Below are 115343 nucleotides of genomic sequence, written 5' to 3'. Positions count from 1 at the left end.
AGGGCTGTGAAAGGTTGTAGCAGGGGATGGCGACTGGACCTCGATGTTCCGACCAGTGGCGGGCGCGGGCCGGAGGCAGCGGGCAGGAAAAAGCGATGTTAAAAAATGTTAGATTGAAAAATATCTTCACATAATCCGCTCATTGGTGGATGATCGTTCACAGCCAACGCTCAACCTGATAACAACAGCAACAGGATGGCCATGATGATCGCTTCGCTCCTGCCTCTCTCGGCACCGGTTCACGGTGCCATGCACCTTCCGGGCTTGCCGTCTGGCGCTGCGCCTGTTGCCGCTCTCTGTGTTGCATTTGCCGGACCTGCAATCCGGATTTCCCTGTCCTGCCCGGTTCTTGCCCGGCGCCTGTCCGGCGCGGCACAGTCCTGGTCTATTTCTGGAGTCCCCCATGAATAACAACAATGTCGGTGTCATCGGTCTTGGCGCCATGGGCCTGGGCATCGCCCGTTCGCTGTTGCGCAGTGGTTTCAAGGTGCACGCCTGCGATGTGCGTGCCGCGGTCACCGAGCAGTTCGCCGCTGAAGGCGGCTTGGCCTGCGCCTCGGCCGCGCAGTTGGCAGAGCAGTGCGAGGTAATCATCACCGTGGTGGTCAACGCCGAGCAGACTGAAAGCGTGCTGTTTGGCGAGGGCGGGGCGGTCGCGGCCCTGCGCCCCGGCAGCCTGGTGATCGGTTGCGCCACTGTGGCCCCGACCTACGCCGTGGACCTGGGCCAGCGCCTTGAGGCCCAGGGCTTGCTCTATCTGGATGCACCGATCTCCGGGGGCGCGGCTAAGGCCGCCGCCGGCGAGATGACCATGATGACCTCCGGCCCGGCCAGCGCTTACGCCAAGGCCGAGGCGATCCTTGCGGGCATGGCCGGCAAGGTCTACCGCCTGGGGGATGCCCACGGCCTGGGCTCCAAGGTCAAGATCATCAACCAGTTGCTGGCCGGGGTGCACATTGCCGCCTCCGCCGAAGCCATGGCCCTGGGCCTGCGCGAAGGGGTGGACGCCGATGCCCTGTACGAGGTGATCACCCACAGCGCCGGCAATTCCTGGATGTTCGAGAACCGCGTGCCGCATATCCTCAAGGCCGACTACACGCCCTTGTCCGCGGTGGACATCTTCGTCAAGGACCTGGGCCTGGTGCTGGATACCGCCCGCGCCAGCAAATTCCCGCTGCCGCTGTCGGCCACCGCGCACCAGATGTTCATGCAGGCTTCCAGCGCCGGTTTCGGTCGCGAGGATGACTCGGCGGTGATCAAGATCTTCCCGGGCATCGAGCTGCCCGTGGCCAAGCCTGATGCCGTTTGAGGAGCCTGTGATGACGACTTCCACTCCACGCCCGTTGCTGGGTTGCATCGCCGATGACTTCACCGGCGCCACCGACCTGGCCAACATGCTGGTGCGCGGCGGCATGCGCACGGTGCAGAGCATTGGCATTCCCAGTGCCGAGGTGGCCGCCGGCCTGGACGCCGACGCGGTGGTGATCGCGCTGAAGTCCCGCACCACCCCGGTGGGCGAGGCGGTGGCCGAATCCCTGGCGGCGCTGCTATGGCTGCGCGAGCAAGGCTGCGAACAGATTTTCTTCAAGTACTGCTCGACCTTCGACTCCACCGCGGCGGGCAACATCGGTCAGGTCAGCGAGGCCTTGCTCAAGGCCCTGGGTGGCGACTTCACCCTGGCCTGCCCGGCGTTTCCGGAGAACGGCCGGACGATTTTCCGTGGCCATCTGTTTGTCCAGGACCAGTTGCTCAACGAATCGGGCATGCAGCATCACCCGCTGACGCCGATGACCGACGCCAACCTGGTGCGGGTGCTGCAGGCGCAGACCGCACTGCCGGTGGGCCTGCTGCGTTACGACAGCGTGGCCCAGGGCGTGGACGCGGTGCGGGCGAAGATCGCCGAACTGCGGCAAAAGGGCGTCGCCATGGCGATTGCCGATGCGCTGTCTGATGCCGACCTCTATACCCTCGGCGCCGCCTGCGCCGACCTGCCGCTGTTGACCGGCGGTTCCGGGTTGGCCCTGGGCCTGCCGGAGAATTTCCGCCGCGCCGGCAAGTTGCGTGATCTCGACGCCGCGAATCTGCCGGCGGTGGCCGGTGGCGAAGTGGTGCTGGCCGGCAGCGCCTCGGCAGCCACCAATGCCCAGGTGGACGCCTGGCTTGAGGCCGAGCGTCCAGCCCTGCGCATCGATCCCCTGGCCCTGGCAGCGGGCGAACCGGTGGTGGCCCAGGCCCTGGCCTTTGTCCAGGCGCAGCAGGACACGGTGCTGATCTACGCCACCAGCACTCCCGAGCAGGTCAAGGCGGTGCAGCGGCAATTGGGCGTCGAGCGTGCCGGGGCCCTGGTGGAGAACGCCCTGGGCGAGATCGCCCGTGGCCTGCGGGATAACGGCGTGCGGCGCTTTGTGGTGGCCGGCGGCGAAACCTCCGGAGCGGTGGTCAAGGCCCTAGGCGTGCGCCTGCTGCAGATCGGTGCGCAGATCGATCCCGGGGTGCCGGCCACGGTCAGCAGCGGCGGCGAGCCCCTGGCCCTGGCCCTGAAGTCCGGCAACTTCGGCGGTCGCGACTTTTTCAGCAAGGCCCTGCGCCAACTGGCCGGAGGTCAGCCATGAGCCGCGAAAACGCCCTGCGCGAAGAAATCTGCGACGTCGGCCACAGCCTCTATCAACGCGGCTACACCGTGGGCAGCGCCGGCAATATCAGCGCGCGGCTCGACGATGGCTGGCTGATCACCCCTACCGATGTCTGCCTCGGGCGCCTCGATCCGGCAGCCATCGCCAAGGTCAACCTGGCGGGGGAGTGGGTCAGCGGCGACAAGCCGTCCAAGACCCTGGCCCTGCATCGCCAGGTGTATGACCGCAATCCGGGTGTGGGCGGGGTGGTGCACACCCATTCCACTCACCTGGTGGCACTGACCCTGGCCGGGGTCTGGCGCGACGACGACATCCTGCCGCCGCTGACCCCGTACCAGGTGATGAAGGTCGGGCACATTCCGTTGATCGGCTACCAGCGTCCGGGTTCGCCCAAGGTCGCCGAGCAGGTGGCGCAACTGGCCAACCGGGTGCGCGGGGTGATGCTCGAACGCCTGGGCCCGGTGGTCTGGGAAAGCAGCGTGTCCAAGGCCAGCTATGCCCTGGAAGAACTGGAGGAAACCGCGCGCCTGTGGCTGATGAGCCAGCCGCGACCTGAGCCCCTGGATCAACACGCCCTGGACGAACTGCGGGACGCTTTCGGCACCGCCTGGTAATCACTGACAACGCTTCACGGCAAGCGCCCCCGGGAGCGCCATCGGGCTCTCGTGGGGAGCGGCTTGCCGGTAAAAAACAATAACAACAGGACTTCCCGAGATGAATGACTGCATTGGCTTTACGGGTTCCAGCGTCACCTGCAACACCTGCCAACCACTGGGTGGAGGGCTTGCCCAATGAGCCCGCTGATTCTGATGATCACTGCCGGGGCCGGCATCGCCCTGTTGCTGTTTCTGGTGCTCAAGTACAAGTTCCAGCCCTTTGTCGCGCTGATGCTGGTGAGCATCCTGGTGGCCCTGGTGGCCGGGGTGAAACCGGCGGAGCTGGTGGCCACCATCGAAGGCGGCATGGGCAAGACCCTTGGCCACATCGCCATCATCATTGCCCTGGGCGCCATGATCGGCCGCATCATCGAACTGTCCGGCGGTGCCGAGGCCCTGGCCAAGACCCTGATCGAGCGCTTCGGCAACCGCCGCACGCCCCTGGCCCTGACCATCGCCGGCTTCATCATCGGCGTGCCGGTGTTTTTCGAGGTCGGGGTGATCATCCTCATGCCCCTGGCCTACGGCGTGGCCCGCAGTGCGCGCAAGCCGCTGCTGGTGTTCGCCTTGCCGATGTGCGCCGCGTTGCTCACCGTGCATGCCTTCCTGCCGCCCCATCCGGGCGCGGTGGCGGCGGCCAGCCAACTGGGCGCGGACCTGGGTCGGGTGCTGATGTTCGGCCTGCCGCTGACCGCGCTGCTGTGCTACGTCGGCTACCGCGTGGCCGGGCGCATGACTCGACGCAACTACCCGATGACCGACGATATCCGTGCTGAAGTCTACGGTCCCCACGTCACCAACGAAGACCTGGCGGCCTGGAACAGTGGTGCCGAGCAATCGGCCAGCCCGCAAGCACTGGCGGCCGTGGCCCATATGGGCCTGGAGGAATCCACCGGCACTCTGGCGGCGAAACTGCCACCGGCGCCGCCACCGGGTTTCGGCCTGATCGTCAGCCTGATCCTGCTGCCTATCGTGTTGATCCTGCTGGGCACCCTGGCCACGTCCTTGCTGCCTCTGGAATCCACCCTGCGCGGCGTGTTGACCGTACTGGGGGCACCGCTGGTGGCGCTGCTGCTGGACACCTTGCTTTGTGCCTGGCTGCTGGGTTCGCGCCGCGGCTGGAGCCGCAGCCAGGTCTCCGACGTGATCGGTTCGGCCTTGCCCGGGGTGGCCATGGTGATCCTAATCGCCGGTGCCGGCGGGGTGTTCGGCAAGGTCCTGGTGGACACCGGGATCGGTGCCGTGGTCTCCGACATGCTGCGCACCACCGGCCTGCCGGTCCTGGCCCTGGGCTTTTTGCTGACCATGCTGCTGCGTGCCGTGCAAGGCTCCACCACCGTGGCCCTGGTGACCACGGCGGGCATCATCGCGCCGCTGATCGCCACCCTCGACCTGAGCCCCAACCACATGGCCCTGCTGTGCCTGGCCATGGGCGGTGGCGGGCTGGCCATGTCCCATATCAATGACGCCGGGTACTGGATCTTCACCAAGCTGGCCGGGCTCAACGTCGCCGATGGCCTGCGTACCTGGACCGTGATTACCACTTTGCTCGGCACCTTGGGGTTCTGTATTACCCTGCTGATCTGGCCGTTTGTCTGACCCTTTGTCCCAGGAGTTCCCATGCCTCGTTTTGCTGCCAACCTCAGCATGCTCTACCCGGAACATGCCTTTCTTGAACGTTTCGCCGCCGCAGCGGCAGACGGTTTCACGGCCGTGGAGTACCTGTTTCCCTACGACTACAGCCCCCAGGTGCTCAAGCAGCACCTGGACGATCATGGCCTGCAGCAGGCGCTGTTCAACGCGCCGCCCGGTGACTGGGCGGCGGGGGAGCGGGGCATCGTCTCCCTGCCCGGACGCGAGCAAGAGTTCCGCCAGGGCTTCGACAAGGCCCTGGAGTACGCCGCGGTGCTGGGCAATTCACGGATTCACGTGATGGCCGGCCTGCTGCCGTCGGAACAGGACCGGGCCCGCCATCACGCGGTGTACCTGGAGAACCTGGCCCATGCCACGGCCCAGGCGGCCAAGGTCGGAGTCACCGTGCTGCTGGAGCCGATCAACACCCGTGACATGCCGGGGTTCTTCCTCAATCGCCAGGACCAGGCCCAGGCCATCTGCAAGGAAGTCGGCGCGGCCAACCTCAAGGTGCAGTTCGACTGCTATCACTGTCAGATCGTCGAAGGCGACCTGGCGGTGAAGCTGCGTCGGGATCTGGCGGGCATCGGCCATATCCAGATCGCCGGGGTGCCGGATCGTCACGAGCCGGACCTTGGCGAGCTGAACTATCCCTACCTGTTCCAGCTGATGGACGAGCTTGGCTATGACGGCTGGGTCGGTTGCGAATACCGCCCCCGCGGCGACACCTCCGCTGGCCTGCAATGGCTGCGCGACTGGCAGGCGCGCCAAGGCTCGGCGGTGTAGCCGCTACTGCAGGTTGCGCAGGAAAAGGTATCTGGGGAACGTCGCGCAAGGCCCTGCGGGCATCGCTTTATGTAGCCGCTGCCGAAGGCTGCGAACGAGCCGTAGGCTCGCAGCGATTCCCCGACCGCCGAGGCCCCTGCGGTGCCTTGCGCAGCCTGCGGCAGCGGCTACAGAGGGTATGAAGGCCACGAACGGCTTGCGATGATTCGTAGCGATAAACACAGGAGTTTTTCCATGCAGCGTCTTGCCTGCCGGGCCGCGCTCGGCCTGATTTTGTCCCTGGGCGGTATGTCCCTGGCCGCGGCCGCGAGCTTGCCGCCGGCCACCGAGGGCGATTGGGTCGCCCCGCAGTTCACTTTCCACAACGGAGAACAGCTCGCCAACCTGAAACTGCACTACATCACCCTGGGCAACCCCAAGCACCCGGCGATCCTCTACCTGCACGGCACCTACCGGCCGGCCAGCGACCTGCTGAGCAAGGATTTTGGTGGCGAGCTGTTCGGCCCGGGGCAGCCTCTGGACGCGAGCAAGTACTACATCATTGCCACCGATGGGATTGGCGTTGGCCAGTCGAGCAAGCCTTCCGATGGCCTGCGCGTGCGGTTTCCCCAGTACAACTACGACGACATGGTCCAGGCCCAGTACCGGTTGGTCACCGAGGGGCTGGGGGTCAAGCACCTGCGCCTGATCATCGGCAATTCCATGGGCGGCATGCAGACCTGGCTCTGGGGCCAGCAATGGCCACAGATGATGGACGCCCTGGTGCCCATGGCCTCCCAGCCCGGGGAAATGTCCTCGCGCAACTGGATGATGCGCCGGCTGCTGGTGGAGTCGATCAAGCAGGACCCGGCCTGGGACAACGGCAATTACCGGGTCCAACCGCCGTCTCTGCGTCTGGCCAATGCGTTGTTCGCCACTGGCACCAGCGGCGGCACCCTGGCCTATCAGGCCCTGGCGCCGACCCGGGCCCAGGCCGACCAGTTGGTGGATGAACGCCTCAAGGCGCCACAGACCGCCGACGCCAACGACTTCATCTACCAGTGGCAGTCTTCGGCGGACTACAACGCCGCGCCGGGGTTGAGCAAGATCCAGGCGCCGGTGCTGGTGATCAACGCCGCGGACGATGAGCGCAACCCACCGGAAACCGGCACCCTGCAAGCGGCGCTCAAGCAAGTGAAAGATGCTCGCCTGCTGTTGATTCCCGCCAGCGCCGAAACTCGCGGGCACGGCACCACCGGCATGGCCCGGTTCTATGCTCGTGAGCTGGGGCAGTTCATGGCCGACACCGAGAGAGCCCACTAGGCTCTGTCCGAACAGTGTTGAGACGAAGGTCAGGCAAGGCGAAAACGGTCGAGGAACGGCCAGGGTCGCGTTCGACTTTACGGGGTGTAAATGAGCCTTCCGATCGGACTCGCGCACGAGACTGTTTTCCACGCAGCATCACCGAGTATCAAGGCTTTTCGTACAAAGCCTAGGGAGGGCTGTTCACTCTTTATGGCGAGGCAGCGTGCTCATGCCAGGTGGCGCAGCCGCCCCAAACCCGGACGGCGCGACCTTTCGGGGATTGAGGGGCATCAGGCATTGCGTCAGCTGCGCAGATGAGCGGGAGCACGTTCCCTGGCCACGGATTGCAGGTGTTGGGGGCTATCGCTGGCTCAGGATGGTGCCGGCAGCAGCAATTCCACCCCGTGCTTGCGAATGCCGTCCGCCGCTGCGGGGGCCAGGGCCGCGTCGCTGATGATGATGTCGAACTGCTCCAGGTCGGCGATCTTGTACATGCCGAAGGTGCCGTACTTGGAGCTGCTGGCCACCAGCACCACCTGGGTCGCCGATTGCATTGCCACCTGCTTGACCTCGACCTTCAACGCCGAGGGCGTGGTGAGGCCCCGGCGCAGGTCCCAGGAACTGGTGGAGATAAAGGCCACGTCCGTGACCACCTGGCGCAGAGTCGCCACTGCCAGCCCGCCAACGCAGGAATGGTTGGAATGGTCCAGCTGCCCACCGGTGTGGATCACTGTCACTTGGGGCGCGTCGAGCAACGCCTGGACCACGCCGAAATCGTTGGTGATCACGGTCATGCCCGACAGCGCCTTGATGTAGGGCACGATCTCCAGGGTGCTGGTGCCAGCATCCAGGTACACCGTCATGTCCGCATGCAACAGGCCCGCCGCGAGCTTGGCCATGGCCTGCTTCTGCGGCAGTTCCACCACGGCCTTGGATTGATGGCTGGGCTCGCTGTGCAACTGACTGGCGATGCGCACGCCACCGGTCACCGAATGGGCGCGGCCTTCCTGTTCCAGCAGGGCGATATCCCGGCGCACCGTCATGTGCGAGCAGTCGAACATCTCCATCAACTGATGCACGCTGAGTACCTGATGCTTGCGCAACTGGCGCAGGATCTGCTCGCGGCGCTGTTCCGGAATCATCGGGGCGTTGCTGTCAGTGGCGAGGTCCTTGGGACTGGGCATTGGGGCTCCGGATTGGCGGGTCGGCAAAGACAGAAATGGGCTCGTCATAGTAGCGAAACTCGCCGCCGCGGACGAGATTTACTGCCGTTCACGAGTCAGCAAATTCTATCTTGAGGCCGTCGTCAGCAGTTGCTTGAGCAGGCAGTGCGGTCGATATGCCAGCGCTGTTTGAGCCGTTGCAGGCTGCCATCGCGTTTCATCGCCTCCAGGGCCCGCTGCCAGCGGGCGACCCGGGCGGCGTCGACCTTGGGGGAAAAGGCAATGTAGGCGTCCTGGCGCATCAGCGGCATCTGGTAGCTCAACTGATCGAAGGGCATGCCTTCTTCGGCGGCGAAGGTGCTGACGCTCATGGTGTCGGCCACCAGGTATTGCACCCGTCCCAGTTGCAGCAGGCGAATCATGACCTGCGGGCTGTCCACCCCCCACAGATTGTCCAGCCCCTGTTGCTTGAGGTAGCGGTAGACCAGCCACTTGCGCGGTACGGCAATCTGTCCGCGGGTCTGGTGCAGGTCGGTGACTGCGCTGTGGTCGCCAGTGCGGGCGTACAGCGCGGTTTCGGTCTGCATCAGCGGCCCCACCCACTGATAGCGCGACTCGCGCTCGGCCGTGCGCAAAATGGTAAACACCGCGGTGTCTTCGGCCTCGCTGGCATCGCGCAAGGCGCGCAACATTGGCCGTTGCTGGACCTGCACCGGATCACCGGTGCGTTGCGCCAGGGCTTGCACCACCTCCACAGCGAAGCCCGTCATGTGCTCGCCCTGCTGGAAGTGCAGCGGCGGGTGGTTGTCGGTCAGCATGCGCAACTCGCCAGCGTGAGCGGTGAGACTCAACAGCGACAGCATGGTCCCCAGTACCCAGTTCATCGTGTTCCTTGAATAGACAGAAGAGCAAAGCTTAGTACGAGCCCCCACGAGGCGTCGCCAGAAAAAATACGGCGTCATGGGTCGGCACGCTGATAGAGCCGGGTGTTGGTCTCGTCACACTGACGACACTGCAGCAGCCGGCTTTCCGTCATCAAGGCCAGGGTTGAATACAGCCGGTCTTCGGTCAGTCTGGGTTGCCAGGCCTTGTCGGTACCGGACAGCAGGGAAACCAGGCCTTGGTCCTCGAGGCTGATGCGCAGCCTTGGCTTGGCCTCGGTCATGCGCATGGCGGCGATGCCGAAGTGCTGGCTCAGCAGGTTGTTCTCGATCAGGTTGAGGACCAGTTCCGCCAGGCTGATCTGTTGTTTGCGCTGCAGTGAGCGAGCCCAGTACTGCAATGACAGCCGCGCCTGGCCCCCCTGGTCCAGATAGGCGCTGTGCCGGGGGCAGGCGCTGAGGTCCTGGGTGATGGCCGCCACCAGAAACAGCAACTGCAAGGCCTCGCCGGCGGCTTGCTCGTCGTGGTTGTCGATGTATTCCTGCAGATGGTCGATGCGCTCGAACAGATCCAGCTCGGCCACTTGCAGCCCCGCCTCCAGCAAGTTCGCGGCCTGCGGGGACAAGGCCCGGTAGTGTTCCAGGACCGCTTGCACCGAGCTCTCGGCCCGCAGTGGGATGCAGTCCAGGGACAGCAGTCGGTCGCGCAGCGCCTCACTGCTGTGCAGGCCCTGGGCGATATGCAGTTCCATCCAGCCGAACAGGCTTTCAAAGGCCAGGCGCTGGGCCTGACGCAATTGCAGGACTCGCCACAGTGCCTGGGTCGGGGCCAGTCCGGCCACCTGCTCGGCCGGGAAGTCGGACAGGGGCAGCAGCGCCATGGCCCGGCGCAGCACCGGCAGGCTGGTTTCGCTGCCCAGAACCTGCAACGTGGCGCGGATCAGGTTGACGGAACATTCGCGGTGGCTGGCCCTGGGGTTTTTCGCCGTTCCCGCAGGTGGGTAGAACTCGTCGCGAAAAATCTGCGCTTCCTGGCGGGTTGGCCAATTGCGCCCCCACTTCATATGCACGGCGCCGGCCTGCTCGACACTGCCCTGCAGGTCTTCGACGCAGATCAGCCACGGATAGAGCGCCAGCGTACGCAAACCTTTATCCAGGGCCCGGGCCAGTGCTTCACCAGCTTCGGTGACGCCGTAGGTGCCGTCGGGTTGCGGCCAGGCCAGGCCCAGGCCGGTGTCAGGCTTGAACGAGGGGCCGTACTGCACCGCATCGAACCAGCTGGGGCCGCGATGCCAGGTCTTGAAGTCCAGGGGGAAAGGGCCTTTGCCGGGCGGGCTGTACTGGCCATTACCGGCCATGTAGGCACCGTCACCGGCCAACTGATGGCTCCAGCCGAACAGCACCTCGATCTTTTCCCTGAAGCGTTGGAAGCGCTGACCCGCGGGCAGTTCGCCCGAGTAGGTCTGGTTGTGCTGATTGAAGATCCACACCGCCCAGCACATCACCGAATACGGGCGAATCCATTGGGTACCGTTGTTGATCCCGGGCATGAACTGGTCCATCAGTTCCAGGTTGGCCTGTCGCAGTCCGAGGTAATCCACGCCGCCGCTCTCACGCACGGAGGGGGAGACGAAAAAGGCGCGTTGTGGCAATGGGTTCATGGTTCGAGTGACACCATCAGGGCCTGGCAATACTGGCATTGGTTGATGCGGCGTTGTTTCAGGCGAGCAAGGGCTTCGCGCTCCACCGGGGCGTAGCACTGGCGGGTGTTGGGACAACTGCGGATGGTGCGGTGGTTGACCCGGTAGTAACCCGGCCGGGAGCTGTTGGGGGAGTGGATGTGTTGCAGCGCGGTGATCTCTTGCGCAGTGAAACGATCCGCCGGCAGCCGTTGCTGACGGGCCTGTTGACGATCTTCGATGTAGCTGCTGAGCAACGCCCGCAAGGTGCTGGTGTGTTGCACCGCGTCCAGGGCTTCCAGGGCCTCGGCCACCCCGTGGTCCACCAGCCGTTGCGCAGGTTCCTGGTTGAACCAGCGTTGTGCCAGGTGCCGGGCCTGGACGAAGTCCACGGGCCCCTGGCCGTAGCGTTCCAGGTACTCATGCAGGGTGGTGGCGTCCAGCGTCCCCAGGGTTGTGCTAGAGGCCAGCCTGCCCGGCAGCGCCAGGGTGGCGGCCAGGCCGTAGACCGCTTCGTCCACCAGTGGGCGATCTTCGGCGGCCAGTTGGGCATGGTCGACGCAGTTGAGCCAGCGCTGGGCAAAATCCCGGGCATTGGCCGGCAGGTGCAGGCGACGCAGATAGAAGTCCAGGGCGACATGGCACCAGACATACAGCAGCTGGGCTTTCTTGCGGCTGCTCAGGCCCTTGAGGTTGACCAGACTCTGCAGGGTCTGGTTGAACTCGTTGATCAGGTTGGGAGAGGGCAGCGATTCGAGGTTGGGGTCCGACGCCGGATCGAAGTCGCCGTCTTCTCGACCATCGTCCAGCTCGATGATAGGTGCCGCATCACCGTGCCCCACGGGTCCTTGCCCGAGGTTGGCGTGGTGCAGCAAGCCTGCGATGGCCTGGAGCAACGCCCAACTGCCGTCGCGGCCGGTAGCGGCTTTGGCCACGCTCGGCAGCCAGTGGCGAGGGCGCTGGGGCGGCTGTAGCGCAGGCGGCTCGGTGCCGCTTGGCGGGTTGACGGGCGTCGTGGCGGGCTCAGTGCGCAGCGGTGCATCGGGCTCTTCGGGCAGTTGTTGCGCGTGCAGCACCAGGCAGTTGAGCAGGATCTGCAGGTCGCCCTGGGCTTGGTTGCCCCCCAGCAGTCGGCCCAGAGCCCCGCACAGGCTGCGAATCGGCAGGGGCATGCTCAGGTAGGCGTCAATGCAGACCCAGCCTCGGGCACTTTGTGTCGCGCGCTCCAAGCGAAGTTGCAGCCCCTCGTCCAGTCTGGAGTCCAGGGGCCGCTGTAGCGGCCAGACGAAGCCGCCTTGCGCGGTCAGTTGCAGTGGCGCCGTTTCGAGGACTTCTTCGGCGCACTCCAGGATCGCCAGCCATTCTCCGGCCAGCGCTTGCTGACCGATCAGCCGGCCTTCCAGTTGCTGTTCTTCGTTGAGGCGTGCATAGACGCACAGGGTCGCCTCCTGGTCCTGGCGCTCGAAGGCGTCCGCTTCATAGCGCGGTGCTTCGACGGGCTCCCAGCACTCATCCGTGGCGCTGTCGAGCTTGCGCAGCACCGCCACTTCCACGTTGTCGGTGCTGTCCATGGAGGTCCGGGTGGCATTCACGCTGCCGGTCAGGGTCCAGCTGCCGGCGCCGCGCAACTCCAGCCACTTGGCGTGCAGCCGTCGCTGGTTGTGTTCGACCTTGGGCGTCACCCAGTCGATCTCGACTGGCCAGTCCCTGGTCTGCTCCAGGGGAAAGGAGCAGACGCCGTCGCCTGGAACCCCCACGGTGAGCCGAGGGATGCTCAAGGTCTTGAGCAGATGGCCCAGGGACTGTCCATCACGGCTGTGGAAGGGCGAAAGCAGCAGCAGGCTGTGCCAGCGCCGGCCTGCGGCGCGCTCGATCAATTGCTCGGTGATGGCGGTGTCCAGGGAATGCAGCAGTTCCACCGGCTGCGGTGGCGCCTGATCATGAAACTGCTGGCTGAGGGCCCGGGCCCGTTGAATGAAGGGCAAGAGGGCGCTGTCGTCGGCGATCTGCAGGTGCGGCCGGGTGCAGAGATTTTCCAGGAAGTCGGCGAAGTCGGCGAAAGCCCCCGGCTGCTCCCCGGCGCTGAGGACTTCCAGTACCTCGACATTGCCGCCGTGGCCGCCAAAGGTCAGGTTGCCGCTACCGACCATCAGCAGGTCCTGATCTTCGCCGCGCAGGTAGGTGATCTTCGGGTGGAAAATGCCGTCTTTGACCCGGACCGGAATCAAGGCGTAGTCCTTGCCTACATGCCGCGCCCGCAATTCCATCATCGAGGCGCGGTAACCCTGGATATCCACCAGCAGGGTGACTTTTTCACAGCCGGCTTCGCGCAGTCGAGGCAGCACGTAGCTTTCGAAGTAGGTCAGGCTCAGGGCATAGGTGGTGAACAGGGCCTCTTTCCACGGGCCGTTTTCGATGAAGTGCAGTGGCGACGGTCCGTTCGGGCCTGGGGGGGTCGGGGGGGACGCCATCGTGTTCTCCAGTCCATGGGGCGAGGCTCAAGTCGGTGGCTGATTATCGGGCAACGCAGCGCTGTTGCAAGTGTCGGTGATGTCACAGTGCTTGCATGGGGGGTCATGAGGCCGGGAAGGAGGGGGCAGAGGGATTTTTTTCATGAATGCTTCGTGAGTAAGAAGTCGACGCAGGTATTCTTGCAAAGCCCTTTTTGAATGGAATCGAACCATGTCCGCCTCCCTTGTACGTCCACTGCGGGCCAGTGGCTTGCTGCTCGCTGTCCTGGCCTGTGCCACCGCGACCCAGGCCAGCAGCTTCGACTGCGCCAAGGCCGCCAGTGCCAGTGAGAAGGCCATCTGCGCCGACCCCTATACCGCCGGGCTGGACAGCCAGCTGGGCAAGGCCTGGACGGCGACCCTGGCCGAGGCCAAGGACCCCAAGGCGCTGCGCCTGGGGCAGCGTGAATGGCTCAAGCAGCGCGACCAGTGCCAGGCCGACCTGGGCTGTCTGCGCAGCCAATACCTGAGCCGGCTGATGGTGCTGCGCTATGTGAATATTGCGTTCAACTGGCAGGGCACCTGGCAGCGGGTCTCGGTCAGCCCGTTCTACGGTGGTGAGCTGGTGATCCGGCGCAGCGGCGAAGATCATTTGAGCTTCGACCTGTCGGCCATGGGCGGCGCCAATTCCGGTGCGCTGGCGGGCAAGCTGCAGCTCAAGGACGGTGAAGCGCGCTACAGCGTCGAGGGCTGCCAGCTGCGCTTGACCCCGCGCAATGGCCTGTTGCAGGTGACCCAGGAGGGCGATTCCTATGCCTGCGGCGCCGGTTCGGGGGTGTATTACGACGGGCTCTATGTGGCCTCCCGGCAAATCCTGGAGCACCAGTACGATTTGCTGTCCACCGCGCTGGTGCGTACCGAGGAAGAAGATCTGCGCGCCCGCAAGCTGCTGCAAAAGGATTACCAGACCCTGCTCGACAGCGGCTCGGTGTTCTCCCAGGACAGCTCGGCCGAACTTCCGGGCGCCGAGGTCACCGATATGTGGCTGCAGGGGCTGGCCAATACCAATGCGGCGATTTTCGTGCGCGGTGCCAAGGGCGAGTTGTGGGTCGCGTTGCTGGCAGTGGTGGGCCCTACCGATGAAGTGCGGGTGCGCTACTACACCACCGAGCCTGAGTGGAAGCAGCGCCTGCCGGACGTGGTACAGCGCTGGTACGAGGCGCGCAGCCAGGGCCAGCAACTGCCGCTGGACATGATGCCCTGAAGCACAGGCGGGCCGGATCTCATCATCTGTTGATGAACGTGGCGGCAGAAATTTCGCCGGGTGGATGCTGAAGCCGGCCGGTGCAGCTGCTAGAGTCTCGGCCCGGGCCGCCTGGATATCGCCCCGAGGGTGCCGGCACAGGGGCGCCAAGCCTTGGCCTGCCGGACAAATTCCATCAGTTGGTGACGCGAAGCCATTGTGAGCGTCTACGACCTTAGCAAGTGACACTGCCGCCGCCGTTACCGGCGCCTGGCACATTGAAATTGGGAGATTGTAAATGGTCATCAAACCCCGCGTTCGCGGCTTTATCTGTGTGACGACCCATCCAGTGGGTTGCGAAGCCAACGTCAAGCAGCAGATCGATTACGTCACCCAGCAGGGCGCCATCGACGCAGGGCCTAAGAACGTGCTGGTCCTCGGCGCATCCACCGGTTACGGCCTGGCCGCGCGGATCACCGCGGCCTTCGGTTGCGGCGCCAACACCCTGGGGGTGTTCTTCGAGCGCGGCAGCGTTGACGGCAAACTGGGCACTGCCGGCTGGTACAACACCGCGGCGTTCCACAAGTTCGCCGAAGAAAAGGGCCTGTACGCCAAGAGCATTAACGGCGACGCCTTCTCCGACGCGGTCAAGGCCGAAACCATCGAAACCATCAAGCGCGACCTGGGCAAGATCGACCTGGTGGTCTACAGCCTGGCGGCGCCGCGCCGCACCCACCCCAAGACCGGTGAAGTGCTGAGCTCGACCCTCAAGCCCCTGGGCAAGTCCGTGACCCTGCGCGGTGTCGACACCGACAAGGAAATCGTCAAGGAAACCACCCTGCAGCCGGCGACCCAGGAAGAGATCGACGGCACCGTGGCAGTGATGGGCGGCGAAGACTGGCAGATGTGGATCGACGCGTTGCACGAAGCTGGTGTGCTGGCCGAAGGCGCGAAAACCACCGCCTTCACCTACCTGGGCGAGAAGCTGACCCACGACATCTACTGGAACGGCTCCATTGGCGAAGCCAAGAAGGACCTGGACCAGAAAGTCATCGGCATGCGCCAGCAACTGGCCGAGCTGGGCGGCGACGCTCGGGTGTCGGTGCTCAAGGCTGTGGTTACCCAGGCCAGCTCGGCGATCCCGATCATGCCGCTGTACCTGTCGCTGCTGTTCAAGGTGATGAAAGAGCAGGGCAGCCACGAAGGTTGCATCGAACAGGTCTACGGCCTGTACAAGGACAGCCTGTACAACAGCGAGCCGGTGATCGACCAGGAAGGCCGCCTGCGTGCCGACTACAAGGAGCTGCAACCGGCGGTCCAGGACCGGGTCAAGCAACTGTGGGACCAGGTGACCAGCGAGAACCTCTACGAGATGACCGATTTCGTCGGTTACAAGCAAGAGTTCCTGCGCCTGTTCGGTTTCGAGATCGAAGGGGTCGACTACGAAGCCGACGTCGATCCGGACGTGAAGATCAGCAACCTGATCCAGCTGTAATCCGCGTCTAGCGTCAGCCAGCGCCCCTCCTTCGTGAGGGGCGTTGTCGTTTGCATCCCCATATTTCATGTAGGAGCCGCCTTGCCGGCGAAGAGGCCCGCTCGTCTTGTGCTGGTCTTGGAGACGCCTTCGCTGGCAAGCCAGCTCCTGCAGGTAGGTTCTGCTGTCGTGTAGGAGCCAGCTCCTACGGGGGCGAGGCAATTGCGCAAGATTGTTCAAGCCAGGGGGCACCGGCAGATGGCACAGTCAGCGTCCGTTATCTGTGTGCAGGGTGTCATGTCCAGCGTTCTCTTACCTCGTGCCGCCTTTATCCGCGGCGCCATCGCCATCATGCCGCTGTCCCTGGCCACCGCGCCTTGGGGGCTGCTGGCCGGTTCCATGGCCATCGAAGCCAATCTCACGCCGCTGCAGGGCCAGGGGCTGTCGAGCATCGTCTTTGCCGGCGCCGCGCAACTGGTGGCCATCGGCATGCTCAAGGGCGGGGCAGGGATCTTCTCGATCCTGCTGACCACCTTGCTGCTCACCTCCCAGCACTTGCTCTATGGCATGAGCCTGCGCTCGGTGATCTCGCCCTTGCCCGGGCGCTGGCGGGTGGGCCTGGGCTTTCTGCTCACCGATGAGCTGTTCGCCTTGACCAGCGCCCACGACAAGCAGCAGTTCGACCGCTGGTACGCCCTGGGCGTGGGCCTGACCTTTTATGTGGCCTGGAACCTGTTCACCCTGCTGGGCATCGTGCTGGGCAAGAGCATTCCGGGCCTGGAGCACCTGGGCCTGGACTTTTCCATCGCCGCCACCTTCATCGCCCTGATCACGCCGCTGGTGCGCAATGTGCCCACCGTGGTCTGTGTCGCAGTGTCGCTGTTCTGCTCGGTGCTGTTCAGTTACTGGCAGTGGGGCTCGGCGCTGGTGTTGTCGGGCCTGGCTGGGATGGCCGCGGGTTTTGTCTGCAACAAACTGTATCGGGGGCAAGCATGATGGTCTGGGCAGTCATCTTCGGCATGGGCCTGTTGGTCTTTCTCAATCGCTACGTGTTTCTCGAACCGCGCCTGCCGCTGCGCCTGAGCAGCAATGCCCGGCAGTTCCTTGGCTTTGCGGTGCCGGGCATGCTCACCGCCATCTGCGGGCCGATCGTGTTCATGCCCGATCACCAGTTGAACCTGCACTGGGACAATCCCTACCTGCTGAGCTCGCTGGTGGCCATTGCGCTGGTGATCTACACCCGCAACACCCTGGTCAGCATGTTGCTGAGCATGGGGTTCTTTTTCTTTCTGCGCTGGTGGCTCTGAGGGCCATTTGCGCTAGCCTGTGCCGCTTTCGGCGCAGGCCGACCTTTAAACCGCAACGGATGCATCGGATGAGCGACTTCCCCCACGATATCGACCTGGACGCGTTCTGGGACAGGGCCACCCACTGCAAGATCAACCAGGCACCGGCCAGCGCCGCCATGATCGCCGAGCTGCAAGCCGAGCTGGGCTATCGCCTGCCGTCGTCCTATGTGGCGTTCATGAGTCGCTACAACGGCGGGCGCCCGCACCTGTGCTGTTGCCCCACCGAACAAGGCACCTCCTGGGCTGAGGACCACTGCGCGATCGACAGCTTCCTGAGCATTGGCCGCGACGCCGCCTATTCGTTGGGCGGCAGCCTGGGCAGTCGTTTCAAAATCGAGAAATGGGGTTACCCGGACCTCGGGGTGTACATCTGCAATTGCCCGTCTGCCGGGCACGACATGGTGGCTCTGGACTACCGCGAATGCGGCCCCGAGGGCGAGCCGCGGGTGGTGCACGTGGATCAGGAACGCGACTACGCAGTGACCGTGCTGGCGCCGGATTTCGAAAGCTTTATCCGCGCTCTGGTGTCCCCCGAGGTCTACGACACCTCGGAGCAGGATTACCTGGACGATCTGGACAAGGTCACCAGCGCGCCGTTCTCAGCGCTGCTGGAGGAGTTGCTCGAACAGTTCCACGAAGTGCCCGACCTGGGGCCGCTGATCCGCCAGATCGCCTTGCGCATCGTCCATGAAAAACGCTACTTCGCGCTGCATGCCGATCCGCTGTCGCAACTGCTGTATGACCTGCAGTTCTGGCTGTACCGCAACTGCTATCCGGTCAACGACGAAGAGTCGTACCTGCAGATCTACTGCGACATGATCGCCTTCGCCAAGGGCTTCGGCACCGGTGGCTACGCCCCGGACTTCATCCGCGACTGGTTTCGGGCACGGCTGGCCGGCGGCCAAATGCGCCAGGCGGCGGACGGTTTGGTCTTGACGCCAGCCTATCGCGCGCAGTTGCTGGAACAACTCTCGGGGTTTCGCCCCCTCAGCCCAGACTCTCAGGAGCAGCCATGAGCGAGGCATCGATTCGCATCACCGCCGAACAGACCCTTTCTGATAATTGGTACGTGCTGAAGAAGTACAGCTTCGAGCTGCGTCGCCGCGACGGCAGCTGGCAGGCCCAGGACCGTGAGGTCTATGACCGGGGCAATGGCGCGACCATCCTGCTGTACAACCTCAAGCGGCGCACGGTGCTGCTGACCCGGCAGTTCCGCATGCCGGCTTTCGTCAACGACCACCACGGCTACCTGATCGAGACCGCTGCCGGCCTGTTGGACAACGCCAGCCCGGAGGTGCGCATCCGTCAGGAAGCGCAGGAGGAAACCGGTTGCCGGGTAGGCGAGGTGCAGAAGGTTTTCGAGGCCTTCATGAGCCCGGGTTCGGTGACCGAGCGGGTGCATTTCTTCATCGGTCATTACCAGGCCGAGGACCGCATCGATGAAGGCGGCGGACTGGAGCACGAAGGCGAGGACATCGAGGTCCTGGAGCTGGACATCGACCAGGCCCTGGGCATGATCGACAGCGGCGAAATCGTCGACGGCAAGACCATCATGCTCCTGCAATACCTGCAGTTGCATGTGCTCAAGCCGCGCAGCCTGATGGTGCTGGTGGCCGGCCCGTACCGTTCTGGCAGCGGCGACGATCCGGCCGTGCTGGCACGCAATGTCGCGGCCATGGAGCAGTGCGCCGCCCAGGTGCTGGCGGCCGGGCATTTTCCGGTGCTGGGGGAGTGGGTGGCGTTGCCCATGACCCGGTTGGCGGGGTCCCTGGCGGTGGGCGATGAGATCTACAACGCGCAGTTCCACGCCTATGCCGAACGCCTGCTGGAGCGCTGTGATGCCGTGCTGCGCATCGGCGCGGCCTCGGCGGGCTGCGACGCCATGGTGCGGGTCGCCGAGCGCCTGGGCCTGAGTGTCTATCACCGGGTGGAGCAATTGCCGGCTGTGACGCCGGGCGCGCTCCGGGCTGATTCCGACCGCTGATCCCGACGACTGATTCAGTGCAGCGCGGGTGGTCGGATCGATCGCCTGCGCTGGCCGTCAGCGCCAGCACCGCACCTGCACCCCACCTTTCAAGAACCCCCTCACCACAGCCGCAGCCTTCGTGCACCCGGCATTTCCAGGCCCCGCGGGAAAATACTGTCTATCGTCAATAGGCAAGCGCGAGCTTCGTCAAGGACTGTGTGGGGCAGGGCCTCACCGGTCGGTTTGTCGCCATGGCGCCTGGAGCATTATGGAAAACCTCGGTCAGGACCCATCTCAAGGACGCAGCACCTCCAATCAGGCGCTGACTCGTGCCACCTTGCTGGGGTGCTCGGGGCTGCTGCTGGCGCTGTTCCTCTTCACCGGTTTGCTGCTGGTGTACATCGCCCTCGACCAGAACCTTTCCGCCGAACAGCACAATCGCCTGGATATCGAAAAGGCCCTGCAATCGCTGGACAGCAATGCCCGCACCACGCTCAAGGACTATGCCCTGTGGGGTGACGCCTACCAGCACCTGCACCTGCAGGTCGACCTCGACTGGGCCTACACCCGGCAGAACTTCGGTCCGACCCTGTACCACGACCTGGGTTTTGACGGCGTGTTCGTGATCAGTCCGGCAGGCCGCACCGTGTATTCCCTGGTGGCTGGGCGATTGGAGTCGATGGATGCCCGGGACTGGCTGGGGGAACAGCTGGCGCCCCTGGTGCAGGAGGTACGTTCGCAAGCCGGCGGCAAGGCCATCAGCCGTTACCATGCCATCGCCGGGACCCCGGCGCTGGTGGTGGCCGACCTGTTGAACCCAGGCAACGACCCGCAAGTGCGTGCCGACAGCGGGCCTCAGTCGGTGCTGATTTTCGTTGCGCGCCTGGAACCGTCGCGATTGTTGGCGCTGGGGCAGGGACTGGGCATCGATCAGTTGCAGGTGGCCGGCCCCGTGCAGGCCGCCGCACTGCCGTCCCTGACCCTGCCCGACGGCGCCGGAGTCCTGCAATGGCAACCGACACGCCCCGGGCATCAGTTGCTGGTACTGGTGATGCCGTTGCTGCTGTTGGCGGGCCTGCTGGCGGGCATCATGGCCGGCTTTCTGTTGCGCCGGGCCGGCGCGGCGGCCCGGGTCATGGACGATCAGGTCCAGGCCCTGCGGGTCAGTCGTAGCGCCTTGCTGGCCAGTGAAGAACGCTTTCGCGACGTCGCCGAAGCAGCGTCCGACTGGATCTGGGAAGTGGACCGGCACTTGTGTTTCACCTACTTGTCCGAGCGTTTCGAGGTGGTCACCGGGCTCTCCCGGGAGTCTGCGCTGGGGCGGCCGATGAACGAGTTGCTGAGCTCCGAGCAGGGGTCGCTGCTCAACTGGCTGGCGGCCCCGGAGCGGCGTTCCCAGGCGATCCTGCAATGCGCTTACCTGGATGGCCACCGGCAGCCGCGGATCTGCCGCCTTTCGGTGCGAGCCATGGCCGCCGGTGGTTATCGGGGCACTGCCAGCGACATCACCGAGGAGGTCGCCGCAAGGCGGCGGATCGAGTACCTGTCCCAGCACGATGCCCTCACCGGACTGGCCAACCGTACGCGCATGCAGGAGTTTCTCGAAGGCAAGCTGTTGGCCCTGCCGACCCTGCAGGAGCCCTTGTTGATGCTCAGCGTCGACCTCGATCGCTTCAAGCCGGTGAACGATCTGCTGGGGCATGCGGCGGGCGACCAGGTGCTGCATGAGGTGTCCCAGCGTCTGGCCCAATGCCTGCGGGGCGAGGATCTGGTGGCCCGGGTCGGGGGCGACGAGTTTGTCCTGGTGGTCCCGGGGCAGGTTGCCCAACCCGAGATCGAAGGCCTGTGCCGGCGCCTGATCGAGCGGATCGAAGAGCCGTTCTACATTGCCGAGCATGAAGTCTTCATCAGTGCCAGCATCGGCATTGCCCGGGCGCCGGTGGATGCCAGCCTGGCGGAGGAGCTGCTGCGTTTTGCCGACATCGCCCTGTATGAGGCCAAGGCGGCGGGGCGCAGTACCTGGCGGTTCTATGCCAGCGACATGAATGTGCGGATCATCGAACGCCGCGGCCTGGAGCGCGACCTGCGCCACGCTATCGAGCAGGATCAGTTGCTGCTGCAGTTCCAGCCACGCTATCGGCTGGCGGACGGACAGCTGGTGGGCGCCGAGGCGGTGGTGCACTGGCGGCATCCCCAGCGTGGGCTGCTGGGGCCCGAGGTGTTCTTACCGATTGCCGAGGACACCGGGCTGATCCTGCCCTTGAGCAACTGGGTGCTGCACGCCGCCTGCCGCGCGGCCCGGGCCTGGCCCGAACGCCTGCTGCTGGCGGTCAACCTGTCGGCCGCCGAGTTCCAGCGCGGGCAACTGGTGGCCAGGATCAGGACCGTCCTGGGTCAGAGCGGGCTGGCGCCCTCGCGGCTGGTGCTGGAAATGACCGACAAGGCGCTGCTGGACGACGGTCGCCAGGTGCTGGAGATCATGCAGGGGCTCAAGGCCCTTGGGGTGCAACTGCTGATGGACGATTTCGGCAGTGGCTACTCGGCGCTGCAGTACCTGCGGACCTTTCCCCTGGACGGCCTGAAGATCGACAGCAGCCTGGTGGCGGGACTGGGCGGCAATCAGGCTGGGCATTCGATTGTCCAGGCCATCGTCGATCTGGGGCATGCCTTGAGTCTGAAGGTGATTGCCGAAGGTGTGGAAAGCCCGGAGCAGTACCAGGCGCTGCAGGACATTCAGTGCGATCAGGCCCAGGGGCCGCACCTGAGTCCGCCTCTGGACAGCGACGCCTGGGTGAGGCTGTGCACCGAGCTGTCCCAGGCCAGCCGCTTTACCACTTAAGGCGGACCTTGCAGCGCTCGCTGGCCGTTGTGCCGCGCTCGCAATCAGCGCCAGGGACGGGGAGGGCGTGCTCGGCTCAGGCCGGGTCTGGACGATGGGGACCCTGACGGATCGGCAGTTCCACCCGAAAGGTGCTGCCCACCCCCAACTGGCTGCGGACGCTGATTTGCCCGCCGTGTTTCTTGACGATCCCGTAGGACAGCGACAGGCCCAGCCCGGTGCCCTGGCCCACCGGCTTGGTGGTGAAAAAGGGGTCGAAGATCTTCTGCAGGTGCTGCTCGTCGATGCCGCAGCCACTGTCGCTGACTTCCAGCCAGACCCGGTCGCCTGCCACGCCGTTGCTCAGGGTGATGGTGCCGCGCTCGGGGCCTATGGCCTGGGCGGCATTGATCACCAGGTTCATCACCACCTGATTGAGCTGGGAGGGCAGGCACTCGATCTCTGGCAGCGGCTGGTAGTGCTTGATCAGGTCGGCCTTGTACTTGAGTTCGCTGGCGACGATGTTCAGGGTCGAGTCGATGCCCTGCTGCAGGTCCGCCATTTGCCAATGCTGGTCGCTGTCGACCCGGGAGAAATTCTTCAGGTCCTTGACGATCTGCTCGACCCGGCCGATGCCGTCCTTGGACTCCTTGATCAGCAGCGGGATGTCCTCCTGGAGAAAGTCCAGGTCGATGCTTTCGCGCAGGCTTTGCAGGCGCTTGCGCAACTCCGGCGCGGCGATGGCCTCTTCACTCTGGCGATAGGCCGTGAGCAGCTGGCTGATCTGTTCCAGGTAGCCCGCCAGGCTGCCGAGATTGGAGGCGACGAAGCCGATGGGGTTGTTGATCTCGTGGGCGACCCCGGCCGCCAGTTGCCCGAGGGAGGCCAGTTTCTCCGATTGCACCAGCTGGTTTTCCAGTTGCTTGCGCTCGTCGATTTCCTGTTGCAGGGCCGCGCCGGCCTGTCTCAGGTCCTCGGTGCGCTGCTCCACCAGGTCTTCGAGATGGTGCATCTGCAGCAGGGCACGGGCGGTCATCTCCCATTTGCTGGTGAGGGTGCTGGCCATCTGCTGGACTTCGATGTTGTCGAAGGGCTTCTTCAGGATCAGCAGGCGGTTGTGGCCGTGCAGGCGCTCCAGCAGGTCCTCCCAGGAGTAGTCGGAATAGGCGGTGCACACCACCACCTGCAGGCGCGGGTCCTCTTGCCAGAGGCGCTCGATGGTCTGGGCTCCGTCCCAGCCCTGGGGCATGCGCATGTCGACGAAGGCCAGGGCATAGGGGCGCCGCTGTTCCAGGGCCTGGCAGACCTTGTTCAAGCCTTCCTGGCCGCCGTAGGCCGAGTCCAGTTCAAAGGGCTGTTGCCGGGGCTTGGCCTGGGCGCCGAACAACTGCGCTTCCAGGTCGTCCAGGCTGTTGGCGTCCGCCGCAGGCGGGGTGAGGATCTTGCGAAAGTCGTCGTGGATCGACGGGGTGTCGTCGATCAGCAGAATTCGCCGGTTGCTCAGATCGTCCATCATTGGCCCTCAGCGCTGATCAGCGGTATGTCCAGGGTAAAAGTCGCTCCCAGCCCCGGCCCGTCACTGTGCACGCTGAGCTGTCCGTCCATTTCCATGGCGGCCAGGGCGCAACTGTGCAGGCCGAAGCCATGTCCTTCCTTGCGGGTGGTGAAACCGTGGGCAAAGATTCGCGTCAGGTTCTCGGCGGCAATGCCTTCGCCGCGGTCGCGGACTTGAATGCGCAAGGTCCGGTTGTCGATCACATGGGCACTCAGGGTCAGGGTCCGGGAGTGTTCGTCGAGATCGGACATGGCGTACTTGGCGTTGCTGATCAGGTTGATCAGGATCAGCAGCAGGCGGTGCTTGTCACCCAGGACCGGTGGCACCTGGGTGTAGTCCTTGACCACCGTAACCTGATGCCGGGCCAGGGCGCCGGAGTTCATGCGCAAGGCGTCATCGATCAGTTCGCCGACCTGCAACGGCTCGATCAGCCGCGAGGCCCCGGCGTAGGACTGCTGGGTGGCGACGATTTCCTTGATGTGGTCGACGCTGCGCCCAAGCTGGGCCAGTTCGCTGCTCATGCCCTGTTGCTCGCTGGCAATGGCTTGTACCAGTTGGTTGAGGTAGCCGGGGAGCAGCTTGCCTTTTTCGTCCTCACTGAAAAAATGCCCCAGATCGTGTTGATGCTGATTGATCAGTTCCATCGCCTTGCCCAGGCCCTGAGCCTTGCTCGAGCGCAGGGTGCGGCTGAGCATCTCGCTGGAGATGTTCACGCTGTTGAGCACGTTGCCGACGTTGTGCAGGACATTGGTGGCGATTTCCGCCATGCCGGCCTGGCGCGCGGCGTCCAGCAACTCGCTCTGGGCCTCTTTGAGTTCCCGGGTGCGTTCCTCGACCCGCTGCTCCAGGTGTTCATTGGCGCTCTGCAGGGCGGTGTTGACCCGACGGATGACGGCAAAGCTGCTGATCAGGCGGATCGCCAGATAGAGGATCAACAGCACCAGCAGCACCGAGAATGCCAGCAGATACTGGTGGGACTTCTGGTCCTGCAGGTCGGCCTGGAGCTGGTCGTGGTTGAGCAGGCGGGTGATGTCGTCCAGGCGTTCGGCCACCGGGACCGAGGTGAGCCGCTCCAGCAGTTCATTGACCACCGGCTGCTCGCGCAGGATCACGGCGACGTGCTTGCTGAGGATGTCCACCGGTTCGTGCATGGCGGGGGGCAGGCGTTCCTTGTTGACCGTCAGTTTGTTCAGCCCTACCAGGATGTCCGCGGCTTTGTCGCTGCTGGAGATCTGGGCGAACTCCAGGCTGCTGAGCAGCAGGTCGTAGGTGTCGATGGCAAAATTCTGCAGCGCCAGTCGCTGCTGATCATCGAGGTCGGCCAGCCGGCGCTGGATGTCGTCCTCGGCGTAGGGCAGGAATGCCAGGGAGTTGCGCAGCACCGCGTTGTGGGATTTGAACCGTTCCACCAGGCCGGCTTTTTCCTGGAAGGCATTGAGGAACGCCTGGTGACTGGCCTGCCAGGCCGCCGGGTCGCTGTGACCCTGTTGCGAGAGCTGATCGAAGTGCTGCCACAGCTGGTTGATCTGCTGCACCGGCTGCACCAGCGGATCGTAGTCGTGGGTAATGGCGATGCGCGCCTTGAGCACTTCGGTTTCCCATTGGGCGTTCAATTGCTTGATCTGGCCGATCAGGTCCCGGGACAGGGCGAAGTTCGGGGATTGGCCGATCATGCTCTTGAAGTAGAGCAACGCCAGCGCCAGGATCAGGCCCAAAGCCACCAGGGTCAGGAGCGTGGAGGGCCAGCGGCGGCGCCACCTCATAGCGGCTTGCCCTGCCATTGCCCGGTGAGGGTCTGGAGAAACTTGACGATCAGGCGGGTGTCCTGGGGGTTGGGGGTACGGCCCAACTGGTACTTGAACATCACCTCCACGGCCTGTTCCAGGGTTTTTGCCGAGCCGTCGTGGAAGTAGGGGGCAGTGACCGCCACATTGCGCAGGCTGGGGACCTTGAACACGTTGCGGTCCTGCTCGTCACCGGTGATCAGGAAACGCCCCAGGTCAGCGTCGGTGGGGTTGCCCCGGTCGGCAAAGTAGTCATTCATCACGCCGAACTTCTGGAACATGTTGCCGCCGATATTGACCCCTTGATGGCAGGCGATGCAGCCGTAGTCCTTGAACCGCTGGTAGCCGTACTTCTCCTCCTGGCTGAGGATCTCGGTGTTGCCTTGCAGGTACTGGTCGAAGCGCGAGCCGGCACTGAGCAGTGTCCGTTCATAACTGGCCAGGGCGTCCTGCACGTTGGCCGCGGTGATGGCGTCCGGGTACAGCGCGCCGAAGGCCTGGCGGTAGCTGGCGTCGTCATTCAGGGTGCGCAGCAGGTTGGGCCAGTTGTTGCCCATTTCGATGGGGCTTTGCACCACGTCGTCGATCTGCGCTTGGAGGGTGTCGACGCGACCGTCCCAGAGCTGGCGAAAGTTCAGCGCAGCATTGAACACAGTGGGGGTGTTGACTCGGGAGGGCTGACCCTTGATGCCCTGGGACTTGGCCTGTGCATCGGCCCCACCCTGGTCCAGCCGATGACAGCTGGCGCAAGAGAGGCTGTTGTCCAGGGACAGGCGCGGCTCGTTGAACAGCCGCCGGCCCAGCTCCACTCGCTGGGGATCGAGGGTGGGTACTGCGGGCAGGGGCTTGAGCGGTTCGTCCAGCGGTGCCGGGAAGGCCGGCGGGGCGACAGCGGCCATCGCCCAGAGCAGCAGGCCGATGAGGCTGTGCGAGCGGCGTTGGCGTTGTCTGGGCTGCTGTTCAGCGGTCATGGTCGGCTACCTGCTTCTGAGACGCCTGGGCCCGCAGCAGGCGGGCAAAACTGTCGGCCGGCAGGGCCTTGCTGAAGTAATAGCCCTGGCCTTCCTCGCAGCCCTGTTGCTTGAGGAACGCCAGTTGTTCCTGGGTTTCCACCCCTTCGGCGATGATGCTCAGGTTCAGGCTGCGCCCCAGTTGGATAATCGCGCTGACCAGGGCGGCGTCCTTGGGCTCGTGACTCAGGCCATGGATGAAGGACTGGTCGATCTTCAGCACGTCCACCGGGAACTTGCGCAGGTAGCTGAGGCTGGAATAGCCGGTGCCGAAATCGTCTACCGCCAGGCGCACCCCCAGGGCCTTGATGGCTTGCAGGGTGGCGAGGGTGGCTTCGACGTTCTGCATCAGTACCCCTTCGGTGATTTCCAGTTCCAGCAGGGTCGGGTCCAGGGCACTGTCCAGCAGTGCGCGCTGCAACTGCTGGAGCAGTTGCGGTTGCCTGAAGTCGCTGGCCGAGAGGTTGACCGACAGGCGGATCGGCGCCAGTCCCGCCTGCTGCCAGGCACGGGACTGGCGGGTAGCTTCGCCCACTACCCACTGACTGATCCGGTTGATCAGGCCACTGTCCTCGGCCACTGGAATGAACTGGGCGGGGCTGATCCAGCCCTGTTGCGGGCTGAACCAGCGAATCAGCGCTTCGGCGCCCACCACCTGGCCCGAGGCCAGGTGGATCTTGGGCTGGTAGTGCAAACTCAACTCCTGGCGCTCCAGGGCCTGGCGGATGCCCGATTCCAGGTGTTGGCGTTCCCGGGCGCGGTGGGTCATGTCCTCGGTAAAGAAACCGTAGCCCCCCGGTGCCTGCTCCTTGCTGTTGCGCATGGCCATTTCGGCCTTCTTGATCAGGCTCAGGGCATCCTGGCCATCCTCGGGGTAGAGGCTGATCCCCAGGCTGGCGGTGACCCGCAGGTCGTGCCCGGCCACATCGTGGGGCTGGCTCACCGTCGCCAGGAGCTTTTCGGCGACGCTACGGACCTGGGGCGGCGGCTCCTGATCATGGAGCAGCACCACGAATTCGTCGGAGCCGTAGCGGAACACCGAGTCCGACTCGCGCATGCCGTGCTGCAGGTTGTGGGCGATTTTCTTGAGCAACTCGTCGCCGGCCGGGTAGCCCAGGGCATTGTTGATCCGCTTGAAACGGTCCAGTCCGAGGAACATCACCGCCAGCTGTTGCCCATAACGCCGGGCCCGGGCCATGGCCTGGCCCAGGCGATCGCCGAGCAAGGCGCTGGAGGGCAACCCGGTGAGGGTGTCGTAGTGCAGCAGGTGGGAGACCTTGAGCAGTTCCGCGACCCGTTCCTCGATGGTGCGCTGCAGATCGTCGAGCTTGTGCCGCGCATCCTGGGTCATCTGCCACTTCCAGGTCAGGGCACTGGCCATCTGGCGGATTTCCAGGCTGTCGAAGGGCTTTTTCAAGATCAGCAATTGGTCGCCAAAGGCCAGGCGCTCGGCCATGGTTTCCCAGGAATAGTCCGAATAGGCGGTACACAGCGCGATCTGCAGATCCGGGTCGACCTTCCACAATTGCTCGATGGTTTCCAGGCCGTCCCAGCCCGGCGGCATGCGCATGTCGATGAAGGCCATGGCATAGGGTGTGTCTCGGGCCAGGGCCGACTCGACCATGGCCAGGGCCTCGCGACCCTGGAACGCCGAATCCAGGCTGAACACCTGGAGCGGGCGGGGGGGGACGCTGCCGAACAACTGGTCTTCGACCTGGCTCAGGGCCAGGTTTTGCGAGGGCATGAGGATCTTGTGGAAGTCTTCATGAATGGAGAGGCTGTCATCCACAATCAGCACCCGTCGGTTGACGTTCGCGGATGGTGAGTCCGAGGGGTCTTGCGAACTTGTCTGTGCGTCGCAGCCAGTGTCCATTGACTTTCCCCAGTGTTCTGAGCGCGCGTCCAACGCTGTGAGCATAGTCACTGGAACATGCGCCGTGCGAGGTTTTTTCGACTTACATCCCCGGGTGAAAATCAAAAAAATAGCTAGGATTGTCTGGGCTGTAGCGCCGCTGGGCGCTGGCCGGGCGGAGCTGTCCGGGGAACGAGATGCAGGACAGGGGGACCCACCATGGAAGAGTTGCAGCCCACCGAACCAGGACAGCGTCCAAGCCTGTTGCTGGTGGATGACGAAGAATCGATCCTCAACAGCCTGCGGCGCCTGCTACGCAGCCAGCCCTATGAAGTGCTGCTGGCCGACAGCGGTGCTAGGGCCCTGGAAATCCTGGCCCAGCGTCCCGTTGACCTGGTGATGAGCGATGCGCGCATGCCCGACATGGACGGCGCCACCCTGCTGGCCCGGGTGCGCGAGGGCTACCCGGCCACCCGCAGGATTCTGCTCACCGGCTACGCCGACCTGAGCACCATCGTCAAGGCCGTCAACGAAGGGCAGATCCACCAGTACCTGAGCAAACCCTGGAACGACGAAGAGCTGCTGCTGATCCTGCGCCAGACCCTGGAATACCAGCACGCCGAGCGCGAGCTCAAGCGCCTGCAGCAACTGGTGCTGGAGCAGAACCGCCAGCTCAAGGTGAGCAACGCCGAACTGGAAAAGCGCGTGGCTTCCCGGACCGCCGAGCTGCAACAGACCGCCGACATGCTGGACCTGGCCTATGAAGAGCTCAAGCACAGCTATGTGACCGGCACTGAGGTGTTCTCGCTGCTGGCCAACCTGCGCCTGCCGGCGGACAAGCAGACCAACCGCAAGATCATCGAACTGGTGCGCGCCTGTTGTGCAAGCTATGGCCTGGACGAAACCGCCAGCCGTGACCTGACCATGGCCGCCGCCTTGTACAACATCGGCAAGCTGAGCTGGAGCGATGCCATGCTGGCCGCTCCGGCGGAGCTGTTGCGGCACGCCGATCAGGAGCGCTATCGGGCCTATCCCTCCCAGAGCGAGTCGCTGCTGATGACGCTGGAGCCGATGCAGGATGCGGCGCGGCTGATCCTCCATCATCAGGAACGCTGGGATGGCAGCGGCTTTCCCCAACATCTGCGGGGCGAGGCGATTCCCTGGGGCGCCCGGCTGCTGAAGCTGGTGGTGGACTTCATCGAGTTGCAGTGCGGGTTGATTCTGGAGCGGCGGATGAACAGCGACGAGGCTTTGCTGTTCATTCGCAAATACGCCGGCCGTCTGTATGACCCGAACATGGTGGAAGGCTTTGTTCGGGTCTGTGCTGCCTACCTCAATGACGTGACCGTCGATGATCCGACGGTCCGGGTGCTGGGCACCCGTGATCTGCAGGCGGGGATGGTCCTGCGGCGCAACCTCAATGCCGACAACGGCATGCTGCTGCTCAATGCCGGCAAGGTGATCAGCGAGCCGCTGGTCCAGAAGCTGATTGCCTTTGAGGCCATGGAAGGGGGGCACTACAGCATTTTTGTCAGCGTGCCTGAAGCCCCAGGGCCGTCTCTGGACATCGGGCACTGATCGCCGCTCTTGATCTGTGCCCGGTTGTTCCGTCATCTTTCGCACCGCGCGCCGCCCCAGGCCCTGGCGCAGCGTCCCGCTGGCGCCTCGGCCGACGCTCGCTCGGCGGTCGTCGCGCCTGGCCGGCTTTGCCGGGGCACGGCGCGGCGAATGTCATGTTCCTGCAACCCCGGCATGCCAAGAAAGTGAAGCTGTGTGCCTGCCGCAGTACCCCGATGGCGGGGCCAGGACAATCCGATTTCCCTAGGCTTTGTACGAAAAGCCTTGATACTCGGTGATGCTGCGTTGAAAACGGTCTCGGAATGCTCATTTACAACCCGTAAACTCCGCTTCCTCGACCGTTTTCGCCTTGCCTGACCTTCGTCTCAAATCTTTTCGTACAGAGCCTAAGAGAGGTAACGATGAGAAAGTTTTTTGCCCTGATGGCAGCCTTGGTGCTGACCCTGGGGATGGTGGGCATCAGCGACGCGCGTCAGCCCAAACAGCAGCGCGAGTCGGTGGCGGGAGCTTTTGACTACTACCTGCTGGCTTTGTCCTGGTCACCGACCTTTTGCCTGATGCATCCGGAGAACGAACAGTGCTCGGGCAAGGGCTATGGGTTTGTCCTCCACGGCCTGTGGCCGCAATACGCCAAGGGCGGCTGGCCCCAGTCCTGCCCACCCTTGACCCCGCTGACGCAGGAGGAGCGGGCCAAGGGCCTGACCCTGTTTCCCACCGCCAAACTGATGAACCACGAATGGACCAAGCACGGCACCTGCAGTGGCCTGGGGGGCATGGGTTACCTGGATGCGACGGACAAGGCCCTGGCGACGGTGCAGATACCGCAAGCGCTGCAGCCCTCGACCGCGGTGCGTTACTTTGAAGCCACGCAGATTGCCCAGCAGTTTCGCCAGAGCAACCCGGGGATCGCCGAAAACGGCATCGCCATTCTCTGCAGCGGCCCCGAGCTTTCCGAAGTCCGGGTCTGCCTGACCAAGGACCTGGACTTTGGCGCGTGCGGCAAAGGCGTGAAAAACCAGTGCCGCGCCGGCCAGATCCGTATCCCGCCGATCCGCTGAAGGCGTCCGCGCGCCGCCCCGATCGGCGCCGACGGGGCATCGAGACTGTCGTGCCCCCACTTCTGTAGGAGCCGGCTTGCCGGCGAAGAGGTCCTCGAACCTTGCACCGGGCTTGAGGACGCTTTCGCTGGCACGCCAGCTCCTACGGGCCACAGGCACGTCAATTCCGATGCTCCGTAGGACAAGCCCTTCAGGGCAAGTCGGCCAACAGGTTTTGCAGGTGTACGGCGGTGGCGGCGCTGCAATCCTGCATCGGTGCCCGCAGGTGTGGCTCGATCAGTCCCTGATGGGCCAGCAGGGCCTTCACCGGCGCCGGGTTGGGCTCGGCGAACAGCGCCTGAATCAGCGGCACCAGTTGCCGGAAGGTGGTCCGCGCCGCATCCAGATGCTGGTCCCGCACCTGGCGCTGCACCTGCACGAACAACTCCGGACGAATATGCGCCGCGGCCGCAATGGCGCCGCTGGCCCCCAGGCACAGGGCGCTGAACAGTTGCAGGTCTTCACCGCACAACACCTCTACCGCGCCACTGGCCAGCAGCGCCAGGGTCTTGTCCAGGTTGCCGCCACAGTCCTTGACCGCTGCAATCCGCGGATGACGCACGATGTTGAGCAGGGTGTCCTTATCCAGGTTGACCCCGGTGCGATAGGGAATGTCGTAGACGATCAGCGGCACGCTGGAAGCATCGGCGACGCTGTGGAAGAAGCTTTCCAGGGCCGCCTGGGAGGGGCGGATGTAATAGGGCGCAGGCACCAGCAGGGCCGCCACCGGGCGCTTGAGGATTTCCGTTTGCAGGCTCAGCAGCGATTTCAGGTTGTTGCCTGCCAGGCCCATGATGACTCGCCCGGCAGGGGCCTGTTCGAGCACGGCGTCGAGTACCGCCAGTTGTTCGTCCTTGTCCAGGGCCGCGGCTTCGCCGGTGGTGCCGCAGACCACCAGCCCGGCCACGCCGCTTTCCAGCAGATGGGCGCTCAGGCGCCGCAGGGCGGCAAAGTCGATGGCGCCATTGTGAAAGGGCGTGACGATGGGGACCCAGATTCCTTGAAACGATGACATGCGTGTTCTCCTGATGGTTGACCGTCGGGTCGTCGTCAGAAGAGTAGAAGGGCGTTAAGCAGGGGGCGGGTGTCCGTAGCGCTTGATGTCCTGTCAGCTCATCTGACGGGACACAGCGCCCCGGTCACATGAGCGACTGTTTCTTCGATTTAGAGTTGCAAGCCACCCAGGCTCCGGCCTTGGCCAGCAGGCCAATGGCGCGAGAATCGAGGGTAAGGGCTTGGGACATGGCTGGGGCAGACTCTGAAATCAGGCGCACAGTTTTAAAAGCCGGCGCGGGGTTTGTCAATCCTCGAACAGGGCTCGGTTGATTGGCTGCTGCCACGCCGGGTCAAGGCGGGTTCTGCGCGGGTCACAGGGTCTTGACGGCGCGGCCGATGAACTGCACGGGGCCGGTAGGCCTGCCAACCGCCGAGCCTTGGCGATCTTCCAGGGTCAGTTCGAACAATTGGTTGGTCTGCAGGGGCGGCAGGTGATCAAGCGGCACACGCAACGGCTGGCCGGGCTTGACCAGCCCAAGAGACACCGGGCCCTTCCAGTCGTCGGCCTTGGTCCAGAACTCCAGGGCCTTGTCCGCCGGAACCTCGATGCTGCCCAGTGGAATCAACTGCAGCTCCCGGGTGTCATTGGCTTGCACCACCCAGCCGGGTGATTTGTCCTGAGGGGCTACCAGCACCACCAGGTAACTGGGAGGGGCATCGGGGCGCAGCATCAGCAGGCTGGCCAACAGGACACTGGCGGCCAGGCCGGCAGCGGCCAATCCGCGCCACAGCGCCAGAGGGTTGAAGCGCCTGGCGCTACTTGCGGCCGAGACCGGGTCAGGTTCAGCCAGTTGCTCCAGGCTGCGTTCTATACGCCGCCAAAGCCAGGGCGACGGCGTGACGGGAGCGGCCAAAGCGGTGAGGGGATGCAGGCGCTGTTCCCAGCTTTGCACGGCGCTACGCAGGGCGGGGTCATGGGGCAGGCGCTGTTCGAGCAGGCGACGTTGTTCGGCGTCCAGGGTGCCCAGGACATATTCACTGGCCAGGGCCTGGAGCGTGGGATCGCTGTCGTCCCGTTGACCGATATTCATCCCAGGCACTCCCGTAAAGCACTGAGACTGCGCTTGATCCAGGCTTTGACCGTCCCCAGCGGGGTGGTCGTTCTGGCGGCAATCTCCATGTGTGAATAGCCGTCCAGATAGGCCAGCAGGAGACACTCGCGGCGCTGTGAGGGCAGTTGCCCCAGGCAATGCTGAAGACGTCCGGCATCCGCCAGCACGGTGACCGCCTCTGTGTTCATGGCCAGCCCGTCAAGGGTGTCCAGGTGGTCTGCATAAGGTTCTTCAATAGGCACCTCACGGCCATGGCGGCGCAGGAAATTCAGCGCCAGATGCCGGGTGATGCTGAACATCCAGCCGCGGGCACTGCCCCGTTCGGGGTCGAAACTGCTTGCGCCTTGCCAGATTCGGATAAAGGCGTCGTGCAGGATGTCTTCGGCCAGGGCCGTGTCGCGTACCAGGCGTTTGGCGACGCCGAGCAAGCGCGGCCCTTCCTCGTGATAAAGGGCTTCCAGAGCCTGGCGCTCACCTCGGGCACAAGCGGCGATGCAGCCTGCGTGGTCAAACAGGGGTTCGGGTAGAGACAAGGGCATTTACCTGCGACAGATGACAGCCACCGCCACCCAAGCGGTGCAGTGGCTGTCAGCAGCGTAGACCAGTTGCCAATGCCTGGCCTTGCATCTTGGGTGGCGAATCAGCGGGCCGCCCAGAAGATGTAGTCCGCCTGGTACTTCACTGTTTCACGGGTGCCCTTGTTAGCGGCGGTGCACGCGCTGCTGGGGGCCACGCCACCCTTGAGGGCCACTCGCTGAATGTAACTGACGCCGCTCATCAGCCCCTTGCCTTCGGCCGGATTGGCCTTGACCAGTTGATAGGGCAGGTTGCCGGCGCTGGACGGCGCCACGGCGACCTGGGTCCCGGTGATCTTCGAACCGTCCTTGGCCTGCCAGGTGGCTGGTGGGCCGAAGTAGTCACCCAGCACCTTGCCGCTGCGATCGCTGAGCACCGCCTTGGGGCCGACGAAGACCCATTCGGTCTCGCCCGGTGCATTGGCCTTGTCCCGGCACTCGTAGGTGATTTCACCGGTGCCCACGGTTTCCAGGGCAACTTTGTGGCCCTCCGGCACCTTGATGCTGTCGGGCAATGCGCTCTGCGCCTGGGCCACAGGCAGGGCGCCCAGGCAGGCGATGGTCAAGGTTGCGCTGAGGCAGAGAAGACGTTGTTTGGCGTGCATGGTGGCTCTCCATTGGGGATCGGTTCGGCAGTTTTCAGGACTGCTATGGGTACTACCCCTGAGCGACGTATCTGGATGCAGCGCCGAGAAAAAATATTCAGCGCAGCGGCATATCACCCGCTGCGGGTCATCCGGTGATCCTGGGCGTTGAGCCGGTAGAGCAGGCTCGGTGGCTGCCCGGGAAAGTCCTCCAGCTCGCCGTCCAGCGTCATCCCCAGGCGTTCCAGGGCCCGCCTGGACGGCAGGTTGTCGGGCCGCACCAGGCCGGTGACCCGGGGCGCCAGCAGTTCGCCGAAGGCCAGTTGCAGGGCCGCCTGGGCCATCTCGTTGGCGAAACCCTGGCCCCAGGCTTCGGGGGTGAAGCGAAAGTACAGGTTCAGCCCGGCCTCCTGCCCGAAGTGCGCCCGCATGAGTCCGCCAAAGCCGATGATCTGTTGCGGTGCGTCCAGCCGGGCGATTGCCCAGTAGCCAAAGCCGTACTGCTGCCAATGGGCAATCCAGCTGTGCAGCCGGTCGCTGGTGGCTTCGGCGCTGTCGGGGCCGCAGGGGTTGAAGCGGTGGGTCTGCGGGTCGCCGTGGATGGCGCAGGCCTGCGGTAGGTCGTCCAGGGTCGGTGGACGTAACAGCAGGCGTGTGGTGCGGGTGATGGACGACAACATGGACGAGGCTCTTTGCTTCAGATGAGATGGAGCGTCAGGTGGCAGGTGGTGGTCAGGCCTGTGCGGGTGGCCCCGGAGAAGGTAGGTGATCACCCCGGACTTTTCCATTGTCGTCAGGGCGCGCTGGTTGAAGCCGCGAGCAGGGCCCAGCCTGGGCAACGAACCGCTTGCTGCCGCTGCGGCGTCAGCCTGGCCAACGGTACAGGCTGGCGGGATAGCCCTGGGCGATGATCGGTGTCGGGGTTTGCCCCGGCAGCATGGCCTGCCAGAAATCCCGGGCGGGCAGGTTGGCGCTGAAGTGCATCACCTGCCAGGGCCCCTTGTAGTGCTCGAACAGTTGTTGCGTCACCTGCCGGCCGACGCCCAGGCGGCGCAGCCGTCGAGCGATGAACAGGTAGCCGAGGTTGTATCGCGCATCGCTGTCGCAGCGTTGCTGGTCGACGACGGCAAAGCCGGTCAGTTCCCCCGCCACCAGGATCAGCCAGGGATGGGTGGCCGGGTGGCGCCAGTAGTCGTCCAGGGCCTGGATGGCGTACAGCCCCTGGGCGGCGAATTTGAGTGGCAGCCACTGACTGAGCTCATAGAGATAGAACTGCATGAGGTTTTCCAGGCAGGGCCAGTCGTCGCGAGCGGCCGGGCGCAGTTCAAGATGGTCCATCAAGGGCGACTCCAGCCCCGATCGGTCCGAGGCGCAACGGGTGGTGGTGAAAAATGGGCGGTGGTTAAAGGGAATCTGCCACTGATCAATGCGCGCGTGAAGGTTTCGACGAGTTTGTTTTTCATAGGCGGAAGATGGAGTTTGCAGCGGCACTGGGTATTTTGGAAATAATGCTTCTCAATAATTAGAAAGTTAGCTTCCTATGTTTGGGGCGAATATTGATGTACATCACAAAAGTCTCTAATTCGGCGCGTTCAAGTGGGGTGGCGTGATGATTTTTTCGCACTCTGATCAATGCTCGAACCTAGACTTAAGTCGACTGGATCGATAGTGGCCATTTGCGATAATTGACTTGGGTCTGGGAAGTTCTGCGGGTAAGCAGAGGAAGTCTTCAGGTCATCGCAGGATGCGGAAGTTGTTTGATAGTGAATGGCAATTGAGTACTTTCCTGCGAGGCATTTCAGAATGAGAAACAATCTTCCTGTGACCCAGCGCGAGCTGGTGTTTCCCGCCGAACAGCGGCTGATTTCCGCCACCGATGTTCACGGCAAGATCACTTACTGCAATGACGAGTTTGTCGCGGTCAGTGGTTTCAGTCGGGAAGAGCTGATCGGCAGCCCGCACAATATCGTGCGCCATCCGGACATGCCCGAAGCGGTGTTCGCGCACATGTGGTCCTACCTCAAGGACGGCAAGAGCTGGATGGGCATCGTCAAGAACCGCAGCAACAACGGCGATCACTACTGGGTCAACGCCTATGTCACGCCCATTTTCAGCAAGGGCGTGATCGCCGGCTACGAGTCGGTGCGGGTCAAGCCCGAACGTGAACAGGTGGAGCGCGCCAGCGCCCTGTATCAACGCATGCGCAGCGACAACCTGGCCTTGCCCTGGAGCTACCGGGTGGCCAGCGTTTGCGGCTTTGCCTGGCCGCCGCTGCTGGCCCTGGCGGCCACGGCCGGGGCCTACTGGCTGGGTGGCCCCTGGGCTGCGCTGGGGGCGGCGGTTCCCGGTTATTTCGCGGTCCAGGGGTATGCCTTCTATCGCGCGCGGCAGATGTTGCAACGCATCAGTTCGGTGTCCCTGGGCAGCTTCGACAGCGAGCTGATCGCGCGCACCTACACCGACGAACACGGCCCGGTCGCACAGTTGCAGATGATCCTGATCAGCGAATCGGCGAAAATCCGCACCGCCCTCAGCCGGCTTGGCGACTACGCCAATCAGGCGGCGTCCCTGGCCTCTACCAGCCAGAGCCTGTCCAAGCAGGCGGAAACGGCCCTGGGCAAACAGCGCGATGAAGCGGACATGGCCGCCACAGCCATGAACCAGATGGCCTCGTCGATTTCCGAAGTCTCGGTGCATATCCACGACACCGCCTCGGCCGCCGATCAGGTCAACAACCTGACCCAGGTAGGTTCCCAGGAAGCCCAGAAAACCCGGGTGGTGATCGAGAAGCTGGCGGACACCGTGGATGCGGTCAGCCATTCTGTGGAAGGCCTGGCCGAGGAAACCCAGTCCATCCAGCAGGCGGCGAACATGATCCGGTCCATTGCGGAACAGACCAATCTGCTGGCCCTCAATGCGGCGATCGAGGCAGCCCGTGCCGGCGAGCAGGGCCGTGGTTTTGCGGTGGTGGCCGACGAGGTGCGGGCCCTGGCTTCCAAGACCCGGGAGTCCACGCAGAGCATCCAGCGCATCATCATCACCTTGCAGGAAGTAGCCAGCCAGGCAGTGGAGGTGGCCCGCCAGGGCAGCATCGAGGCGCGTTCCGGGGTGGCCCAGGTGATCAGTACCCAGGAAGCCCTGAATGGCATCAATTCGGCGGTGGAGCGCATTCACCAGATGAGCCAGCAAATGGCCGCCGCGTCTGAGCAGCAAGCCCATGTGGCCGAGGAAATATCCGAGCAGATCACCAATATTGCCCGGGTCTCGGACCAGAACGCCGACATCGCCGTGCACTCCTCCTCAGTAGGCGGTGATCTGGAAACTACCGCTCATGAACTTAATGCCTTGGTGACCCGTTTCAACAATTGATCGCCAACGGCAATCAGAAACTTTTGTTAATCGCCAATTGATCAAGTTGATCAGGGCAGGGGGTTCGTATGTCCAGAGTGATGGAAACGGTAAACAGCCGTACTCAGTTGGCAGGGCAGAGTCGTCTGGAACTATTATTATTTCGTTTTAATTAGTTGCAGTTGTATGGCATCAACCTGTTAAAAGTTAGGCTCTGTCCGAACAGTTTTGAGACGAAGGTCAGGGGCAGAGCGTCAATGCCCGACATTGATTACTTGATTGAAGTGAGAGCCATGCCAATGTCTGAGCTCAGTTATCAGCAAGCCTTGATGCTGTACCTCTCTGAACGTCCGGAGCTCGTTGCCCGGCTGGGGCTCGGGCGACCCTCGGGCCACTGCTGGCAGCCCGAGGACTTGAGCGATTGGCAGCTCCAGCAGGCCGGTCTCCTGTTTGACGAAGAAGCCCAGCTGCGTGGCATCGGCACCTGGGAGTTGGCCCTGTCGTTCGTTGCTCGAACGCCCCAGGAACTGAGCCAGATGACCCTCCACGCGCATCGGGAAATCGCCGAGATGGTGGACATGGAGTGGGAGCAGTACTGCGCGCTGAATCATTTGCAGCACTAGCAGAGCCTGAGGGCAATTTTCTTCAATACCGGCTGGGTGCCTTGGCCTAACTTGTCCCGCAGTTGTTCCGACCAAGACAAGAGAGGCAAGCAATGAGCGTAGTGTTTTCCATGGCGGCCTTTGCCCTGGCCGCGTCTATCACCCCGGGGCCGGTGAACATCGTGGCCCTGGGCAGTGGCGCACGGTTCGGCTTCAGGGCCAGTTTGCGCCACGTGGCCGGGGCCACCCTGGGGTTTGTCCTGTTGCTGGTGCTGATTGGCCTGGGGTTGCACGAACTGCTGCGCCAGTGGCCGCTGCTGACCCAGGGCATTCGCCTGTTCGGCGTGGCCTTCCTGTTGTACATGGCCTGGAAGCTGGCCCGGGACGATGGTCGCCTGGATGCCGACGCTGCAGCCCGGGCGCCGTCGGCCTGGTACGGCGCGCTGATGCAGTGGCTCAATCCCAAGGCCTGGCTGGCCTGCGTGGCCGGGATGGGCGCTTTTGCCGCCGACGGGGACGTGGGCCTGGTGTGGTTGTTCGCCGGGTTGTATTTGCTGATCTGCTACCTGTCGATTGCCTGCTGGGCCTATGCCGGCAGTTGCTTGCGGCATTACCTGAGCAACCCGGCGCAGATGCGTCTGTTCAACCGCTGCATGGCCGCGTTGCTGGCTGTCAGCGCTGCCTATCTGTGGGTCTAGCGTTGGCCGCGGTATTGACCGGGAGTGGCCGCCAGATGCTGTTTGAAGGCCCGCTGGAAATGCGCCTGATCGGCAAAGCCGGCCTCCAGTGCCACCTCGGCGATGGGCGCGCCGCTGCGCAGGCGAGCCTGGGCAAACTGCACCCGCTGGTTGACCAGGAAGGCGTGGGGCGGCATGCCGAATTGCTGCTTGAAGGCGCGGATCAGGTAGGACGGGGAAAGCTCGGCGACCCGGCAGATATCGTCCAGTCCCAGCGTTTCGGTGCAGTGCTGACGGATGTACTGCGCCGCTTGCAGCAGCTTTTCATTACTGACCCGTGGCGGCCGCTCGGCGGGGTTCAGGCGTTGCTGCAAGTCGCTGAAGAAGATCACCGCGCAGCTGTGCTTGTGCAGGGGCTCGGCGTCGGGGTCCACCAGGGTCCGGTACAACTGCTCAAATTCGGCGAAGAGCTGGGGGTCCTGGCTGTGGGTCGTGCTGAAGGGACGAAAGTCCAGCTCCGGGCTGAAGCCCAGTTCGTGCTGCAGGGCGGTGAGCCAGGGTGTATCGACGTACAGCATGCGATAGGACCAGGGCTGGTCGTCGATGGGGTTGCAGGCATGCACCACCCCGGGGTTCATCAGCACCACGGTGCCGGCGCTGACCCGCCAGCGGGATTGCCCGCTGAGGTAGGTGCTCTGGCCGGCGGTGATGCTGCCGATGGAGAACTGTTCATGGGCGTGGCGGCTGTAGCAGACCTTGCGGCCATCGGCGATGGCGCGGGCCTCGATGAACGGCAAGGCCGGATCGCGCCAGAACTGCGGCGCCTGGTCGGGGGGCAGGGCAGGTTTCATCCTGAAGGTTCCATCAGCGGGAGCTGACGCGAGTGTATTAGCTCTTGCCGTCAAAGGCCCGTTGCAGTTGGTCGATATCGATTTTTTTCATCCCCAGCAGGGCCTGCATCACCCGTTGCGAGCGGCTTGGGTCGGTGGCGCACATCATCTGCGCCTTGTAGTCGAACCACAGGCAGGGGGTGATGGTTTGAATGCGCTGCATGGTGTCGGTCCTCTGCGGGTTGATCACGCTGGAACGTAGTCAACCCGGCACAGGGGCGGTGCACCGCAGATCGGCTGCCGGGCGCGGCCTCAGAAGTCCCAGCGGGTGGTCAGTTGCAGGCTGCGGGGTTCACCGTAGAAACCGGTGCCGAAGTTGCCCAGGCCCGTGTAGTACTGCTTGTCGAACAGGTTCTTCACATTCAGGGTCGAGCTCAGGTGCGAGTTGAACTGGTAGCGGGCCATGGCATCCACCAGGTAGTAGCTGTCCTGGGTGATGCGTGAATCGTGTCCGCCATTGACCGGATCGTTGGGATCGGGCTGGAACACCTTGCCGAAGAAATCGCTCTGCCAGTTGACCCCGCCCCCTAGCGTCAGGCGTTCCCAGGCCCCGGACAGGCGATACGTGGTGAACAGCCGGGCCACCTGTTGTGGCGCGGTGGTTTGCAGGACCGAGCCGTAGACATAGTCGTTGTTGGCGTCGCGGGTGTGGTTGTAGCTGTAGCCGGCGGACAGGTTCCAGCCTTCGCGCAGCTCGCCGGCCACCTCGACCTCGAAGCCTTTGGTGGTGGAACCCTCGATCGGCTTGTAGATGCCCTCGGTGCTCCAGCCGCTGACCAGTTGCGCGACGTTGTCCTGCTCGATGCGGAACACCGCGAAGCTGGCATTGACCCGGCCGTCCAGGTACTCGGCCTTGATCCCCGCCTCGTAGCTGTCGCCTTCCACCGGGTCGAGCAGTTTGCCGCTGACGTCCTTGCTCATCTGCGGCTGGTAGATGTTGGTGTAGCTGGTGTAGACCGAGTAGGTGTCATTCAGGTCATAGATCAGCCCGGCATAGGGGGTGACCACACCGGTCTGCTGATAGCGCAGGCGTACGTCGGCCCTGGTTGGATCGATGTAGTGGGTGTTGTCGATGCCCTTGAAGTCGCTGACCCGGGTGCCGAGGATCACCGCCAGCTCGTCGGTGGGCTTGAGCCGGGTGGCCAGGTAGGCGCCGGTCTGGCGCTGGAGGATGTCGTTGTCGCCGATCTTCGGGATGTCCGGCTTGGCGAACTCGCCGCGCCACTGGTAAATGCTGCCGCCCACCGGCGGGTACACCGAGCCGTGGACCGGGATGTCCTGTTTGGCGTTCATCAGCATGAAACCGGCGATCAGCTCGTGCTCGCGGCCGAACAGGCTGAAGGGCCCATGCAGGTTGATGTCCAGGTTGTCCTGAATCTGCTCGCCCTTGAACTTGCCCATGTACATGAACATGCCGTCACCGGTGGTCGGGTTCGGATTGCCGCCGCTGGCGGAGCCCAACAGGGTGTCGTGCTGGCGGCGCAGGCGGTCGTAGCTGACCTTCAGGGTCCAGTCATGGGCCAGTTGCTGTTCCAGGGAAGTGAACAGGGTCTGGTTGTTGAAGTCGCGGCGGCTCCAGTCGGTGGCCGGGTTGAACGAGCGCGAGAAGCGGGTGCGCGAGCCGTCGCTGAAGTGCATCGGGAAGCCGGTCCAGGTGGCGCCCCGGGAGCGGGTGTTCTGCTGGTCCAGGCCCACCGTCAGCAAGGTGTCCGGGGTCAGGTCGGCTTCGAGAATGCCGTAGGCGATGTCCTTGGTGTTCTGGTAGTGATCCAGGTACGAGCTGCGGTCCTGATAGACCCCGACAAAGCGCCCGCGCAGGTTGCCGCTTTCGGTCAGCGGGCCTGAGATATCGCCTTCACTGCGGTAGTTGTCCCAGGAGCCGACGGTGCCGGTGACCGAAGCCTTGAACTCACGGGTCGGGCGTTTGCGGATCAGGTTGACGGTGGCCGACGGGTCGCCGGAGCCGGTCATCAGGCCGGTGGCGCCCTTGATGATCTCCACCCGGTCGAAGGTCGCCATGTCGGTGCTGGTGGTGCCGTAGTCGTAGACCCCGTCGTAGGTGGTGTTGACGCCGTCGTACTGGAAGTTGGTGATGGGCATGCCGCGGCTGGAGAACTCCCAGCGCTCGCTGTCGTAGTTCTGCACGCTGACCCCGGGGGCCCGGCGCAGGGTGTCGGCAATGCTGCTGGTGCCCTGGTCGTCCATCTGCTGGCGGGTGATCACGGTCACCGATTGCGGGGTTTCCCGCAGCGACAGGTTGAGGCCGGTGGCCGAGGCGCTGGCGCCGGTGGTGTAGAGGTGGCTGTCCTCGGTGACGGCGCCCAGGCCCTGGGCCGAGACCTGGGTGGTGCCCAGTTGCAGCGGGCCGCTGTGGGCCGGGAGAGCTTGCAGCACATAGCCGCCGCTGACGGCCTGGGCTTGCAGGCCGCTGCCTTGCAGCAACTGTTGCAGGGCTTGCTCGACGCTGTAGCGGCCCCGCAGACCGGGACTCTGCTTGCCGGCGGCGAGGTCATTGTGGCCGGCGACAAAGACTGTGCTCTGTTCGGCGAAGCGATTGAGCACGTTGACCAGCGGGCCGGGGCCGATGTTGTAGGTCTGGCGCTGGCTGTCCGCTTGTTGGCTGGTGGGGTTTTCGGCGGCCTGGGCCCAGGGCGCGGGCAGGCACAGAAGGGCGCTGCACAGGGTCAGGGGACGCAGGGGCAGGCGCAGGCGGGGACGGCTGGGGGTTGGCATGAGGTTCCCTTGTGGATCGGTAATGTGAGAGCTGTTACCGGGTTAACCGAACCAGAAAGACAAAAGGGAACCGCAACCTGAAAAAAAATTCACCGCGTGTTCAGGCCCTGGGTTCAAGGGTCACCCACCAGGAGGCCAGACGCTTGACGCGCACCGGCAGGGCAGCCTCCAGCAGCGCCAGGGCCTGGTCGGAGTCGTGCAGGGGAAAGGCCCCCATCACCGGCAGGCGGCCAATGGCCGGGTCACAGCCCAGGTGTCCCGGACGATAGCGTCCCAACTCATCGAGCAAGTGCTCCAGCGGCAGGTTGTCGGCCAGCAACAGGCCGCGGCTCCAGGCCTCGCGGGCCGCACTGGCGCCCAGCAGCGGGCCCAGTGCGCGGGCGTCGAAGGCCAGTTGCTGGCCGGCGTTGACCACCTGCACCTGGCCCCCTTCGGCGTTGCGTACTTGCACGGCCCCGGCGTAGACATTGAGCAGGGTGCGTTGCCCGTCCCGGCGCACGCTGAAGCGAGTGCCCAGGGCCTGCAGCCGTCCATGTTCGGTGTCCACCAGGAAGGGGCGCTGCGGGTCCTTGGCGGTGTCGATGAGGATTTCTCCCTGGTGCAGCAGCAACAGCCGCTCCAGGGCGCTGTAGCGCACATCCAGCGCACTCAGGGCATTGAGCCAGAGGTGAGTGCCATCGCTGAGGCGGGCATCGCGCACTTCCCCGGTGCCGGTGGCGAAGTCCGCCCGCCAACGGCCCAGTGCCTGGGGCAGCGCTGTACCGCGCCAGGTGCCCCAGCCCAGGCCGATCAACAACAGGCCGCCGAGCACCTGGCGCCGTGCCAGCGCCGGGCGCCGGTCACCGCGCAAGGCCTGGCCGGCGGCTTGCTGGGCCGCGGCGTCCTGCAACGGCAGCAGGCGCTGGCTGACCCGCTGCACATAACCCCAGGCCTGGCGGTGTTCCGGGGTCTGCTCGAACCAGGCCTGCCAGTGACGACGCTGCTCGTCGCTGACGGCTTCGTCCTGGAGTTGCACGTACCAATGGGCGGCCTGTTGCAGGCTGGCGTGGCTCAACCTGTTGCCGGTGTGTTCGCTCATGGCGTTCTACTCCACCAGCAGGCCATCGAGTTCGGCCTCCAGCAGTGCGCAATGCACCAGGGCCTGGGCCAGGTATTTCTTCACCATGCGCTCGCAGACACCCAGCTCGATGGCAATCTCTCTGTAGGGACGCCCGTGCAGTTGCGCCAGGATAAAGGCCTCGCGTACCCGCTGGGGCAGGCGGCCGAGCATGGCGTCCACTTCGTGCAGGGTCTCGACGATGATCGCCCGTTGCTCCGGGGACGGTTGCACCGCCTGGGGCCGCGCCGCCAGGGCCTGGAGCCACGCCTGTTCCAGTTGCCGGCGGCGCCAGTGATCGATGCACAGGCCTCGGGCAATGGTGGCCAGATAGGAACGTTGCTGGACCTCGCCATCGAGCTGGGGTGGACGCTTGAGCACACGGACGAAGATCTCGTGGGCCAGGTCAGCGGCATCCCAGGCATGGTTCAGGCGCCGCCGCAGCAACTCGTAGAGCCAGCGGTGATGGGCGTCGTAGAGGTGGTGGACCACAGCGGGGCTGGCGGGTGGCGTCGAGGGCAAGGGCGTGGTCCGGTGACAGGCTGGGCTGTAAATGGGAATTGATCGCGATTAAAGCAAAAGCCCGAATGCCCTGCAAATGATATCGATTCGCCGTTGTGCGGCTGCCGATCAGGCCCGAACCTTGGAAAAAGACATCAAGTCTGGCGCCCGGGAGGCGATAAAACACTCAGGCCCCCTGTATTCAATGCTTGCTGGCAGGGGTTTCTTCAGTGGTATCGTCGCTTGCATCCGATTGTCACGGCTGGGCTGTGCAACCCGCTTGCCAGGCTGTGACGGGGCCGTCTGCGGGGGGCGGGCATGCAGTGGCAGAGGGGAGAGGTTGATGCGGCAACCGAGGTTCAAGCTGTTTTTCACCCACCGCCTGGCGCTCCTGGCGGGCGCCGAGTCCTTGCGTTCGATACGTGAGGGGCTGCTCTGGCTGTTGCCCTGTCTGCTGGTTTCGGCGGTATTCCTGATACTGGCCCAATGCGCCCAGGCCCTGGGGGCTCCCAGTACCCTGGTGGACTTGCTGGCCGGGCTGCACAAGCGCATCAGTTCGATCATCCCCTTACTGGTGGCGGCGTCCATCGGCTACATGCTGGCGATCCAGTACCGCTTGCCCCAACTGCCGGTGGCCTTTCTCTGTCTGTCCCATGTGGTGATCGCCATCTACCTGCTGCGGGACTATCCGCTGGCGTCGGCGACGTTCGTGCTGTTCATTGCCATTGCCTCGCCTCTGGTCAATGTCCCGGTCATGGCCTGGCTGCATCGCCGACGCTGGACACGGCTGGTGGACGAGGGGCTGGTGGGGCACAACCTCAAGGGCACCATCAATATGGTGCTGCCTGGGGTGCTGACGTCCCTGGCGCTGGTGGCGGTGCTGCAGTCGCTGTTGCAGGTCCACGACTTTGCCTACGTGCAAGGCCCGATCGACATCGACAGCCTGGACTATCCCTACTTCAACGCGATCCTTTTGACCACGACCAACTCCCTGCTGTGGTTCTTCGGCATTCACGGCACCTACGCCATGCAGCCGTTGATGGAGGTGATGGATCAGGCGGTGGCCCTCAATGCCGCCGATCACGCTGCCGGGCAGCCCCTGCGCTATGCCCTCAACAGTGGCTTGCTGGGCTGTTTCGCCTTTATTGGCGGCTCCGGCGGCTCCCTGGCCCTGGTGCTGGCGATCCTCGGTTTTTCCAAGAGCCGTTCCATGCGCCTGCTGGCGCTGGCGAGCCTGGCGCTGTCGCTGTTCAACGTCAACGAACTGCTGCTGTTCGGCCTGCCGATCATTCTCAACCCGCGCTTGCTGGTGCCGTTCATGCTGGTGCCCATGGTCAATGCCTGCCTGGCACTGCTGGTGGTGCAGCAGGGCTGGGTGAGCCCGGCGCTGGTCAGTGTGCCCTTTACCTCACCGGTGCTGCTCAATGCCTACCTGAGTACCCAGGGCGATTGGGGCGCGGTGCTCCTGCAACTGGTGCTGCTGGGCGTCGGTACGTTGATCTACACGCCTTATGTGCGCAGCATCCAGCGCCAGGGCGAAGGCAGCGAGCAGGTGTACCTGAAGGCCTTCGACGCCACCTTCCATGGCCTTGAGGAGCGCGGCCGGCTGTTGGAGCTGGACCCGATGGTGGCGGCCTACAAACAGGCAGCCCAGCAGTCCTTGCAGCTGGCGCGGATCCAGCAGTTGAGCGGCTACGACTTCCACCTGGAGTATCAGCCCCAGGTGGCCAAGGGCAGTGGTCTGTGTACGGGGTGCGAGGCGCTGATCCGTGCCCGGGATGCCCAGGGGCAGGTCAAGTCGCCCTGGGAGCTGCTGCAATGGCTGGGGCAGGCCGGGCTGATGCCCGAGGTGGATTTCTGGGTGGCGTCCCAGGCGGTGCGCCAGCACCTGGCCTGGAGCAAGATCGGGTTCGAGTTGCCCATCACCATCAATATCTCCAGCGCCACCCTGGCCTCGGCGGAGCATGGCCGGCGCCTGCTGGAGATTCTGGCCCGGGCCCATGGCCAGGTGTCGGTGGAGATCACCGAGGACGCCCTGGTGGGGGATGCGCTGCTGACCCAGCAATGGATCGGCAAATTGCATGCCCTGGGCGCGCGGGTCTATATCGACGACTTCGGCACCGGCTTCTCGGCCTTGAGCTACCTGCATCAGTTTCCGGTGGACGGGATCAAGATCGACCGCAGCTTCGTCCTGGCCCAGCGCGAGCCCAAGGGTGCCCAGGTGCTCAACGGTCTGCTGCGTTTTTGCGAAACCCTCAAGCTCCAGGTGGTGGTCGAAGGGGTGGAGACCGGTGAGCAGCTGGATTTCTTGCAGTCCAGTTCGGAGTTGATCATCCAGGGCTGGTACTTCAGCAAGTCCTTGCCCGGGGAGCAGATTCCCGGTTTTGTCAGCCAGCGGGCGCGCAGTGCCCTGGCGGCCAGCGAAGACTGAGCGGCGGCGTCAAGGGGGCGACCTGAAGGCCGGGCGATCCGGGCGTGGCAACGCTTGACCCTGCCACTGGGGAGCGATCCGCAGGCACTGTTCCTCGACGCCCAGCAACAAGTGCAGCGGGCAAAGCGCAGCTTGGGGTTTGCGGTCATATTGACTTTATTGTCGTCTTAATGACCTTTTTTGCTCGTTGTCAAAAAGACTGTTCAAGGCGCAGGGCCGCGGTTTGCGGCAGATCTGGCGCTGGCATGAATCGTGATGGGGATGGGGCATATCGCCACTGATTGGCCGAGGAGCCCCACGATGATCCGCTACTGCAATTGGCCACTGTCTGTCCTGATTTCGGGGAGGGCGGCCTGTGTCTTTGCCTGAACGTTGGCGGCAATGGGCCGCACAGCCATTGTGGAGCCTGGGCTTCCGACCGTTTTTCCTGGCGGGAGCCGCCTTTGCCTGCCTGGCCCTGCTGGGCTGGGGGCTGTGGCTGCACGGCGCCCTGAGTGGCCTGCAACCGGTGGCCGGGATGCTGGCATGGCACCGTCACGAAATGCTCTTTGGCTTCGCGGTGGCGATCATTGCCGGATTCCTGCTCACGGCGGTGGCCAACTGGACCGGCCGCCCGGGCCTGAGCCGCACCCCGCTGCTGTTGCTGTGGCTGGTTTGGCTGGCGGGGCGCCTGGCCTGGTGGCTGCCGCTGCCGGTCCCGCTGTTCCTCGGCGTGCAGTTGGCCTTCATCCCGCTGCTGGTGGCCGTCATCGGGCGCGAGCTGTGGTGCGCCGGCAAGCGTGAGAATTACCCCATGGTCGTGGTGCTGGGGCTGCTGGCGCTGTTTCAGGGCCTGACCCTGTGGGGCCTGCTGGAGCACCAGGACAGCTGGCAGCGGCGTGGCGAACTGGGCGCCTTGTGGCTGGTGGCGACCTTGATGACGGTGATCGGCGGGCGGGTGATCGGTTTTTTCATCCAGCGCGGCCTGCAACTGCCGCCCGCGGCGCCGGCATCGCCCTGGCCGACCCGGGTGCTGCTGGTGGGCAGCCTGCTGGTGGCACTGTCCATGGCCCTGGGCGGCGGCGAGGCCCCGCACGTCTGGCTGGCGCCGGTGTTTGCCGTGCTGGCGGGCCTGCATGGCTGGCGCCTGTGGCGCTGGCATCAGCCGCGGCTGTGGCGCGTGCCGCTGCTCTGGTCGCTGTACCTGGCCTACCTGTGGCTGGCCCTGGCGACCCTGGGCATGGCGCTCTGGCACCTGGGCTGGGCCGTGCCGCAGAGCCTGGTGACCCATGCCCTGGCGGTGGGCGGCCTGGGCGGGCTGGTGCTGGGAATGATCGCCCGGGTCAGTCTTGGCCACAGCGGGCGGCCGCTGCAGGTGACCGGGGCCATGGCTGGTGCTTTCGCCTTGCTGTTCCTGGCGGCGGTGTGTCGGGTGCTGCTGGTGCCGTTCAGCAGTTTGGGGTTAGGGGGCTCGGCGGTGCTGGGGGCGCTGGCGTTTGCCCTGTTCGTTGGCGGATATGCGCGGATTCTGCTGACGCCACGGCGTTGACACGCATCAAGTAGCGACATCGAGCCACATCGTTACCAGTAAGGCGGTGGTCAAACTGGACTACGCTTGCGGTCTTAGCCGCGAATGGAGTCAGCGATGTTGTACCCAAGCAAACCCAACAATGAGGCCCTGCGAATTCAGACCCTGCGCGAGCTGAATGTCCTCGATACTTCGCCGCAAGAGCGCTTCGACCGCCTGACCCGGCTGGCCAAGCGCCTGTTCAATGTGCCGATCGCCCTGGTCAGCCTGGTGGATAGCGACCGGCAATGGTTCAAGTCCTGTGTGGGGCTGAGCGCCACCGAGACTTCGCGGGATATTTCCTTCTGCGGCCACGCCATTCTCGGTGACCAGATCCTCACCGTCTGCGACGCCGAGCTGGACGAGCGTTTCCATGACAACCCGCTGGTCGTCGGCGAGCCGGGAATTCGTTTCTATGCCGGTTGCCCATTGACCGTGCCCAATGGCAGCAAGCTGGGCACCCTGTGCCTGATCGACGTCAAGCCCCGGGACCTGGACGACGAGGAGCGCGCCTTGCTGCGGGACCTGGCGCGCATGGCCGAGCAGGAGCTGGCAGCGGTACAGATGGCCAGCATGGATGAGATGACCCTGCTGTCCAATCGCCGCGGCTTCGAAGCCCTGGCCCGGCACGCCCTCGGGGTCTGCAAGCGCTTGAAGAAGCCAGCGACCCTGCTGTTTTTCGACCTCAACGAGTTCAAGCACATCAACGACAGCTTCGGCCATGCCGAAGGCGACGGGGCATTGAAGACCTTTGCCGATGTGCTGCGCATTGCCTTTCGCGAGAGCGATGTGATTGGCCGCCTGGGCGGCGATGAGTTCGTGGCGCTGCTGAGCGCTGCCGATCACGTCGAGACTTCGGCGATCATGGCGCGCCTCGGTGAGCTCCTCAATGAACGCAACGCCACCCTGAAACGTGGCTACGACATCCGCTTCAGCGTCGGCCAGATCGAATACGACGCCGGACGCCATCCTGACATCGAGGCGTTGCTGGCGGACGCCGACAAGGCCATGTACCTGCACAAGCAGGCTGGCAAGCGGGCTCGCTGAGGGTTGCTGCCGCCAAGCCCTGCCCGGTGACGCGGGGCAGGGAGGGGCGTCAGTGGCAGGGCGCTATTGGCCGCGCTCCATCAGCGGTGGGCTATAGCTTTCCTCGATGTCGACCCCGGCCGCCCTGGCTCGGCTTTCAACTTCTGAGCGACGTTGCAGCCGTTCTTTCAAATGCGCAGGGAACAGGGTTCTCCATTGGGCTCTTTGTGCCTCTGCAAAGTCGCGGGTCCAGAACGTGTCCAGGGATATCAGGTTCAGGCTTATCAAGTAGACAGCGCTTTGCAGGGGGGCGCTTTTCGAGTCGTAGCGCAGGGCTCGGACATGCGCAATGTAGTTGCCGTGATAGAGATACCAGTCATAGAACCTGTTGTTGCCCAGCCACTGCTCAAGGCTCATCTCATGGTTGGCATCGAACAGCGGGTGGCTGAGTGGCTGGGTACCCAGGAGGCTTTCCTTCCAGTCCAGCTTGTGCAACTCGCCAGCGGCTATTCGGGGGTCGGAAGGGAAGTAGTATTTTTGCCATCCAGCGTTCTTCAACGTCCTGAGAAGGTTATAGACAAGCGCCTTGTTGGCCTCGTGAGTGCTGTTGTCCGGCAGCCCGCGAAGGTCGATGTTCAATGCCTGGATGGTGTTTGAGGTATTGCCATCAACGGCAATCAGCAGCCCGGCCACCTGATCCAGTTCAAGCGTGCCCTCGGGCTGGGCCAGGCTCAGGTCAAGGAGTGCTCCCTGACGATCCGCCTCATACCAACATAGGTTGACCGCATCATGTTCGGCCTTTGCAATGAGCGGGAGGGGGCAGGGTGGCGAGGGCGCAAGCCCCCTCGCCGCAGCCAGCAATCACTCGTCGAGGTTGCCCATGGCGGTGGTGTTGAAACCGCCGTCCACGTACATGATCTCGCCGCTGATGCCTGAGGCCAAGTCCGAGCAGAGGAAGGCGCCAGCGTTGCCGACTTCCTCGATGGTGACGTTGCGCCGCAGCGGGGTCTGGGCTTCGTTGGCCGCCAGCATCTTGCGGAAGTTCTTGATCCCCGAGGCAGCCAGGGTGCGGATCGGGCCGGCGGAGACGGCGTTGACCCGAGTGCCTTCCGGGCCCAGGGAACCGGCCAGGTAGCGCACGCCGGCTTCCAGCGAGGCTTTGGCCATGCCCATCACGTTGTAGTTGGGCATGGTGCGCTCGGCACCCAGGTAAGACAGGGTCAGCAGGCTGCCGTTGCGGCCCTTCATCATGTCCCGGCCAGCCTTGGCCAGGGCCACGAAGCTGTAGGCGCTGATGTCGTGGGCAATGCGAAAGCCTTCGCGGGTGGTGGCGTCGGTGAAGTCGCCTTCGAGCTGATCGCCCGGGGCGAAGCCCACGGAATGGACGATGCAGTCCAGGCCGTCCCATTGTTTACCCAACTCGGTGAAGACCTGGGCGATCTGTTCGTCGCTGGCCACATCGCAAGGGAAGCACAGCTCGGCGCTGGAGCCCCAGCCGGCGGCGAACTCCTCGACCCGACCCTTGAGTTTTTCGTTCTGATAAGTGAAGGCCAGCTCGGCGCCTTCACGGTGCATGGCGGCGGCAATGCCGGAGGCGATCGACAGCTTGCTGGCGACACCGACGATCAGGACACGCTTCCCAGCGAGAAAACCCATAAGTGGCTACTCCTGTTGCAGGTTATTGGGCGTGTGCCGGAGCCAGGAAGGCGGCTTCCAGCAGTTGCTGTGTGTAAGGGTGTTGCGGGGCGTCGAAGATATGCCGTGCGTCACCCTGTTCCACCACCTGGCCGTGCTTGATCACCATCAATTGGTGGCTCAGGGCCTTGACCACCGCCAGGTCGTGGCTGATGAACAGGTAGGTCAGGTTGTACTTGCGTTGCAGGTTGCGCAGCAGTTCCACCACCTGGCGCTGCACGGTGCGGTCCAGGGCCGAGGTCGGCTCGTCCAGCAGGATCAGCCGCGGCTTGAGCACCAGGGCCCGGGCGATGGCGATGCGCTGACGCTGGCCACCGGAAAACTCATGGGGGTAGCGGTGCCGGGTGTCCGGGTCCAGGCCGACTTCCTTGAGCGCTTCGATGATCGCTTGTTCCTGCTCCTGTTCGCTGCCGATCTTGTGAATGCGCAAGCCTTCGCCAACGATCTGGCTCGCGCTCATGCGCGGGCTGAGGCTGCCAAAGGGGTCCTGGAACACCACCTGCATTTCCCGCCGCAGCGGCCGTACCTGTTGCTGGGACAGGGTGTCCAGTTGCTGCCCCTCGAAACGAATCCCGCCCTGGCTGGCGATCAGGCGCAGGATCGCCAGGCCCAGGGTCGACTTGCCCGAGCCGCTTTCGCCGACGATGCCCAGGGTCTGGCCCTGGGGCAGGCTGAAGTGGATGCCGTCCACCGCCTTGACGTGATCCACGGTGCTGCGTAGCAGGCCTTTCTTGATCGGGAACCAGACCTTGAGATTGTCCACTTCCAGCAACGGCGGGCCGATCGGGTTGTTCGCCGGGGTGCCGCTGGGCTCCGCGGCCAGCAATTCCCGGGTGTAGGGATGCTGCGGCGCGCGGAACAGCTCCTCACAGGACGCCTGCTCGACGATGCAGCCCTTTTGCATGACGCAGACCCGGTGGGCAATGCGCCGTACCAGGTTCAGGTCGTGGCTGATCAGCAGCAAGGCCATGCCCAGGCGCGCCTGCAGTTCCTTGAGCAGCTCGAGGATCTTCAACTGCACGGTGACGTCCAGGGCCGTGGTCGGTTCGTCGGCAATCAGCAGCTCCGGTTCGTTGGCCAGGGCCATGGCGATCATCACCCGTTGCCGCTGGCCGCCGGACAGTTCGTGGGGCAGGGCCTTGAGGCGCTTGTGCGGCTCGGGAATGCCCACCAGTTCCAGCAGTTCCAGGGTGCGCTTGCTGGCGATCTTGCCGGTCAGGCCCTTGTGGATGCCCAGCACTTCGTTGATCTGCTTCTCGATGCTGTGCAGCGGGTTCAGCGAGGTCATGGGTTCCTGGAAGATCATGGCGATGCGGTTGCCGCGAATGTGGCGCAGGGTCTTCTCGTTCAGGGTCAGCAGGTCGTGCCCGGCGTACTGGATGCTGCCGGATGGGTGCTGGGCCAGGGGGTAGGGCAAAAGGCGCAGGATCGAGTGCGCGGTCACCGATTTGCCGGAGCCGCTTTCCCCCACCAGGGCCAGGGTTTCGCCACGCTTGATGTCGAAGCTGATGCCTTCCACCACGCGCTGGCACTGGGCGCCTGCGACGAATTCCACCGCCAGGTCGCGGACTTCGATCAGAGTGTCCTGGGTCATGTCATTTCCTCGGGTCGAAGGCATCGCGGGCGGATTCGCCGATAAACACCAGCAGGCTGAGCATGAGCGCCAGCACGGCAAAGGCACTGATGCCCAGCCAGGGCGCCTGCAGGTTGGACTTGCCCTGGGCCACCAGCTCGCCCAGGGACGGCGCCCCCGGCGGCAGGCCGAAGCCGAGGAAGTCCAGGGCGGTGAGGGTGCCGATGGCGCCCGTGAGGATGAAGGGCATGAAGGTCATGGTGGAGACCATGGCGTTGGGCAGGATGTGGCGGAACATGATGGCGCCGTTCTGCATGCCCAGGGCCCGGGCCGCGCGCACGTATTCCAGGTTGCGCCCGCGCAGGAACTCGGCGCGCACCACGTCCACCAGGCTCATCCAGGAAAACAGCAGCATGATCCCCAGCAGCCACCAGAAGTTGGGCTGCACGAAGCTGGCCAGGATGATCAGCAGGTAGAGCACCGGCAGCCCGGACCAGATTTCCAGGAAGCGTTGCCCGGCCAGGTCCACCCAGCCGCCGTAGAAGCCCTGCAGGGCGCCGGCGATGACCCCGATGATCGAGCTGAGGATGGTCAGGGTCAGGGCGAACAGCACCGAGATGCGAAAGCCGTAGATCACCCGGGCCAGCACATCGCGGCCCTGGTCGTCGGTGCCCAGCAGGTTGTCCGTCGAGGGTGGCGCCGGGGCCGGCACCCGCAGGTCGTAGTTGATGCTCTGGTAGCTGTAGGGGATCGGCGCCCACAGCACCCAGGCGTCCTTCTGTGCCAGCAGTTCGCGGATGTAGGGGCTCTTGTAGTTGGCTTCCAGGGGGAATTCGCCGCCGAAGGTGGTTTCCGGGTAGCGCTTGAGGGCCGGGAAGTACCAGCCGCCTTCGTAGTGCACCACCAGCGGTTTGTCGTTGGCGATCAGCTCGGCGCCCAGGCTGAGGATGAACAGCACCAAAAACAGCCACAGCGACCACCAGCCGCGTTTGTTGGCCTTGAAGCGCTCGAAGCGCCGGCGATTGAGGGGGGACAGGTTCATCTCAATGCTCCCGGCTGTCGAAGTCGATGCGTGGGTCCACCAGGGTGTAGGTCAGGTCGCCGATCAGCTTCACCACCAGCCCCAGCAGGGTGAAGATGAACAGGGTGCCGAACACCACCGGGTAGTCGCGGTTGATCGCCGCCTCGAAGCTCATCAGGCCCAGGCCGTCGAGGGAGAAAATCACCTCCACCAACAGGGACCCGGTGAAGAAGATGCCGATGAAGGCCGAGGGGAAGCCGGCGATCACCAACAGCATGGCGTTGCGGAACACGTGGCCGTAGAGCACCCGGCGCTGGGTCAGGCCCTTGGCTTTGGCGGTGACCACGTACTGTTTGTTGATCTCGTCGAGGAAGCTGTTCTTGGTCAGCAGGGTCATGGTGGCGAAGTGGCCAATCACCAGGGCGGTGACCGGCAGCGCCAGGTGCCAGAAGTAATCGAGGATCTTGCGGCCCCAGCTCAGCTGGTCGAAGTCGTTGGAGGTCAGGCCGCGTAACGGGAACCAGTTGAAATAGCTGCCGCCGGCGAACACCACGATCAGCAGGATGGCGAACAGGAAGGCCGGGATCGCGTAGCCGACGATGATCGCCGAGCTGGTCCAGACATCGAAGTGGCTACCGTGGCGGGTGGCCTTGGCGATCCCCAGGGGGATCGACACCAGGTACATGATCAGGGTGCTCCACAACCCGAGGGAGATGGACACCGGCATCTTTTCCTTGATCAGGTCCACCACCTTGGCGTCACGGAAGAAGCTGTTGCCGAAATCCAGGGTGGCGTAGTTCTTGATCATGATCCACAGGCGTTCCGGCGCCGACTTGTCGAAGCCGTACATGTGCTCGATTTCCTTGATCAGCGCCGGGTCCAGGCCCTGGGCGCCGCGGTAGCTGGAGCCGGCCACCGAGACTTCGGCGCCGCCGCCGGCGATGCGGCTGGTGGCGCCGTCGAAGCCTTCGAGCTTGGCGATCATCTGCTCCACCGGCCCGCCGGGGGCGGCCTGGATGATCACGAAGTTGATCAGCAGGATGCCCAGCAGGGTGGGGATGATCAGCAGCAGTCGGCGAACGATATAGGCCAGCATGTCATTGCTCCCTGTCGGCTGTGGCCGCCTGGTCCGGGGCCGGTTCTACGGCGGGCTTGGCATCGGGTTTGATCCACCAGGTGTTGATGCCGATGTCGTACTTGGGCGCGACTTGCGGGTGGCCGATGTGATCCCAGTAGGCCACGCGCCAGGTCTTGATGTGCCAGTTGGGGATCACGTAGTAGCCCCATTGCAGGACCCGGTCCAGGGCCCGGGCGTGGGCCACCAGGCTGGCGCGCGAATCGGCGTTGATCAGGCTTTCCACCAGGGTGTCGATGGCCGGGTCCTTGAGGCCGATGTAGTTGCGGCTGCCGGGCTTGTCGGCGCTGGAGGACATCCAGAACTCGCGCTGCTCGTTACCCGGGGAGTTGGACTGGGGAAAGCTGCCGACGATCATGTCGAAGTCCCGCGAGCGCACCCGGGTGATGTACTGGGACACGTCGACCCGGCGGATCACCAGGTCGATGCCCAGGTCGGCCAGGTTGCGCTTGAACGGCAGCAGCACCCGCTCGAACTCGGTCTGGGCCAGGAGGAACTCGATCACCACCGGTTTGCCTTGGGCGTCCACCATCTTGTCGTCGACGATGCGCCAGCCGGCTTCCTGCAGCAGTTGGTAGGCCTGGCGCTGCTGGGCACGGATCATGCCGCTGCCGTCGCACTGTGACGGCGCAAAGGCTTCGTTGAACACCTGCTCGGGAATCTTGCCGCGCAAGGGTTCGAGGATGGCCAACTCGTCAGGGCCCGGCAGGCCGGTGGCGGCCATCTCCGAGTTCTCGAAGTAACTGCGGGTGCGGGTGTAGGCGCCGTTGAACAGCTGCTTGTTGCTCCATTCAAAATCCAGCAGCAGGCTCAGGGCGTGGCGTACCCGCACGTCCTGGAACAGCGGCCGGCGGGTGTTGAAGACAAAACCCTGCATGCCGGTGGGGTTGCCGTTGGCGATCTGTTCCTTGATCAAGCGGCCCTGGGCCACGGCCGGGGTGTTGTAGGCGTTGGCCCAGTTCTTCGCGCTCATCTCCAGCCAGTAGTCGAACTGCCCGGCCTTGAGGGCTTCCAGGGCCACGGTGTTGTCGCGGTAGTAATCGCTGGTGATCACGTCGAAGTTGTAGAAGCCGCGGTTGACCGGCAGGTCGCGGCCCCAGTAGTCCTTGACCCGCTCGTAGCGGATCGAGCGTCCGGCCTTGACCGCGGTCACCCGGTAGGGGCCGCTGCCCAGGGGCACTTCCAGGTTGCTCTTGGCAAAGTCGCGGCTTTCCCACCAGTGCTTGGGCAGGACCGTCAGTTGGCCGAGGATCAGCGGCAGTTCGCGGTTGTTGCTGTGCTTGAACTTGAACAGCACCCGCAGCGGGTCTTCGGCGATCACCTGGTCGACGTCGGCGTAGTAGCCGCGGTACAGCGGCGAGCCGGCGCTCATCAGGGTCTGGAAGCTGAACACCACGTCCTCGGCACGAATCGGCTGGCCGTCATTGAAACGCGCTTCCGGGCGCAGGTAGAAACGCACCCAGCTGTTGTCCGGGGCTTTCTCGATCTTGCCCGCCACCAGCCCGTACTCGGTGAAGGGCTCGTCCAGGCTCTGGGCCATCAGGGTGTCGTAGATCAGGCCGATGTTCTGCTCGGGCACGCCTTTGCTGATGAATGGATTGAGGCTGTCGAAGCTGCCGAAACCGGCCATGCGGAAGGTGCCACCCTTGGGCGCATCAGGGTTGACGAAGTCGAAGTGCTGGAAGTTCGCCGGGTATTTCGGCGCTTCGTTGTACAGGGTCAGGGCATGTTGCGGCGCAGCCTGGGCACAGCAGGCGATGACGCCGAACAACAGGCCGCTGGTGCGCAGGAGCAGGGCACGCAGAGGCATCATTGGGGACTCTCCAGGGACTTCAGCCACCAGGCGTTCAAGCCCAGGTTGTAGGGCGGCGTGGTGACCAAGGCGAACCGGTTACGGTAGGCCAGTCGGTGATAGTTGAGGTACCAGTTGGGAATCATGTAGTGCTGCCACAGCAGCACCCGGTCCAGGGCGCGGCCGGCGGCCAGTTGCTCGTCGCGGCTCTGGGCGGCCAGCAGTTGCTCCAGCAGGTGATCGACTATGGGGTTGTTGATGCCTGCATAGTTTTTGCTGCCCTTGACCGAGACCTGGCTGGAGTGGAAGTACTGCCATTGCTCCAGGCCCGGGCTCAGGGTCTGGTTGAGGGTCATGAGGATCATGTCGTAGTCGAACTGGTCCAGGCGCTGCTTGTATTGCGCCCGGTCCACGGTACGCAGGCGCGCGTCGATGCCGATGCTGGCCAGGTTCTCCACATAAGGCTGGAGAATGCGCTCCAGGTTGGGATTGACCAGCATCAGCTCGAAGCGCAGCGGCTGCCCGGCGCTGTTCTGCAGGCGCTGGCCATTGAGCTTCCAGCCGGCTTCGGCCAAAAGCCCCAGGGCGCGGCGCAGGGTATCCCGGGGGATGCCGCGGCCCTCGGTACGGGGCAGGCTGAAGGCCTGGGTGAAGAGATTGGGGGGCAGTTGCTCGCGGTAGGGGGAGAGCAGCAGCCATTCGTGCCCCACCGGCAGGCCCGTGGCGGAGAATTCGCTGTTGGGGTAGTAGCTCAGGGCGCGCTGGTAGGCGCCGCTGAACAGGGTGCGGTTGGTCCATTGGAAGTCGAACATCAGGCCCAGGGCCTCGCGCACCCGCACATCGGCGAAAGTCCCGCGGCGGGTGTTCATGAACAGGCCCTGGGTCTGGGTGGGGATCTGGTGCGCCACCTGGGCCTTGATCACCTCGCCGCGATTGAGCGCCGGGAAGTTGTAGCCGTTGGCCCAGTTCTTGGCCTGGTGCTCGATGTAGATGTCGAACTCGCCGGCCTTGAAGGCTTCGAAGGCGACGTCGCTGTCGCGGTAGAACTCCACCTCGACCCGGTCGAAGTTGTTGAAGCCGCGTTTGACCGGCAAGTCCTTGCCCCAATAGTCCTTGACCCGTTCGAACACCAGTTGGCGTCCGGGCTGGACCTGGGTGATGCGATAGGGGCCGCTGCCAAGAGGCGGGGTGAAGGTGGTGGCCTTGAAGTCGCGGTCTTTCCAGTAGTGCTGGGGCAGGACTGGCAACTCCCCCAGACGCAGGATCAACAGCGGGTTGCCGGCGCGCTTGAAGACGAAGCGGATGCGCTGCGGGCCGAGGATATCCACCCGCTGCACCTCCTGCAGGTTGGTGCGGTACTGCGGGTGACCTTCCTTGAGCAGCAGGCGGTAGGAAAACGCCACGTCATAGGCGGTGATCGGCTTGCCGTCGTGAAAGCGTGCCTCGGGGCGCAGGTTGAACACCACCCAGCTGCGGTCCTCGCTGTATTCCACGGAGCGGGCGATCAGGCCGTAGCTGGAAGTGGGTTCATCGCCGGAGGGCGCATAGAGGCCGGTGCCCACCATCAACGGCTCGTTGAGCTCGTTGACGCCGTATTGCAGGAGGTTCGGTGTGGAGACCGGGCTGATACCCTTGAAGGTATAGGGATTGAGGGTGTCGAAGGTGCCAAAGGCCATGACCCGCAAGGTGCCGCCTTTGGGCGCCACGGGATTGACCCAGTCGAAGTGGGTGAACTTGGCCGGGTACTTGAGCGTGCCAAACTGCGCATAACCATGACTTTCAGTGATCGTTGCGCTTGCGGGAAAGCTCAAGGCCAGACTGATGAAGAACAGAAGGAGGGGACGCATCGAGTCAGAGATCCGATCCAGGCGGCTTGGGCTTTGTGCTCCGTACAGTAACAGCTTGTATCAGCAGGAAAAAGCTCGCTGGCCCGAGCTTCGTGCAATTGAAATTTCCTGTAGGAGCCGGCTTGCCGGTGAAGGCTGTTCGCCGGCAAGCCGGCTCCTACAGGGCGGATTTCAGTGCGGCAGGTAGACCGTGAGCATCTGGCCCGGCTTGAGGGCCTGGGCTGCGCGCGGGTTCCAGCGCTTGAGGTGCTGCATTTCCACATTGAAACGCTTGGCCACCATGTACAGCGAGTCGCCTTGCTTGACCTTGTAGCGGGTCGATTTCTGCTTGCCGCTGCTGGCGACGGTGGTTTTCTTGCCGGCGGCCTTGCGGGTGTCCTGCATCACCAGGGTCTGGCCGACCTTGAGGTTCTTGCCGCTGAGCTTGTTCCAGCGTTGCAGATCCTGCACATCCACCTTGTTGGCCTTGGCGATCAGGGTCAGGTTGTCGCCGTTCTTGACCCGATAGATACGCTTGGGCCGCAGTGAGTCGCGGCCTTCATCGCGGTCGAAGACCGGCTTGAGGGAGCGCTTGCTGATCAGCTCTTCGGGTTTCATGGTGGACAGGCTGGTGGTCAGCAGCTGTGCCTTGGACGTTGGCACCAGCAGGTGTTGCGGGCCATCGACGGTGGTGCGCTGCTTGAACGCCGGATTGAGCTGGAACAGCTCGTCCTCGTCGATGTTGGCCACCGCTGCGACCTTGGACAGGTCCATGCGCTGGTTGATTTCCACCATCTGGAAATAAGGTTCGTTGGCGATCGGGTTGAGATTGACGCCGTAGGCTTGCGGGGCTAGCACCACCTGGGACAGGGCCAGCAGCTTGGGTACATAGGCCCGGGTTTCCGTCGGCAGCGGCAGGTTCCAGTAGTCGGTGGGCAGGCCGAGCTTCTCGTTACGCTCAATGGCCCGGCTGACCGTGCCTTCGCCGGCGTTATAGGCGGCCAGTGCCAGCAGCCAGTCGCCGTTGAACATGTCGTGCAGGCGGGTCAGGTAGTCCAGGGCCGCGGTGGTCGACGCGGTGATGTCGCGTCGGCCATCGTAGAAGCGGGTCTGGCGCAGGTTGAAGTAGCGACCGGTGGCCGGGACGAACTGCCAGAGTCCCACCGCATCGGCCCGGGAATAGGCCAGCGGGTTGTAGGCGCTTTCGATGACTGGCAGCAGCGCCAGTTCCAGCGGCATGTTGCGCTCTTCGAGACGTTCGACGATGTAGTGGATATAGAGGCTGCCGCGCTCGCCGGCGTTTTCCAGGAAGGAAGGGTTACTGGCGAACCACAGGCGCTGTTGTTCAATACGCGGGTTGACGCCCTGGCCTTCTTGCAGTTGGAACCCCTGGCGCATGCGTTCCCAGACATCCTGGGGGACTTGCGGGCTTGGCTGGTTGCTCAGCCAGATGGGCTTCTGCTTGATGCGGGCGTTGAAATTCTGAGTATGTGTCGCGTCGCTCTGCGGGGCATGACCGGTGCTTTGGCAGCCCGCAAGAGTCGCTGACACAGCTACCGCGATGGCCTGGGCCAAGCGCGTCAATGCGTCTGAACTGATGGAATAACGAATAGATGACGACATTGGCTGGAAGTAAGTTCCGGGCAAAAATGTCGGGCGATTCTAGAAAGCACCCGGGGTGCGGTCAACCATTCAGAATTTTTGTGCCAACAGTTGGCCGGCTTAGAACTTATCTTTCCAGGCCCTCAGGGCCGCAAAGACCGCACTCTGGGACGGGTTATCCTGGCCATTCCGTTCGTCCGCTTTTTGTTTAACGGATGTTTCACCGGTACGCAAAAACGGGTTGGTCAGTTTCTCCAGGGCCAGGGTTGATGGCAGGGTCATGCGCCCTTGCTCGCGCATCTGCTCGACCTTTTCCAGACGCTGGGCGATGTCCGGGTTGGCGGGTTCCACTGCCTGGGCGAAGCGCAGGTTGCTCAGGGTGTATTCGTGGGTGCAGTAGATCAGGGTGTCGTCCGGCAGCGCGGCGAGGCGGCTGAGGGAATGGTGCATCTGCTCTGGGGTGCCTTCGAACAGGCGGCCGCAACCGGCGGCGAACAGGGTGTCGCCACAGAACAGCAGGCCGTGATGGTAGTAGGCGATATGCCCCAGGGTATGGCCCGGTACGGCGAACACCTCGAAGTCCCAGCCGAGGATGTTGGCGTGGTCGTTGTCGTTCAGGGCCACGTCGCGTCCGGGGATCTTTTCTTGTGCCGGGCCGTAGACCGTGGCGCCACTGTGCTGTTTCAGGCGCTCGACACCGCCGACATGATCGTGGTGATGGTGGGTCACCAGGATGTCGCTCAGGCTCCAGCCCGGGTGCTGTTCCAGCCAGGCCAGTACCGGCGCCGCATCGCCGGGATCGACGACGGCGCAGCGCTGGCTGCGATGGTCTTGTAACAACCAGATGTAGTTGTCGGTGAAGGCGGGCAGGGCACTGATCTGTATCATCTTTGGATTCGCCAAGCGGAAAACAATGGCGCATCTTAGAACTTCTTGGCGTGTTGGAGAATGCAATGACCGATAAAGCCTTCGCTCAGGCAGATCCCGACTGGCTGGCCCTGATCAGTGCGGCCCGGGACTGGTTGTCCGGCCCTCTGGGGCAGTTTCTGCTGGATGAAGAGCGACGCATGCTTGAAGAAGAGCTGGGGCGTTTCTTCGGCGGTTACCTGGTGCATTACGGGCCCTCGGCGCAGACCCCGCCGGCGGCGCCCCAGGTACAGCGCAACGTACGCCTGGGCGCGCCGCTGCCCGGGGTCGAGATTGTCTGCGAGGAACAGGCCTGGCCCTTGAGCGAACATGCCGCCGATGTGGTGGTGCTGCAACACGGCCTGGATTTCTGCCTGTCGCCCCACGGCCTGCTGCGCGAGGCGGCCAGCAGCGTAAGGCCCGGCGGCCACTTGCTGATTATCGGTATCAACCCCTGGAGCACCTGGGGCCTGCGCCATGTCTTCGCCCATGACGCCTTGCGCCAGGCCCGTTGCATCTCGTCGTCGCGGGTGGGCGACTGGCTCAACCTGCTGGGGTTCGCGCTGGAGAAACGCCGCTTCGGGTGCTATCGTCCGCCGCTTGCCTCGCAGGCATGGCAGGCTCGATTGGCGGGCTGGGAGCGCAAGGCCGGGCAGTGGCAACTGGCCGGCGGCGGCTTTTACCTGCTGGTGGCGCGCAAGATCGCCGTCGGCCTGCGCCCGGTGCGCCAGGTGCGACGCGAACCCATGGGCAAGCTGTTGCCACTGCCCATGGCCAAGGTCAATCGCCGTAACAGCGAACCCTGACGACCTGCAGCAACCTTCTTTTTATATAGACCGGCCGAGTGACCTCGGCCCTGGGCGCTGTCGACCGCAATCGGCAGGCCTACTGGCAATTTTCTGATGGAAGGCGTGGATGAGCGATAGCGTAGAAATCTTTACCGACGGTGCCTGCAAGGGCAATCCCGGCCCTGGTGGCTGGGGCGCTTTGTTGGTGTGCAAGGGGGTCGAGAAGGAACTCTGGGGCGGCGAAGCCAACACCACCAACAATCGCATGGAATTGATGGCGGCGATTCGCGGCCTGGAAGAGCTCAAGCGCCAGTGCGACGTGTTGCTGGTCACCGACTCGCAGTACGTGATGAAGGGCATCAACGAGTGGATGGCCAACTGGAAGAAGCGCGGCTGGAAGACCGCAGCCAAGGAGCCGGTGAAGAACGCCGACCTGTGGCAGCAACTGGATGAGCAGGTCAACCGCCACAACGTCACCTGGAAATGGGTGCGTGGCCACACCGGCCATCACGGTAACGAGCGTGCCGACCAGTTGGCCAACCGGGGTGTAGACGAGGTTCGCGGCTACAAGGGCTGATGGCGTTACAGGGTGAGGATCGCCGCAGCCAGTTGGGTGTCGCTGTAGGGCGGGTTGTGCAGCACTTGGCGAATCCTCTGCAGCGCCGACTCCAGCTGTACGCCGCGAATCGCCCCGTTGCTGGCGATAAAGGCCGCGGCATCGCTGCGGGCTTTCAGGACGATCTTGTCGTCCTTGAACGAGCTGCTGATCCCGGCGGTGCCTTCGCTGCTGGTCAGCAGCCCGCTCATGCTCAGGTCGGTGCTGATCACCAGGCTGGTGGCCTGGCCGGAGTTGTTGAACAGACCGGCCAGCAGCAGGATTGGCAGGTGGCGCCGGAGTGTCGTCATGGCTGGAAAAGTCCGTGGGGAAGATCGGCGGCACCCTAGCAGGCGAGCCTTCGGCCCACCTCAGCAGCTTTGCTAATAACTGTTAAAAAGTGCGCGGCAGCGGCGTGACCGGTGCGCGCACAGTCCATGGGTTGGGCATGCTAAAATCCCGCCCTTTGCCAGATTGAGAACGGACCACTGATGGCCAACAGATCTGTTTTTTTTCTCCACTTTTGGTGGAGGTGTGTAAACGTAAGCCATTTTGCCGCCCGGCCCTGCGTATACTGAGCTGAAGGCCATTGCCGTTGGCTAGGGCACCGCTCTACGAGAGAATTTGTAAACCGTGGCCTGAATGCTGGGGTCATGGTTTACACTTGCCCTTGCCTAAACCTGCGCCCCAAAGCCCTTAAAACAGATAAGGCTCCGAAGCCTCAAGCGCCACCCCTAGTAGATATTTTGCGCTGCCTACTTTTGCACAAATTGCAACGCCGTCTAAGCTTGGGCGGCCAATAGTCATCGCTCGACCGAACAATAGTTTGGCAGGTTTTCCATCGCCTAAACCCTCCAGATCTTCACTGAGCAGGTGCTCCGAAGCGCGTCGGCGTGCTGGGTCGCCCTGTCATGTTCTAGTAGATTCGCCTAGGCCAGCATCGCTACTTACAGCGCCGCTAAGGCTGAAATCATTAACCTAAAAACGAAAGTATCTAGAATTGGTATTCTTAAATTTTGTGTCGGGTTGGTTTTGGGGTGCCTGAAGTTGGTCAGGATGTTCGTTGTGGTTGATTGGTTGTTCTGCTGGTGTCATATTTCAATATTGATAATTCAATGGATGGTTTTATGAGTTTTGAAAAATATACAAATACTACGCATAACCAACATTTTGTCTCTCAGGCGGAACAACGAGTCAATTCTTATTCGTCCGCCCCATCGAAGGGTGCAGGGATATACTGTTTTGATATTCTTGACAAGAAGGAGCCGACAGTTCGCCCAGGGCGGAAAAAATCTATCGAAAAAAATCTTTCATTTCAGGATCTTTTTACCATTGCTCGCGTTGGGGATAAAGAGAGAGTTAACTTTGAAGCTATGTTCAAAAGGTACGAGGATGGCTATCCCGCTCAGGTTTCGTCCTTGCTTGATTGGGTTGCTTTAGCAAGGGGGTCTGAGAAGGCAGCGAGTGGCAGCATCAATCTGGAAGAGGTTAAAGGGCAACAGTTTTTTGATCTCTTGGGGTATGTTAAATATATTTATACTTATAAGGTAATGAATTGGTTAAGGAATCCATATAAGATCAGGGAGGTCATTAGAAACTTCGCTCCATATGTTGATCATTGCATTGATAGCCCTGAGGCTCTTCGGCTTTATTTGGCGCTGGCGAGCAAGAGTTGCGAGGAGGAAAAATATATATGCAAGGTGTATGGTGTTTTACCGGGCGAGTATAGGCAGTGGATTAGGTTGTTATTGTTGTTTCTTTATTCGGACGACAGGAATAAATCAAGTTTGGATGGGTATATTGAAGAGTTCTTTTCTGCGAAGGAGTTTGTTAATATGGTTCACATACATGTTTTTGATTCTCGATGCGCGCTGCTTACGGATACAGGTGTAGTCAAGGATTCGAGTTCTGATGGTCTGGTTGCTTACATGAATGTTTCTAGTAGTTGTGTTCTTTCTATTCAGCATGCTTTTGTTGAGGGGCGTTTCTTGGACTTAACAATGAAGCAGCTCAATATTCCAGAGTCTGATAGAGATAAGTGCATGGCCGCTCTCGGTGGAAAAATTCATGGTGTACTTCGCGTTAATGATATTGACATACTTGCTGGGTATAATAAAATCTGTGTTAAGGCTGCAGCTCGTCAAGTTTTTTCAGCGTCTGCAGAAATCGATGGTGTGAAAATATCTTCGTGAAGTTAGGCTTCAGTATCTTGCTGCTTTGGTCGCAATAGAGGGCTGCTCGAAGCAGCCCAGAAATACATGGTTATTAACTTGCTTGTAGCTAAATAGCGTAATCAGTGTACTCTGCGCGACTAACCTTTATTTTTTATACTGCCCTGACTTTTGGGTCGACTGCTGAAGCTGAGAGTTCTCCATCCTCTCGACATTGATTGTGTTGTAGGTGATCGACTGTGCCAGTTGCTCCTCGGCCTTAATGAATCTGATGCCTTCTCCGTGCCATTTTCAGTCTTCCAACTCCCCGCTGTCTCAATTATATAAAATGTCCCGAGGGAGTCCTTCGTTTGCACTCGAAGGGCTTACTAGGCCCGGCCCCAAATTGCTTATGCACCTTCGCAGCTCTTGACCTCTTCTAGCCGCTTCCTAGCTTGCGCAAGACTGTCCAGGCAAGTGATAGCAAGATGCTCATGCTCTGAAAGCATGCTTTCCAATGCACTTGCTATAATCACAAATTTATCAACGGCAGCGAGATCCTCTGCGCGTGCAGCTATACGCGATGCAGCTGCGCAATAAAAAAGTACCGCGTTAGTGGCCAAGTAATAAGCGAAAGAGATTTTTTCAGCTTCTGTTCTTTTGAAGTAGGCTAGCTTTTCGTCATCTTGGTAAGGTATGAGTTCTCCTAGAAGTTGATTGAATACATCGCTGCCAAAACCGTGCGTAGAGTCGGAGGCACTTGAGAATAAGACATGATAAAAGAGGGCGTGGCCGGCTTGTTCAAAGCGTCTGTAAACGTCGGGCCAGCCCTTGGTGCCTTGTTCTAGGTCGCCGAACATGGACTTTAAAGCTAAGAATGATTTCTCCAGTTCTAACCCTCGTTTAGCTGAGTCTGGGTGATCGTTATTAATTCCGTATTTATGCCATTTTCGTGCGTTATCTAATGTCTTGTTGAGGTATCCCAGCAAAAAGCTCTTAGGTCGCGCCGATGACTTGTCATCACTAAATAGCATTAAGTTGATTGAGTTTTCTAAGGATGTCCTTGATAGTGCTTCGGCAGCGCTATAACTTTTTATTTTCAAGCTCTGTAGGATACCGTTATTTAAGTCTGTCACCACATTTGCTACCTTGTAGCAGCAGACTTTTGTGCTTAGCTTGAAATCGCCTTTGTCATCGAGACTGACTTCATAAAGCGTCTCAGAAATTTTCCGCTGGAGCTCTCCAAGTTCTAGGAGATGCCGTTGGTGAGCTAGAAAATCTTTTGTGTAGTGATCTGGGTTTTCAACAAAGTCCATGTTTTCTCTCCGGTCAACATATCAACTCCCTGGCCTCCCGGTTGTACGGTTAGTCACAGTGGCTAGCAAGGCCAGCAATTTGTCGGCCACTATGACCATTTCTGAAGCGGGTTTTATCTTGCGGTATGATGCACCGGGCCAGTCAAAGCCCGTCGCAATGCTCTAGCAGTCGCCACACTGCTTACTGCCATGAGACGCTGGGAGCGAGCAGAAGGATAGGTATCGTTCCAAAGTTTTTTGGCGCTCAGTTAGGAAAAATTGTTCTCCGACTGTTGCGCCATGATATATGGTCACAGAGCCAAACGCTTTCGAAAAATTCTGTTGTGATGCGAGTTTGCTTCTGGGGTTTTCAAATCATGTCCCGGTATTATCAGTAGGAGGCTTAAGATTTAATAAATGGTAGTAAATGATTACGTCGGATCTATTTATTCTACGTGTTTCCTTGTAATACTTGGCGTTAAAGCTATTTCCCTAGCTTGTTATCAGCTCTAAATCGCTTTTGTAGTCGTCGTCAAAGTCTGTGTATTCACTTTTCTCGATGTGCTTGACGTAGGAGTCGCATAGTAATGGGAAGTTGTGCGTGGCGGCATAGACTACTACGAATATCGGGCTCATACCCATTGAGTTATATCTGCCTATCTTGTTTAGATGTTCATCAACTTTTTTTGTGTCAATGGAATTCCCAAGTCGAAAGCTTTCGAATAGGAAAATCGGCTTGCCCCTGCTATCCATTACCCAGCCATCAATCTCGCCGACTCCCATGCCGCTGGCTGAGCGCCCAGTACGTGACTGATCCAGCATCGTCCAGCTCAGAAAGCTCATGCGTTGGCATACGAGTGATATAAGCCAGTCATTAATCATGTCTTCCTCATCTAGCAGGATCGTGCTTGTAGATGTGGGTGCTGATTTTTTGCGCTGGATATTTCCGTTTCGTTTAAGTAATTCCAGGCCGATATGCTCCATCATATCGAAGAGGTATTCGTCAATGCCGGTTTTGGAATTCATAAAAATTTGACTCTGATCGTGCGCACTCATTCTTTAAATCGTGATCCATGCAAGACGGAGCCTGTCAAGAGATGAGTCGATCTCAATGCTTAAGTTTGGCAGCGGCTTAGGGAGTTCATGTAGTGGTCTACTAACCCCGGACACCTTTTTAGGCGAAGATAATCGCCACACAGAGGTGTTCAATGAGCAGGCAACGACGAACTTTCACGGACGCTGAAGTCGATTCGGCAGTTGGCCAAGCACTATCCTGTTCAACTGTTGTGTACGGTGTTCCAGTTACCTCAATCTTGTTATTACGCCCATCTGTCCTAGCGGCGCCGTATCGATGTTCGCCGAGTGAGTCTGCGCAACCGCATCAACGAACTGTTCAGCCAAAGCCGTAGCTCCGCCGGTAGCCGCAGTATCGTTGCCATGCTCCGGGACGAGGGCGTCGAGGTGGGACGATTTCAAGGCCAGAGGTTTGATGAAAGAACAAGGTTTGATCAGCAAGTAGTCTGGCTCGTACAAGAAAGCCATGGTTGAACGTCCTGATATTCCTAACTTACTCAATCGGCAGTTCGCCGTGGCAGCGTCGAACACGGTCTGGTGCAGTGACATCACCTATATCTGGGCACAGGGTCGATGGAGTTACCTGGCTGTCGTTCTGGACTTGTACAGCCGCAGAGTGGTGGGCTGGGCGATGCCCTTCAAGCCTGATGCCGATCAGGTCATCAAGGCGCTCGACAGGGCTTATGAAATGTGTGGCAGGCCAAGAGGCATACTGTTTAGCGATCAGGGAAGCCAATGCGGCAGCCGCAGTTTCAGATAGCGACTTTGGCGCTATCGGATGACTCAAAGCATGAGCAGGCGGGGAAACTGCTACGACAACTCACCGATGGAATAGCTGTTTCGTAGCGTGAAAACCGAATGGGTGCCAACGGTGGGCTACATGACAAACGCGCTGGCCGAGCAGGACATCGGTCGATACCACATTCAGCGGTACAACTGGACACGGCCACATCAGTAAAACGGTTTCGTGCCGCCAGCGATTGCTGAAGAAAAACTCAATTCTGTGTCCGAGAATTGTTGACCACTACACTTTAACGTTTGTTTCCACTTGACGTGATTAGTCCCGAACGCCTCTTGGGTCTTGCCGACACTTCCGGATTAGACATGATGCTTGGACTAGGATGATCTAATCACTTAACCAATGATCTAGCACCTGCCAAGGTTGGGGGATATGCTGATCCAGAACGATCACAAAAGGGTAGCTATCAGCACCTTCGAATCGTGTCTCTGGAACGGTTTCACGAAGTTCATCTGTCGACATGGCGTAGGAATGACCAATAGGGTTTTCCAGATCCTGTCGGTCGATCTCAACGAGTGCGGCCAAAGGGACTTTTACTTCCGCTGCGTCGGGTCGCAAGGCCCCCAGCATCCAGAAAGCTTCTCTACGATCTCGCTCGCGCAAAACTCAACGTTAGGCTGGCGCCAGCTCAAGCCAAGAAAAAATTTAACGTCATGTCCGGGATTGGTTGACCAATATATTACAAATGACCTTGCCGACATCAGTGCCATCCTCATTGTTAGGTAATGGGAGCTAGGTTGTGTACCTGTGATGCCACCACAGGTTAGCCTTCGGTATGGGCCAATAGTCTAGAGAAAGACACCCAGTTTATATGCTGGGTGCTTTCTTTGCATCTAAGATCACTTATTTATCTAGTGGCGTTTTTTATGAGCATTTTAATTGATTCGAAGGTCAGGTGTTGTATTAGACATTTATTAGGAAGATCCAGCTGTGATTTATAGCTCCCAAGGCGAGCCCCCAGCGCTAAAATTATATGATGAGCATCCATGCCTTTATAGAGAGTGGCACGTTTTTTATCAACTTTATTCAGAAAGGATTTTAGTCCTGCGTGATGAAGATTAGGTCGAGCAGTTACGAAAATGTTTATTATCGACCATGCTGCATCAGAAGCATTAACGAAAATTTCATCAGCGTAGTCCCTATGGAGAATAGACAGTATTTCTGTCAGGCCTCCGAGATACATGAACACTGTCGGAATGTCGGGTTGCGAGACTTCGGCTTCGTCAGAAATTGAAAACAGCGCTAATGCCGCACTTTCTACAGTGTTTCGAGCTTCCATCTCACACAGCGACCATTCAAAGTAAAAGCCTCGCTCAGGCGGGGCGCCGTCATAGTTTCGGAACAGTTCAAGTGCGTCATGCGGATTTCTCTCTTTTCGATAGAAACTAGCAAGCTTTGTGAGGAGCTTGTAGTTGCTTGTGTCTGTTTGGAGTAGGGCCTGTGACAATGATGTGGCTACAGTGTTCTTATTGTTTTCGAAGAAGAAGTCAGCCATCTTGAAGCGCCAAAACTCCAAATTTGCAACACGTTCAATCTTGGCTTTTGCCTCTGCGGCAAGTGCTAGGTCGATGAAAAGTGTGGCAGTATCAACTTCGAATTTTGTTTCTAAAACCTCAATGATCGCCTCGGCAATATATTTGTGCCGGGTGTAGATAGTTGTCGCCGTTCCGGTCGCTGCTGCTTCTTGTCCGAGCTTATTAATTACAACGGTTTTTAACTTGGATATCGTCATGCCCATTGCCGCGGCCAAGACATCATAGGTGAGCTTTTCGAAGCCTTCAGCGTGCATTGCAGCAATATAGGCTAGGGCGTCTCTGAGAGTTTTTCCTAAACTAACCTCGGCTTCATCTAGCCTGGAAAGCATTTCTCCAGCATGGTCAAGCAGCTTGCCATTGTGCCGACTAAGCAATAAGGCACCGAAGAAGGCACCAGAAGCACGCCGGGATTCCTGTTTGGCAAAGAAGCGCAGCTTGTCAACTCTGCTCGTGGTATCCAGGTTCGCCAAGCCGCCTTCACCAAGACCACGATCACCAAATGCCTCCCAAGCATGAATGATTTTTTCAGCGTCGGCCTTATTCAAATCCTTCAGAACGATTTCTTTATAGGTACAGGAGAAACCCCATGGAATGGTGTCAGCACTGTTGGAACGCCAGTCTGAGTCGCGGCAAGCCAGCAAAAAGTCGATTTTGCCAGTGTATCCAGCGAGGCCAGATTCGGCAAAACCTTGGATCTGCTTTGCAACTTGATCTGCTTCATCGACTACAATGAGCCAGTCATTATGCGTGTTCAACACTGGGAGAAGAGCATCCACGTCAAACGGACGCAAATTGTTCTTTCTGTACAGGATTCGCTTAGATGGATTCTGCTGAACTATCTCATAGCTGGCTTGCAGCAATGCCGTGGTTTTCCCTTCGCAGCCTGCCGCCAACAACGTACAAACACAAGGCAGGCCAGACGCTTTAGCGACTAGCTTATTGTAGGTGTTTACAATCTCATCAACGATTTCCCTTCTCGGGATGGATGTCGATATTGAAACTTCCCAGGTAGGGCTTGCACCGTCAAAAAAGTAAACAGCTAAGTTCTCAGGGATCGGCTTGGCGTACTTCCGTAAAAGCTCGAACTTAGTGATCTCCCAGCCACCAGGTGGCGTTATTTTTTTTGGGGATTGCATGACGGGAACAAATGGTTGCGGGAAATGAAAGTGCCACTCACTGTCGATTCTGTGCTCTTCTGGAAATCCATTCGAGTTAAGCTTCCAAGTTTGCTCATCGAAATCCCATGTGAATGGCTGGAGGGCAAGCGACTTGTTGGCTAGATCGGCTCGACCCCATAGGATACTGTTTTTCCACTGGCTGGCTTCACCTGCTTGAAATGAAGCGCCAGCCTGAATAGTCATAAAGGCTGAGCCATTTGCGTATTCTGGTTTGCCCCATACTTTATGCATATGGCCGTATAAATAAATAACATTGTGCCGTGCGAATAGAGTCTTTATCGGCTCCGCATGAGAAGGGGAGTACCAATCCAAAGGGTGATGTCCTAGCACGAACATAAGATCACAATTGGCATTTTGTTCCAGTGCATCTCTCACGATCGGGACGCCTGGGGTAAGTTTCCCTTTATCTTGCTCATCACGGCAAAGCCAAGAGGTGTTTATTCCGAGGATGCCAACTTTTTTATCACCTACATTCAATTCTTTACTGTAAACGCCCTCTTCTTGCTCAAATGCTGATAGCTCGTTGGCAAAAGGCGAAGTAATAAAGCCTCTAAGGCGTTCGATGATCCCGGCGCGATCTTTAAGAGACGGGGCTGTAGGCTCGAAATTTCCGTTGTCAAGTGATAGATGCTCATCACGGCCAAAATTTCGTTCAACGCCTCGTTGAACGTCGTGATTACCTGGAACCAAAAATATTTTTTCAATGAAGTCGTAGCCGAAATGCGCAAGCAGCGGATAAATCACGTGTTCATTAAACAGAATGTATTCGCTCGGTTGTCCTGAGTTCGCGATATCTCCAGTGATGAACACTAGATCGGGTGGGCCTTCTTTTGCACTCCGATTGATGACGTGCTCAATGAGCTTCCGAGTCACCAGTGGTTGTTGGTAAGTGCTGTCCGGCTTTTTACCAAAGTGAAAATCGGACAAATGAAGCCATTTCAATTCGCTCACGCACATCTCCTTTGCGTTGCATCAAGCATAAAAATGGGCACTTATACTCAATGTGAAGGCGAATTGCTATGACTGCTTAGGGTATTCTATTCAGGATCTGCTGGTGCTTGACTGGCTAATGAACAATCAACCTGTCGACGTTAGGGAAACTCCGACCGAGTTCCTGCACCTGTCGTCATTATGCGCTGCCGGATAATGCCTACCCTCTAAGCCCATGGGCAGCGAGGTTGCTCAGGAGGGATAATCTTCCAGCAGCACTACGATCTCTCAGATAGGCACCTTTGAATCGTGATTATGGATTGCCCGTCAAAGATCGTTTGTAAATTTCTCATTCATAAAGTCTTCGACGAAACCATGCACTTTCGGCGTCCCTGTATAAACTCCGGTCATGTAGATTGGATCGAAGGTGACGATGTCCCTGTCAGAGACATTTTTTTCCTGGAATGATCGAGTTGTTCCTGGAAAATCATATTTTACGAGCAGGAGTTGTCGCTGGTTGGCGGGAAGGTTCCAGTACTGATCAGTGTTGGCGATAGTGCCCTGATAGAGGAACCGAACACCGAAGTCGCGCAAGTGTCTTTTGTTTTTGGGTAGTGGGCCGAAGTCCATCAGTGTCAAGAGGACGGCCAGTACATCTTGAACTTGCATCCCAGTGTAGTGCCAGATTCTATTTTGGTTTGCATAGTTGAGAATGGCATAGAAATCTTTGATTGATGCGTACTTGATGATGCGGTCAAACTCTAACCAGTGGTGTTTCCAGCTGGCGAAGAAGGCTGTTTTGAGCTGTTGTGCGGCAGCGGGATTAGCAACGGCAGGATTCAGGGCTCGATATGCTTGAGCGTTGAAGTCTTTTAGCGGGCAGAATCGACTATTTCGCCGATGCGCAAAATTGGGGATTGTCTCGCTACTGTGCTCGGCACGCAGATATACACCTTGGTTGCATACGCTGCAAAGGGCATCTGGACGGTACCGTTTGTTACCAGACGAGTCGAGTGGCTTACCGAACGCCAGCTCGTAACCGCTCGCATTCAAAGGAATGTGGGTGTGCGGATGCAGTGCGATTCGCATGGGAACTCCTTGTAAAAGGAGTGAGTAAACCACCCGGTTGGCCCCTGTCGCAACCTAGGCGGTCAGGCTTGAGGGTCAGCCACACCTTGGCGGAGTCTCGGTGCTGGCCTTTCCGAGAGCGTAATAATGCTGGCAGAGGCTTGCACAGCACATGAGCGCCCCGACGGGCGTCTCTGTCGGAATGCATCCCATGAAAAATCGCTCACCTTTTGTTTTTTCAAGGCGATATACAGCGTACGATTCGGACTGGTCATGCTCGGCGTGGTGTAACTCTACTTCCCAGTTGCACCAGATTCGTAGGGTTTTGTTGTATTTAGCGATCGGGTCATGAGCTGGGCATGGCATCTGAATACTCCCCTTATATCCACTGAAAACTATCTCTCTTTAGTTTTCAGGGTGAGCTACAAGGGTTGCAATCGTTTTTTTCGGAAAAAACGGTGGTGTATATATACCTTTTCCAGAATGTCGGTATCGATCATGGATCGTTATAGTTGTGCAGGATGGGGTGTTAAGCGCTGCTTTTAGCAGGCGGGGGACAAACGGAATGTCGGATTGCATAGACATCAAGTGACTCTCGCCTGCATTAGTACACTGGCCCGCGAGTCCGAGCTCTGGCTCTCCAGCGTGGGAGGGGCGGTGCGTGAGGCCGTAGATGGAAACGATGGTAGTGGCTAGCAGCCTCCTGCCCTTACACTGGGCTTCCCTTTGACGCGTGTGGACTGTTTGTTCTATGAGTTTTCCATCCGACATCAAGCTGGCCATGCGGCAGTGCATTCTCAATCTGCTCTGGCCAAAGGACGACATCGTCAGTTTTTTTGGCAACCACAGCTGCACCAGGGCAGACATCAGCGCGTTAGGTGACTACAAGGCGCTGGCCCGCTCAGCGATCGTTGACGCGATGTTTGCTCACTTGAGCCGGAAGCCAGATGATGGTTTGGGTCAGTTCAGGGCCATGCTGCAAACGCTTGTCAACTGGACGCATTTTGACGAGTACTACTTTGACCGCCTGCAAAAGCTGGATCGTACGCAAGCCCAGAATGCGATCACCCACCTCAAGCAGCTGCAGGAGATCCGTGACCATAAAATCCATGAGGTCAGAAAAGAGCGGGAGCGGCGTGAGTCAGAAAATCGAACAGCCAAATCCACCCTGCCAGACCTGAAAAAGCAGTTCATTTCGCTGCTTCAAGGTGAGCAGACTGGAAGCAAGCGCGGCTACGCTTTGGAGCGCATTCTACATGAGGTCGCTCGCGTCTCTTCACTGGAGGTGACGGAGGCATTTCGAGAACGGGGTGAGCAGATTGACGGCGCCGTCAAATATGACGGGGAACATTACCTCATTGAGGCGAAATGGCAAGAAAAGGCAGCGGCCAACGAGTCGGTGTATCAGTTTGCGGCCAAGGTTGAAGGCAAAATGTATGGCCGTGGCCTGTTCATCTCGATCCACGGATTTAGCGAGCAGGTGGTTACCTCACTGATCGCTGGCAAAGCAATCAAGACGGTGTTTATCGACGGGGCCGATCTCATACTCGTATTGGAAGGATTGCTGACGTTCACACAGATGCTGGATTGCAAGATCAAGGCTGCTCAAACACGAGGCTTGATCTACGTCGACGCGATGACAGGAAAGGCGAAACTCTAGACAACCTGACTGACGCCTTAACGGTGGTCGCGGCATGTGCTTTGCCCCACTGCGAGCCTTCCACCATTGCAAAATGCTCTGAGCACTGGCGTCTCAGTCCCAAGCGCTCACTTTCAAGGCCGCCAATCGCGAGGGCGCCTTACTCAGGCGCCCGATGCAGGCCGTCCACCCACAAGCGCGGCGGTTATCTCTAGCGCTGAGTCAAGGGTGGTGTACCTTGAATAGTGGCACTCTGTTATCATTTTCGCCCGGCACATATGGATCGCATACAGCAGTGGGAGGCGCTTGCACGGGTGATGGATAACACAGACTCGAACATCGTTCATGAGGCAACGGCTGCGGCCCTGGGTTTTTACTACCAGAGTCAATTTGCACTACTGACCCTCCTTTCTCAGAGCTCTGATGATGCCGAGCATCATGCCGCAGTCGCGGTAGAGCGGCTCGACGATGTGGAGCTTAGGGCGAACGGACAAACGCTGCTCTATCAGTTGAAACATTCCATCCAAAAGTCCCCTCCACCCGTTACCCTCGCTTCCGTAGCGCTATGGAAGACGTTGCGTGTATGGATCGACGTACTGCCACTGGTATCGCTTGCGGACACAACATTCCACCTCGTATCTGTCGGAAAGGTACCGGATGATTCTCCCTTGATCACCTTGTGTGATCCGAAGAGTAATCGGCAGGCCCTGCTCAAGGCGATGACTGAGGAAGCAATGCGTGTTGTAGAGGAGCGTGCTGCTGCGGAGGCGGGGGGAGGCAAGCTACCACATGCAGCGCGTGCTGCTGGTTGTGAGGTGTTTCTCGCGCTTACCCCCACTGCCAGGCTGAGCCTGTTACGACGCATACTGATTCAGCATGACAGTGTCCCTATTGGGCGTATCCAGAGCGAAGTTGCCAAAAGGCTGCACATCATCCCCAAGGATCAACAAATGATAGTCGCCGGGCATCTGTTGGCCTGGTGGGATCAGCAAATCGTTTACTCCCTATGTGGCAACCGTGAACGGGTGATCCAGCGCAGCGAGATGCAGCAGTGCATTTCTTCGATCATCTCGCAGTTGGAGGACGAGCAGCTTATCGCCGACTTCGACATGGTGAGCCACCCTGATGACTACCATGCTGATGGCATGCTGTATCGACAAATCGGACTGGTTGGTGGCAAACCATCGGATATCGCCAAGGCAGTTCGTGAGGAGTGGCGAGCGAAGGAGCAGCGAGCAAAATGGATCGTTGATAACCCCGGCATGCGTTCGAAGATTGCCGGATATGACGCGAAACTCACTGAGCATTGGGCCGATCGCCATGTTGAAATGGTTGAGGATTGCGAGGAGCTTGATGAGCCCGAGGTGAGAGCTATGGGCTTGGAACTGCTGCGCTGGACGCACAGAGAGGCGCCGAGCCAAGTCGAGCCAATTGCGCCGAGTTGGAATGGTCACTACTACGTTCGCGGCACTTATCAGGTGTTGGCGATCGATCTCCAGGTTGGTTGGCACGCCGACTACCGCAAGCTCCTGGAGGAGTAAGCAATGGCTATTGCTCATGACATTTATGCCGAGACCAATCCGGCCTATTGCGCTGCGCTTTTGGCGACTTTCGTAGGGGCTTATCGTGGACGTGCCGACTACGACCCGGATATTTCGCTGTGCTACGCCGCGTTGCCCTTGGCGCTTTCTGGAGAGCTTGCGCCGACGTTCAATAGCACCGATCGCCGAACAGGCTTACTTGAATGGTTTCGCCGAAGCCCGGCGATCCAGATCCGACTCGCAGATCGCGTCAACGGCTCGCTGGATATCGTGACGGAGGCGATTCGCTTTGCCTGCTTTACCCATCTGTTGGCGATCGATACCGAGGGCCGGTTGATCCCCGGCGCCTCGACTCTCCCCAGATTGCTCCCCAAGCAGTTGAGCGAAAACACCCAACAAGTCTTCAAGAATATAGACCGCTTGGGCCATTGGTTTGCCTTGGCGGGATCAACAAGGACGGCATTCGACATGATGGGCCTGGAGCTATGAACCGCTGGAATATTTCGGACATTTTCTTTGTGGGCGAAGGGGGCCGTGTTCGCATACTCGACCTGAAACCGGGCCAGGTGAATATCATTACCGGTGCATCGGGTACCGGTAAATCGACGCTGATTAAAGCCATCGACTACTGCTTAGGTTCGAGCAAGTGCGAGCTTGCTGCTCACGTCAAACGTCACAGCGTTGCTGTGGGCGTAAAGTGGGTTATGGGCGACATGCAGATGATCACCGGACGTCTCATTCCACCTGTTGGCCAGGGCACGAGCACGCGGATGTTCGTGAGCAATGGGCGCAATCTCCCCATACCGCAATCCGTTGAGGCGTTTCAGGGGGCCACGACCCTTGAGGCGGGAAAAGGCTTTATCGAGCGTGCTTTCGGCATTGCCGGGTTACCCGATGCCCCCGATGATAGAACGGCGCGCAAATGGCGGCCTACCGTGCGCCACGCAACGGCTTATATGTTCGTCCCCAAGGACGTCATCTATAACGAGACCGCGTTGTTACACGGGCTAGATCAGGCCGATGAAGCGCCCGCCATCATCGAAACCATGCCTTACTTCTTGGGGGTGGTGAACCAGGACACGGTGCTACAAGAGAGACGCTTGCGTGATCTTCGAAAGAAGCTTGAGCGCGAAGAGCGCAAACTCAAGACTCGACAGGCAGCGGGCAGTGACTACAAAAAGTTCGCGATGCGATTGCTTATGGATGCCCATCGCAATGGCTTGGCTGACCTGCCTTCAGAAATGGCAACCGAATCTGAACTGCAGGCGGCTCTGACGCAGATCAAGCAGTCCAAGCCAAGTGCCGGTAAGAACCCGGAAGAATCAGAGCTGGCCAATCTTCATGCGCAGCGGCGGAACCTGCTTAGCGAGATCGAGAATGTTCGACGTAAGTCGCGCGCGACCCGTAAGACCCTTGAGGACATGAAGGCTTTCGAAGGAGCGGTACGTCGGCAGTATGAGAAGCTCAAGATTGCTGAGCACCTACAGCCCGTATCCTCTGCCTGCCCGCTGTGTGATACGCCCAGCGAGCGCGGTATCGAAATCTCTGAGGCCATCCACCGATCGATGAATATCGTGCGTTCGGAAACTATTGCTGTTGAGGATGTTCGACCGCGATTCGTCGAGCACGAGGATTCGTTGCAATTGGAGCTCTCGCGCTTGAACTTGACGCTCAATGGCGTCGACGAGCGCATCAAAACCTGGGTAAGACAGAGCGAAGAGGCTAAGCAGTTGGAGAGCCTTGCCCAGTACCGCGTGCTGCTGCTAGGTAAGGTTCATCAGTTCCTAGAGATGAATCCGACCACCCCCTTACCTGGCCCTGATCTAGATGTCCTACGTGAACAGATTCAGGGGCTGGAATCCCTAGTTGATAGCTCTGCCAAGCAAGTGCTGCTCGCGCGCGCGGAGCGCAAAGTTTCCCAGTACTTGTCCGAAGCATTTGCAGATTTGCCCACGGGACAACCGTGCATCGGTGCAGAGCTGGAGTTTTCGTCTAAGCCGCCGGATATCGCGATTATCGAGAAAGATTCTGGTGCCGTCTTGAGGCTACCGGATGCTGGCTCAGATGAGAATTACCTGGCCATTCACATCGCGCTTTCGTTCGCGCTTCAGAAGTATTTGGCCAAGGTAAACGCGCCAGTCCCTGCGTTCCTGGCCTTCGACCAGATCAGTCGCCCTTACTACCCGCAGCGTGGTGAGGATGAATCAGAGATTGGCGAAAACGAGGAAGTATCGGCCATGCGCCGGCATCTCGACTTCCTGTTCAACGCCACCGCCGCTCAGGAAGGCCTTCAGGTACTGCTCATCGAGCACGCGTTCTTCGGCGACGATCCACGCTACGTCGCAGCTACCCGTAAACGCTGGAACAAGCTTTCAGCGGACGCGCTCATACCGCTGGATTGGCCTAGGAGGAAAGATACTCAGTGAGGCGGGGTATTAAAGATACTGCCTTGTTGGGGGAGTAGTTTGAGGTCGTCCAGGTAGGCGTGCAATTTCTAAAGACCCTGGACGAACTTGAAATATTCCGTGAAGAGCGTGCGGTACACCAACGATAGTCAACATCGGGTATCGAAGAAGGCCTGGAATGCGCACTCCTGCAACGAAAGCGGATCGCTGGAATTTCTCAACTACAGCTTGGTGAGCCGTTCCATCAAGCAGCGTGCAAGCCTGGTCGTATTGCGCTCAGACTTTGCTTGATGCCCAGCAGCGTGATGTCATCGGGATTCGCCTGAGGTCGATGCTCTTTGCGGAATCAGTAGAGCCTGACGATTTCGAAGTACGACCACCTGATTCCGGATATTCAGCCCTCCACCCCCCCACCCCCCAAGAGGTGCAACAGATCGTGCTGTTCTTGGTGTCTTCAGGGTGAAATGCGCCGGCTATAGCGGCGCAAACCAATTATTGCCAAGGACGCTCGGACGTCTTTTGTCAGCACGGCTGATGTTGCTTTTGGGGGCGCTGCGGTTGAACTCATCATTTGCTCTGTTGTTTGTGCCGCGCGTACATGGCAGCGCTCCCCCCCGTCGTACCGCGTGCCTGAATTTCAAAGGCGTGCGGGTAACCCTTGATTAGATCGCTCAGCTTCTTGTAGCCGTGGGTGCGAGGATCAAACTCTGGCCGCAGCTTCGTGATATTTGCGCCAAGTGCGCCTAGGTGTGCCCATCCATCTTCGTCGGCGATGTCGTCCAGAATTTTCGCGATGAACCCGCCCGGCGCCTTTGGTTTTTTTGGTTGTGCCATCGCAACAGGTTTGAGCATGTCTGTGTGCGCGCTGAGGTCGGGAATTGGTTCTTCGTTAGCCTGCGCCAGGCTGTCCTCGCGAAGCAATTCGATGTAGACGAATTTGTCGCACGCCGCCACGAAAGGCTTCAGTGTTTTCTCTTCTCCGAAGCCATACACCGTGAGGCCTTCCTCGCGCAGGCGCGAGGCAAGGCGGGTGAAGTCGCTATCGCTGGACACTAGGCAAAATCCATCAAAGCGGCGGGTGTACAGCAAGTCCATGGCATCAATGATCAGCGAGCTGCCGGGGGTGAGCACTGAGATGAGCCTTCATGTGCTCGCCTACAACCTCAAACGAATGATGAGCATCTTTTAGGCGATCAGGGTGTGAACCAAGCCGCTTTGCCGTTCGTGAGCGACTGTTTGGGCCGCTGACGCGGCCCAAACGGCAATACGAACGCCTATGCAACAGATCAAGGAAATTCGCGCTTACGTGCGCTGATTCCACTGGCACCATCGCGACTTTCAGTTTGCAACGTATTTAGTGCGTTTTCACACAGCCTAGATCCATTGCGGACATCTATTATAGCTGGGGCCGCTTCGCGGCCCATCGCCGGCACTGACAACAGCGCTTTGGATCAGTGTCCGTTTGGGGGCAAAAGCAGCCTCAGGCTTTCGAGTCGATGTCATGGATTGGCTTTAGCACTATCGACCCATTGACCAACTCGATGCTCAACAACTCACCAAGACCAACGCCTATTGCCGAAAGGATTTCCGGTGGGAGATCGATGATGACGTCACCGCTACCGTCAGCTGAATCCTGGCAGACCACAGTCGTTTTCATTGAGTCACTCATTTAGATGCTAGCTCCAATCTCTACAGAAGTGAGTACGCGGTATCCTACGCCGCGAGTGCGCGTCTGGCAGCTTTAGATCGATTCTGTTGAAAAAGTCGGCTTCGAATTCCGCGCGAGAAAAGTACGCGCCTGGGATTGAAATCTGAATTTTGGCAGACAGTTCAGGACTCGGATTTCACGTAGCTGCGTGCACCTGAGGTGTTTTCATCCATCAATATTCGAGTGTTTCGGGAAGGCCAACTTTTTCAACACAATCGATCCATTGCGGCCATTCGCGAGAGCCACCAGAATCTGGTACAGGTTGGTGAGGTGACGCATGGCGACGATAGAAGTATCAGAAAAGGCCGACAGGAAGCTTTTCGAAGACGTGGCCCGGACTCTTGAGCAAGGGCTCGGCGGGTATCCTGCGCACACCCATCGAGCAAATTTTCCCTGTCCTCAACCTAGTGATCTTCATTCGGCTTCCAGTAGAAACCAAGTACGCGGCTAGTCATGCCAATGTGTTTGAACCGTTGAACGTGGGATTCCGAGCTCCCTGGCCGCTTCCGATTGATTCCTGCCCTCAGCTTTAAGCCGACGAATCTCAGCGACGGCTTGATGATCCCTGGGTTTTCCGCGAGGCCTTTTTACGATCACACCGTCTGAAATCTCGCTCTGCATCAGATCAATACCACCAGCAGCACGAAAAGCCTCGATCTGACTCGCCATTGATCCAATCACCTGCTCCGGCTCGACACCTCGCTGAAGGCTGTCACAGAGAGCCACGAAGGTTGGAAGATCGAATCCTAGTGTCTGCGCTACAGACGCGAGCTTATCTAGCGTCACGCCAGTGCCGGCTCGTTCGAGCTCGCCAATCGTTCTACGAGCAGCATGGTCAGACAGGTGGGCATAGCCTGCACCGTGCACATGACGTAGCGCTCGAAGCACGGCGGCAACTTCATTTTTCAGCGACATAAGTGCCCAAAAAGGCAGGATATGGCCACGTTTATGCGTGCCAAATAAACTACGTATATTGTAATTATTCGGCTATTCGCTTTAAGATTGCTGGCAGCACCATCACGGGGTGGCAGTGCGATGGACTTGGCGCCCCGCCCAGGCTGCACGTTGCGCCCATCCGTATGCGGTCATCAATAAACGAGTAAACCGACCATGAGAACAGATGAAAGCCCTCGTTCTGTCCGACCTATATCTTGAGTTCGAGCCTATCCAGCTGCCCTTGGTCGATGTCGATCTCGTCATCCTGGCCGGGGACATCCACAAAGGCACCAGAGGTGTGCATTGGGCGAGCGACATGTTCTCGGCCCCTGTGCTGTACGTTCCACAAGTCGCAGGGCACGAGAACAGCGATAGCCATCTGAGCGCGAGCTATACGAACAACTGGCACTCGTTAGTCGACCAAAGTAATTTTTGGATTTTTGGCCACACGCATCATTCAGTTGACGTCACGCTCGGTCGCTGCCGGCTCATCTCAAATTCTAGAGGTTACCCAGTTGAGCAGACCGGTTTTGATCGCTTGAAAATCATTGAATTTTGACCTGGTGCTGGAGATAGCGAAGTGTCTGCTTTTGAGGTTTTTCCCAGCTTGTCGACGCGGCTTGAAGCTGCTCAGGCGATTGGTTGGGGTGTGCTTGTCGACGGGTATCTCACTGATGCTGCAGTCGTCGGAGACGTGTACGCAGCGTCAATCTATTTTGACCACTCCCGGAGAATCCCGGACGGCACGACGGTGGTAACCCCACCGGTAAGATCGATTCGTCAAGACAGCGGCTTTACCCTCCTGCGCAGCCTGTGCGGAAAAGACCATTACGTTGTCGTCACCGAGTTCGGCGGGCTGTTGAATGAGACATCGGAAGTCTAAGAGTGATCTCTATTGACTTGTTAGCTACGGCGAGACTGAAAGGAACGCGCCGCTCTGTATATTAAGGAAAGTGCATGTCAGAACTAAAGAAAATGACCGTCATTGTAAAAAACTGCAATCGTCAAGCTTCTGCTGATCTTGACGCGCTTTATAATCGAGTCAGGCTCGAAGATGAGGGCGGGAAGACATTCTATCTCAAAGAAGTGGTAATGCTTAGATATCTAGAGCGGCACGGAGCTATCGTCGAGAATAAACCTAGAACTTGGTATTATAAGAACTTGTCGAAGAAATCCATTGTTTTGATAGCAATTGAAAAGCCAGACGGAAAAGTTGAGTATGATCTTGATGATATGCGACTAGTTGCAAAGTCCAGTATTCTAAAAGGCATCGTTTTCGGACTGGGATCAATACCAGGGGGGATTGTTGTTGCTACAGCAACTTATGGTATCGGCTTGCTATTGATTCCCATGGGAATTTGGTACGGCTATAGGAACGTTTTCAAGATTCCAACCATGCTGCGCCGCAAGACACTCGTTAGCGACCTGGCTGCTCACGGCGTTGTTGTTCGATAGCTGAAGCATGAATGAATTCAAGGTTTTCGGACGATGCGCCTTCCCCCCTGTCGATTGCTGGAGCGCTAGCCATCGTTGCTACCTGGCGCGATACGAGCACGTTTTGTCGATTGCGTTCAAGGTGTTCGGGAGTCGAAAGAAGGCGTTACGTTGGGTTGGAAGTAGTATGTCCGGACTGGGCGATCAGACACCCTGCCGGCTGTTGTTCACACCTATGGGATACACAAGTATCCATGACGAACTTATGCGGCTTGATCACGGCATACGAGCCTAATCCCATTTAGCCTGTCGTTGCGTTCTATCGAGTGAGAGGTCGCCATCCTAGAAGCTGTGCGATTCGTGGTCTTGTGTGCCGAGCCTCACTGCCACATTTTTCCGATATGGTTGTAAGTATCGGTTTGCTAGGGAAGATAGAGGCGGATTTTCTGCGGCCAAATTTGCGTCAGGCTGAAGCATTCATTTGGTTGGGAGAGCGAGGCTCGTAATAAAGCTTATTGCTATTAGAGCGCACATTCCAACTAACAGCGGGATTGATCCAAATCTCTCTAGAGCAAATGCTGCTGCTACAGGGCCTGCAGCCTGGGCGATCAGCATGGGGCGAGCCAACTGCCCCATACGTGTTCCGTAGCCATCCGCGCCGAATAGAGCCAAGGGTAATGTTCCGCGAGCAATGGTCAGAATTCCATTACCTGCTCCGTAAAGAGCCAAGGCCACGAAGGCCAGCCATGGTATGGCTGGTAGCAGCATCGCAATACTCACCCCGCATAGCAGGATGGCGATACGAGCCGACCAGGTAGGGTGCAGATTTCGGCCAATCGAAAACTCTGCAAGGCGTGCCACGACTTGAGAAGGCCCAATCATCATTCCAATGGCCAATGCTGTAGAAGTTGCGATGCCAAGCAATCTCAGCACATCAAGTAGATGGACTGAGACTGAAGAAATAACCAGCGATTGGAGTGTCAGCAGTGCTGCCAGCAGGATGAATATGCGATTGGCTAATTTGCTGGAATTTGGAATGGACGGGAGACTCGCGAGAGGAACAGGTTCAGCTTGGGGGGGGCTTTCTCGCTGGGAATTGTCAGAAGATGGATTGGTAGTCCAACTATCAGGTGCATTGCGGCTAAGGCAAAGCAGCTGTACCTCCAGCCGATCTGGTGCTCTAGGCCTGCGATCAGTGGCCAGCCTAAGGTGCTGGCAAACCCACCTAGTAAAGTAAGACCAGTCATCGAGGCACGTGCGTTGTCGCCAAGTAGTCGTCCGAGTGTCGAAAACGCTGCGTCATAAAGGCCAGCAGCCATGCCCATGCCGATCAGCGTCCATGCTAGGTAATAAACGGTTAAATTGTTTGCTAAGCCCATCAACAGCAGACCCATCGCCAAAAATACCGAGCTGGTTGCCAACACGGTACGTCCCCCACTTCGGTCGATCCATCGTCCCACCATGGGTGAGAAAGCTCCTGCGACCAGTAGTCCCCAGGACAGTCCAATCACTACGCTCGTACCAGCGTCGTCCTGGGCTGGATAATCTCATTCGTGTTCACAGGTCGGTCATCGGGGCTGTTGGCTTTACGGCGCTTCGAGAGGCCCTTGCTACGCAGCGCCCCAATGGCTTCCATCAGCTCGACGGTTGCTTGGAAATCCGTGAACCTTTGGCCTGGCATCTCGTACGCCATCTGCAGCAGAAGCTGATAATCGATGGGCATGCCCCTGCTTCAATCCGCGACCAGTGTTTTGCGGGAGACCTGGGGCTTTGATCTTGTCCCGGTGAGGCAACTAGTCGTCCATTGTGTCGAGACGATCCTGATTGTCATCGGTTGTGTCGGCTCTGCGCGTTGAACGTGCTTAGTCACCGAAGCCTTCAACGCTTTGGGCTCTGGCAACGTCACCTGCTGACCACGTCGCGATTTCTTCTTTGAAAATCCCGAGCGACTTAAACGGCATCGTCGATGCCGCGTCGATCATTCCCACGCGCTGATTCTCCCACCTGTCTTGGTCATCGACCTTCAGAAAATAGCTGTCGGCGAACTCGGAAAAAATGAGTTCGGCGGTCTCGTTGAGTTGCAGCTTGCTGCGGATGAGTGTGAGAGGGTAGTCAGACCCCTGAATCAAGCTTACGGCTTGGATGTACTTCTTGGGGCAAAGGGGCAGCTCATTTCTAGAGTCTGGCATTCACGGCCTCCTTTAGGCGTTGTAGCGGTAATTCTAACCAACACGGGGCACGAGGGCACTATTGAGGTTGCGTGCTAGGGCGGGGATTCACCAAGCTGCATTGGAGAGACTCCAGCGATCCGCTCTCGTTGCAGGTGTGCGCAGTGTGGGCATCATGGCCTTCGGCGGCGGTGTCAGGAATATGTGTTTGCCGGACGGTTACGAACGGCTTTAGGCCAGGCGTCGATGCCTCTCTCCTATTCCAACCTCGCAATGTCAGGCATCATCGAGCCAGCTCGCTATGGCGATCTACCCCCGGACTAAGTGAGACGGAGGGTAAGGATGAAGGACTCATTTTCAAGGCGTCACGGTTTCTTTCTGGTCGATGAAGCCGAAATCACCGTCCGGGAAGACGCACCGCAAGCGATGCAGGAGTACCTGATTCAATTGAGCTACGAATGTGGTCTCAAGCCCTCAGGCCTGCGCCAAATCATTTGCCAGACCTTGAAGGTTTTGCGACCGTCCGCTCACCCAGTGTGCGCAGACGTTCCCAGGCATCGCGTACCGCACACCATCATGATGACGTCGAGCCCTGAATTAACCTAGGGCCAGAGCGTTGATCGTAGCCGGGTAGTGCCAGTGGTCATTTCAGGAGTGGATGATGGATAAGGAACAATCGGCTACCAAGATAACTGCCCCCAAGCCGCAAGACTTTCTGCGAGCGAGACGTCCGGAGCAGTTCTCGGACTCTTTAAAGCTACAGGAGTCGACTATCGATCGCTCCATGCTGGAGTATCACTTCGAGACCCTGAACAACCGAAGCCAAGAGCTTGAGTTCGAGATATTCGTACGCAAGCTTTGTGAGCGAGAAATTTGCCCCAACCTGGTTGCCCAGACCGGCCCGACTGCGGGTGGGGACGGTAAAACCGATACCGAGACGTATCCTGTAGCCAGCCAAATCGCCTTTTTCTGGGGATTAAACGAGACCCCGGAGTCCGAGCGATGGGCATTCGGTGTCAGCACCCAGAAAGCTTGGAGGGCAAAATGCAGAAAGGACGTCGAGAGCATCATGTCGACAGGGCGTGGCTACGTTCAAATCTTCTGTGTCACCAGCCGTTTCATCAAGAACAGCTCCAGAGCAGAGCTTCAAGACGAGCTTTCCGAAAAGTATGGCGTCAAGGTCACAATCCTCGATCGTACTTGGCTGCTTGATAAAACACTGCAGCCCAAGAATCAGCAGCTTGCCATCGATCACCTAGGTCTTACAGGTAGCATTGAGAGCAAAATTCAGATCGGCCCATTCGACGCTGACAAGCAAATTCAGCTTACAGAGATCGAACGCCAGATCGAACAGATTGAAGATCCGGGCCATCTGACGCTATCCCAAGTCGATCTCTACACCAATCGGGCCATCATTTACAAAGAGCTGGAGCATGATGCCGTTGCTGTGGAGCACCAGTTCAATATTGCTGTGCGGACAGCGAAAAAGTTTGGTACCCAGAGACAGCATTTCGACGCCCTTTACCAGCTGACCTGGGCCGCGTACTGGTGGCTGGAAAATGCCGATCTCTTTGAGGAAACCTTTGAGAAAGCGCTCGGCGTGGCCCGAGAAACCGACAACGTTGAGGTGTGGGAAAAAGTCGTAACGTTGTTCAATCTGGTGGTCACCACTGATCGAGACGGTAAGTGCACCCTTGATATGGACTCCATTGAGGCCACCATTCGAGAGAAACTGAACTCGATAGCCGACAACGCGGACATGATAAGCGGCGCATTACAAGCCAAGACCTCTCTGGCGCTTCTGGATCTGCTGGTTGCCGAAAATGAGGAGCAAGCCAGTAACACCTTCCGGTCTTTGAGCGAAATCGCTGATAGTGCTCATAAGCTGATTGGCTACCCTATGGCTCGTCTCGTCAACTTGCTCGAAGAACTCGACGTGGCCTTTGGAGATCTCAAGGCCTACGAAGATCTCATGGATAAGCTCATTGATGATGCGGGTGAACGGGAAAATAGCCGGATAAAGGCAGATAAGTACCTGAGACGAGGAGCGCTGAGCAGCGATAAACAGGATTATTACAGGGCGATCAAGTGCTTCGGGTTATCCCTGTATGGGCTGTATAGCAGTGAAAGCAAGGCGGAAGTCTTCGCTGCCCTTTATATGTTGTCCCATGCATACGATAAGCAGGGCCTGCTGTGGGCTGCGCGAGGAGCAGCGCTGATGGCAGCTTATGTGGTCACCTCTGACGCGCTGAAGGAACAGCGAGGCAGTTCTAAGCAAGCTGCTATTTACCAACGACTCATGTGGATCGAAGGTCAACTAGGTCGTGTGAGTCAGTCTTTGACTTGGTACCACTTAGCTCAACTTGTCTCTCAAGCAGTGGATGAAAAGCTGTGGACAGAACATCAGAAAATGAATTATGAGGTTCTGATTGGTCAGCTATTTCTCAATGCTAATTTTTCAGACGTTGAAAGAATAGCCTGGCTGCCGGACAAGCTGAATCAGTTGGATCTAGGGCTCAGTGCAGATGCGCTATTGGTGTGCTTAGGCCATGAAGATAAAGCGGGGCCTGAGGGTGAGCCAATTGATTTTCACCTTATGAACATGTGGCGCAGTATCGATATGGGCGCTCCGGTGGCCCCGCTCAACCTTTATCTGGATCGCTGGACAACCATAAGCTCCTGTATCCTGGGTTGTAAGGTGTCTGTGTCCTTCCCGGTAAAATCTCCATGCATTGAGTTAGCGCAGCAATTGCTGGCTGTGCTGGAGAGCTTCTGCGCACCGATGATGGCAGATCATGCAACGGCTACAGTGCCCGCCGTGAACATTGATATCTTATTGGAAGATGAGGATGGCTTCATACTGCAGCACAGCTTCGACACCGCTGCGCAGGTGACCTCTGCTGAGATCCTCTGTTCGCCGTTCAGCATTGCCAGTTTGACCGATGAACAACGAGATACGATCAGGCAATTTTACAGTGAGTTCTGCCTTCACTTTGTGTCCATTATTTGCCCTCAGATAAGCTGGTCGAAAATCGAAGAGATGCTTCGAGACGACAAGGCTCTAGAACGAGCAGTGGTCTTCAATTGTAATATTGGATTGGATAGCTATTTCATGGGGCGTAATGCTGTCCTAGGCATCGAGTCTCATAAGGATACTGCCTTTGAATTTTACAAGCCAACTCGGCGCGTAACTTGGCATGAGCACCACAATGTAGAACCTATGGACTGGCCCTCTAAATCTGATGTGTCTGAGGAGCGCCCAAAACATCCGTTTCAGTTTTCAACAATGAAGCATAGAGAGCTTAAAGTTGTTTCCATCATCCAAGAAAGCCTGTGGAGTCAAGCCGGCTGGAGGGGGTTAGGCTTTCAGGCATGCGAAGGCGAAATTCCAGTGCTGATATTCGGCTTTAAGAATGCCGCTATCGGACATAAGATATTCGAGAACATCGCAAAAACTATCGGAGACAAAGATCCTAATAATGCTTTGCGCATTGTATTGATACGAGGGATTAGCAGGCAGAATCCTGCGCATTATCGCGTGGCTGTTACAAGTAATCTCGATCGAGCTGATGCTGGATCTTCGAAAGTCCAAACGGCACTTTCTAGGATACATACCATGACACCGAGTTCTTCTGAAAATATTGACAGATTTTTGAAAGACTACGAAGTTCATAAGAAGTGTCATGTTGCTACGCTGAATGCCAAAGGGGAACTCGTTAGCCATCTAATAACTTCTGGCGTCGTTGTCATGCATGCCTGGGAGATCGATGAAAACGACCAGGAGATTTCGGCGATCAAGCCTGACGACGATATCTTTGTTCCGGCAGGCGTGGAAAATCCTCCAACCAGCCGTGCGCTGGCGAAGCTTCGTTCATTTGAAGCCAGGTAGAGGTTAGTTGCGTATGAGGGTTGTCCTAGGAACGGCGCTGTTACGCCGAAAGCTATTCAGGTACAGAAAGGCGTAATAAAGCTTGAGGGTCGAAATGACTGGCGTAGCTTTCAACCTAGATTCAAGTTGTGAGTCCATTTTCGGATGCATTTAGCTCGGAGGGCTTACGGTGACGCGGGTTTGTGAGCACGCTACGACCGTCCTTGGTCGCTCCCCGTGATGTTGTCACGCATGTTTTGACGGTGGGATTGGCTTCATCAGCTCATGCCTTTTAAACTTAGAGCTGGCATTGTGACTAATAATGCGGATGACTTCGGCCATTTTTGAATTCACAAGATTCAAGCGCTCAATTTCTTTCTCCAGGCGTGCAATTCTTTCAGCACCATCTTGAATCGTCTTGGGTCGGGGTAGCCTGGTGGTTCTCTCAGCTTCTTTTCGAATCGAGTCTTTCTTTGCTTGATAGGCAAGTTTGATAGTGATTTTTTTATTCAATGCTTGTCGGGTAGGAGGCGTGCTCCAGCCCAGGATCTCCTGAGCACCCAGGCATATAGCGTTCCAGTCAAGCTTATGTTGGCTGTCCCACTTATTGATCATGCGGCAGATATCCCGCGTCTGCTGATCTGTGATGACTTTGGGCATCTGAAATCCTTAATCTAAGAGCAACAAGTCCAGCATATCCAAAAGTTCCTCACCGTAATCTGCACCGAGCTTAGATCGATCCAGCAACTCAACACCATTTTTTATGGTTTTTTCTTCCGTCATGATTTTTTCATGGCTAAAGTCTGTCCCCAGCAATTGAATGGGTGTGCCGTCAGGAATTTGAGGGTTCTCCAGCACGGTGACGAACTCGGTCAGTCTGCTGATCTGAGGGCGCGCTTTATCCATCCATAGCGAGGCAGAGCGTTCACCCGCTTCAATCGCTTGCATGGCAGCTTCATAAGTGCCCGTCATGTTGTCTCTGTCAGTTTTAACCGCCTTCAGTGCGATTTTATCACCCTTGCAGGCCACCAGTTCTGAGCAGTTCGTGCAGTCTGCAAACTTGTTACATGGCCCTAAGCGCCAGCTACGGCGGCAGATGCCATATCGGCTGCGATGGAATGGGCCATGGCCGTAGGCTGCTGCTTCTTCCTCGGTTACTGGGTCGAGTGTTCGCTGCACCATTTCTGGGTCTTCGATCGCTACTACCTTGACCAGACGCTGTTTAGCCGTCTCATGCAGGTAGGTTGGCGTTTGGCGAACCGTCGCGCGACTACTCCACTCAGTGATCTGCTCAATCGGCACGCCATGCTGTTTGGCGAGCCGGTTCATAAAGTGCCGCAATGCATGCGAGTTCAATCGATTGGGGTCATAGCCATGCTTGGTGAAGAAACAGAGCGGGCGCTGGTTCTTTCGGTCAGGTTTGATAGAGCCATCCAGCCGCTTTCGGTAGTAGTCTGGGTTGAAAGGGGCTAGGAGCACGGGCGATGTACTAGCTCGGGCACCTAGCTGCAATCGTCTGAAGCACATGAGGGATTCACTCATTTTGAGTGGTTCTAACCCTGCAATGGGCTTTTCTTGATATGGGAAGAAAGGATTCTTCTTACGGTGCTCGGCCAGCACGATTTGCCAGAGAGAATCCAAGGTGAATCCGGTGAGGGAATAGCTACCTGTGTGAGATCGTATGAAATCCTCACAGTGGTTGCGTTCTGAAAAACCTAGAGCCTGGGCTACCTGATCCCTTGTAAGCACCTGGTCATCCGGGGCGTCGGGGCAATTGGCGTGTCTGTAAAACTTGACCGGCTGAGTCTCCATGTACAAAGCCAGCTTTCGCCCCTCGTTGGTAATCTCGATGAGCCGCTGAGCCGCGATCTGGGCCACATCCCGCATTGTGGTTGGAACCGCCTTGCGCGTATAGCTGCGGGTCTTCGGGACGTAATAGGCCAGATAGCCCTGTGGTTTACCTTCTGAATCATTGTCTGATCGCAGAAAATCCGTGCGCCATCGTAGCGTCTCGCCAATTCGCATCGGAGCGCTTAGGAACAATGCAGTCATCGACGTCACCATGATGTCGCTGTCGTCTAGCTGCGATACCGGCTTGGCAAACACGTCTGCAATGCTGAAAAAGGCGTCCTGATTGGCGACCTTTGCCGCCTTGACTTCGTCTGGAGCTCGGCTTCCGCGCTTCTTCTCGTAAGAATTTTTACCGCCATAGGGATGGCTCCACCTGATGACTTCGGCAGGAACGATCAGTTTTTCGGACAACAGTGCCAATATTTGCTGCATGGTAATAGCAATGTTTTGTCGTCCAGAGTAGCTTTCTAAAAAATCACACGCTCTGCTGAAATGGCATTGCCGAATTTTTGTAATGTCGGGAACGCCCATTTCTTCAACTAAAGCTCGCTCAAGAGCGCGCAATGCCTGTACTTCTCGGGACATATTGTGATGGGGCTTAGTAGTGTGCTTATAGCGCAGATAGGCTTTAGCAACTTCCCTGAACGCAGGGTGCATCAATTGGTCATCGGTGGCTGCCACAGTTTTATGAAGCTTTGAGCTCTCCGAGTTGGTGAATCTTACCTTTGAATTTCTATGGCTGTCTGGCCAAGAAATGTCTTCCCAGGTAAAACCGTTCACGTCGTTCCAAAGAGTAAGTTTGTCTCGGCAAAAGGCTACGAACTCTCTGAGATTAGTCGACGGAGAAACCTTAGGATTTGGATTGAAGCTGATGAGCTTTAGCATTGTGGCTGGTTCATACTCTTGCGTTTCGCATCACAGAGCTGAATGCACCGTCGGACAGCCATGATATCCATGGACAGATCGATTGGATCTAGCAAATGGCGCATGCTCCCTGGCCGGATCAACTCCTGCTCTTGTTGCTGTCTGTAGAGGAGCGCTTCGAGTACTTCTTGATGGGGAGCGTCTACCAAGGGCTCAAAGTTCTTGCACATGTAGCAAGGGATCGGAATCGACGTCGTACTGCAAAAGCTATATTTTCCGCATCGGCCCACGTAATGCAATTGGTAGCCCTTGGCAAGCTCTACGCGTTTGCTAGGATCGTTGGGGTGTGTGGACTCCGCATCTGTGCAGATGATTCGTCCATGAAATGCCATAGCAATTGGTGTCAGCCCCTTGGACATCGCCTTGTCGAGCTGGCGTGCTTCTTCTGCCGGATCGTGATAATAGGACTTCAGCGCATTGTCGTCGTTATGACCCAGCCAATAGGAAACGACCGACCTCTTTACCCCTTGCCGAGCAAGCTGCCGAGCACGAGTGTGTCGCAAGCGTGTGGCAGTCACCACAATTGGTCGCCCCGTCCTGCTGCTTACAGGCAGAGGAGGGTGAGCGGGATAGTTGCGTTTACGCGCATTGGTGCTGCCGCCATTGCCATCGAATTTGAGTACCCTTCCAATCAAGCCGGAAGGCAGGTGAAACAGTGAGTCGTCTGTGTTGAGCACAGGATCAAGGCCCAGCTTATCTTTTAGCGAATTACATGCGTTTTTAATTCGGAGCGCGGTAGTGAAAATTGGTACTTGCTCAAGCTGGCTTTTTGATAGTTCGATTCCCATGGTTTCCAGGAACAGCACCTTGATGTGCTTTTTTTGAATCATGAGCATGTTCCACAGGTGATCCGCTACTGGGTGGATCTCAAACTTTCCCCCTCGAAAGTCCTCATCTGCGTCTTGCTCCTTCGCTGCCGGGAAATGAATTTCCGGATCCGGAATCTTGCTAAGGATTTTCTCTGCGCCTGTCTTCAGGTCGCAGAACTTGAGGCTTCTAAGTTGGACGGGGCGCCTGGCATACTGCATTGACAGTAGTCTGATCAGCGTGGGCTGATGCGCATCTGTCTCATCATAATAATTCCAGATGGCCCTTAGGACATCAGCATACTCATCCTCTGAAAGCCAGCTTTTTTCGGGATCGTCCGATTCGACATTGTTGGATTTGTTTTTGATGGGCGCAGCTTGAGCGAGAAAATCTAAGGCGTCATTGCTTACCGCGCCAGGATATCTATCGCTCCAATACTCAAGGAATTTCTGGATTTTATATTTGTTGCTCCTAAAAACAGAGTTTTCAATGGAGTTGCTTGCCCAGAGCAGGTCAAATTTCTTTGGTGGGGAATTCTTTCCTCCAAGGCTAAATCCCTGCATCAGTGACAGTAAGCTAGAACTACTTAGTGTTTGGTCTTCGCCGTGAGTGATGATGTGCTTTTTGAATGACGCTTTGTCTGCGTTCGAAAGTCTGGACAAGAATATTGAACAGTCGACGCTGTTCAAACCAAGTTGAATATAACGGTCATCTTCCCAGAAAATCCTTCCAGGCATTTCTGGGGGCGCGGTCGCATGAAGATCCACGGCAATATCTTCTTGCTGGATGCCCAGCGCCCCCAACTCCTCATCAAGCTGGCCGGCAGCGGCGGTATTACTTTTCATCATTAGACGGGTCGCTCTGTATCGCGGGCAATCTTCACGCCAATTTCCATAGCTCTTTCTCTGCGGTGGCGCAGGTTGTACACCTTGGCCATGTCGGAACCTGTAGCCCACCCGTTAACTTCTTCGCGGGCTTCTGCCTCTTGGGCCTCCGTCCAACCCATTTGATCGGCGTGAAGCGAGAAGCGGTAATTGAAGTCGTGGCGGAATGCGTGTGGGTGTAAATTCCTGCCAAGGGCGGGAAATTTCATTTTCAAATAGCTAATCGCCGTATTGAAACCGTTCACCGTAAGTGCCTGTCCGACAGTTTTGCCAGACTGGTGCACGCAAAAGAGGAAATCTTCATCTCCGAAACCGACGTTTTGGATTTCCGCTCTGTACTCAGTGCGGTACTGTTTTATCTGCTCTTCCAAGCCGTAGGAAATCGCCAAGATCCGGCCTTGGGTTTTAGCTACCGGTTGATGTGTTCTGTGATCAAGTTCGTCGTCATGGTTGCGCTCAACTTCCAGGTAGGGTAATTGCCCGCCACTCGACTCCGTGAAGTTCCGTAATTTTAGTGAAAGAAGCTCGCCGCGCCGCATTCCGGTTTCATAAAGAATCCGGGCCATCACCACATTGCGCAAGCGAGTTCCGCGATGTGTTGCGGTGGACATGCCCAGGAACGGGGAGGCGAAGAGCTCAATAAGTACTTCGCGGGCCGACTCCGTAAACTTCTCATTCAACAGAGCATGCCTTTTGCGGGCACTGGATCCTACACGACGGAGAGTTTTTGCTTTAAGCCGTTCCGACTGCTTTTCTACAAGCTTACGAACTGCAGCATCATCAGCGTTCGGGAAAAGCTCATCCGTCAACCAGGCAATATAGGAACGCACGCAGCCCCAGTACGTATTAAACTTTCGTGGAGTGATTGTTTGTCCCGGCTTACCCGAACGACGGGCTTTCATATGCCCTGCAAGATCATCGACCTCCTGGGCATTCAGAAGCGTCTGTGCGAGCAGACGATCTTCGAGGCTGATTCCTCTATCTCGCTCCCATTCGCTTAGCCTGCGGATGGCGTCAAGAGCGACAAGTTGGGTCTGGTGAGTGTGGTTCTCTCTGAGGCTACGGGATACGTAGACTGCAGGGTAGAAGAGAGGTACGCCCTGATCCTCTGGGGCGAAGAGAAATGAGTAGCGCTCACCGCTCTGGGCAATGTAATTCTTGATTTGAAATTTCATATTGACATTTTGCCCGGTGTATCAGGGGGTGACAACGGCTGTTTACATTTTAGACGCCTATTCTTGGCAGCTTATTGGTGCTTATGGTACTATTTTTATTAGGAATAGACGTGGGAAGATTGCGATGGTTTACAATGGTGCCGAACGAAAGATGGTGGTACTCGATACCGAAACCACCGGTATGCCGGTGACCGACGGTCACCGGATCATTGAAATCGGTTGCGTCGAGTTGATCGGTCGGCGCCTGACCGGGCGGCATTTCCACGTTTACCTGCAACCGGATCGCGAGAGTGATGAGGGCGCCATCGGCGTTCACGGCATCACCAACGAGTTCCTGGTGGGCAAGCCGCGTTTCGCCGAAGTCGCCGATGAGTTCTTCGACTTTATCAAGGGCGCGCAGCTGATCATCCACAACGCGGCGTTCGACGTTGGTTTCATCAACAACGAATTCGCCTTGATGGGGCAGCACGAGCGGGCGGACATCACCCAGCACTGCACCATCCTCGACACCCTGATGATGGCCCGTGAGCGGCACCCGGGGCAGCGCAACAGCCTCGACGCCCTGTGCAAGCGCTACGGTGTCGACAACTCCGGCCGTGAATTGCACGGCGCCTTGCTCGACTCGGAGATCCTGGCCGACGTCTACCTGACCATGACCGGTGGCCAGACCAGCCTGTCCCTGGCGGGCAATGCCTCGGATGGCAACGGCTCTGGTGAAGGTGCGGGCCGGGCCTCGGAGATCCGCCGGTTGCCGGCCGAGCGGCCGCGGGGGCGGATCATCCGCGCCAGCGAAGCCGAGTTGGCCGAGCACCAGACGCGCCTGGAGATCATCGCCAAGTCTGCCGGTGCCCCGGCCCTGTGGACCCAGTTGCTCGAAAACCAACACTAAGCCTTTGTCGTCCGTGGCCCTGTAGCCGCTGCCGCAGGCTGCGAACGGATCCGTAGGAGATGCGGCGCTCTTGAGGGCGCTGGAGATTTGGCGGGAGATCGTCAAGCAAGGTCCTGCGGACCTTTTCGCAGCCTCGCTGTGGCTCGGCAGCGGCTACAGGGTAATGCCGAGCCGAGAGTGTTGTAGCCGCTGCCGCAGGCTGCGAACGGCTCCGAAGGCGACAGAGGTTTGTCGGGAGATCGCCAAGCAAGGCCCTGTGGGCCTTCACGCAGCTTCGCCATGGCTCAGCAGCGGCTACAGGTGTGTGGGGCGTGGGCCGGCAATTGTGCCTGTGCGACCTTTTGTTACATCGAGTCTGTGCTCGGGGTGACAGGCGACGCCAGGAGCTTCTACCCTGAGTCCATTGGCGGGACCTATCCGCCGCCTCAGGACAGCCTGCCCCATGTATAAAGACCTGCAGTTTCCGATCCTGATCGTGCACCGCGATATCAAGTCCGACACGGTGGCGGGAGACCGGGTGCGGGGCATCGCCCGGGAGCTGGAGAAGGACGGGTTCAGCATCTTTTCCGCGGTCAACTACGCCGAAGGGCGACTGGTGGCTTCTACCCATCACGGCCTGGCCTGCATGTTGATCGCTGCCGAGGGCGCCGGGGAAAACACCCATCTTCTGCAAAACATGGTGGAGCTGATCCGCCTGGCCCGGGTACGCGCACCCTTGTTGCCGATTTTCGCCCTGGGGGAGCAGATGACCCTGGAAAACGCCCCCGCCGATGCCATGAGCGAGCTCAACCAGCTGCGGGGCATTCTCTACCTGTTCGAGGACACGGTGCCGTTCCTGGCCCGGCAAGTGGCCCGGGCCGCGCGCAATTATCTCGACGGCCTGCTGCCGCCGTTCTTCAAGGCCCTGGTGCAGCACACCGCCGATTCCAACTATTCCTGGCACACCCCGGGGCACGGCGGTGGCGTGGCCTATCGCAAGAGCCCGGTGGGCCAGGCGTTTCACCAGTTCTTCGGGGAGAACACCCTGCGTTCGGACCTGTCGGTGTCAGTGCCGGAGCTGGGTTCGCTGCTGGACCACACCGGGCCCCTGGCGGAAGCCGAGGCGCGGGCAGCGCGCAATTTCGGTGCCGACCACACCTTCTTCGTGATCAATGGCACCTCCACCGCCAACAAGATCGTCTGGCATTCCATGGTGGGGCGCGATGACCTGGTGCTGGTGGATCGCAACTGCCATAAATCGGTGTTGCACTCGATCATCATGACCGGGGCCATCCCGCTGTACCTGTGTCCCGAACGCAATGAACTGGGGATCATCGGGCCGATTCCCTTGAGCGAGTTCAGCCCCGAGTCGATCCAGGCCAAGATCGACGCCAGTCCGCTGACCCGTGGTCGGCCGCCCAAGGTCAAGCTGGCGGTGGTCACCAACTCCACCTATGACGGCCTGTGCTACAACGCCGAGCTGATCAAGCAAAGCCTGGGCAACAGTGTCGAGGTGCTGCATTTCGACGAGGCCTGGTATGCCTACGCGGCCTTCCACGAATTCTTCGCCGGGCGTTACGGCATGGGCACCTCGCGCTCCGCTGACAGCCCCCTGGTGTTCACCACCCATTCCACCCACAAGCTGCTGGCGGCTTTCAGTCAGGCGTCGATGATCCATGTGCAGGATGGCGGCGCCCGACAACTGGATCGGGACCGCTTCAACGAAGCCTTCATGATGCACATCTCGACGTCGCCGCAGTACAGCATCATTGCCTCGCTGGATGTGGCCTCGGCGATGATGGAAGGGCCGGCGGGGCGCTCGCTGCTGCAGGAAATGTTCGATGAAGCCCTGAGCTTCCGCCGGGCCCTGGCCAATCTGCGGCAGAACATCGCCGCCGATGACTGGTGGTTCTCGATCTGGCAGCCGGAGCGGGTCGAAGGCATCGATCAGGTGCGCACCGGCGACTGGTTGCTGGAGCCCGAAGGCGAGTGGCACGGTTTTGCCGGCGTCACCGACGACTATGTGCTGCTCGATCCGATCAAGGTGACCCTGGTGATGCCTGGCCTTACAGCTGGCGGGGCCTTGAGTGAACACGGAATTCCCGCGGCCGTGGTCAGCAAGTTCCTCTGGGAGCGCGGGCTGGTGGTGGAAAAGACCGGGCTCTATTCGTTCCTGGTGCTGTTCTCCATGGGCATCACCAAGGGCAAGTGGAGCACGCTGCTCACCGAGCTGCTGGAGTTCAAGCGCAACTACGACGCCAATGTCAGTCTGGCCAGTTGCCTGCCCAGCGTCGCCGGGCAGGACCCGCAGCGCTATCAGGGCATGGGCTTGCAGGATCTGTGCGACCAGTTGCACGCCTGCTACCGCAGCAACGCCACGGCCAAGCACCTCAAGCGCATGTACACGGTGCTGCCGGAGGTGGCGATGAAGCCCGCCGATGCCTATGACCATCTGGTGCGCGGCGAAGTGGAGGCGGTGTCCATCGATCAACTGCAGGGGCGTATCGCGGCGGTGATGCTGGTGCCATACCCGCCGGGTATTCCGCTGATCATGCCCGGTGAGCGATTTACCGAAGCGACCCGCTCGATCATCGACTACCTGGCCTTTGCCCGAGCGTTCGACAGCAGTTTCCCGGGGTTCGTCGCCGATGTGCATGGCTTGCAGCATGATGACCAGGGCCATGGCCGGCAGTACACCGTCGATTGCGTCAAAGCATGAGGAGTTTTCCTGCTATGCAGCCTGTGGTGAATCCCAAGTATCCGGGACTGGCGATCCGTGTGGCCGACGAGGGCTTCGCCGCCTACGTTTGGGGCAGCGATTTCAGCTTCGAAGTCAGTGCCTACGCCGAGGCCGAGCGGGGCATGCCGGTGGCGGACTGGCCGCTGCGCAGGATCGTGCCTTACCGCAAGTGCTATGGCATTGATCCCGAGGAATTCAGCAGTTACCGCAACGCCGCGGACAGCGAGATCTTCATGGCCTATCTGGACGACCAGCCCGTGGGGCATGTGGTGGTCAGCACCAATTGGAACGGTTACGGGCATATCGACGAGTTGGCGGTGCATGCGCCGGCCCGACGGCATGGCGTCGCCAAGGCGCTGCTGGAGGTGGCGCAGTTCTGGAGTCGCAAGAAGCAGTTGCCGGGGGTGATGCTGGAAACCCAGAACAACAACCTCGGCGCCTGTCGCCTGTATGAGCGCTGCGGCTACGTGGTGGGCGGGGTGGATCACCTGCGTTATCGCGGCATCGATCCGAATACCAGCGAGGTGGCGATTTTCTGGTACCGGCTGTTTGCCGATGAGCCTCAGGCGTAACGGTCCTAGCCGGCCAGCAGCGTTTCGGCCTGCTCGGTCAGCAGTTCCAGCAGGGCGCCGAGCAGGGGCGAGTCCTCGCCGGAACTGCGGCGCAAGGCGTACAACGTGACACTGATGGGGGGCGACAAGGGGCAGGCATCGAGCCCGGCGCCACGGGCACCCACGGCTGTGAACGGGTCGACGATGGCCAGGCCCTCGCCGGCCTCCACCAGGCTGCGCATCATCTGGTAGGTCTGTACCCGGGTCTGGATTACCGGGCTTGGGCGCAGATTCTGCAGCTTGCTGGTGAGTATCACGCTCAGCGGGTCCTGGCCCTCCAGGCCCACCATGGCCTGGCCCGCCAGCTCCTGCAGGGCTACGTATTTCTGCTTGGGTTGCAGCCAGCCATGGGGCGCCAGCAAAAACAGCTTGCCCTGAGCCAGGGCCTGGCTGTGGATGTCCGGGTGTTCGGGGTCATGCAGGCTCAGGCCCAGGTCACAGTCGTGCAGCAGCAGGCTGTGGACCATGTCGCGGGTGCTCTGGCTAAGGAGGCTGCAGGGCGTATCGGCGAAGCGCCGGCGCAGGGCCGCGATGCATTGAGGCAGCAGTTGCTGGACCAGAGGGGGCGTGCCGACGATGCGCAAAGGCGGCGCCTGATGAAACCTCAGGCTGTCAGCCAGGCGTTGTACCGGCTCGAAAGCGTCGTACACCCGGTTGATTGCCGGTTGCAATTCCCGGGCTTCGCGAGTGGCCTGCAAGCGCCCGCGCACGCTGGCGAACAGCATGAACCCCAATTGGCTTTCGGCATCGCGTAGCAGGGCTTCGACTTCAGCCACCGAGAGTTGCAGCAGCTCGGCGGCGGTGCCCAGGTGGGCGGTTTGCAGGAGCGCCTGAATCACTTCGATATGACGTAAACGCATGCTTGAAGTCCATGTCCAGCCGGTTAGGGAGTCAGGCGTTGAATCCTACCCCAAGTCCGGGCCGGCGGGCATGATCACTCACTGACGTAGGTTTCCGGCTCCCGCACGATGGTGACGTCCGATTGCACCAGCAGGAATTGATTGTCATCGAGCTTCTTGACCCGGTCGCCAATGGCCAGGCGGTAGGTGGTAACGGGCTCCGAGCTGGCCTGGTCGCCCTCTGCGGGCATGGATTCCTGGAACTCGTGCACTGAATACACCCGTCCCTCGGCATCTCTTGCATGGAATTGTCCGACAAGTACTGCTGCCATCTTTAGAGCCTCTGGAGATAAAACACGCAAATTCGGTGCTGTAGACCCGACGTGTGCAAGGTAAGTTTTGCCGGCCGGAAAAAATAATCCGCCGTCGCAGCAGACGGCCTCCCAGGTCTTGGAACTTATGCAGGGAAATGGTTTGTGTGGGGTAGCAGGCGACCCCCAGGCTCATCTATAACTAACACCTTCTTCAAGCCAAGGGTTGGAATGCAATGAGCAATGTCTACAAAGTCGCAGTGTTGGTCGGCAGTCTGAGAAAACAATCCCTGAATCGCAAGGTGGCCCTGGCGCTGGCCGAGCTGGCACCGGCGAACCTGCAGTTGAGCATCGTCGAGATTGGCGATCTGGCGCTGTACAACGAAGACATCGACGTGACGCCTCCCGCGGCCTACACCCGCTTTCGCGAACAGATCGGCGCTGCCGATGCGGTACTGTTCGTCACCCCGGAGTACAACCGCTCGGTACCGGCAGCCCTGAAGAACGCCATCGACGTCGGTTCGCGTCCCTATGGCAAAAGTGCCTGGAGCGGCAAGCCCGGAGCGGTGATCAGCGTTTCCCCCGGGGCCATCGGCGGCTTCGGTGCCAACCACCACCTGCGCCAATCCCTGGTATTCCTCAATGTGCCGTGCATGCAGCAGCCCGAAGCCTACCTGGGCGGCGCCGGCTCGGCGTTCGACGAAGCGGGCAAGCTGTCGGAAGCGACCCGGCCGTTCCTGCAGAACTTCATCACCGCCTACGGCCAATGGGTCGAGCAGCACAAGAAGGCTTGAGTGCTGTCTGTCACCCACATTCTCCTGCTGTGGTAGGCACCGGTTTGCCGGCGAACGGGCTCCTGGGGCTTGTATCAGCCTCAGGTGCACGGTCGCTGGCAAGCCAGCTCCTGCGCTAGCCCCCTCTTTATTCAAGATTTCTTAGTCATGTTGATTGCAGTATCGATTTTCTTGCTGACCATTACCCTGGTGATCTGGCAGCCCAAAGGCCTGGGCGTCGGTTGGAGCGCGGTGTTCGGCGCGCTCCTGGCCCTGTTCTGCGGCGTGGTGCAACTGGCCGACATCCCGGTGGTGTGGCAGATCATCTGGAACGCCACCGGCACCTTCGTTGCGCTGATCATCATCAGCCTGCTGCTGGACGAGGCCGGGTTCTTCGCCTGGGCGGCCCTGCATGTGGCGCGCTGGGGGCGGGGCAGGGGGCGACGGCTGTTCGCCTTCATGGTGCTGTTGGGAGCCCTGGTGTCGGCACTGTTCGCCAACGACGGCGCGGCGCTGATCCTCACGCCCATCGTCATTTCCATGCTGCTGGCCTTGCGCTTTTCTGCCGCCACGACCCTGGCTTTCGTCATGGGGGCCGGCTTCATCGCCGACACCGCAAGCTTGCCGCTGGTGGTGTCGAACCTGGTGAACATCGTCTCCGCGGACTTCTTCCAGATAGGTTTCAACCGTTATGCGGCGGTGATGCTGCCGGTCAACCTGGTGAGCGTCGCGGCGACCCTGGCGGTGCTGCTGTGGTTTTTCCGCCGGGACATCCCTGAGCAGTACGATCCGCGGCAACTGGCCGAGCCGGCCAGTGCCATCCATGACCGGGCGACCTTCATCGCCGGCTGGTGGGTGCTGCTGATCCTGCTGCTGGGCTGTTTTGCCCTGGAGCCGCTGGGGATTCCCATCAGCGCCATTTCCGCGGTCTGCGCCACTTTGCTGCTGGTGATCGCTGCACGTGGGCACAAGATCTCCACCCGCAAAGTGCTCAAGGAAGCGCCATGGCAGATCGTGATTTTCTCCTTGGGCATGTATCTGGTGGTTTATGGCTTGCGCAATGCCGGGCTGACCGGGTATCTGGCGGGCTGGCTCGACGGCTTTGCCGCTGGTGGCGTCTGGGGGGCGGCGCTGGGCACCGGATTGCTGACGGCGGGGCTGTCATCGGTGATGAACAATTTGCCCACGGTGCTGATCGCTGCCTTGTCCATCGATGCCAGTCAGGCCACCGGGGTGGTCAAGGAAGCGATGATCTACGCCAATGTCATTGGCAGCGACCTGGGGCCGAAAATCACCCCCATCGGCAGCCTGGCCACATTGCTTTGGCTGCATGTGCTTGAACGCAAGGGCATCCATATTGGCTGGGGTTATTACTTCCGGGTCGGCATCGTGCTGACACTGCCGGTGCTGCTGGTGACCCTGGCGGCCCTGGCGTTGCGGCTTTCCCTGGTGTAGGAGCCGGCTTGCCGGCGAAGAGACCCTTCAGTCTTGTGGCGCCCTCAGGAGCGCCTTCGCTGGCAAGCCAGCTCCTACGGTAAGTTGTCAGGGTTGCTGCGCGGGGACATGGGGCCAGAGATCGGCCACCAGAAACAGCCGCTCGACTTCTTCCCAGCCACCTTCAGGGGTTTCCTCGAGCCGCACCAGCAACTGCGCCGGAGCCTGAGGATCAAGCTCCACCAGCCATTGTTGCAGTTGCCCGGCCGTCCAGGCCTGTTCGGCCGGATAGTGAGCCGGAGCCAGCCAGGCGTGGCGGGGCAGGGGCTGCCAACGCCCGGGTGCGCTCTGGGCGATGAAGACGGGCCAGTCACGCTGGTGCAGCCAGCGCCCTCGCAGGTGCTGCGGGTGAGCGCCTTGAGGCGGTTCGGCGTGGCCCGGCCAGGGATAGAGCAGGTAGCCCCCCAGCCACAGGTGGGCGTTGAACTGCTGGATATCCAGCGCCGCCAAGGCTTCGCGGCTTTCGGCGCGGGCGGAAATCGGCAGTTGGTGCTCGTCCAGGTGCGCCAGCTTGCGGTCCAGGCGGTCGTGACAGCCCGGGCCAAGCCATTGCGCGCTGTCGCAGCCGTTGCCGTGCTGCGGGCCCAGGTAGAGCTTGATCGCCAGCTCCAGGTGATGCACGCCTTCGCGGTCGCGCAGCAGCATGTCCAGTTCACCGAGGGTGTGCCCCTCACGGCGGATCGGCAGGTTGGCCGCCAGCAGTTCCACCCCCGGCGCATGCTGCACGGCAAATTGCCAGAGGCGTTCGTAGTACAGGCCCAGGCGCCGGGTCCGACCCTGATTCAGCCAATGGCGCAAGGCGCGGTTGTCCAGATCCTGGCATCGCAGCCAGTGGGCCAGCAGTTGTGGCGCCAGCACCCAGTCGCTGCCGGCCAGGGGGTGGCGCTGTGGCCAGGGCGTATGGCTGAGCATCGGCGGCGCGAGGATGACCCAGGCGAGGTCGCGGACTTCAGGTTGACGCAACTGGCGGGGGAGGCTGAGCAAATCCGGGAACAGGAGCATCTTGCGAGCATAGACGCAAACCTGTGCCGTTCGCGATAAATGCGTGCCACTCGCAGTTGCGTCGCCCGCTCCTAAGCGCCAGTGGCTGAAAGGATTTTGTCTAACGCCGGGTTTCGCCCATAATCCTCCGTTTCGCCCGTACCCGAATTCCGCAGGAGCCCCATGGAGCAGTTTCGCAATATCGGCATTATCGGTCGCCTGGGCAGTTCCCAGGTGCTGGACACAGTTCGCCGACTGAAGAAGTTTCTGCTGGCGCGCCACCTGCACGTGATCCTTGAAGACACCATCGCCGAAGTGCTGCCGGGCCACGGTCTGCAGACCTCCTCGCGCAAGCTGTTGGGCGAGGTCTGCGACATGGTCATCGTGGTCGGCGGCGACGGCAGCCTGCTGGGCGCCGCTCGGGCCCTGGCGCGGCACAATATTCCGGTGCTGGGGATCAACCGCGGCAGCCTGGGCTTTCTCACCGACATCCGCCCCGATGAGCTGGAAGTCAAGGTTGCCGAAGTGCTCGACGGCCACTACCTGGTGGAAAACCGCTTCCTGCTGCAGGCCGAAGTCCGTCGCCATGCCGAGGCCATCGGCCAGGGCGATGCGCTCAACGACGTGGTGCTGCACCCGGGCAAGTCGACGCGGATGATCGAGTTCGAGATCTACATCGACGGCCAGTTCGTCTGCAGCCAGAAGGCCGACGGCCTGATCGTCGCCACGCCTACCGGTTCTACGGCCTACGCGCTGTCCGCCGGCGGCCCGATCATGCATCCCAAGCTGGATGCCATTGTGATTGTGCCGATGTACCCCCATACCTTGTCTGGAAGGCCGATCGTGGTCGATGGCAACAGTGAGCTGAAAATCGTCGTGTCCAAAGATATGCAGATCTATCCGCAAGTCTCCTGTGACGGGCAGAACCACTTCACCTGTGCCCCGGGCGACACCATCACGGTCAGCAAGAAGGCGCAGAAGCTGCGCCTGATCCATCCGCTGGACCACAACTACTACGAGGTCTGTCGGACCAAACTCGGCTGGGGCAGCCGACTGGGCGGTGGAGGCGACTGATGCTCGATCCCGCGCGTAGCTACGACCTGATCGGTGACGTGCACGGTTGCGCCCTGACCTTGGAGCACTTGCTGGATCGGCTCGGTTATCACAAGCAGGGCGGCGTCTGGCGGCACCCGTCGCGCATGGCGGTGTTCCTCGGTGACATCATCGACCGCGGCCCGCGAATCCGTGAATCGCTGCATATCGTCCACGACATGGTGGTGGCCGGCCAGGCGCTGTGCATCATGGGCAACCATGAATTCAACGCCCTGGGCTGGAGCACCCCGGCGGCGGCCGGCAGCGGCAAGCAGTTCGTGCGCGAACACACCCCGCGCCATGCCCGACTGATCCACGAAACCCTGACCCAGTTCGAACACCACCCTGGCGACTGGCACGACTTCCTCGAGTGGTTCTATGAACTGCCGCTGTTCGTCGACGCCGGCCGTTTCCGCGTGGTGCACGCTTGCTGGGATGCCGGCCTGATCGCGCCCCTGCGCCAGCAGTATCCGGACGGTTGCATCGATCGAGCCTTCCTCCAGGCTTCGGCGCTGCCCGACAGTTTTGCCAGCACCGCCTTCGATCGCCTGCTGCGCGGCACCGACATGCGCCTGCCCCACGGCCTGACCATGACCAGCGGTGACGGCCTGACCCGGGCGTTCTTTCGCACCAAATTCTGGGAAGACGACCCGCAGACCTACGGCGACATCGTCTTCCAGCCCGATGCCTTGCCCGATCCGGTGGCGCGCACGCCGTTGTCCCCGGCCGAGAAAAACAGCCTGCTGCGCTACGGCGCCGACGAACCGATGCTGTTCGTCGGCCACTACTGGCGCAGCGGCAAGCCGGCGCCGATCCGGCCCAACCTGGCGTGCCTGGATTACAGCGCGGTGCTCTACGGCAAGCTCGCCGCGTATCGGCTGGACCAGGAAACCCGCCTGGACCCGAATAAATTTGTCTGGGTCGACGTCGAGCGGCCCGAGGTGTTGCGATGAGCGCGGTAGCGGTTTTGCGTCTGCCCCTGGCCACGGATCTGAGTGGTTTCGTCAAACTGCTGCAGCGCATGCAGGTGCCGCACCGAGTCAGTGAGGAGGCCGGCGAGCAGGTGCTCTGGGTGCCGGAATCCATCAGCGAGGATGTGCGGGGCCTGTACCAGCGCTTTCCCCAGGGCGATCCCGAGCAGCAACTGGATATCCCGCAGGCGGCCACCCCGGCCCGCGTCGGCCTGGGGGAGCAGTTGCGCCGCAGCCCGATTACCGCGCTGATCCTGCTGCTGAGCCTGGCGGTTTGCGGCATCACCTTGCTGGGGGACAACCTGCAAACCCTCGGCTGGTTTACCTTCCTCGAGTTCCGCGTGGTCGGCGACTACATCCAGTTCAGTTCCCTGGCCGACAGCCTGGCGGCGGGGCAGTGGTGGCGCCTGGTGACGCCGATGCTGATCCACTTCGGCATCCTGCATATCGCCATGAACGGCATGTGGTACTGGGAACTGGGGCGGCGTATCGAGTTGCGCCAGGGCAGCATCAACCTGCTGGGCTTGACCCTGCTGTTCAGCCTGGTGTCCAACTACGCCCAATACTATTTCAGTGGCCCGACCCTGTTCGGCGGCCTGTCCGGGGTGCTCTACGGTCTGCTCGGGCATTGCTGGATCTACCAATTACTGTCCCCCAACCCCATCTACCGCCTGCCCCGGGGCGTGCTGGTGATGATGCTGGTGTGGCTGCTGCTGTGCCTGTCCGGGCTGGTGTCGATGATCGGTTTCGGCGAAATCGCCAACGCCGCCCACGTCGGCGGGCTGCTCGTCGGTTGCCTTACTGGTTTGTTGGGCGGCTTGTACAGTCGCCGTAAACTGGCCCTTTGAATGCTGGAGTCTTGTATGTCGTCCTTTGTCGAAATGATCGAAAACATCACCCCCGAGATCTACCAGAGCCTGAAGCTGGCGGTAGAGATCGGCAAATGGTCCGATGGCCGCAAGCTCACCGCCGAGCAGCGTGAACTGTCGCTTCAGGCGATGATCGCCTGGGAAATGCAGAACCTGCCCGAGGACCAGCGCACCGGCTACATGGGCCCGCAGGAATGCGCCTCGAAGTCGGCGCCGGTGCCGAACATCCTGTTCAAGTCGGATGCCATCCATTGATCGAGATTGGCCGCGGTTCCATCAGCAAAATGTCGGCACGCCTGGACGGGCCGAATGTTCAGTACGCTTTTCGCCTGGGTGACAGCGAGGTGCCGGTCAACCCCCTGATCGGTACTCAGGTGCGCCTGGAATACCTGGGGGCGATCCACTGCACTCACTGCGGGCGCAAGACCAAGACCAGTTTCAGCCAGGGTTACTGCTATCCGTGCATGACCAAGCTGGCCCAGTGCGATATCTGCATCATGAGTCCGGAACGTTGCCACTACGACGCCGGCACCTGCCGCGAGCCGTCCTGGGGCGAGCAGTTCTGCATGACCGATCACGTGGTCTATTTGGCCAACTCCTCGGGGATCAAGGTCGGCATCACCCGCGCCACCCAGTTGCCGACCCGCTGGCTCGACCAGGGCGCCAGCCAGGCGCTGCCGATCATGCGCGTGGCGACCCGCCAGCAATCGGGCTTCGTCGAGGATCTGTTCCGCTCCCAGGTGGCGGACAAGACCAACTGGCGTGCCTTGCTCAAGGGCGATGCCCAGGCGGTGGACCTGGTGGCGGTGCGCGAGCAACTGTTTGAATCCTGCGCCGAGGGCCTGTTGGCTCTGCAGGAGCGTTTCGGCCTGCAGGCGATTCAGCCGGTGACCGATATCGAGCCCCTGGAGATTCGTTATCCGGTCGAGCAGTACCCGGCCAAGATCGTCAGCTTCAACCTGGACAAGAACCCGATTGCCGAAGGCACGCTGCTGGGGATCAAGGGCCAGTACCTGATCTTCGACACCGGCGTGATCAACATTCGTAAGTACACGGCCTACCAGCTCGCCGTGCATCAGTAGAAGGAATTCGCCATGCGCACCGATCAACCGAAGATGATCTACCTGAAGGACTATCAGGCCCCCGAGTACCTGATCGACGAGACCCACCTGACCTTCGAGTTGTTCGAGGACCACAGCCTGGTCCATGCGCAGCTGGTGATGCGTCGCAACCCGGCCCGTGGCGCCGGGCTGCCGCCGCTGGTGCTGGATGGCCAGCAGCTGGAGCTGCTATCGGTGAGCCTCGCCGATCAGCCGCTGAGTGCTGACGACTACCAGCTGGACGACAGCCACCTGACCCTGCACCCCACCAGCGCCAGCTTCACCCTGGACACCAGCGTGAAGATCCACCCGGAAAGCAACACCGCCCTGGAAGGCCTGTACAAGTCCAGTGGCATGTTCTGCACCCAGTGCGAAGCCGAGGGCTTTCGCAAGATCACCTATTACCTCGACCGCCCGGATGTGATGAGCAAGTTCACCACCACCGTGGCGGCCGAGCAGCACAGCTACCCGGTGCTGCTCTCCAACGGCAACCCCATCGCCAGCGGCCCCGGTGAAGACGGCCGGCACTGGGCGACCTGGGAAGACCCGTTCATGAAGCCCGCCTACCTGTTTGCCCTGGTGGCCGGTGACCTGTGGTGCGTGGAAGACAGCTTCCGCACCCAGAGCGGCCGCGATGTGGCGCTGCGCATCTATGTCGAGCCGGAAAACATCGACAAGTGCCAGCACGCCATGAACAGCCTGAAAAAGTCCATGCGCTGGGACGAAGAGACCTACGGCCGTGAATACGACCTGGACATCTTCATGATCGTCGCGGTGAACGACTTCAACATGGGCGCCATGGAAAACAAGGGCCTGAACATCTTCAACTCCAGCGCCGTGCTGGCCCGTGCCGAAACTGCCACCGACGCCGCCCACCAGCGGGTTGAGGCCATCGTCGCCCACGAATACTTCCACAACTGGTCGGGCAACCGCGTGACCTGCCGCGACTGGTTCCAGCTGTCGCTCAAGGAAGGCTTCACGGTGTTCCGCGATGCCGGTTTCTCCGCGGACATGAACTCGCGCACCGTCAAGCGCATTCAGGACGTGGCCTACCTGCGGACCCACCAGTTCGCCGAAGACGGCGGGCCCATGGCCCATGCCGTGCGCCCGGAAAGCTTTATCGAGATCTCCAACTTCTACACCCTGACCGTGTACGAAAAGGGCTCGGAAGTCGTCGGCATGATCCACACCTTGCTCGGCGCCGAAGGCTTCCGTAAGGGCAGCGACCTGTACTTCGAACGCCATGACGGTCAGGCCGTGACCTGTGACGACTTCGTCAAGGCCATGGAAGACGCCAATGGCGTCGACCTGACCCAGTTCAAGCGCTGGTACAGCCAGGCCGGTACGCCACGGCTGGCAGTCAGCGAGTCCTACGACGCGGCGGCCAAGACCTACAGCCTGACCTTCCGCCAGAGCTGCCCGCATACCCCGGACAAGGTGGAGAAACTGCCGTTCGTGATCCCGGTGGAGCTGGGCCTGCTGGACTCGAAAGGGGCAGGCATGGCCCTGCGCCTGTCCGGCGAAAACGCCGCCCAGGGGACTTCCCGGGTGATCTCGGTGACCGAGGCCGAGCAGACCTTCACCTTCGTCGACATCGCCGAACAGCCGCTGCCGTCGCTGCTGCGGGGTTTCTCGGCCCCGGTGAAGCTGAGCTTCCCCTACAGCCGCGACCAGTTGATGTTCCTCATGCAGCACGACAGCGACGGTTTCAACCGTTGGGACGCCGGCCAGCAATTGTCGGTGCAGGTGCTGCAGGAGCTGATTGCCCAGCAGCAGAAGGGCGAGGCCCTGGCGATGGACCCGCGCCTGGTCACGGCGCTGCGCAGCGTATTGACCAACGACAGCCTGGATCAGGCCATGGTCGCGGAAATGCTCTCGCTGCCGGGCGAGGCCTATCTCACCGAAATCAGCGAAGTTGCCGATGTCGAGGCCATCCATGCCGCCCGCGAATTTGCCCGCCGGCAGTTGGCCGACGAGCTGTTCGAACCCTTGTGGCAGCGTTATCAGGCCAACCGCGAAGTGTCCAAGCGCACGTCTTATGTGGCCGAGGCTGAGCATTTCGCCCGGCGTGCATTGCAGAACATTGCCCTGTCGTACGTGATGGTCAGCAGCAAGCCGGAGCTCCTGGTGCCGGCGGCAGCCAAGGAGCAGTTCGAGCACGCCGATAACATGACCGAACGCCTGACTGCGCTGGCGGTGCTGGTCAATTCCCCTTACGAGGAAGAAAAGGCCTGGGCCCTGGAACTGTTCGCCGAGAACTTCAAGGACAACGCCCTGGTCATGGACCAGTGGTTCAGCGTCCAGGCCGGCAGCCCGTTGCCGGGCGGCCTGGAGCGGGTCAAGGCGCTGATGCAGCACCCGGCGTTCAACCTCAAGAACCCGAACAAGGTGCGGGCGTTGGTGGGGGCTTTCGCCGGGCAGAACCTGATCAACTTCCATGCGGCGGATGGTTCGGGTTATCGCTTCCTGGCGGATCTGGTGATCCAGCTCAACGGCTTCAACCCGCAGATTGCCTCGCGGCAACTGGCGCCACTGACTCGCTGGCGCAAATACGACAGCGCCCGCCAGGCGCTGATGAAGGGCGAACTGGAGCGCATCCGTGCTTCCGGCGATCTCTCCAGCGACGTGTTCGAAGTGGTGAGCAAAAGCCTCGCCTGACGGCGGCAGCGGCTACGCCTGTAGCCGCTGCTGAGCCTGCGAAGCTGCGCCAAGGTCCGCAGGACCTTGCTTGGCGATCGCTGTCATACCTCTGTCGGGCTTGAGATCGATGCGTCCCTGCGACGCAGGGCCGCCCAGACCGTTCGCAGTCTGCGGCAGCGGCTACAGGGGGGGCAGTGCGCTGCTCAAGTCGCGGTGATAGTTCTGCGCGCCAATGGCGTGCAGGATGCCCACTCGCTCAAGCTTGGCATGAACCTTCAGGTTGGCTTCGCACAGTTTCACCACGATCCCGCGCTTGTGCAGCTGACCTATCACTTCCTCCAGGGTCTGCAGGCCAGTGATATCCATGAACGGCACATGCTTGAGGCGGATGATCAGCAGCCTGGGATCGCTATGGGTCTGGGCCAGGGCCCGTTCAAAGGTTTCGGCAGCGCCAAAGAACAGGGGGCCTTCGATGGTATAGATCAGCACCCCAGCAGGCAGGTGCCCGCGGCCTTTGTCGCGCAATTCGTTCTCCAGATCCTCTCCCACCACTTGCTGCACCTCCACCGAGGAGGCCATGCGCCGCAGAAAATGCAGCATCGCCAGGATCACTCCGATGTTCACCGCAATCACCAGATCACTGAACACCGTCAGCACAAAGGTACACAGCAGGATCGCCACATCCGCCCGGGGCGCGCGTTGCACCATGCGCTTGAAGTGGTGCAGCTCACTCATGTTGTAGGCCACCACGAACAGGATCGCCGCCAGGGCGCACAACGGGATATTGGCCGCTAGCGGCGCGAGAAACAGGATGATCAGCACCAGCACCACGGCGTGGGTGATGCCGGCCAGCGGGCTGCTGCCGCCGTTGCGGATGTTGGTGGCGGTGCGGGCAATGGCGCCGGTGGCGGCGAACCCGCCAAACAGCGGCGTGGCCAGGTTGGCGATGCCCTGGCCGATCAGTTCCTGGTTGGAGTCGTGGCGGGTGCCGGCCATGCCGTCGGCCACCACCGCCGACAACAGCGATTCGATGGCTCCGAGCATGGCGATGGCGAAGGCCGGTCCTATCAGGTCGAGTATCCGTGGCAGGCTGATCTCGGGCAGTTGCAGGGTCGGCAAGCCCTGGGGAATGCCGCCAAAGGCACTGCCGATGGTGGCCACGCCCTGGAACTGGAACAGTGACTGCAAGGCGGTGGCCAGGACCATGGCAACCAGCGGCGCCGGCAGGCGCTTGAGCGCGGGGATCTTGGGTACCCACAACAGCAGCGCCAGGCTGAGCAAGGCCAGCAGGGTGGTGGCCAGGTGCAGTTCGGGCAGGGCTTGCAGCAGGTGCCAGAGCTTCTGGTGGAAGTGTTCGCCCTGGACGGCGGGCAGGCCGAAGAAGTCTTTCCACTGGCTGACCCAGATGATCACCCCGATCCCGGCGGTGAAGCCGAGAATTACCGGGTCGGGGATGAATTTGATCAGGGCGCCCAGGCGGCTGATGCCCAGCAGGAACAGGATGATCCCGGCCATCATGGTCGCCAGCTGCAGGCCGTCGACCCCGTACTTGGCGGTGACCCCGGCGAGAATCACGATAAAGGCCCCGGTGGGGCCGGCGATCTGCAAGCGGCTACCGCCGAACAGCGACACCAGCAGGCCGCCGACGATGGCGGTGTAGATGCCCTGTTCCGGCTTGACCCCGGAGGCGATGGCAAACGCCATGGCCAGGGGCAGCGCCACCACGCCGACAATCACCCCAGCCACCAGGTTGCGAGCCCAGTGCCGGGGGCCGAGCAAGCCAGCCTTCCACGCCTCGCGTATGGCAATCATGCGTCACTCCTGAAGGTCATCGGGCTCGCCACCCACGCAGCTCATCATAGTCAACGCTGGGTAGCGGCGGCTTATGCCCTGGATCAGCCTTTGGTCGTGTACCGGTGCTACACGCCGACAGGTCGCGCAAACCTCAGCTAAATTGACAAGCTTTTCGTACCGGCATCAACGCTTCCTCGCCTGCTGCAGAGGAGCATCGATCAGCCCAGCGAATGCCCGAGCATTCAGGGGCCTGGCCAGACGCGGTGATTAACAAAAGATAACGTGGCGTTGATTGTCAGACCTTTCCAAAGCCCGATAGGATAGCCCGCAGCCGAAGGGGCTCTAGAGTGCAGGTTTCAGGACGATCTTCACGGTCGGTCCAGGTATCGCAAACCCCTGAAGGCGCCCTGAGAGGTCAAATGACCTGACAATAATAATGGGGGAATGGTCTATGAGTGAGCCTGTCATGGGTGTAGTTGTTGGCCGCCCGCCGGCGCTGCGCACGTTCGCATTGCTGGCTACAGCGCTCTCGCTGTTGGGTGTCGTGACGCTGTCGACACCGGTCCTGGCCGCTGCCACCGCAGCGGATACTGTCTATTCCATCGAATCGCCCAAGGCGGCGAAAAGCCTGATGCTCGATGTGGTCCACGCCGGCAAGCGCCTGGTGGCAGTGGGCGACCGCGGGCACATTCTCTATTCCGACGATCAGGGAGCGTCCTGGGTGCAGGCCAAGGTGCCGACCCGGCAACTGCTGACCGCGGTGTATTTTGTCGATGACCAGCACGGCTGGGCGGTGGGCCACGATGCCCAGGTCCTGGCCAGCACCGATGGCGGTGTCACCTGGAGTCGGCAGTTCCAGGACCTCAAGCGTGAAGCGCCCTTGCTCGATGTCTGGTTCAAGGACACCCGCAACGGCTACGCCGTCGGTGCCTATGGCGCCTTGCTGGAAACCACCGACGGTGGCCAGCACTGGGAAGACGTCAGCGATCGCCTGGACAACGAAGACCAGTTCCACCTCAACGCCATTGCCCAGGTCAAGGATTCCGGACTGTTCATCGTCGGCGAGCAGGGCAGCCTGTTCCGCTCCGCCGATGACGGGCAGACCTGGGAACGCCTCGAAGGCCCCTATGAAGGCTCGCTGTTCGGCGTGATCGCTACCGGCCAGCCGGCGACCCTGCTGGTGTTCGGCCTGCGGGGCAATCTCTATCGTTCCACGGATTTCGGCAACACCTGGGAGCAGGTGGAGTTGAACGCTGCCCGTGGCGCCCTCGAGTTCGGCCTGTCGGGTGCTACCTTGCTGGACGACGGCTCGCTGGTGATCGTCGGCAACGGCGGCAGCGTGATCCGCAGTACCGACCACGGCCAGACCTTCAGCGTATTCAACCGTGCGGACCGCCTCTCGCTGTCGGCGGTGACCGCTGCCGGCAATGGCAAGCTGATCCTGGCCGGGCAGGGCGGGGTGCGGATCTCTGCGGCAACCGGCGCTGACGTCGGCAAATAAGCCGGGCACATAATAAGAAGGTGGGGAATTCCATGAGCAGTCATCACCAGGACAAGGCGAACTTTCTCGAACGCCTGATTTTCAACAACCGCCCGGCAGTGATCTTCATTTGCCTCTTGGTCAGTGCTTTTCTGTTCTGGCAGGCGACCCTGATTCGGCCTTCCACCAGTTTCGAAAAGATGATCCCGCTCAAGCACCCGTTCATCGAGCGGATGATGGAGCACCGCAATGACCTGGCCAACCTGGGCAACACCGTGCGTATCTCGGTGGCGGCCCGCGACGGCGACATCTTCACCCAGGAGTACATGGAGACCCTGCGGCAGATCAACGACGAGGTGTTCTACATCTCTGGCGTCGATCGCTCCGGGCTCAAGTCGCTGTGGAGCCCGAGCGTGCGCTGGACCGAGGTGACCGAAGAAGGTTTCGCCGGTGGCGAGGTGATTCCCCAGAGCTATAACGGCTCGCCCGAAAGCCTCGACCAGTTGCGCAACAACGTCCTCAAGTCCGGCCAGGTCGGGCGCCTGGTGGCCAACGATTTCAAATCCAGCATCGTCGACATCCCGTTGCTGGAGTCCTACCCGGACCCTCAGGACCAGGGCAAGCTGCTGGCCCTGGACTACCAGAAGTTCTCCCACCAGCTGGAAGAAAAGATCCGCGACAAGTTCGAAGCGCAGAACCCCAATGTGAAGATCCACATTGTCGGCTTCGCCAAGAAGGTCGGCGACCTGATCGATGGCCTGATCATGGTGGTGATGTTCTTCGGCGTGGCCTTCATCATCACCCTGGTGCTGCTGTACTGGTTCACCTGGTGCATCCGCAGCACCATCGCGGTGCTGATCACCACCCTGGTGGCGGTGGTCTGGCAGCTGGGCCTGATGCATGCCTTCGGCTTTGGCCTGGACCCGTATTCGATGCTGGTGCCGTTCCTGATCTTCGCCATCGGCATCTCCCACGGGGTGCAGAAGATCAACGGCATCGCCCTGCAGTCCAGTGACGCCGACAACGCCCTGACCGCGGCGCGGCGGACCTTCCGCCAACTGTTCCTGCCGGGGATGATCGCCATTCTCGCCGACGCCGTGGGCTTCATCACCTTGCTGATCATCGACATCGGGGTGATCCGCGAGCTGGCCATCGGTGCCTCCATCGGTGTGGCGGTGATCGTGTTCACCAACCTGATCCTGCTGCCAGTGGCGATTTCCTACGTCGGCATCAGCAAGCGCGCCATCGAACGCAGCAAGAAGGATGCCTCCCGCGAGCATCCGTTCTGGCGCCTGCTGTCGAATTTTGCCAGCCCCAAAGTGGCACCGATCTCCATCGCCCTGGCCCTGGTGGCCTTTGGCGGCGGCCTCTGGTACAGCCAGAACCTGAAGATCGGCGACCTCGACCAGGGCGCGCCGGAGCTGCGTCCCGACTCGCGCTACAACAAGGACAACAACTTCATCATCAGCAACTACTCCACCAGCTCCGACGTTTTGGTGGTGATGGTCAAGACCGCGTCCGAAGGTTGCTCGCGCTATGAAGCCATGGCCCCCATCGACGAGCTGATGTGGAAGATGCAGAACACCGAGGGCGTGCAGTCGGCGATCTCCCTGGTGACTGTGTCCAAGCAGATGATCAAGGGCATGAACGAGGGCAACCTGAAATGGGAAACCCTGTCGCGCAACCCCGATGTGCTCAACAACTCCATTGCCCGGGCCGATGGCCTGTACAACAACAACTGCTCCCTGGCGCCGGTGCTGGTGTTCCTCAATGACCACAAGGCCGCGACCCTGGACCGCGCGGTGCATGCGGTGCAGGAATTCGCCGCGCAGCACAACAAGGATGGCCTGGAGTTCATCCTCGCCGCCGGCAACGCCGGGATCGAGGCGGCCACCAACGAAGTGATCAAGGAGTCCGAGCTGACCATCCTGATCCTGGTGTACATCTGTGTGGCCGGCATGTGCATGATCACCTTCCGCTCCTGGGCGGCGACCCTGTGCATCGTCCTGCCGCTGGTGCTGACCTCGGTGCTGGGCAACGCGTTGATGGCCTTCATGGGCATCGGCGTCAAGGTCGCGACCTTGCCGGTGGTGGCGCTGGGGGTGGGCATCGGGGTCGACTACGGCATCTATATCTACAGCCGTCTGGAAAGCTTCCTGCGTGCCGGACTGCCGTTGCAGGAGGCTTACTACCAGACCCTGCGTTCCACCGGCAAGGCGGTGCTGTTCACCGGCCTGTGCCTGGCCATCGGCGTGTGCACCTGGATCTTCTCGGCGATCAAGTTCCAGGCCGACATGGGCCTGATGCTGACCTTCATGCTGCTGTGGAACATGTTCGGTGCCCTGTGGCTGCTGCCGGCCCTGGCGCGGTTCCTGATCAAGCCGGAGAAGCTGGCGGGGCAGAAGGGCAACTCGCTGTTCGCTCACTGATCCAGGCGTTTTGAACACTCAGCCGCGCCCTCGGGCGCGGCTTTTTCATGCCTGCTCCCAGGGCATGAACAGGCTGGCGCCGCAGGGCAATGCCAGACCCCTTCGACAGTGCCCGCAGGCCGCACCGGCGGCGAGTGATGACTGGACGCAATACGGGCCCGATCCTTGGGCGCCGATCAGCTATGATTGCGCCTTTCCAATTGATGATTGATTGCTATGACCGCTGCTACCGACACCTTGCTCACCGCCCTTGAAGCCTGCGACATGCTGGAAATCGACGGCCTGCACGCCTTCGATTTCACCCTCGACGAGCAGCGCCTGCTGATCGAGTGCATGGATGGCCGTGCCGCCAAGCGCTGGAGCTTTACCCTGGCCCAGGTGCAGGCCGCGACTTTTGATCAGGCGCTGCAGAGCTGGACCCTGGTCGCTGATTCCGGCGAGCACCGCCTGGTGTGCATGAGCGCGTTCAGTGCCCGCGACGAAGAGGAGAGTGAGCATGAAGATGCGTAATTTCTGGCCGCTGTTGATGGCCGGCAGTGTCGGTGCCATGGCGGTCCAGGCCGCGCCGGCAGAGACCCAGGAACTGCTGGTGGGTTCCTACACCCAAGGGCAGAGCCAGGGCCTGTATCGCCTGCGTTTCAACGAGGGGACCGGGCGGATCGATGCCAAACCGTTGCAAGTGGTGAAGAGCTCCAACCCGTCCTGGCTGACCCTCTCCAAGGACCAGAAATTCGTCTTTGTGGTGAATGAAAACAGCCCGGGGCAGGTTGACCCCATCGGTCGTGTCAGCAGCTACAGCCTGGCGCCCAAGACCCATCAACTGAACCTGATCAACCAGGTGCAGAGCCAGGGCAACGAGCCCACTCATTCCAGCCTGAGCGCCGACGGCAACTACCTGTTCGTCAGCAACTATTCGGTGGACGTGGACCCGGGTGGCAGCCTGGCGGTGGTGCCGGTCAGCGCCGACGGCCATCTGTCGCCGGTGGTGCAGCTCACCAGCCATCCGGGCAGCCGGGTCGATCCCGAGCGCCAGCAGTCGGCC

At 60.4% G+C, this 115343-nt stretch carries 95 protein-coding genes and 3 pseudogenes (1 of these 98 running past the window's edge); 51 read left to right on the top strand and 47 right to left on the bottom strand.

Features of this window, described 5'->3' with window-relative positions:
* The first annotated feature begins 403 nt into the window (after window positions 1-403).
* The 6 genes from ltnD to PQT43_RS13780 all read left to right on the top strand — a co-directional run bounded on the left by ltnD (window position 404) and on the right by PQT43_RS13780 (window position 7009).
* Window positions 404-1309: an L-threonate dehydrogenase gene (ltnD, locus tag PQT43_RS13805; protein ID WP_272754132.1), complete on the top strand. Its 906-nt coding sequence runs from the start codon at window positions 404-406 to the stop codon at window positions 1307-1309.
* Between the two features lie 10 nt (window positions 1310-1319).
* The gene (gene otnK, locus PQT43_RS13800) at window positions 1320-2612 is read left to right on the top strand and encodes a 3-oxo-tetronate kinase (protein ID WP_272754131.1); all 1293 of its coding nucleotides are present in this window, start codon (window positions 1320-1322) and stop codon (window positions 2610-2612) included.
* A complete protein-coding gene (gene otnC / locus PQT43_RS13795; protein WP_102879665.1) occupies window positions 2609-3247 on the top strand; it encodes a 3-oxo-tetronate 4-phosphate decarboxylase in 639 nt (212 codons plus the stop codon). The genes otnK and otnC overlap by 4 nt, the downstream gene beginning before the upstream one ends.
* A gap of 177 nt (window positions 3248-3424) precedes the next feature.
* On the top strand, window positions 3425-4888 hold the full coding sequence (locus tag PQT43_RS13790; protein ID WP_213666261.1) for a GntT/GntP/DsdX family permease: 1464 nt from the start codon (window positions 3425-3427) through the stop codon (window positions 4886-4888).
* 21 nt (window positions 4889-4909) lie between these two features.
* Window positions 4910-5707 carry a 2-oxo-tetronate isomerase gene (gene otnI / locus PQT43_RS13785; RefSeq protein ID WP_272754130.1) on the top strand — a complete coding sequence of 266 codons (798 nt, stop codon included), beginning with the start codon at window positions 4910-4912 and terminating at the stop codon, window positions 5705-5707.
* Between the two features lie 234 nt (window positions 5708-5941).
* A complete protein-coding gene (locus PQT43_RS13780; protein ID WP_110595537.1) occupies window positions 5942-7009 on the top strand; it encodes an alpha/beta fold hydrolase in 1068 nt (355 codons plus the stop codon).
* Window positions 7010-7362: 353 nt separating this feature from the next.
* Here the strand turns inward: PQT43_RS13780 and PQT43_RS13775 are convergent, their stop codons facing one another.
* The 4 genes from PQT43_RS13775 to PQT43_RS13760 form a co-directional block, all read right to left on the bottom strand.
* On the bottom strand, window positions 7363-8175 hold the full coding sequence (locus PQT43_RS13775; RefSeq protein ID WP_102879661.1) for a DeoR/GlpR family DNA-binding transcription regulator: 813 nt from the start codon (window positions 8173-8175) through the stop codon (window positions 7363-7365).
* Window positions 8176-8297: 122 nt separating this feature from the next.
* Window positions 8298-9038, bottom strand: coding sequence for a substrate-binding periplasmic protein (locus tag PQT43_RS13770; protein WP_110651531.1), 741 nt, complete (start codon window positions 9036-9038; stop codon window positions 8298-8300).
* A gap of 74 nt (window positions 9039-9112) precedes the next feature.
* Window positions 9113-10696, bottom strand: coding sequence for a hypothetical protein (locus PQT43_RS13765; RefSeq protein WP_272754128.1), 1584 nt, complete (start codon window positions 10694-10696; stop codon window positions 9113-9115).
* On the bottom strand, window positions 10693-13185 hold the full coding sequence (locus PQT43_RS13760) for a phospholipase D family protein (protein ID WP_272754126.1): 2493 nt from the start codon (window positions 13183-13185) through the stop codon (window positions 10693-10695). The genes PQT43_RS13765 and PQT43_RS13760 overlap by 4 nt, the downstream gene beginning before the upstream one ends.
* A gap of 211 nt (window positions 13186-13396) precedes the next feature.
* On the opposite strand from PQT43_RS13760, the gene PQT43_RS13755 reads away from it, so the two are divergent.
* From PQT43_RS13755 to PQT43_RS13725, 7 genes are all read left to right on the top strand, one after another.
* On the top strand, window positions 13397-14428 hold the full coding sequence (locus PQT43_RS13755) for a lysozyme inhibitor LprI family protein (protein WP_272754125.1): 1032 nt from the start codon (window positions 13397-13399) through the stop codon (window positions 14426-14428).
* Between the two features lie 277 nt (window positions 14429-14705).
* Window positions 14706-15902 (top strand): enoyl-ACP reductase FabV, encoded by a 1197-nt coding sequence (fabV, locus tag PQT43_RS13750; RefSeq protein ID WP_253130537.1) that lies wholly within the window; start codon window positions 14706-14708, stop codon window positions 15900-15902.
* Between the two features lie 276 nt (window positions 15903-16178).
* Entirely contained in the window at window positions 16179-16877 is a 699-nt protein-coding gene (locus PQT43_RS13745; protein WP_102879658.1) for an AzlC family ABC transporter permease, read from the top strand.
* Entirely contained in the window at window positions 16877-17188 is a 312-nt protein-coding gene (locus PQT43_RS13740; RefSeq protein WP_162884178.1) for an AzlD domain-containing protein, read from the top strand. Before PQT43_RS13745 ends, PQT43_RS13740 begins: the two co-directional genes overlap by 1 nt.
* Before the next feature lie 68 nt (window positions 17189-17256).
* Window positions 17257-18246, top strand: a complete 990-nt coding sequence (locus PQT43_RS13735; protein ID WP_272754124.1) for an SMI1/KNR4 family protein — start codon at window positions 17257-17259, stop codon at window positions 18244-18246.
* Window positions 18243-19214: a GDP-mannose pyrophosphatase NudK gene (gene nudK / locus PQT43_RS13730; protein WP_110651536.1), complete on the top strand. Its 972-nt coding sequence runs from the start codon at window positions 18243-18245 to the stop codon at window positions 19212-19214. The genes PQT43_RS13735 and nudK overlap by 4 nt, the downstream gene beginning before the upstream one ends.
* A gap of 250 nt (window positions 19215-19464) precedes the next feature.
* Entirely contained in the window at window positions 19465-22035 is a 2571-nt protein-coding gene (locus PQT43_RS13725) for a bifunctional diguanylate cyclase/phosphodiesterase (protein ID WP_267269966.1), read from the top strand.
* 76 nt (window positions 22036-22111) lie between these two features.
* Here the strand turns inward: PQT43_RS13725 and PQT43_RS13720 are convergent, their stop codons facing one another.
* From PQT43_RS13720 to PQT43_RS13705, 4 genes are read right to left on the bottom strand one after another with little or no spacing between them, the layout of a single operon-like run.
* On the bottom strand, window positions 22112-23527 hold the full coding sequence (locus PQT43_RS13720; protein WP_267270041.1) for an ATP-binding protein: 1416 nt from the start codon (window positions 23525-23527) through the stop codon (window positions 22112-22114).
* Window positions 23527-25332 (bottom strand): DAHL domain-containing protein, encoded by a 1806-nt coding sequence (locus PQT43_RS13715; protein WP_123391084.1) that lies wholly within the window; start codon window positions 25330-25332, stop codon window positions 23527-23529. The genes PQT43_RS13720 and PQT43_RS13715 overlap by 1 nt, the downstream gene beginning before the upstream one ends.
* Window positions 25329-26324, bottom strand: coding sequence for a cytochrome-c peroxidase (locus tag PQT43_RS13710; protein ID WP_410897060.1), 996 nt, complete (start codon window positions 26322-26324; stop codon window positions 25329-25331). The genes PQT43_RS13715 and PQT43_RS13710 overlap by 4 nt, the downstream gene beginning before the upstream one ends.
* Entirely contained in the window at window positions 26314-28236 is a 1923-nt protein-coding gene (locus tag PQT43_RS13705; protein WP_272754122.1) for a putative bifunctional diguanylate cyclase/phosphodiesterase, read from the bottom strand. The genes PQT43_RS13710 and PQT43_RS13705 overlap by 11 nt, the downstream gene beginning before the upstream one ends.
* A gap of 198 nt (window positions 28237-28434) precedes the next feature.
* Here PQT43_RS13705 and PQT43_RS13700 point away from each other — a divergent pair, with 198 nt between their 5' ends.
* Both PQT43_RS13700 and PQT43_RS13695 read left to right on the top strand, forming a co-directional pair.
* Window positions 28435-29793 (top strand): HD domain-containing phosphohydrolase, encoded by a 1359-nt coding sequence (locus PQT43_RS13700; RefSeq protein WP_102879650.1) that lies wholly within the window; start codon window positions 28435-28437, stop codon window positions 29791-29793.
* Window positions 29794-30194: 401 nt separating this feature from the next.
* Window positions 30195-30851, top strand: coding sequence for a ribonuclease T2 family protein (locus PQT43_RS13695; protein ID WP_123391078.1), 657 nt, complete (start codon window positions 30195-30197; stop codon window positions 30849-30851).
* A 190-nt stretch (window positions 30852-31041) separates the two neighbouring features.
* Here PQT43_RS13695 and dapA read toward each other — a convergent pair whose 3' ends face one another.
* The 6 genes from dapA to PQT43_RS13665 form a co-directional block, all read right to left on the bottom strand.
* Window positions 31042-31905, bottom strand: a complete 864-nt coding sequence (gene dapA, locus PQT43_RS13690) for a 4-hydroxy-tetrahydrodipicolinate synthase (protein ID WP_272754121.1) — start codon at window positions 31903-31905, stop codon at window positions 31042-31044.
* Window positions 31906-32257: 352 nt separating this feature from the next.
* Window positions 32258-32977 carry an anti-sigma factor gene (locus PQT43_RS13685; RefSeq protein WP_102879647.1) on the bottom strand — a complete coding sequence of 240 codons (720 nt, stop codon included), beginning with the start codon at window positions 32975-32977 and terminating at the stop codon, window positions 32258-32260.
* On the bottom strand, window positions 32974-33537 hold the full coding sequence (locus PQT43_RS13680) for a sigma-70 family RNA polymerase sigma factor (protein WP_110595551.1): 564 nt from the start codon (window positions 33535-33537) through the stop codon (window positions 32974-32976). Before PQT43_RS13680 ends, PQT43_RS13685 begins: the two co-directional genes overlap by 4 nt.
* A 101-nt stretch (window positions 33538-33638) precedes the next feature.
* Entirely contained in the window at window positions 33639-34178 is a 540-nt protein-coding gene (locus PQT43_RS13675) for a DUF3455 domain-containing protein (protein ID WP_102864566.1), read from the bottom strand.
* Window positions 34179-34291: 113 nt separating this feature from the next.
* On the bottom strand, window positions 34292-34837 hold the full coding sequence (locus tag PQT43_RS13670; protein WP_110595552.1) for a GNAT family N-acetyltransferase: 546 nt from the start codon (window positions 34835-34837) through the stop codon (window positions 34292-34294).
* A 184-nt stretch (window positions 34838-35021) separates the two neighbouring features.
* Complete coding sequence (locus PQT43_RS13665; protein WP_102864568.1) at window positions 35022-35495, bottom strand: GNAT family N-acetyltransferase; 474 nt, start codon at window positions 35493-35495, stop codon at window positions 35022-35024.
* 429 nt (window positions 35496-35924) lie between these two features.
* Between PQT43_RS13665 and PQT43_RS31420 the strand changes: the two are divergent.
* The 4 genes and pseudogenes from PQT43_RS31420 to PQT43_RS13650 form a co-directional block, all read left to right on the top strand.
* Window positions 35925-36275: pseudogene (locus PQT43_RS31420) on the top strand (PAS domain-containing protein); the annotation flags it as partial.
* An 81-nt stretch (window positions 36276-36356) separates the two neighbouring features.
* Window positions 36357-37526 carry a methyl-accepting chemotaxis protein gene (locus tag PQT43_RS13660; RefSeq protein ID WP_410897061.1) on the top strand — a complete coding sequence of 390 codons (1170 nt, stop codon included), beginning with the start codon at window positions 36357-36359 and terminating at the stop codon, window positions 37524-37526.
* Between the two features lie 278 nt (window positions 37527-37804).
* A complete protein-coding gene (locus tag PQT43_RS13655) occupies window positions 37805-38128 on the top strand; it encodes a DUF6388 family protein (protein ID WP_253084881.1) in 324 nt (107 codons plus the stop codon).
* 92 nt (window positions 38129-38220) lie between these two features.
* A complete protein-coding gene (locus tag PQT43_RS13650; protein WP_102879640.1) occupies window positions 38221-38805 on the top strand; it encodes a LysE family translocator in 585 nt (194 codons plus the stop codon).
* On the opposite strand, the gene PQT43_RS13645 is transcribed toward PQT43_RS13650, so the two are convergent.
* The 5 genes from PQT43_RS13645 to PQT43_RS13625 form a co-directional block, all read right to left on the bottom strand.
* On the bottom strand, window positions 38802-39635 hold the full coding sequence (locus PQT43_RS13645; RefSeq protein ID WP_123391068.1) for an AraC family transcriptional regulator: 834 nt from the start codon (window positions 39633-39635) through the stop codon (window positions 38802-38804). The genes PQT43_RS13650 and PQT43_RS13645 overlap by 4 nt on opposite strands.
* A gap of 37 nt (window positions 39636-39672) precedes the next feature.
* Window positions 39673-39837 carry a hypothetical protein gene (locus PQT43_RS13640; protein ID WP_249735878.1) on the bottom strand — a complete coding sequence of 55 codons (165 nt, stop codon included), beginning with the start codon at window positions 39835-39837 and terminating at the stop codon, window positions 39673-39675.
* An 89-nt stretch (window positions 39838-39926) separates the two neighbouring features.
* Window positions 39927-42407, bottom strand: a complete 2481-nt coding sequence (locus tag PQT43_RS13635; RefSeq protein ID WP_272754119.1) for a TonB-dependent siderophore receptor — start codon at window positions 42405-42407, stop codon at window positions 39927-39929.
* Window positions 42408-42507: 100 nt separating this feature from the next.
* Window positions 42508-43485: a FecR domain-containing protein gene (locus PQT43_RS13630; protein ID WP_123391065.1), complete on the bottom strand. Its 978-nt coding sequence runs from the start codon at window positions 43483-43485 to the stop codon at window positions 42508-42510.
* Window positions 43486-43491: 6 nt separating this feature from the next.
* Window positions 43492-44025, bottom strand: coding sequence for a sigma-70 family RNA polymerase sigma factor (locus tag PQT43_RS13625; RefSeq protein ID WP_102879636.1), 534 nt, complete (start codon window positions 44023-44025; stop codon window positions 43492-43494).
* Window positions 44026-44347: 322 nt separating this feature from the next.
* Here PQT43_RS13625 and PQT43_RS13620 point away from each other — a divergent pair, with 322 nt between their 5' ends.
* From PQT43_RS13620 to PQT43_RS13610, 3 genes are all read left to right on the top strand, one after another.
* Entirely contained in the window at window positions 44348-46435 is a 2088-nt protein-coding gene (locus PQT43_RS13620) for an EAL domain-containing protein (protein WP_110595559.1), read from the top strand.
* A gap of 355 nt (window positions 46436-46790) precedes the next feature.
* A complete protein-coding gene (locus tag PQT43_RS13615) occupies window positions 46791-47963 on the top strand; it encodes an NnrS family protein (protein WP_272754118.1) in 1173 nt (390 codons plus the stop codon).
* 96 nt (window positions 47964-48059) lie between these two features.
* Window positions 48060-49028, top strand: coding sequence for a GGDEF domain-containing protein (locus PQT43_RS13610; protein ID WP_110595561.1), 969 nt, complete (start codon window positions 48060-48062; stop codon window positions 49026-49028).
* A gap of 63 nt (window positions 49029-49091) precedes the next feature.
* Here the strand turns inward: PQT43_RS13610 and PQT43_RS13605 are convergent, their stop codons facing one another.
* The 9 genes from PQT43_RS13605 to gloB all read right to left on the bottom strand — a co-directional run bounded on the left by PQT43_RS13605 (window position 49092) and on the right by gloB (window position 60539).
* Entirely contained in the window at window positions 49092-49868 is a 777-nt protein-coding gene (locus tag PQT43_RS13605) for a hypothetical protein (RefSeq protein ID WP_272754117.1), read from the bottom strand.
* Window positions 49869-50663, bottom strand: coding sequence for an enoyl-ACP reductase FabI (gene fabI, locus PQT43_RS13600; protein ID WP_123391061.1), 795 nt, complete (start codon window positions 50661-50663; stop codon window positions 49869-49871).
* A gap of 22 nt (window positions 50664-50685) precedes the next feature.
* Window positions 50686-52296, bottom strand: coding sequence for an ABC transporter ATP-binding protein (locus PQT43_RS13595; protein WP_272754116.1), 1611 nt, complete (start codon window positions 52294-52296; stop codon window positions 50686-50688).
* Between the two features lies 1 nt (window position 52297).
* A complete protein-coding gene (locus PQT43_RS13590; RefSeq protein WP_110651554.1) occupies window positions 52298-53317 on the bottom strand; it encodes an ABC transporter permease in 1020 nt (339 codons plus the stop codon).
* Between the two features lies 1 nt (window position 53318).
* A complete protein-coding gene (locus PQT43_RS13585) occupies window positions 53319-54392 on the bottom strand; it encodes a microcin C ABC transporter permease YejB (RefSeq protein WP_016964272.1) in 1074 nt (357 codons plus the stop codon).
* A 1-nt stretch (window position 54393) separates the two neighbouring features.
* The gene (locus PQT43_RS13580) at window positions 54394-56244 is read right to left on the bottom strand and encodes an extracellular solute-binding protein (RefSeq protein WP_123391058.1); all 1851 of its coding nucleotides are present in this window, start codon (window positions 56242-56244) and stop codon (window positions 54394-54396) included.
* The gene (locus PQT43_RS13575) at window positions 56241-58070 is read right to left on the bottom strand and encodes an extracellular solute-binding protein (protein ID WP_272754115.1); all 1830 of its coding nucleotides are present in this window, start codon (window positions 58068-58070) and stop codon (window positions 56241-56243) included. The genes PQT43_RS13580 and PQT43_RS13575 overlap by 4 nt, the downstream gene beginning before the upstream one ends.
* A 171-nt stretch (window positions 58071-58241) precedes the next feature.
* Window positions 58242-59672 carry a LysM peptidoglycan-binding domain-containing protein gene (locus PQT43_RS13570; protein WP_253084875.1) on the bottom strand — a complete coding sequence of 477 codons (1431 nt, stop codon included), beginning with the start codon at window positions 59670-59672 and terminating at the stop codon, window positions 58242-58244.
* A 99-nt stretch (window positions 59673-59771) separates the two neighbouring features.
* Window positions 59772-60539, bottom strand: a complete 768-nt coding sequence (gene gloB, locus PQT43_RS13565; protein WP_213666277.1) for a hydroxyacylglutathione hydrolase — start codon at window positions 60537-60539, stop codon at window positions 59772-59774.
* A gap of 65 nt (window positions 60540-60604) precedes the next feature.
* On the opposite strand from gloB, the gene PQT43_RS13560 reads away from it, so the two are divergent.
* A complete protein-coding gene (locus PQT43_RS13560) occupies window positions 60605-61363 on the top strand; it encodes a methyltransferase domain-containing protein (RefSeq protein ID WP_102865229.1) in 759 nt (252 codons plus the stop codon).
* A 109-nt stretch (window positions 61364-61472) separates the two neighbouring features.
* A complete protein-coding gene (rnhA, locus tag PQT43_RS13555) occupies window positions 61473-61922 on the top strand; it encodes a ribonuclease HI (RefSeq protein WP_102865228.1) in 450 nt (149 codons plus the stop codon).
* 5 nt (window positions 61923-61927) lie between these two features.
* Here the strand turns inward: rnhA and PQT43_RS13550 are convergent, their stop codons facing one another.
* Window positions 61928-62251, bottom strand: a complete 324-nt coding sequence (locus PQT43_RS13550) for a DUF2388 domain-containing protein (RefSeq protein WP_267269973.1) — start codon at window positions 62249-62251, stop codon at window positions 61928-61930.
* A gap of 816 nt (window positions 62252-63067) precedes the next feature.
* On the opposite strand from PQT43_RS13550, the gene PQT43_RS13545 reads away from it, so the two are divergent.
* Window positions 63068-64132 carry a hypothetical protein gene (locus tag PQT43_RS13545; RefSeq protein ID WP_272754114.1) on the top strand — a complete coding sequence of 355 codons (1065 nt, stop codon included), beginning with the start codon at window positions 63068-63070 and terminating at the stop codon, window positions 64130-64132.
* 368 nt (window positions 64133-64500) lie between these two features.
* On the opposite strand, the gene PQT43_RS13540 is transcribed toward PQT43_RS13545, so the two are convergent.
* Window positions 64501-65406, bottom strand: coding sequence for a DUF5677 domain-containing protein (locus PQT43_RS13540; protein ID WP_272754113.1), 906 nt, complete (start codon window positions 65404-65406; stop codon window positions 64501-64503).
* Window positions 65407-65877: 471 nt separating this feature from the next.
* Window positions 65878-66441, bottom strand: coding sequence for a hypothetical protein (locus PQT43_RS13535; protein ID WP_272754112.1), 564 nt, complete (start codon window positions 66439-66441; stop codon window positions 65878-65880).
* 192 nt (window positions 66442-66633) lie between these two features.
* Here PQT43_RS13535 and PQT43_RS13530 point away from each other — a divergent pair.
* A pseudogene (locus PQT43_RS13530) lies at window positions 66634-67414 on the top strand (IS3 family transposase); the annotation flags it as partial.
* Between the two features lie 691 nt (window positions 67415-68105).
* On the opposite strand, the gene PQT43_RS13525 reads toward PQT43_RS13530, so the two are convergent.
* Together PQT43_RS13525 and PQT43_RS13520 are read right to left on the bottom strand one after the other, a co-directional pair.
* Entirely contained in the window at window positions 68106-70922 is a 2817-nt protein-coding gene (locus tag PQT43_RS13525; RefSeq protein WP_272754111.1) for a metallophosphoesterase family protein, read from the bottom strand.
* 306 nt (window positions 70923-71228) lie between these two features.
* Window positions 71229-71990: a DUF7830 domain-containing protein gene (locus tag PQT43_RS13520; protein WP_272754110.1), complete on the bottom strand. Its 762-nt coding sequence runs from the start codon at window positions 71988-71990 to the stop codon at window positions 71229-71231.
* A gap of 730 nt (window positions 71991-72720) precedes the next feature.
* Here PQT43_RS13520 and PQT43_RS13515 point away from each other — a divergent pair.
* From PQT43_RS13515 to PQT43_RS13500, 4 genes are all read left to right on the top strand, one after another.
* Entirely contained in the window at window positions 72721-73629 is a 909-nt protein-coding gene (locus PQT43_RS13515) for a restriction endonuclease (RefSeq protein WP_272754109.1), read from the top strand.
* Between the two features lie 296 nt (window positions 73630-73925).
* Window positions 73926-75149, top strand: a complete 1224-nt coding sequence (locus tag PQT43_RS13510; RefSeq protein WP_272754108.1) for an ABC-three component system protein — start codon at window positions 73926-73928, stop codon at window positions 75147-75149.
* 3 nt (window positions 75150-75152) lie between these two features.
* A complete protein-coding gene (locus PQT43_RS13505) occupies window positions 75153-75638 on the top strand; it encodes a three component ABC system middle component (RefSeq protein ID WP_272754107.1) in 486 nt (161 codons plus the stop codon).
* The gene (locus tag PQT43_RS13500) at window positions 75635-77575 is read left to right on the top strand and encodes a DUF3732 domain-containing protein (RefSeq protein ID WP_272754106.1); all 1941 of its coding nucleotides are present in this window, start codon (window positions 75635-75637) and stop codon (window positions 77573-77575) included. The genes PQT43_RS13505 and PQT43_RS13500 overlap by 4 nt, the downstream gene beginning before the upstream one ends.
* 546 nt (window positions 77576-78121) lie before the next feature.
* On the opposite strand, the pseudogene PQT43_RS13495 reads toward PQT43_RS13500, so the two are convergent.
* The 3 genes and pseudogenes from PQT43_RS13495 to PQT43_RS13485 all read right to left on the bottom strand — a co-directional run.
* Window positions 78122-78670, bottom strand: a pseudogene (locus PQT43_RS13495) (NYN domain-containing protein); the annotation flags it as partial.
* Window positions 78671-79034: 364 nt separating this feature from the next.
* Window positions 79035-79211: an AbrB/MazE/SpoVT family DNA-binding domain-containing protein gene (locus tag PQT43_RS13490; protein WP_442962469.1), complete on the bottom strand. Its 177-nt coding sequence runs from the start codon at window positions 79209-79211 to the stop codon at window positions 79035-79037.
* A gap of 498 nt (window positions 79212-79709) precedes the next feature.
* Window positions 79710-80177 carry a Cro/Cl family transcriptional regulator gene (locus PQT43_RS13485; RefSeq protein ID WP_272754104.1) on the bottom strand — a complete coding sequence of 156 codons (468 nt, stop codon included), beginning with the start codon at window positions 80175-80177 and terminating at the stop codon, window positions 79710-79712.
* 205 nt (window positions 80178-80382) lie between these two features.
* Between PQT43_RS13485 and PQT43_RS13480 the strand changes: the two genes are divergently transcribed.
* The 4 genes from PQT43_RS13480 (at window position 80383) to PQT43_RS31415 (ending at window position 81927) form a co-directional block, all read left to right on the top strand.
* On the top strand, window positions 80383-80757 hold the full coding sequence (locus tag PQT43_RS13480) for a hypothetical protein (RefSeq protein ID WP_272754103.1): 375 nt from the start codon (window positions 80383-80385) through the stop codon (window positions 80755-80757).
* Between the two features lie 21 nt (window positions 80758-80778).
* Window positions 80779-81081: a hypothetical protein gene (locus PQT43_RS13475; RefSeq protein WP_272754102.1), complete on the top strand. Its 303-nt coding sequence runs from the start codon at window positions 80779-80781 to the stop codon at window positions 81079-81081.
* Between the two features lie 74 nt (window positions 81082-81155).
* A complete protein-coding gene (locus PQT43_RS13470; protein WP_272754101.1) occupies window positions 81156-81653 on the top strand; it encodes a hypothetical protein in 498 nt (165 codons plus the stop codon).
* Window positions 81654-81660: 7 nt separating this feature from the next.
* Window positions 81661-81927 (top strand): antitoxin Xre/MbcA/ParS toxin-binding domain-containing protein, encoded by a 267-nt coding sequence (locus PQT43_RS31415; protein WP_442962468.1) that lies wholly within the window; start codon window positions 81661-81663, stop codon window positions 81925-81927.
* A gap of 721 nt (window positions 81928-82648) precedes the next feature.
* On the opposite strand, the gene PQT43_RS13465 is transcribed toward PQT43_RS31415, so the two are convergent.
* The 3 genes from PQT43_RS13465 to PQT43_RS13455 all read right to left on the bottom strand — a co-directional run bounded on the left by PQT43_RS13465 (window position 82649) and on the right by PQT43_RS13455 (window position 83821).
* Window positions 82649-83095, bottom strand: coding sequence for an MFS transporter (locus PQT43_RS13465; protein ID WP_272754100.1), 447 nt, complete (start codon window positions 83093-83095; stop codon window positions 82649-82651).
* A 47-nt stretch (window positions 83096-83142) separates the two neighbouring features.
* Window positions 83143-83355, bottom strand: coding sequence for a hypothetical protein (locus tag PQT43_RS13460; protein WP_272754099.1), 213 nt, complete (start codon window positions 83353-83355; stop codon window positions 83143-83145).
* Window positions 83356-83494: 139 nt separating this feature from the next.
* The gene (locus tag PQT43_RS13455) at window positions 83495-83821 is read right to left on the bottom strand and encodes a hypothetical protein (protein WP_272754098.1); all 327 of its coding nucleotides are present in this window, start codon (window positions 83819-83821) and stop codon (window positions 83495-83497) included.
* 321 nt (window positions 83822-84142) lie between these two features.
* On the opposite strand from PQT43_RS13455, the gene PQT43_RS13450 reads away from it, so the two are divergent.
* Window positions 84143-84406 (top strand): hypothetical protein, encoded by a 264-nt coding sequence (locus tag PQT43_RS13450; RefSeq protein ID WP_272754097.1) that lies wholly within the window; start codon window positions 84143-84145, stop codon window positions 84404-84406.
* 55 nt (window positions 84407-84461) lie between these two features.
* Window positions 84462-87689, top strand: coding sequence for a hypothetical protein (locus tag PQT43_RS13445; protein WP_272754096.1), 3228 nt, complete (start codon window positions 84462-84464; stop codon window positions 87687-87689).
* A 225-nt stretch (window positions 87690-87914) separates the two neighbouring features.
* Here PQT43_RS13445 and PQT43_RS13440 read toward each other — a convergent pair whose 3' ends face one another.
* From PQT43_RS13440 to PQT43_RS13425, 4 genes are read right to left on the bottom strand one after another with little or no spacing between them, the layout of a single operon-like run.
* The gene (locus PQT43_RS13440) at window positions 87915-88328 is read right to left on the bottom strand and encodes a hypothetical protein (RefSeq protein ID WP_272754095.1); all 414 of its coding nucleotides are present in this window, start codon (window positions 88326-88328) and stop codon (window positions 87915-87917) included.
* Between the two features lie 9 nt (window positions 88329-88337).
* Complete coding sequence (locus PQT43_RS13435; RefSeq protein WP_272754094.1) at window positions 88338-90404, bottom strand: integrase; 2067 nt, start codon at window positions 90402-90404, stop codon at window positions 88338-88340.
* Window positions 90398-92095, bottom strand: coding sequence for a site-specific integrase (locus PQT43_RS13430; protein ID WP_272754093.1), 1698 nt, complete (start codon window positions 92093-92095; stop codon window positions 90398-90400). Before PQT43_RS13430 ends, PQT43_RS13435 begins: the two co-directional genes overlap by 7 nt.
* A gap of 2 nt (window positions 92096-92097) precedes the next feature.
* A complete protein-coding gene (locus PQT43_RS13425) occupies window positions 92098-93309 on the bottom strand; it encodes a site-specific integrase (RefSeq protein WP_272754092.1) in 1212 nt (403 codons plus the stop codon).
* Window positions 93310-93433: 124 nt separating this feature from the next.
* On the opposite strand from PQT43_RS13425, the gene dnaQ reads away from it, so the two are divergent.
* From dnaQ to PQT43_RS13410, 3 genes are all read left to right on the top strand, one after another.
* Entirely contained in the window at window positions 93434-94198 is a 765-nt protein-coding gene (gene dnaQ, locus PQT43_RS13420; protein WP_442962467.1) for a DNA polymerase III subunit epsilon, read from the top strand.
* Between the two features lie 442 nt (window positions 94199-94640).
* A complete protein-coding gene (locus PQT43_RS13415; RefSeq protein WP_102879623.1) occupies window positions 94641-96896 on the top strand; it encodes an Orn/Lys/Arg decarboxylase N-terminal domain-containing protein in 2256 nt (751 codons plus the stop codon).
* Between the two features lie 14 nt (window positions 96897-96910).
* Complete coding sequence (locus PQT43_RS13410) at window positions 96911-97489, top strand: GNAT family N-acetyltransferase (protein WP_267269974.1); 579 nt, start codon at window positions 96911-96913, stop codon at window positions 97487-97489.
* Window positions 97490-97494: 5 nt separating this feature from the next.
* Here PQT43_RS13410 and PQT43_RS13405 read toward each other — a convergent pair whose 3' ends face one another.
* Both PQT43_RS13405 and PQT43_RS13400 read right to left on the bottom strand, forming a co-directional pair.
* Window positions 97495-98388, bottom strand: a complete 894-nt coding sequence (locus tag PQT43_RS13405; protein ID WP_102865223.1) for a LysR family transcriptional regulator — start codon at window positions 98386-98388, stop codon at window positions 97495-97497.
* 74 nt (window positions 98389-98462) lie between these two features.
* Complete coding sequence (locus PQT43_RS13400; RefSeq protein ID WP_102865222.1) at window positions 98463-98699, bottom strand: hypothetical protein; 237 nt, start codon at window positions 98697-98699, stop codon at window positions 98463-98465.
* A gap of 215 nt (window positions 98700-98914) precedes the next feature.
* On the opposite strand from PQT43_RS13400, the gene PQT43_RS13395 reads away from it, so the two are divergent.
* Window positions 98915-99472, top strand: a complete 558-nt coding sequence (locus PQT43_RS13395) for an NADPH-dependent FMN reductase (protein ID WP_102865221.1) — start codon at window positions 98915-98917, stop codon at window positions 99470-99472.
* A gap of 147 nt (window positions 99473-99619) precedes the next feature.
* Entirely contained in the window at window positions 99620-100906 is a 1287-nt protein-coding gene (locus PQT43_RS13390; protein ID WP_170002453.1) for an arsenic transporter, read from the top strand.
* Window positions 100907-100993: 87 nt separating this feature from the next.
* On the opposite strand, the gene PQT43_RS13385 is transcribed toward PQT43_RS13390, so the two are convergent.
* Window positions 100994-101947 carry a DUF1853 family protein gene (locus tag PQT43_RS13385; protein ID WP_253084872.1) on the bottom strand — a complete coding sequence of 318 codons (954 nt, stop codon included), beginning with the start codon at window positions 101945-101947 and terminating at the stop codon, window positions 100994-100996.
* Window positions 101948-102109: 162 nt separating this feature from the next.
* On the opposite strand from PQT43_RS13385, the gene PQT43_RS13380 reads away from it, so the two are divergent.
* The 6 genes from PQT43_RS13380 to pepN are packed head-to-tail and all read left to right on the top strand — an operon-like array spanning window position 102110 to window position 108616.
* The gene (locus tag PQT43_RS13380; protein ID WP_007920913.1) at window positions 102110-103000 is read left to right on the top strand and encodes an NAD(+) kinase; all 891 of its coding nucleotides are present in this window, start codon (window positions 102110-102112) and stop codon (window positions 102998-103000) included.
* The gene (locus PQT43_RS13375; RefSeq protein ID WP_181430804.1) at window positions 102997-103971 is read left to right on the top strand and encodes a metallophosphoesterase; all 975 of its coding nucleotides are present in this window, start codon (window positions 102997-102999) and stop codon (window positions 103969-103971) included. Before PQT43_RS13380 ends, PQT43_RS13375 begins: the two co-directional genes overlap by 4 nt.
* A complete protein-coding gene (locus PQT43_RS13370) occupies window positions 103968-104837 on the top strand; it encodes a rhomboid family intramembrane serine protease (RefSeq protein ID WP_102879620.1) in 870 nt (289 codons plus the stop codon). Before PQT43_RS13375 ends, PQT43_RS13370 begins: the two co-directional genes overlap by 4 nt.
* 15 nt (window positions 104838-104852) lie before the next feature.
* The gene (locus PQT43_RS13365) at window positions 104853-105113 is read left to right on the top strand and encodes a YeaC family protein (RefSeq protein ID WP_011061566.1); all 261 of its coding nucleotides are present in this window, start codon (window positions 104853-104855) and stop codon (window positions 105111-105113) included.
* Complete coding sequence (locus PQT43_RS13360; RefSeq protein ID WP_102879619.1) at window positions 105110-105940, top strand: DUF2797 domain-containing protein; 831 nt, start codon at window positions 105110-105112, stop codon at window positions 105938-105940. Before PQT43_RS13365 ends, PQT43_RS13360 begins: the two co-directional genes overlap by 4 nt.
* A 12-nt stretch (window positions 105941-105952) precedes the next feature.
* Window positions 105953-108616 (top strand): aminopeptidase N, encoded by a 2664-nt coding sequence (gene pepN / locus PQT43_RS13355; protein ID WP_272754086.1) that lies wholly within the window; start codon window positions 105953-105955, stop codon window positions 108614-108616.
* A gap of 162 nt (window positions 108617-108778) precedes the next feature.
* Here pepN and PQT43_RS13350 read toward each other — a convergent pair whose 3' ends face one another.
* Window positions 108779-110410: a SulP family inorganic anion transporter gene (locus tag PQT43_RS13350; RefSeq protein WP_272754085.1), complete on the bottom strand. Its 1632-nt coding sequence runs from the start codon at window positions 110408-110410 to the stop codon at window positions 108779-108781.
* A gap of 433 nt (window positions 110411-110843) precedes the next feature.
* Between PQT43_RS13350 and PQT43_RS13345 the strand changes: the two genes are divergently transcribed.
* The 4 genes from PQT43_RS13345 to PQT43_RS13330 all read left to right on the top strand — a co-directional run.
* Window positions 110844-111893: a WD40/YVTN/BNR-like repeat-containing protein gene (locus PQT43_RS13345; RefSeq protein WP_102865214.1), complete on the top strand. Its 1050-nt coding sequence runs from the start codon at window positions 110844-110846 to the stop codon at window positions 111891-111893.
* Window positions 111894-111925: 32 nt separating this feature from the next.
* Window positions 111926-114301 carry an efflux RND transporter permease subunit gene (locus PQT43_RS13340; protein WP_110595573.1) on the top strand — a complete coding sequence of 792 codons (2376 nt, stop codon included), beginning with the start codon at window positions 111926-111928 and terminating at the stop codon, window positions 114299-114301.
* Window positions 114302-114517: 216 nt separating this feature from the next.
* On the top strand, window positions 114518-114811 hold the full coding sequence (locus PQT43_RS13335; protein WP_102865212.1) for a DUF5629 family protein: 294 nt from the start codon (window positions 114518-114520) through the stop codon (window positions 114809-114811).
* Window positions 114798-115343, top strand: the 5' portion of a protein-coding gene (locus tag PQT43_RS13330; protein ID WP_272754084.1) for a lactonase family protein. Its footprint extends 630 nt past the window's final position; the window shows 546 of its 1176 coding nt (coding positions 1-546); it begins with the start codon at window positions 114798-114800; the stop codon falls past the right edge of the window. Before PQT43_RS13335 ends, PQT43_RS13330 begins: the two co-directional genes overlap by 14 nt.

Origin of the sequence: Pseudomonas sp. BLCC-B112, assembly GCF_028550695.1 — a bacterium.
In the GTDB taxonomy this organism is placed as follows: Bacteria; Pseudomonadota; Gammaproteobacteria; order Pseudomonadales; family Pseudomonadaceae; genus Aquipseudomonas; species Aquipseudomonas danubii.
The sequence above is the reverse complement of the archived record's forward strand: the minus strand, read 5'-3'. Positions and strand labels throughout refer to the sequence as shown.

Bases quoted from the DNA above. Each gene is read 5' to 3' on its own strand.
- ltnD (WP_272754132.1), top strand. From the start codon at position 404: ATGAATAACAACAATGTCGGTGTCATCGGTCTTGGCGCCATGGGCCTG.
- otnK (WP_272754131.1), top strand. From the start codon at position 1,320: ATGACGACTTCCACTCCACGCCCGTTGCTGGGTTGCATCGCCGATGAC.
- otnC (WP_102879665.1), top strand. From the start codon at position 2,609: ATGAGCCGCGAAAACGCCCTGCGCGAAGAAATCTGCGACGTCGGCCAC.
- PQT43_RS13790 (WP_213666261.1), top strand. From the start codon at position 3,425: ATGAGCCCGCTGATTCTGATGATCACTGCCGGGGCCGGCATCGCCCTG.
- otnI (WP_272754130.1), top strand. From the start codon at position 4,910: ATGCCTCGTTTTGCTGCCAACCTCAGCATGCTCTACCCGGAACATGCC.
- PQT43_RS13780 (WP_110595537.1), top strand. From the start codon at position 5,942: ATGCAGCGTCTTGCCTGCCGGGCCGCGCTCGGCCTGATTTTGTCCCTG.
- PQT43_RS13775 (WP_102879661.1), bottom strand. From the start codon at position 8,175: ATGCCCAGTCCCAAGGACCTCGCCACTGACAGCAACGCCCCGATGATT.
- PQT43_RS13770 (WP_110651531.1), bottom strand. From the start codon at position 9,038: ATGAACTGGGTACTGGGGACCATGCTGTCGCTGTTGAGTCTCACCGCT.
- PQT43_RS13765 (WP_272754128.1), bottom strand. From the start codon at position 10,696: ATGAACCCATTGCCACAACGCGCCTTTTTCGTCTCCCCCTCCGTGCGT.
- PQT43_RS13760 (WP_272754126.1), bottom strand. From the start codon at position 13,185: ATGGCGTCCCCCCCGACCCCCCCAGGCCCGAACGGACCGTCGCCACTG.
- PQT43_RS13755 (WP_272754125.1), top strand. From the start codon at position 13,397: ATGTCCGCCTCCCTTGTACGTCCACTGCGGGCCAGTGGCTTGCTGCTC.
- fabV (WP_253130537.1), top strand. From the start codon at position 14,706: ATGGTCATCAAACCCCGCGTTCGCGGCTTTATCTGTGTGACGACCCAT.
- PQT43_RS13745 (WP_102879658.1), top strand. From the start codon at position 16,179: ATGTCCAGCGTTCTCTTACCTCGTGCCGCCTTTATCCGCGGCGCCATC.
- PQT43_RS13740 (WP_162884178.1), top strand. From the start codon at position 16,877: ATGGTCTGGGCAGTCATCTTCGGCATGGGCCTGTTGGTCTTTCTCAAT.
- PQT43_RS13735 (WP_272754124.1), top strand. From the start codon at position 17,257: ATGAGCGACTTCCCCCACGATATCGACCTGGACGCGTTCTGGGACAGG.
- nudK (WP_110651536.1), top strand. From the start codon at position 18,243: ATGAGCGAGGCATCGATTCGCATCACCGCCGAACAGACCCTTTCTGAT.
- PQT43_RS13725 (WP_267269966.1), top strand. From the start codon at position 19,465: ATGGAAAACCTCGGTCAGGACCCATCTCAAGGACGCAGCACCTCCAAT.
- PQT43_RS13720 (WP_267270041.1), bottom strand. From the start codon at position 23,527: ATGGACGATCTGAGCAACCGGCGAATTCTGCTGATCGACGACACCCCG.
- PQT43_RS13715 (WP_123391084.1), bottom strand. From the start codon at position 25,332: ATGAGGTGGCGCCGCCGCTGGCCCTCCACGCTCCTGACCCTGGTGGCT.
- PQT43_RS13710 (WP_410897060.1), bottom strand. From the start codon at position 26,324: ATGACCGCTGAACAGCAGCCCAGACAACGCCAACGCCGCTCGCACAGC.
- PQT43_RS13705 (WP_272754122.1), bottom strand. From the start codon at position 28,236: ATGGACACTGGCTGCGACGCACAGACAAGTTCGCAAGACCCCTCGGAC.
- PQT43_RS13700 (WP_102879650.1), top strand. From the start codon at position 28,435: ATGGAAGAGTTGCAGCCCACCGAACCAGGACAGCGTCCAAGCCTGTTG.
- PQT43_RS13695 (WP_123391078.1), top strand. From the start codon at position 30,195: ATGAGAAAGTTTTTTGCCCTGATGGCAGCCTTGGTGCTGACCCTGGGG.
- dapA (WP_272754121.1), bottom strand. From the start codon at position 31,905: ATGTCATCGTTTCAAGGAATCTGGGTCCCCATCGTCACGCCCTTTCAC.
- PQT43_RS13685 (WP_102879647.1), bottom strand. From the start codon at position 32,977: ATGAATATCGGTCAACGGGACGACAGCGATCCCACGCTCCAGGCCCTG.
- PQT43_RS13680 (WP_110595551.1), bottom strand. From the start codon at position 33,537: ATGCCCTTGTCTCTACCCGAACCCCTGTTTGACCACGCAGGCTGCATC.
- PQT43_RS13675 (WP_102864566.1), bottom strand. From the start codon at position 34,178: ATGCACGCCAAACAACGTCTTCTCTGCCTCAGCGCAACCTTGACCATC.
- PQT43_RS13670 (WP_110595552.1), bottom strand. From the start codon at position 34,837: ATGTTGTCGTCCATCACCCGCACCACACGCCTGCTGTTACGTCCACCG.
- PQT43_RS13665 (WP_102864568.1), bottom strand. From the start codon at position 35,495: ATGGACCATCTTGAACTGCGCCCGGCCGCTCGCGACGACTGGCCCTGC.
- PQT43_RS13660 (WP_410897061.1), top strand. From the start codon at position 36,357: ATGCGCAGCGACAACCTGGCCTTGCCCTGGAGCTACCGGGTGGCCAGC.
- PQT43_RS13655 (WP_253084881.1), top strand. From the start codon at position 37,805: ATGTCTGAGCTCAGTTATCAGCAAGCCTTGATGCTGTACCTCTCTGAA.
- PQT43_RS13650 (WP_102879640.1), top strand. From the start codon at position 38,221: ATGAGCGTAGTGTTTTCCATGGCGGCCTTTGCCCTGGCCGCGTCTATC.
- PQT43_RS13645 (WP_123391068.1), bottom strand. From the start codon at position 39,635: ATGAAACCTGCCCTGCCCCCCGACCAGGCGCCGCAGTTCTGGCGCGAT.
- PQT43_RS13640 (WP_249735878.1), bottom strand. From the start codon at position 39,837: ATGCAGCGCATTCAAACCATCACCCCCTGCCTGTGGTTCGACTACAAG.
- PQT43_RS13635 (WP_272754119.1), bottom strand. From the start codon at position 42,407: ATGCCAACCCCCAGCCGTCCCCGCCTGCGCCTGCCCCTGCGTCCCCTG.
- PQT43_RS13630 (WP_123391065.1), bottom strand. From the start codon at position 43,485: ATGAGCGAACACACCGGCAACAGGTTGAGCCACGCCAGCCTGCAACAG.
- PQT43_RS13620 (WP_110595559.1), top strand. From the start codon at position 44,348: ATGCGGCAACCGAGGTTCAAGCTGTTTTTCACCCACCGCCTGGCGCTC.
- PQT43_RS13610 (WP_110595561.1), top strand. From the start codon at position 48,060: ATGTTGTACCCAAGCAAACCCAACAATGAGGCCCTGCGAATTCAGACC.
- fabI (WP_123391061.1), bottom strand. From the start codon at position 50,663: ATGGGTTTTCTCGCTGGGAAGCGTGTCCTGATCGTCGGTGTCGCCAGC.
- PQT43_RS13595 (WP_272754116.1), bottom strand. From the start codon at position 52,296: ATGACCCAGGACACTCTGATCGAAGTCCGCGACCTGGCGGTGGAATTC.
- PQT43_RS13590 (WP_110651554.1), bottom strand. From the start codon at position 53,317: ATGAACCTGTCCCCCCTCAATCGCCGGCGCTTCGAGCGCTTCAAGGCC.
- PQT43_RS13585 (WP_016964272.1), bottom strand. From the start codon at position 54,392: ATGCTGGCCTATATCGTTCGCCGACTGCTGCTGATCATCCCCACCCTG.
- PQT43_RS13580 (WP_123391058.1), bottom strand. From the start codon at position 56,244: ATGATGCCTCTGCGTGCCCTGCTCCTGCGCACCAGCGGCCTGTTGTTC.
- PQT43_RS13575 (WP_272754115.1), bottom strand. From the start codon at position 58,070: ATGCGTCCCCTCCTTCTGTTCTTCATCAGTCTGGCCTTGAGCTTTCCC.
- PQT43_RS13570 (WP_253084875.1), bottom strand. From the start codon at position 59,672: ATGTCGTCATCTATTCGTTATTCCATCAGTTCAGACGCATTGACGCGC.
- gloB (WP_213666277.1), bottom strand. From the start codon at position 60,539: ATGATACAGATCAGTGCCCTGCCCGCCTTCACCGACAACTACATCTGG.
- PQT43_RS13560 (WP_102865229.1), top strand. From the start codon at position 60,605: ATGACCGATAAAGCCTTCGCTCAGGCAGATCCCGACTGGCTGGCCCTG.
- rnhA (WP_102865228.1), top strand. From the start codon at position 61,473: ATGAGCGATAGCGTAGAAATCTTTACCGACGGTGCCTGCAAGGGCAAT.
- PQT43_RS13550 (WP_267269973.1), bottom strand. From the start codon at position 62,251: ATGACGACACTCCGGCGCCACCTGCCAATCCTGCTGCTGGCCGGTCTG.
- PQT43_RS13545 (WP_272754114.1), top strand. From the start codon at position 63,068: ATGAGTTTTGAAAAATATACAAATACTACGCATAACCAACATTTTGTC.
- PQT43_RS13540 (WP_272754113.1), bottom strand. From the start codon at position 65,406: ATGGACTTTGTTGAAAACCCAGATCACTACACAAAAGATTTTCTAGCT.
- PQT43_RS13535 (WP_272754112.1), bottom strand. From the start codon at position 66,441: ATGAGTGCGCACGATCAGAGTCAAATTTTTATGAATTCCAAAACCGGC.
- PQT43_RS13520 (WP_272754110.1), bottom strand. From the start codon at position 71,990: ATGCGAATCGCACTGCATCCGCACACCCACATTCCTTTGAATGCGAGC.
- PQT43_RS13515 (WP_272754109.1), top strand. From the start codon at position 72,721: ATGAGTTTTCCATCCGACATCAAGCTGGCCATGCGGCAGTGCATTCTC.
- PQT43_RS13510 (WP_272754108.1), top strand. From the start codon at position 73,926: ATGGATAACACAGACTCGAACATCGTTCATGAGGCAACGGCTGCGGCC.
- PQT43_RS13505 (WP_272754107.1), top strand. From the start codon at position 75,153: ATGGCTATTGCTCATGACATTTATGCCGAGACCAATCCGGCCTATTGC.
- PQT43_RS13500 (WP_272754106.1), top strand. From the start codon at position 75,635: ATGAACCGCTGGAATATTTCGGACATTTTCTTTGTGGGCGAAGGGGGC.
- PQT43_RS13490 (WP_442962469.1), bottom strand. From the start codon at position 79,211: ATGAAAACGACTGTGGTCTGCCAGGATTCAGCTGACGGTAGCGGTGAC.
- PQT43_RS13485 (WP_272754104.1), bottom strand. From the start codon at position 80,177: ATGTCGCTGAAAAATGAAGTTGCCGCCGTGCTTCGAGCGCTACGTCAT.
- PQT43_RS13480 (WP_272754103.1), top strand. From the start codon at position 80,383: ATGAAAGCCCTCGTTCTGTCCGACCTATATCTTGAGTTCGAGCCTATC.
- PQT43_RS13470 (WP_272754101.1), top strand. From the start codon at position 81,156: ATGTCAGAACTAAAGAAAATGACCGTCATTGTAAAAAACTGCAATCGT.
- PQT43_RS31415 (WP_442962468.1), top strand. From the start codon at position 81,661: ATGAATGAATTCAAGGTTTTCGGACGATGCGCCTTCCCCCCTGTCGAT.
- PQT43_RS13465 (WP_272754100.1), bottom strand. From the start codon at position 83,095: ATGGTGGGACGATGGATCGACCGAAGTGGGGGACGTACCGTGTTGGCA.
- PQT43_RS13460 (WP_272754099.1), bottom strand. From the start codon at position 83,355: ATGCCCATCGATTATCAGCTTCTGCTGCAGATGGCGTACGAGATGCCA.
- PQT43_RS13455 (WP_272754098.1), bottom strand. From the start codon at position 83,821: ATGCCAGACTCTAGAAATGAGCTGCCCCTTTGCCCCAAGAAGTACATC.
- PQT43_RS13450 (WP_272754097.1), top strand. From the start codon at position 84,143: ATGAAGGACTCATTTTCAAGGCGTCACGGTTTCTTTCTGGTCGATGAA.
- PQT43_RS13445 (WP_272754096.1), top strand. From the start codon at position 84,462: ATGGATAAGGAACAATCGGCTACCAAGATAACTGCCCCCAAGCCGCAA.
- PQT43_RS13440 (WP_272754095.1), bottom strand. From the start codon at position 88,328: ATGCCCAAAGTCATCACAGATCAGCAGACGCGGGATATCTGCCGCATG.
- PQT43_RS13435 (WP_272754094.1), bottom strand. From the start codon at position 90,404: ATGCTAAAGCTCATCAGCTTCAATCCAAATCCTAAGGTTTCTCCGTCG.
- PQT43_RS13430 (WP_272754093.1), bottom strand. From the start codon at position 92,095: ATGAAAAGTAATACCGCCGCTGCCGGCCAGCTTGATGAGGAGTTGGGG.
- PQT43_RS13425 (WP_272754092.1), bottom strand. From the start codon at position 93,309: ATGAAATTTCAAATCAAGAATTACATTGCCCAGAGCGGTGAGCGCTAC.
- dnaQ (WP_442962467.1), top strand. From the start codon at position 93,434: ATGGTTTACAATGGTGCCGAACGAAAGATGGTGGTACTCGATACCGAA.
- PQT43_RS13415 (WP_102879623.1), top strand. From the start codon at position 94,641: ATGTATAAAGACCTGCAGTTTCCGATCCTGATCGTGCACCGCGATATC.
- PQT43_RS13410 (WP_267269974.1), top strand. From the start codon at position 96,911: ATGCAGCCTGTGGTGAATCCCAAGTATCCGGGACTGGCGATCCGTGTG.
- PQT43_RS13405 (WP_102865223.1), bottom strand. From the start codon at position 98,388: ATGCGTTTACGTCATATCGAAGTGATTCAGGCGCTCCTGCAAACCGCC.
- PQT43_RS13400 (WP_102865222.1), bottom strand. From the start codon at position 98,699: ATGGCAGCAGTACTTGTCGGACAATTCCATGCAAGAGATGCCGAGGGA.
- PQT43_RS13395 (WP_102865221.1), top strand. From the start codon at position 98,915: ATGAGCAATGTCTACAAAGTCGCAGTGTTGGTCGGCAGTCTGAGAAAA.
- PQT43_RS13390 (WP_170002453.1), top strand. From the start codon at position 99,620: ATGTTGATTGCAGTATCGATTTTCTTGCTGACCATTACCCTGGTGATC.
- PQT43_RS13385 (WP_253084872.1), bottom strand. From the start codon at position 101,947: ATGCTCCTGTTCCCGGATTTGCTCAGCCTCCCCCGCCAGTTGCGTCAA.
- PQT43_RS13380 (WP_007920913.1), top strand. From the start codon at position 102,110: ATGGAGCAGTTTCGCAATATCGGCATTATCGGTCGCCTGGGCAGTTCC.
- PQT43_RS13370 (WP_102879620.1), top strand. From the start codon at position 103,968: ATGAGCGCGGTAGCGGTTTTGCGTCTGCCCCTGGCCACGGATCTGAGT.
- PQT43_RS13365 (WP_011061566.1), top strand. From the start codon at position 104,853: ATGTCGTCCTTTGTCGAAATGATCGAAAACATCACCCCCGAGATCTAC.
- pepN (WP_272754086.1), top strand. From the start codon at position 105,953: ATGCGCACCGATCAACCGAAGATGATCTACCTGAAGGACTATCAGGCC.
- PQT43_RS13350 (WP_272754085.1), bottom strand. From the start codon at position 110,410: ATGATTGCCATACGCGAGGCGTGGAAGGCTGGCTTGCTCGGCCCCCGG.
- PQT43_RS13345 (WP_102865214.1), top strand. From the start codon at position 110,844: ATGAGTGAGCCTGTCATGGGTGTAGTTGTTGGCCGCCCGCCGGCGCTG.
- PQT43_RS13340 (WP_110595573.1), top strand. From the start codon at position 111,926: ATGAGCAGTCATCACCAGGACAAGGCGAACTTTCTCGAACGCCTGATT.
- PQT43_RS13335 (WP_102865212.1), top strand. From the start codon at position 114,518: ATGACCGCTGCTACCGACACCTTGCTCACCGCCCTTGAAGCCTGCGAC.